The organism is Hungatella sp. SB206 (assembly GCF_051132295.1).
Lineage (GTDB): Bacteria > Bacillota > Clostridia > Lachnospirales > Lachnospiraceae > Hungatella > Hungatella effluvii.
This window is the reverse complement of the sequence record NZ_CP096603.1, coordinates 630,515-745,857: the sequence shown is the minus strand read 5'-3', so window position 1 is coordinate 745,857 and position 115,343 is coordinate 630,515. Positions and strand designations below refer to the sequence as shown.

Annotated in this window: 89 protein-coding genes and 2 pseudogenes (2 of these 91 running past the window's edge); 16 read left to right on the top strand and 75 right to left on the bottom strand. The window is 47.2% G+C overall.

Annotated features, from left to right (window positions below; all coding sequences use genetic code 11):
• Positions 1–1,021 carry the beginning of an Ig-like domain-containing protein gene (locus M1L66_RS03385; RefSeq protein WP_434690861.1) on the bottom strand. Its footprint begins 4,757 nt before the window's first position, so the window shows 1,021 of its 5,778 coding nt (coding positions 1–1,021); the start codon lies at positions 1,019–1,021; its stop codon lies off the left edge, out of view.
• A 229-nt stretch (positions 1,022–1,250) separates the two neighbouring features.
• Positions 1,251–3,278, bottom strand: a complete 2,028-nt coding sequence (locus M1L66_RS03380) for a DUF2264 domain-containing protein (protein ID WP_434690859.1) — start codon at positions 3,276–3,278, stop codon at positions 1,251–1,253.
• 166 nt (positions 3,279–3,444) lie between these two features.
• Between M1L66_RS03380 and M1L66_RS03375 the strand changes: the two genes are divergently transcribed.
• A complete protein-coding gene (locus M1L66_RS03375; protein WP_434690856.1) occupies positions 3,445–4,362 on the top strand; it encodes an AraC family transcriptional regulator in 918 nt (305 codons plus the stop codon).
• Positions 4,363–4,487: 125 nt separating this feature from the next.
• Here the strand turns inward: M1L66_RS03375 and M1L66_RS03370 are convergent, their stop codons facing one another.
• The 12 genes from M1L66_RS03370 to M1L66_RS03315 form a co-directional block, all read right to left on the bottom strand.
• Positions 4,488–5,747: a ferritin family protein gene (locus M1L66_RS03370; protein ID WP_187022633.1), complete on the bottom strand. Its 1,260-nt coding sequence runs from the start codon at positions 5,745–5,747 to the stop codon at positions 4,488–4,490.
• Between the two features lie 243 nt (positions 5,748–5,990).
• A complete protein-coding gene (locus tag M1L66_RS03365; protein ID WP_434690853.1) occupies positions 5,991–6,749 on the bottom strand; it encodes a DUF7309 domain-containing protein in 759 nt (252 codons plus the stop codon).
• Positions 6,750–6,952: 203 nt separating this feature from the next.
• The gene (gene deoC, locus M1L66_RS03360) at positions 6,953–7,606 is read right to left on the bottom strand and encodes a deoxyribose-phosphate aldolase (RefSeq protein ID WP_187022635.1); all 654 of its coding nucleotides are present in this window, start codon (positions 7,604–7,606) and stop codon (positions 6,953–6,955) included.
• Entirely contained in the window at positions 7,593–8,132 is a 540-nt protein-coding gene (locus M1L66_RS03355; protein ID WP_434690849.1) for a nitroreductase family protein, read from the bottom strand. The genes deoC and M1L66_RS03355 overlap by 14 nt, the downstream gene beginning before the upstream one ends.
• A gap of 6 nt (positions 8,133–8,138) precedes the next feature.
• Entirely contained in the window at positions 8,139–8,606 is a 468-nt protein-coding gene (locus M1L66_RS03350) for a hypothetical protein (RefSeq protein ID WP_187022637.1), read from the bottom strand.
• Entirely contained in the window at positions 8,603–9,943 is a 1,341-nt protein-coding gene (locus M1L66_RS03345; RefSeq protein ID WP_434690846.1) for an amidohydrolase family protein, read from the bottom strand. Before M1L66_RS03345 ends, M1L66_RS03350 begins: the two co-directional genes overlap by 4 nt.
• Before the next feature lie 15 nt (positions 9,944–9,958).
• On the bottom strand, positions 9,959–10,894 hold the full coding sequence (locus M1L66_RS03340; RefSeq protein WP_002601878.1) for a ribokinase: 936 nt from the start codon (positions 10,892–10,894) through the stop codon (positions 9,959–9,961).
• Between the two features lie 13 nt (positions 10,895–10,907).
• Positions 10,908–11,798, bottom strand: a complete 891-nt coding sequence (locus M1L66_RS03335; RefSeq protein ID WP_434690843.1) for a dihydrodipicolinate synthase family protein — start codon at positions 11,796–11,798, stop codon at positions 10,908–10,910.
• A 22-nt stretch (positions 11,799–11,820) separates the two neighbouring features.
• Positions 11,821–12,975 (bottom strand): BMP family protein, encoded by a 1,155-nt coding sequence (locus tag M1L66_RS03330; protein WP_434690840.1) that lies wholly within the window; start codon positions 12,973–12,975, stop codon positions 11,821–11,823.
• Between the two features lie 105 nt (positions 12,976–13,080).
• Positions 13,081–14,016: an ABC transporter permease gene (locus M1L66_RS03325; protein WP_187022642.1), complete on the bottom strand. Its 936-nt coding sequence runs from the start codon at positions 14,014–14,016 to the stop codon at positions 13,081–13,083.
• The gene (locus M1L66_RS03320) at positions 14,013–15,092 is read right to left on the bottom strand and encodes an ABC transporter permease (protein ID WP_243270299.1); all 1,080 of its coding nucleotides are present in this window, start codon (positions 15,090–15,092) and stop codon (positions 14,013–14,015) included. Before M1L66_RS03320 ends, M1L66_RS03325 begins: the two co-directional genes overlap by 4 nt.
• Positions 15,070–16,647, bottom strand: coding sequence for an ABC transporter ATP-binding protein (locus M1L66_RS03315; protein ID WP_187022644.1), 1,578 nt, complete (start codon positions 16,645–16,647; stop codon positions 15,070–15,072). The genes M1L66_RS03320 and M1L66_RS03315 overlap by 23 nt, the downstream gene beginning before the upstream one ends.
• Before the next feature lie 330 nt (positions 16,648–16,977).
• On the opposite strand from M1L66_RS03315, the gene M1L66_RS03310 reads away from it, so the two are divergent.
• A complete protein-coding gene (locus M1L66_RS03310; RefSeq protein WP_187022645.1) occupies positions 16,978–17,757 on the top strand; it encodes a DeoR/GlpR family DNA-binding transcription regulator in 780 nt (259 codons plus the stop codon).
• 74 nt (positions 17,758–17,831) lie between these two features.
• Here M1L66_RS03310 and M1L66_RS03305 read toward each other — a convergent pair whose 3' ends face one another.
• The 5 genes and pseudogenes from M1L66_RS03305 to M1L66_RS03285 form a co-directional block, all read right to left on the bottom strand.
• Positions 17,832–18,809, bottom strand: a complete 978-nt coding sequence (locus M1L66_RS03305; protein WP_434690835.1) for an aldo/keto reductase — start codon at positions 18,807–18,809, stop codon at positions 17,832–17,834.
• 4 nt (positions 18,810–18,813) lie between these two features.
• Positions 18,814–20,481: a hypothetical protein gene (locus M1L66_RS03300; RefSeq protein WP_434690833.1), complete on the bottom strand. Its 1,668-nt coding sequence runs from the start codon at positions 20,479–20,481 to the stop codon at positions 18,814–18,816.
• A gap of 10 nt (positions 20,482–20,491) precedes the next feature.
• A pseudogene (locus tag M1L66_RS03295) lies at positions 20,492–21,327 on the bottom strand (carbohydrate ABC transporter permease).
• A complete protein-coding gene (locus tag M1L66_RS03290) occupies positions 21,324–22,253 on the bottom strand; it encodes a carbohydrate ABC transporter permease (RefSeq protein ID WP_320921262.1) in 930 nt (309 codons plus the stop codon). Before M1L66_RS03290 ends, M1L66_RS03295 begins: the two are co-directional and overlap by 4 nt.
• A 69-nt stretch (positions 22,254–22,322) precedes the next feature.
• A complete protein-coding gene (locus M1L66_RS03285; RefSeq protein WP_434690829.1) occupies positions 22,323–23,720 on the bottom strand; it encodes an ABC transporter substrate-binding protein in 1,398 nt (465 codons plus the stop codon).
• 218 nt (positions 23,721–23,938) lie between these two features.
• On the opposite strand from M1L66_RS03285, the gene M1L66_RS03280 reads away from it, so the two are divergent.
• Together M1L66_RS03280 and M1L66_RS03275 are read left to right on the top strand one after the other, a co-directional pair.
• On the top strand, positions 23,939–24,664 hold the full coding sequence (locus M1L66_RS03280) for a response regulator transcription factor (RefSeq protein ID WP_320929510.1): 726 nt from the start codon (positions 23,939–23,941) through the stop codon (positions 24,662–24,664).
• A 3-nt stretch (positions 24,665–24,667) separates the two neighbouring features.
• Complete coding sequence (locus M1L66_RS03275) at positions 24,668–26,449, top strand: cache domain-containing sensor histidine kinase (RefSeq protein WP_434690827.1); 1,782 nt, start codon at positions 24,668–24,670, stop codon at positions 26,447–26,449.
• Between the two features lie 483 nt (positions 26,450–26,932).
• Here the strand turns inward: M1L66_RS03275 and M1L66_RS03270 are convergent, their stop codons facing one another.
• From M1L66_RS03270 to M1L66_RS03250, 5 genes are all read right to left on the bottom strand, one after another.
• A complete protein-coding gene (locus M1L66_RS03270; protein ID WP_434690824.1) occupies positions 26,933–31,546 on the bottom strand; it encodes a DEAD/DEAH box helicase in 4,614 nt (1,537 codons plus the stop codon).
• 133 nt (positions 31,547–31,679) lie between these two features.
• Positions 31,680–33,671, bottom strand: coding sequence for a DUF2399 domain-containing protein (locus M1L66_RS03265; RefSeq protein ID WP_434690822.1), 1,992 nt, complete (start codon positions 33,669–33,671; stop codon positions 31,680–31,682).
• 8 nt (positions 33,672–33,679) lie between these two features.
• Positions 33,680–37,774 carry a TIGR02680 family protein gene (locus tag M1L66_RS03260; RefSeq protein ID WP_434690820.1) on the bottom strand — a complete coding sequence of 1,365 codons (4,095 nt, stop codon included), beginning with the start codon at positions 37,772–37,774 and terminating at the stop codon, positions 33,680–33,682.
• A 3-nt stretch (positions 37,775–37,777) separates the two neighbouring features.
• On the bottom strand, positions 37,778–38,962 hold the full coding sequence (locus M1L66_RS03255; protein WP_434690817.1) for a TIGR02678 family protein: 1,185 nt from the start codon (positions 38,960–38,962) through the stop codon (positions 37,778–37,780).
• Entirely contained in the window at positions 38,955–40,505 is a 1,551-nt protein-coding gene (locus M1L66_RS03250; RefSeq protein WP_434690814.1) for a TIGR02677 family protein, read from the bottom strand. The genes M1L66_RS03255 and M1L66_RS03250 overlap by 8 nt, the downstream gene beginning before the upstream one ends.
• A gap of 1,076 nt (positions 40,506–41,581) precedes the next feature.
• On the opposite strand from M1L66_RS03250, the gene M1L66_RS03245 reads away from it, so the two are divergent.
• Positions 41,582–42,823 carry an IS256 family transposase gene (locus M1L66_RS03245; protein WP_434690811.1) on the top strand — a complete coding sequence of 414 codons (1,242 nt, stop codon included), beginning with the start codon at positions 41,582–41,584 and terminating at the stop codon, positions 42,821–42,823.
• Between the two features lie 245 nt (positions 42,824–43,068).
• Here the strand turns inward: M1L66_RS03245 and M1L66_RS03240 are convergent, their stop codons facing one another.
• From M1L66_RS03240 to M1L66_RS03105, 28 genes are all read right to left on the bottom strand, one after another.
• The gene (locus M1L66_RS03240; RefSeq protein WP_055654464.1) at positions 43,069–43,458 is read right to left on the bottom strand and encodes a (deoxy)nucleoside triphosphate pyrophosphohydrolase; all 390 of its coding nucleotides are present in this window, start codon (positions 43,456–43,458) and stop codon (positions 43,069–43,071) included.
• A gap of 15 nt (positions 43,459–43,473) precedes the next feature.
• On the bottom strand, positions 43,474–44,391 hold the full coding sequence (locus M1L66_RS03235; protein ID WP_434690807.1) for an HNH endonuclease: 918 nt from the start codon (positions 44,389–44,391) through the stop codon (positions 43,474–43,476).
• Between the two features lie 66 nt (positions 44,392–44,457).
• Positions 44,458–46,752, bottom strand: coding sequence for a DEAD/DEAH box helicase family protein (locus tag M1L66_RS03230; RefSeq protein WP_434690804.1), 2,295 nt, complete (start codon positions 46,750–46,752; stop codon positions 44,458–44,460).
• A gap of 140 nt (positions 46,753–46,892) precedes the next feature.
• Positions 46,893–47,519 (bottom strand): class I SAM-dependent methyltransferase, encoded by a 627-nt coding sequence (locus tag M1L66_RS03225; protein ID WP_242353219.1) that lies wholly within the window; start codon positions 47,517–47,519, stop codon positions 46,893–46,895.
• Positions 47,520–47,648: 129 nt separating this feature from the next.
• Entirely contained in the window at positions 47,649–48,056 is a 408-nt protein-coding gene (locus M1L66_RS03220; protein WP_434690801.1) for a hypothetical protein, read from the bottom strand.
• A gap of 32 nt (positions 48,057–48,088) precedes the next feature.
• Complete coding sequence (locus tag M1L66_RS03215) at positions 48,089–48,832, bottom strand: metallophosphoesterase family protein (RefSeq protein WP_434690799.1); 744 nt, start codon at positions 48,830–48,832, stop codon at positions 48,089–48,091.
• Between the two features lie 290 nt (positions 48,833–49,122).
• On the bottom strand, positions 49,123–49,707 hold the full coding sequence (locus M1L66_RS03210; protein ID WP_434690796.1) for an RQC-minor-1 family DNA-binding protein: 585 nt from the start codon (positions 49,705–49,707) through the stop codon (positions 49,123–49,125).
• A 93-nt stretch (positions 49,708–49,800) separates the two neighbouring features.
• A complete protein-coding gene (locus M1L66_RS03205; protein ID WP_434690794.1) occupies positions 49,801–50,361 on the bottom strand; it encodes a YecA family protein in 561 nt (186 codons plus the stop codon).
• Between the two features lie 52 nt (positions 50,362–50,413).
• Positions 50,414–51,178, bottom strand: coding sequence for a hypothetical protein (locus M1L66_RS03200; protein ID WP_434690792.1), 765 nt, complete (start codon positions 51,176–51,178; stop codon positions 50,414–50,416).
• A gap of 168 nt (positions 51,179–51,346) precedes the next feature.
• Positions 51,347–52,207, bottom strand: coding sequence for an MBL fold metallo-hydrolase (locus tag M1L66_RS03195; protein ID WP_320929506.1), 861 nt, complete (start codon positions 52,205–52,207; stop codon positions 51,347–51,349).
• Positions 52,208–52,239: 32 nt separating this feature from the next.
• Complete coding sequence (locus tag M1L66_RS03190) at positions 52,240–53,199, bottom strand: ABC transporter permease (protein WP_187022656.1); 960 nt, start codon at positions 53,197–53,199, stop codon at positions 52,240–52,242.
• Positions 53,186–54,688: a sugar ABC transporter ATP-binding protein gene (locus M1L66_RS03185; protein WP_434690787.1), complete on the bottom strand. Its 1,503-nt coding sequence runs from the start codon at positions 54,686–54,688 to the stop codon at positions 53,186–53,188. The genes M1L66_RS03190 and M1L66_RS03185 overlap by 14 nt, the downstream gene beginning before the upstream one ends.
• An 82-nt stretch (positions 54,689–54,770) precedes the next feature.
• The gene (locus M1L66_RS03180) at positions 54,771–55,808 is read right to left on the bottom strand and encodes a sugar ABC transporter substrate-binding protein (RefSeq protein WP_187022658.1); all 1,038 of its coding nucleotides are present in this window, start codon (positions 55,806–55,808) and stop codon (positions 54,771–54,773) included.
• A gap of 94 nt (positions 55,809–55,902) precedes the next feature.
• A complete protein-coding gene (locus tag M1L66_RS03175) occupies positions 55,903–56,811 on the bottom strand; it encodes an ABC transporter permease subunit (protein ID WP_434690784.1) in 909 nt (302 codons plus the stop codon).
• Entirely contained in the window at positions 56,808–58,181 is a 1,374-nt protein-coding gene (locus M1L66_RS03170) for a hypothetical protein (protein ID WP_434690781.1), read from the bottom strand. The genes M1L66_RS03175 and M1L66_RS03170 overlap by 4 nt, the downstream gene beginning before the upstream one ends.
• Positions 58,182–58,192: 11 nt before the next feature.
• Positions 58,193–59,041 (bottom strand): sensor histidine kinase, encoded by an 849-nt coding sequence (locus M1L66_RS03165; RefSeq protein WP_187022661.1) that lies wholly within the window; start codon positions 59,039–59,041, stop codon positions 58,193–58,195.
• Between the two features lie 16 nt (positions 59,042–59,057).
• Positions 59,058–60,659, bottom strand: coding sequence for a response regulator transcription factor (locus M1L66_RS03160; protein WP_434690777.1), 1,602 nt, complete (start codon positions 60,657–60,659; stop codon positions 59,058–59,060).
• A 57-nt stretch (positions 60,660–60,716) separates the two neighbouring features.
• Complete coding sequence (locus M1L66_RS03155) at positions 60,717–64,049, bottom strand: SNF2 helicase associated domain-containing protein (protein WP_434690774.1); 3,333 nt, start codon at positions 64,047–64,049, stop codon at positions 60,717–60,719.
• A 61-nt stretch (positions 64,050–64,110) separates the two neighbouring features.
• A complete protein-coding gene (locus tag M1L66_RS03150) occupies positions 64,111–65,244 on the bottom strand; it encodes a Gfo/Idh/MocA family protein (RefSeq protein WP_434690771.1) in 1,134 nt (377 codons plus the stop codon).
• Between the two features lie 20 nt (positions 65,245–65,264).
• A complete protein-coding gene (locus tag M1L66_RS03145; protein WP_187022665.1) occupies positions 65,265–66,059 on the bottom strand; it encodes a nucleotidyltransferase domain-containing protein in 795 nt (264 codons plus the stop codon).
• Complete coding sequence (locus M1L66_RS03140; protein WP_434690768.1) at positions 66,049–67,086, bottom strand: nucleotidyltransferase domain-containing protein; 1,038 nt, start codon at positions 67,084–67,086, stop codon at positions 66,049–66,051. The genes M1L66_RS03145 and M1L66_RS03140 overlap by 11 nt, the downstream gene beginning before the upstream one ends.
• A gap of 127 nt (positions 67,087–67,213) precedes the next feature.
• Positions 67,214–68,005: an ATP-binding protein gene (locus M1L66_RS03135; protein ID WP_434694186.1), complete on the bottom strand. Its 792-nt coding sequence runs from the start codon at positions 68,003–68,005 to the stop codon at positions 67,214–67,216.
• 164 nt (positions 68,006–68,169) lie between these two features.
• Positions 68,170–69,825, bottom strand: coding sequence for an IS1096 element passenger TnpR family protein (locus M1L66_RS03130; protein ID WP_434690765.1), 1,656 nt, complete (start codon positions 69,823–69,825; stop codon positions 68,170–68,172).
• A 101-nt stretch (positions 69,826–69,926) separates the two neighbouring features.
• Entirely contained in the window at positions 69,927–70,328 is a 402-nt protein-coding gene (locus M1L66_RS03125) for a DUF2809 domain-containing protein (protein ID WP_187022668.1), read from the bottom strand.
• A 167-nt stretch (positions 70,329–70,495) separates the two neighbouring features.
• Positions 70,496–71,572: a M24 family metallopeptidase gene (locus tag M1L66_RS03120; protein ID WP_434690762.1), complete on the bottom strand. Its 1,077-nt coding sequence runs from the start codon at positions 71,570–71,572 to the stop codon at positions 70,496–70,498.
• Between the two features lie 21 nt (positions 71,573–71,593).
• Positions 71,594–73,165, bottom strand: a complete 1,572-nt coding sequence (locus tag M1L66_RS03115) for an AbgT family transporter (protein ID WP_434690759.1) — start codon at positions 73,163–73,165, stop codon at positions 71,594–71,596.
• Between the two features lie 33 nt (positions 73,166–73,198).
• The gene (locus M1L66_RS03110) at positions 73,199–74,539 is read right to left on the bottom strand and encodes a CoA-disulfide reductase (protein WP_434690757.1); all 1,341 of its coding nucleotides are present in this window, start codon (positions 74,537–74,539) and stop codon (positions 73,199–73,201) included.
• Positions 74,536–75,900, bottom strand: a complete 1,365-nt coding sequence (locus M1L66_RS03105; protein ID WP_434690754.1) for a cation:dicarboxylate symporter family transporter — start codon at positions 75,898–75,900, stop codon at positions 74,536–74,538. The genes M1L66_RS03110 and M1L66_RS03105 overlap by 4 nt, the downstream gene beginning before the upstream one ends.
• 134 nt (positions 75,901–76,034) lie before the next feature.
• On the opposite strand from M1L66_RS03105, the gene M1L66_RS03100 reads away from it, so the two are divergent.
• Positions 76,035–77,150 carry an RNA-guided endonuclease InsQ/TnpB family protein gene (locus tag M1L66_RS03100; RefSeq protein ID WP_434690751.1) on the top strand — a complete coding sequence of 372 codons (1,116 nt, stop codon included), beginning with the start codon at positions 76,035–76,037 and terminating at the stop codon, positions 77,148–77,150.
• Positions 77,151–77,322: 172 nt separating this feature from the next.
• Here M1L66_RS03100 and M1L66_RS03095 read toward each other — a convergent pair whose 3' ends face one another.
• From M1L66_RS03095 to M1L66_RS03085, 3 genes are all read right to left on the bottom strand, one after another.
• A complete protein-coding gene (locus tag M1L66_RS03095; RefSeq protein WP_434690749.1) occupies positions 77,323–78,600 on the bottom strand; it encodes a serine dehydratase subunit alpha family protein in 1,278 nt (425 codons plus the stop codon).
• Between the two features lie 254 nt (positions 78,601–78,854).
• Positions 78,855–79,526: a helix-turn-helix transcriptional regulator gene (locus M1L66_RS03090; RefSeq protein ID WP_002601910.1), complete on the bottom strand. Its 672-nt coding sequence runs from the start codon at positions 79,524–79,526 to the stop codon at positions 78,855–78,857.
• Positions 79,498–79,809 (bottom strand): hypothetical protein, encoded by a 312-nt coding sequence (locus M1L66_RS03085; protein ID WP_434690746.1) that lies wholly within the window; start codon positions 79,807–79,809, stop codon positions 79,498–79,500. Before M1L66_RS03085 ends, M1L66_RS03090 begins: the two co-directional genes overlap by 29 nt.
• Before the next feature lie 349 nt (positions 79,810–80,158).
• Between M1L66_RS03085 and M1L66_RS03080 the strand changes: the two genes are divergently transcribed.
• From M1L66_RS03080 to phoU, 5 genes are all read left to right on the top strand, one after another.
• On the top strand, positions 80,159–81,091 hold the full coding sequence (locus M1L66_RS03080) for a phosphate ABC transporter substrate-binding protein (protein WP_187022674.1): 933 nt from the start codon (positions 80,159–80,161) through the stop codon (positions 81,089–81,091).
• Positions 81,092–81,185: 94 nt separating this feature from the next.
• Positions 81,186–82,121: a phosphate ABC transporter permease subunit PstC gene (pstC, locus tag M1L66_RS03075; RefSeq protein ID WP_434690742.1), complete on the top strand. Its 936-nt coding sequence runs from the start codon at positions 81,186–81,188 to the stop codon at positions 82,119–82,121.
• Complete coding sequence (gene pstA / locus M1L66_RS03070; RefSeq protein ID WP_434690739.1) at positions 82,114–83,019, top strand: phosphate ABC transporter permease PstA; 906 nt, start codon at positions 82,114–82,116, stop codon at positions 83,017–83,019. The genes pstC and pstA overlap by 8 nt, the downstream gene beginning before the upstream one ends.
• Positions 83,019–83,783 (top strand): phosphate ABC transporter ATP-binding protein PstB, encoded by a 765-nt coding sequence (gene pstB, locus M1L66_RS03065; protein WP_187022676.1) that lies wholly within the window; start codon positions 83,019–83,021, stop codon positions 83,781–83,783. The genes pstA and pstB overlap by 1 nt, the downstream gene beginning before the upstream one ends.
• Positions 83,784–83,829: 46 nt before the next feature.
• Positions 83,830–84,492, top strand: coding sequence for a phosphate signaling complex protein PhoU (phoU, locus tag M1L66_RS03060; RefSeq protein ID WP_002601915.1), 663 nt, complete (start codon positions 83,830–83,832; stop codon positions 84,490–84,492).
• 110 nt (positions 84,493–84,602) lie between these two features.
• On the opposite strand, the gene M1L66_RS03055 is transcribed toward phoU, so the two are convergent.
• The 4 genes from M1L66_RS03055 to M1L66_RS03040 all read right to left on the bottom strand — a co-directional run bounded on the left by M1L66_RS03055 (position 84,603) and on the right by M1L66_RS03040 (position 91,472).
• Positions 84,603–86,831: a YARHG domain-containing protein gene (locus tag M1L66_RS03055; protein ID WP_187022677.1), complete on the bottom strand. Its 2,229-nt coding sequence runs from the start codon at positions 86,829–86,831 to the stop codon at positions 84,603–84,605.
• 196 nt (positions 86,832–87,027) lie between these two features.
• A complete protein-coding gene (gene nagA / locus M1L66_RS03050; RefSeq protein WP_187022678.1) occupies positions 87,028–88,167 on the bottom strand; it encodes an N-acetylglucosamine-6-phosphate deacetylase in 1,140 nt (379 codons plus the stop codon).
• Between the two features lie 229 nt (positions 88,168–88,396).
• Positions 88,397–90,775 carry a histidine kinase dimerization/phospho-acceptor domain-containing protein gene (locus tag M1L66_RS03045; RefSeq protein ID WP_434690736.1) on the bottom strand — a complete coding sequence of 793 codons (2,379 nt, stop codon included), beginning with the start codon at positions 90,773–90,775 and terminating at the stop codon, positions 88,397–88,399.
• Positions 90,759–91,472, bottom strand: a complete 714-nt coding sequence (locus tag M1L66_RS03040; RefSeq protein ID WP_002601919.1) for a response regulator transcription factor — start codon at positions 91,470–91,472, stop codon at positions 90,759–90,761. The genes M1L66_RS03045 and M1L66_RS03040 overlap by 17 nt, the downstream gene beginning before the upstream one ends.
• A gap of 404 nt (positions 91,473–91,876) precedes the next feature.
• Between M1L66_RS03040 and M1L66_RS03035 the strand changes: the two are divergent.
• Positions 91,877–92,002 (top strand): annotated as a pseudogene (locus tag M1L66_RS03035) (helix-turn-helix transcriptional regulator); the annotation flags it as partial.
• Positions 92,003–92,534: 532 nt separating this feature from the next.
• Here M1L66_RS03035 and M1L66_RS03030 read toward each other — a convergent pair.
• The 7 genes from M1L66_RS03030 to M1L66_RS03000 all read right to left on the bottom strand — a co-directional run bounded on the left by M1L66_RS03030 (position 92,535) and on the right by M1L66_RS03000 (position 97,737).
• The gene (locus M1L66_RS03030; RefSeq protein WP_187022681.1) at positions 92,535–93,839 is read right to left on the bottom strand and encodes a TRAP transporter large permease; all 1,305 of its coding nucleotides are present in this window, start codon (positions 93,837–93,839) and stop codon (positions 92,535–92,537) included.
• A 3-nt stretch (positions 93,840–93,842) separates the two neighbouring features.
• Positions 93,843–94,373, bottom strand: a complete 531-nt coding sequence (locus M1L66_RS03025) for a TRAP transporter small permease (RefSeq protein WP_002601921.1) — start codon at positions 94,371–94,373, stop codon at positions 93,843–93,845.
• Positions 94,374–94,384: 11 nt separating this feature from the next.
• On the bottom strand, positions 94,385–95,413 hold the full coding sequence (locus M1L66_RS03020) for a TRAP transporter substrate-binding protein (protein ID WP_434690734.1): 1,029 nt from the start codon (positions 95,411–95,413) through the stop codon (positions 94,385–94,387).
• A gap of 448 nt (positions 95,414–95,861) precedes the next feature.
• Positions 95,862–96,059 (bottom strand): hypothetical protein, encoded by a 198-nt coding sequence (locus M1L66_RS03015; protein ID WP_187022727.1) that lies wholly within the window; start codon positions 96,057–96,059, stop codon positions 95,862–95,864.
• Positions 96,060–96,090: 31 nt separating this feature from the next.
• Complete coding sequence (locus M1L66_RS03010) at positions 96,091–96,432, bottom strand: hypothetical protein (protein ID WP_187022683.1); 342 nt, start codon at positions 96,430–96,432, stop codon at positions 96,091–96,093.
• Between the two features lie 10 nt (positions 96,433–96,442).
• Positions 96,443–97,324, bottom strand: a complete 882-nt coding sequence (locus M1L66_RS03005) for a hypothetical protein (RefSeq protein WP_434690730.1) — start codon at positions 97,322–97,324, stop codon at positions 96,443–96,445.
• A gap of 254 nt (positions 97,325–97,578) precedes the next feature.
• Positions 97,579–97,737, bottom strand: coding sequence for a hypothetical protein (locus M1L66_RS03000; RefSeq protein WP_181991260.1), 159 nt, complete (start codon positions 97,735–97,737; stop codon positions 97,579–97,581).
• A 345-nt stretch (positions 97,738–98,082) separates the two neighbouring features.
• Here M1L66_RS03000 and M1L66_RS02995 point away from each other — a divergent pair, with 345 nt between their 5' ends.
• Positions 98,083–99,045 (top strand): Rpn family recombination-promoting nuclease/putative transposase, encoded by a 963-nt coding sequence (locus tag M1L66_RS02995; protein ID WP_434690727.1) that lies wholly within the window; start codon positions 98,083–98,085, stop codon positions 99,043–99,045.
• 85 nt (positions 99,046–99,130) lie between these two features.
• Here the strand turns inward: M1L66_RS02995 and M1L66_RS02990 are convergent, their stop codons facing one another.
• Both M1L66_RS02990 and M1L66_RS02985 read right to left on the bottom strand, forming a co-directional pair.
• Positions 99,131–100,078 carry a 3'-5' exoribonuclease YhaM family protein gene (locus M1L66_RS02990; RefSeq protein WP_187022687.1) on the bottom strand — a complete coding sequence of 316 codons (948 nt, stop codon included), beginning with the start codon at positions 100,076–100,078 and terminating at the stop codon, positions 99,131–99,133.
• Positions 100,079–100,202: 124 nt separating this feature from the next.
• Complete coding sequence (locus tag M1L66_RS02985; protein WP_187022688.1) at positions 100,203–101,519, bottom strand: S1C family serine protease; 1,317 nt, start codon at positions 101,517–101,519, stop codon at positions 100,203–100,205.
• A gap of 178 nt (positions 101,520–101,697) precedes the next feature.
• Here M1L66_RS02985 and rbr point away from each other — a divergent pair, with 178 nt between their 5' ends.
• The 3 genes from rbr to M1L66_RS02970 all read left to right on the top strand — a co-directional run bounded on the left by rbr (position 101,698) and on the right by M1L66_RS02970 (position 105,962).
• On the top strand, positions 101,698–102,291 hold the full coding sequence (rbr, locus tag M1L66_RS02980; protein ID WP_434690724.1) for a rubrerythrin: 594 nt from the start codon (positions 101,698–101,700) through the stop codon (positions 102,289–102,291).
• A gap of 220 nt (positions 102,292–102,511) precedes the next feature.
• The gene (locus M1L66_RS02975) at positions 102,512–104,911 is read left to right on the top strand and encodes an endonuclease MutS2 (protein WP_434690721.1); all 2,400 of its coding nucleotides are present in this window, start codon (positions 102,512–102,514) and stop codon (positions 104,909–104,911) included.
• Between the two features lie 340 nt (positions 104,912–105,251).
• Positions 105,252–105,962, top strand: a complete 711-nt coding sequence (locus tag M1L66_RS02970; RefSeq protein ID WP_002601932.1) for a response regulator transcription factor — start codon at positions 105,252–105,254, stop codon at positions 105,960–105,962.
• Positions 105,963–106,053: 91 nt separating this feature from the next.
• Here M1L66_RS02970 and M1L66_RS02965 read toward each other — a convergent pair whose 3' ends face one another.
• The 7 genes from M1L66_RS02965 to M1L66_RS02935 form a co-directional block, all read right to left on the bottom strand.
• Entirely contained in the window at positions 106,054–107,607 is a 1,554-nt protein-coding gene (locus M1L66_RS02965; RefSeq protein WP_434690719.1) for a sulfatase family protein, read from the bottom strand.
• 7 nt (positions 107,608–107,614) lie between these two features.
• A complete protein-coding gene (locus M1L66_RS02960; protein WP_187022692.1) occupies positions 107,615–108,514 on the bottom strand; it encodes a carbohydrate ABC transporter permease in 900 nt (299 codons plus the stop codon).
• Positions 108,515–108,525: 11 nt separating this feature from the next.
• Positions 108,526–109,443, bottom strand: coding sequence for an ABC transporter permease (locus M1L66_RS02955; protein ID WP_002601935.1), 918 nt, complete (start codon positions 109,441–109,443; stop codon positions 108,526–108,528).
• 71 nt (positions 109,444–109,514) lie between these two features.
• Complete coding sequence (locus tag M1L66_RS02950; protein ID WP_117633251.1) at positions 109,515–111,137, bottom strand: extracellular solute-binding protein; 1,623 nt, start codon at positions 111,135–111,137, stop codon at positions 109,515–109,517.
• A 202-nt stretch (positions 111,138–111,339) separates the two neighbouring features.
• On the bottom strand, positions 111,340–112,824 hold the full coding sequence (locus M1L66_RS02945) for a helix-turn-helix domain-containing protein (RefSeq protein WP_187022694.1): 1,485 nt from the start codon (positions 112,822–112,824) through the stop codon (positions 111,340–111,342).
• A complete protein-coding gene (locus tag M1L66_RS02940; RefSeq protein ID WP_434690713.1) occupies positions 112,799–114,631 on the bottom strand; it encodes a sensor histidine kinase in 1,833 nt (610 codons plus the stop codon). The genes M1L66_RS02945 and M1L66_RS02940 overlap by 26 nt, the downstream gene beginning before the upstream one ends.
• Positions 114,632–114,827: 196 nt before the next feature.
• Positions 114,828–115,343: the 3' end of a glutaminase domain-containing protein gene (locus M1L66_RS02935; protein ID WP_434690710.1), read on the bottom strand. 1,443 nt of this gene lie beyond the right edge of the window; only the last 516 of its 1,959 coding nucleotides appear in the window; its start codon lies beyond the right edge, outside the window; the stop codon is at positions 114,828–114,830.

Genomic DNA, 115,343 nt, shown 5'->3' with positions numbered 1-115,343 from the left:
ACTGTATCTGATCTTTATCAGCCGCCTCAACCTCTTCAAAGGCAACCACAGCTTTGCCGTCTTTTGCCTCAGCGGAACGGACGGTTACCGTCTCTTCCTTCTTTCCATTTACAACTGCACTTAAAGAAATCCGATCCCGGATATCACCGGACAGTTCTTTCGACGCCGCTGTAAATTCGAGGGAATCTCTTCCTGTCATGGTAATGTCGGATATCATTGCGACATCCTCTTCTTCCAGATACTTGATAACCGGACACCATTTTACACGGTCATTGTTGAACTCTTTATTTCCATTAGCCCGGAAATGGATGGCATCGCCTTCCCTGACCTGTAAATAAAACGGCTGGAAATTGACAGCCTTCTTATTGTACTCCGTCGATATCGTCCCTGTATCCGGCCAGATTAATTTTCCGTTCTGCTGTATGGACAGCAGAACTCCATCTCTGTCATTCCGGTCTGTTTCCATGGATATAGAGCCGTCATCCTCAGAGATTTGAACGAGGCCGTCCGCAGGCGCTTTCCATTCCAGAATCGCGTCGTCCCCCTTATTTCCCGGCATCATACCATCATTAAATATTCTCAGCCACTTCTCCTTATTATCCATCCACCGCGGTGTAGCTGCGTCATACTTCTGAAGTTCTGATATTTCCCCGCTGTCCTTGTCTCCATACTTGTAGTACCAGACCGGTCCCTGCGTATTGCTGAAATCATCTGACAGCGAAAATTCCGTTTTCTCAAGCAGAAGCTTCAGGGCATTTGACATTGTTGCATTTGACTCCGTCGCCTTTTTATCTGGTTCCCGGTCTGAACTCCCGGAATCCGCATTGGATGAAGTAGCCTTAGATGTATGCATATGGCCGCTTCCCGATCCGGCCGCATTGGAAGATGTGGCCTTTCCTGTCCCGGTTCCTCCGCCGCCATTTACGGCAGCGAAGCTGTAAGAAATACCGCTTCCAAAATTGCCTGCTGCCATAACAAATGACAGATAAAGCGCCAGTCCCCTTTTCCAGTTTTTTTTCATAATGTCTCCTCCATTTTCTGCTGGAAAACCGGCGGCAGGCGCATTTATCCGCTCAGCAATATCCCTGGTCTTCCCGCATATTTCCTTGTTATTATGATGGTTTCAATATAACATCGGGAATCTGAAAAGCAAATAAAGTTTCATACTGCCTTTTTACAAAATCTTCAGATCGTAACCAGGGATATTTGTATTATTTTCATATTTTTGCACTATCTTAAGGTTTTTATCATTAAATCATCAGATGGCCTTCCAGCCCCTCATAATCCACGGCAACCGTGCGCCCGTCCTTCATCAGGAGTGTAACCGGGCCGTAGCCTCCGCACTGTTCCTCATCGGTAAAGGTAATTGTTCTGATCGGAAACAGTTCATCCTCCGCCCATTCTCTGTCATCAGTCCTGCTTAGCACGGCGCTGATCATCACATAAGGCTCGTACCCATACATTTTTTCTCTGCGCAGCTTTCCATAAGCCAAAATGCTGTTCTCCGCGGCCGGATTAACGCCTCTTCTCTCCTTTATCTCAACCGATTCCCATGCCGTATAGGCAACCAGCGCAAGCTGCCGGCCATCCTGTTTTAGAATCACTGCCTCCGCGCCATCGCAGGAGCGCCTGATCACCTGTGTTTTCTCTCCATCCTGGTACTCCGGAAAACCGTAGGCCCCCATGGTCAGTGTAAATGGTTTGTTGGGGATGCGCATTTTGTCCACACGGATGTGGCCGTATGCCACCGGAAAATCCGCCAGATCGATGGAGGCGCCGCCCTGAAAGTTATGGTAAAAATCAAAGTACTGTTTCCGGTAGAGAACCCCGTCATTTACACCGCCGTACATGATGATATTCGGCACCAGCGCCTCCTTTGCCCCATCATAAAAGAGGCTGTACTGCATGGCCTCCGCCCCCTGGCCGTCAAAAGCCTCCCACGGATAATGGCTGTGAAATGCGAGGCGTATGTAATATCTGATGTACTCATCTCCAGGTTTAAAAAGCCCCTTCGCTGTCCGAAACTCACAGGCCCCGTTCCCGCCCAGATGCGCAGAGACAATTCCCGGGCCATTCATGACCGTTTCTGCATAACCGGTTGCATCTCCCAGCTGCTCCCAATCCCCATTTTCCTCGACTGCGGACCAGAACGGATGCTCCTCCGGATACGTCAGCGCCACAAATGGATTTGCAATCCAAAACGGACTTTCCGCGCAGCTGTAATCCTGTACCATAGGGAGAAACTGTCCGTAAAATCCCAGCGACGGCACTCCATTTACAAATACATCCTCCCTTGTAATAAACTGAAGCAGCGCGCCGGAATTGATTCTTCTTGCCAGTCCCGGATTGACGTTGGTATGATTGAGAAGATACGCGGAGGCAAAAGGGGAAGAAGCCGCATTGCGGTAAAGGCCGCTTCTCGCCCAAAGCGTCACATGACCTTCTTTATCGAACATGGACAGAAATGAATCCGTAAGCGCATTGGCATACTGCTCTATTTTCCCTGCGATCCACGGCTCTTCTGCATATCCATACCAACGGTTCCAGATCGGCCCATACACCTGGAATGCCCAGGGAGTATAGTAATCAAAGCGATGGCCGTCGCGATACCAGCCGTCTCCGGCATAGTACGACAGAATCGTCTGCGCATGGTCTCTCATCACGCCTCGGTCGATCTCATATCCCTCCTGATGCAGAAATCCCAGAATGAGCATGTTGAAAAGCCGCCAGTTATGCGCCCCCGTCTTCCCATAGGCAAATTCCCGAATATAGGACGCAATTCTGTCTTTCTCCTCCGCCTTATATGTATCCCAGATGACCCCCTTGCACTGATCCAGCCCTATTACGAGTGAGGCACATTCGCAGGTATGCTGAAAGGTGTCCTCCCCCTCCCTTGCCATGGCGAGAAGTTCCTGTAAACCGTACAGATAATTGGGATTCCCAGGCGTCACCGCCTCCAGTATCCGCGTTTTATAATACTCTCTCACCGATACGCCGCAAATTACAGCCTCCGGCCGGTTATACAGCAGCGGCGCCGCGATCAGAAAGCTCCTGGCAAGCCCCTCAAACCGTTCCGCACTGGCCTTTGTCGGCGAACTGTTCTTATTCGGATAACTCACCTCAAATTCCACTCTTCGGCTTACCGGCTGTCCCTCCATACTTTCAATTCCGGAAAAAATCCCTTCCAGAAGAAACTCGCACGCTTCCAGCCAGTGTTCCTTCGTCATGCCTGTATACGGGCTTTTCCCGTAATCAGGATTTTTTACTTCAAATTTCATAAATGTTACCTCCTGTACTAGTACTGCTTGCTTTTTTTATTCCTTATCATATAATAAATATCATGCAGGTTCTTTGCTCATTTTTGTCTTTTTATTGCGCTATGTGATTTTTTATCGCTGCGAGCACTTGGCGCGCCGCAGGCGCAGGATTGGAGGCTGGAAAGCTATGACATTTTTTACAGAACAGGACACGAATCGAAATAAATCCATACCATTATCACCAGAATGTGGTACATTGAAAAACGATGGCTGCCGCCGGATTCATTTTCCAGAGATTATCCGGAGCCACCATATGATCTCTGCGAAGCCAATCAATGACGTCTACCACATGCACGATTCCTACGAATTGCTGCTGTTTTTAGGCGGCTGTACGGACTGCTACATCGAGCACCACCGGTATCGGTTACAGCGTGGGGATTTGCTGATCATCAACAGCCAGGAGATTCACCGCGCTGTCTCCTATGAGGGCACCCCCTATGAGCGGATTGCTACCCATTTTTCTCCTGAGCTGGTTCGGAATTACTGCACGAAGCAGACCGATCTGCTCTCCTGTTTTGAGAAGCGGAAAAATGCGGACAGAAATTTACTCTCCCTGCCGCCCCAGTCCCTCGAACGCTATCTCTATCTGACGGATCACCTGCACACCGCCGTGGCCTCTGCAAGCTTCGGCCATGATGTCCTGGCCTCCACCTATCTCCTGCAGCTCCTGGTCCTGGCCAACACCTGCTTTTACGAGTCCACATTGATTCCCGAAAACATCATGCCCCAGCTTTCCAGCCAGATCATGAGATACATCGACGAGCATCTGACAGAAGACTTATCCATCCAGGCTCTGGCGGACCACCTTTACATGAACCGCTCCCATATGAGCCGCAAATTCCGGGAACAGGCGGGCTGTTCCATACAGGAATACCTGATTCTAAAACGGATTTCCCTCGCCAAAACGCTTCTAAAGCAGGGAAAAAGTGTCACTGACACCTGTGAATTATCCGGTTTTCATGACTACTCCAACTTTATCCGTACCTTTAAAAAATACGCCCAGGTATCGCCCGGACATTATCGAGTGACAAATATGGAATCATAATATAATAATAAAAATAATTTTCTACAAAACTAAAAAGCACCAGACAGACCGCCCTGTTCCAGGCGAATCCATCTGGTGCTTTTCTTTATTCTTTTCTTGTTTTTATTTTATTCCTATTTTTAATCCTATTCTTTTACCGTAAATTCCCGGAACTGCCTTTTCGGCGCTCCGCACACCGGACACCGGTCTATCTCGTCAACCGCTGTCATTACACACCCGCATACCGGGCATACATACAGCGTATCCATGGAAAACTCCTCCAGCTTCTCCGCCTTTGCAATCAGTTCCGCATGGGAGCGTTCCATCTTTGCAGCGTCAGCAAACGCCTGCCTGGCCAGCATTCCGCCGATTCCCGCCGCGTAATCCGATACCATAGGATACAATCTCTCAAACTCAAAATTCTCGCTCTTTCTAAATCCGTTCAGCGCCTCCATAAACGGCACCGGCTGCTCGAGAATCGCAAAAAAGCTGCGTGCATGGCGATACTCCGAATCAGCCAGAGCCCTCATCAGATTCGCCACCTTTTCGTACCCGCGTTTCTGCGCGCGGTCCGCAAAAGTCAAATACCGCAGATGAGCATACAGCTCCCCCTTCACCGCCTCCTCCAGCTTTTCTTTCAGAACCGGCTCCTGCTGCTCTCTTTTATAATACATCTCCGTCAAATCCACAATTCTATGGCAGAGACGGCCTTCCTCCATGAAAAACCTCACGATGTGGTAATCCACATCCGAAGCCTTGATTTCCTCTGAGACATCCTCGATCATCGCTCCGCCGCCACCGCTGCAGATCAATGGAATCCCGTCCACCACATCCTCGAATCTGGAATGCACATGGCCGCAGGCAAAGTACTTCACCTTTTCCCTGTAAGGCGCATACACAGCTCTCAGCCGTTCAAACTCCGCCTCGGAGACAGAATTTCGGATAAAATGGTTGGGCAGCGGTATATGAAATGCGATCACCACGTTCCTGCACTCTTCCATAGCCAGCACCCGTCCAAGCAGTTCCAGCCCCTCAGCCTCGAAGGTGCGCATGGCATTGTCCAGCACCACCACGGTAAAAGAATCGCCAATCAACGCATAATTCTGCAGTCCAAAATATTCGGTATACACTCCGGTGTCGTGGTTCCCTCTTAAAATATACGTGTCCTTTCCCGCCACAGAATTGGTGATTTCAGAAATCGTCTCATAAAACCGCCTTTTCCCAGTCGGTACCATATCGCCGGCAATCAGAATAAAATCATCCCGGGAAGCCAGTTCCAGCGCGTTGACATAGACACGCATCATCGTGGTTCCCAGCCCCTCGCAGCCCGGATCACCGATCAGGGAGAAGGAGGAGACGTCGCCGATTGGCAGAATTGGCGCAGTTACTTTTTGTATAAAATTCATATATATAGTCCTCTCTGTTGTTTTATGATATTGTCACGGCATGATTTGCACTGTACGATTGGCGCTGTACAATTGGCGCTGTACGACGGGCATCTGGCCCCAGTGCTTCCGCCTGAACACCATTTTACAGGACTTTTCGAAAGAAATCAATTCATGTATGCTAACTGCAGCAATTTCCTGAAACAGAGTTTATTTCCATTATCCCATCCTGCCCATCATATCCATCAGCATGTTGTCCACTTTTCAAAGGCCGGTCTTCTTCAGTTCAATTCCACAGTATTCACAAATATCAATTAAAGCTGCAAATACCCATGGATTTCTGGCTCTAATTTTCTTCATACGACCATTTGACAGCACATACGGAATAAAAAAATTCAGAATAACATCAATCTCATAATCTTCTGGTCTCAACAGGTCCATGTTAAGTATCATATCCCGTTTCCAATCCATGACAATCAGAACGCGCGGGCAGAGAGGGCGGTCATACTCCTGATCCCTTACCTCCGTCTGAAGATAGGCCAGTTCAATTGCCAGTTCCTGGTTTGTCTGACGTTGTTCTTTCAATTTCTGCCTTAACTCCTGATCTTCCAGTTCTATCTCCGGATATTCCCGTTCACACGGAGGCTGTCCTTTTCCCCTGAATTTAAGTTCCAACTCCTTTATTACCTTTTTCTGCGCTTCCGGCACCTCATCCCGATCACCGGCATACCACGTAATACAGGACTGATCCATCATGGTATCATAAATCGAAGGGCCATCTTTTCCGTCCGCTTTTGCCACCATGTCAAAATCAGCCAGTCCGTCCATCCCCTCGTACATACTCACACCGTAACAACTCCCCAATCTGCCCATAACGCTCATAAACACAGGTTCTTCTATTCCCTGCAGCTTTATGGCAATCAGATCAGCGCTGTCCAAATACTTCCATGGCTCTAACTCTTTTAAATTCAAGGTTACATCGTATAACTCTTTCCACTGGTCAAGGCTGGCTTCTTTTCTCATAAAATCTTCTTTGTACTTTTACTTTAAATATTCCGGCAGTTCGTCATGCTGGCTGTTTACAAAACCTGTCTGTTCTTAAATTATACATTTTCTTGCCTAATAAGGCAAAAAGAGTATGCATATATTTAAAAAACTATTTACACGTACTCTTTCTTTATATAACGCTATCCTTAATTCTGCCTGAGGCTTTCTCTTTCTCTTTCTTATACCGGCGGCTCCAGCACTTTCACCGCGGAGCTCGTTCCCAGTCTGTCGCACCCGGCGTTTAAAAAATCAATGAAATCCTGGCGGCTGTGCATTCCCCCCGCTGCCTTGATCTTTACGTCCGGTCCGATTTCCTCCTTAAACAGGAAAATATCCGCCAGCACCGCCCCTTCCGTTCCAAATCCAGTAGAAGTCTTAATGTAATCGGCTCCCGACTCGGTGACCACGCGGCACAGTTCCCGCTTCTCCTCTTCCGTCAAATAACAGGTCTCAATAATGACCTTCAGAATCCGGCCCTCCGACGCTGTCCGTATGGCTTTCAGTTCAGCGAGTATCTGGCCATACTCTTTGTTTTTTACGTCTCCCAGATTGATTACCGTATCAATCTCGTCCGCGCCATCCTTAACAGCCAGAAGCGTCTCGCTCACCTTCACTTCCTTCGTGCTGTACCCCAGTGGAAACCCAATTACCGTACAAATTCTGAAGTCTTTTCCATAGCTTTCCCTGACCCGCCTTATATAGGACGGCGGAATACACACGGAAGCCGTCCGGTACTGTACGGCCTCATCGCATAATTTCTTGATCTCCTCCCAGGATGCGTACGCTTTTAACAGCGTATGATCTACGTGAGAGTATATTTCACTGTTGTTCATACTGATCTCCTGCCTCTATTCCATACTTATCCTTAAAAATCCGTTTTCTCTCAAACCGGGGCACTGCCTGCAGCGCATTGGCCGGATATCCGACAGCAATCACCGCAAACGGAACCACGCTCTCCGGAATACATGCAATTTCTCTTAATGCGCGCATCCGCTCATCCCTCGGATAGACGCCCAGCCATACGGCGCCGAGTCCTGATTCCACGGCCTGCAGCAGGATATTTTCTGCACAGGCGCTCATATCCTGTATCCACCAGGGACTGTCGCTCCCCACTCGTGCTAAATCCGCAAGGAGCAGCAGTAGGCAGTCCGCACCGTCTGCCGGCCGGTAATAGGGATTGATCCGTGCGATCTGCTCCTTCACCAAAGGGTCCCGGATCAGAATAAATTCCCAGGGCTGTTCATTCCGCGCCGACGGCGCCTGCATGGCCGCCTGAAAAAGCACAAGCAGCGCCTCCTCCGGCACTTCTTTCTTCAAAAAGCACCGGCAGGAACACCGCCTTAAGCATACATTCTCCAATGCCTCTCACTCCTTTGTCACAGCCCGCGTCTCTTCGTCCAGATACACATGGTAAAACGGCATTTCCGGGCATACTACTGTAATACAGACCGGCTCATCCCCCTCAGCGACCGGCATAAAATGTGCTTTTCCAGGCGGCACAAGCACCTCTGTACCGGGAGTTACCCTAAGTACCCGGAAACTCCCGGCACAGACAGCGCCATCCCTCGTATCTGCCACAGGAAACAGGGCGTTCCCGGAGAGAAATACGAATTTTTCATAGTCATCATGGTATTCCAGCTTCTGAAACACCGGATCCCGGTGCCACGTCTTCATTGTCCCGGTCGTAATCCGGTTCGTCTGAAAGCAGGCCGGAATCGAACTTCCCTTCCAGTAAAAATAGTCTTCCTGATATACGCTTCCCTCTTCCGGCATCTGCACAATCAGACCATAATCATTATCCGCCCTGATATCCTCAATTACCACCGTTTTCACGTTTCAGTCCTCTCCTTTTCAGCCCGCTGATATACCATTCGTCCGTCGATAAACTTCGCCTCTATATCCCTGTCATCCGACATCAGGATCAACCGCTCGGTCCTCTCATAGCTGCTTCTCTCACAGTAGTCACGGATCCTGGAATCATCCATGACCACAGCATCAAAGCAGTATCCTTCTTCGAAGCTTCCTACTCTGTCCCACAGGCCCTCTCCCCCATGGGTGGCCAGGAAAAATGCTTCAGCCAGTGACAGGACATTCTTCTTTGCATGAGGATCGTTTCCCCGCTCCGTAAATGCCCACCGTGCCTTCGACACGTGAATGGCATCGGTAATCGCACGCAGCAGAGAAAGTGTATTACTGCCCGCCATATCGCTTCCAAGCCCCACCCGGATGCCCTCCGCCAGATAGCGTTTTACAGGGGCAATCCCTCCGGAGCTGCTGATATTGGACTGGGGGCAGTGAGCGACAATCAGCTTTTCCCGCTTCTTCATCAGAGCAATCTCCTCCTCTGAAGAATAGACACAGTGAGCCATTACCGTCGGAACTGCGTCTCCAAACATATGATACGTGTCGTAGCCCTCCCCATAAAATGATATCTCCGGTTTCAGCTTACGTACCCATTCCATCTCGTCCAGCCCCTCGGACAGGTGAGACTGAACCGGAATTCCCTTCTCCACAGCCAGTTCTCCCAGTCCGCTCAGTAGTTCATCCGTACACGTCGGAATATAGCGGGGTGTAATCATGGGACGGCATTTCTTATACTGCTTCTTTTCCGCACAGTCACTCAGCCACCGTTTCGTCTCTTCCAGGCTCTCCCCCGTGGTCTCCAGCAGGCCGGGAATCGAATTCCGGTCCATATTTACCTTGCCCACATAAGCGGCGATTCCCTTTTCCTCCAGCAGATCCATCAGGATCTCCGTGCTCTGCCGGTGAAGAGTCCCGAACATAACGCACCGGGTCGTCGTGGTTTTTAAAAGGTCATCGGTCAGACGCTCATACGCTTTCTTTGCATATTCGCAGTCCTCATACCGTTTCTCATCCGGAAAGGCGTACTTCTCGAACCACATATCCCAGTCCGGATTTTCCAGATTCATCCCGATTCCCCGAAACGCGTACTGAGGCGCATGCATGTGCAGATCGCACATTCCCGGGAAAATGATTTTGCCCGTATAATCACAGACTCTTATTCCCTTCAGCTCATCCGGCAGTTCCTTCCATATCCCTTTCACCCTTTCATTTTCGCATACCAGAAAGCTCTCCTCTGCGAATACGAATTTGTCCGGTAACGGCGTATAGGCAATCGTTCCTTTTAAAGCAAATATCGTATGATTCATCTCTGTCCCCCGGTTCTAAATCGTCTTTTTAAATTCCGCCAGAAGCGTCTGCACCTCATCCATATGCGGGGCCGACTTCACCGCGCCCGCCTTTGTGGCCGTCAGAGCGCCCGCGCAGGAGGCAAACAGCACGGCCTCGTCCAGAGGCATTTCCACCGACAGGGCATAGATAAATGCGCCGGCGAACACATCCCCCGCCGTTGTTGTGTCCACAACCGTCACCTTCGGCGCCGGAAATGTCTGTATCCGGTCAGGCGTCACCAGAACCGAACCCATCTCCCCCAAAGTAATCAGGGCATTTTTGACGCCCTGTGCCAGAAACCATTTACCGGCTTCTATGGCGGACTCATAATCCGTCACTTCGATTCCCGTATAAAGGGTAGCCTCATGCTCGTTGGGTTTAATCCAGGTCAGATACGGATACAACTCCGGATTAAACTTCGTCACGGGCGATGGGTCTAAAAATACGGCTACATTCTTTTCATACGCTTTTTTAATGGCATACTCCACCATATCCAGATTCGTTTCAAACACAAAACTGGCCATAAACGCATCGTCAAACTCCTGATCGGCCATATCGATATCTTCCTTCGTATAGTGGCCGTGAGCTCCCGGAAAGACCATGATGGCGTTATTGCCATCCTTATCGATCATGATGGGAGCCAGTCCCGTCTTCTCTCCGTCCACCATCCGGACATAATCCAGAGAGAGTCCGTACCCTGCGAATTCCCTGCAGGCCGTTTCCCCGCCCTCATCCCTGCCCAGCTTCTGAATCAAAACCACATTTCCGCCAAGGATCGAGCAGGCGCAGGCGTGATTGGAGCCTTTGCCGCCGCCCTCTGTAAAATAGTAATTTCCCGTTACCGTCTCACCCTTGTCCGGAATTCTGTCCCCAATCAAAAAATAATCCGTATGATAGCTTCCCAGCGTTATTAATTTCTTTGGCTTCATTTCCGCTCCTTTGTCAAATCATGCCCATTTTTGTCAGTTCTTCCCTGATATAGTTCTTCTGCTCCTCCGTGGTCTGCGACATCGGCTGCCTCGGATATCCCATCGGCAGTCCAATCAGTTCGCCGGCATACCGGTATCCGGAATCCATCGGAGCGTGCTTTAAGATCGTCCGTACTTTCTGTACCCGGAACTGAAGCGCCCTTGCCCCCTCGATATCACCTTTAAAATACGCGTCGCACAACTCCTCGATCAGTTCCGGGAACATGATGGACACCCAGGATATAATCCCGCATCCGCCCAGAGCCAGTGTTGCAAAAATTGTCGAATCACTGCCCGCGATGCATTCAAAATGGCGTTCTTTCGGAATCAGCTCCATGACACTCTGCAGATGAAGAATGTCCTGAACACTGTTTTTATAGCCTCTCACATTTTCATTTTCCTCCACCAGCCTTTTTACAAGCCTGGGTGAAAGAATGTTGTTGGTCTGAGGCGCGTTGTATACGTAAACCGGCAGTTTTGTCCTGCGGATCAGATTCGTATAATACTCGTAAATGGCATCTTCCTCATACGTGAAGGTATGAGGCTGCGCTATGCTGACCGCGTCCGCTCCCGCCTCCTCAAATGCTCTTATGGCTGTCAGAGCGTCCTCCGGCCGGTTCAGACAGATATTACCCATAACCGGAACCTGACCGTTTACGGTTTTCACAGTTTCACGGAGCATATCAATCTGCTCATCCACGCTGGTCACCATGCATTCCGTCAGCCCGCTCACAAAAATCGCATGAATCTTATGATCCAGCTGAAACTGCACCTGAGCCTTCAAAAGCTCATAGTCAATATTTCCCTCTTTGTCCATCGGAGCGATGGGTTCCGTCATCGCTCCGTAAAATAAATAATCGTTCATCTTCGTTTCCTTTTCTCAAAGTTTACTTCGTCGTTCTCTCCAGAATCTCCGGAACTTCGAATTCCCCGTTCACGATCTGAGCGGTCTTATCTTCAATTTTCTTAATTACATCTTCCGGAACGGCCGCATCGTATGGTGCCATGCCAATCGCCTCTTCCTTCAGTCCCATTCTCATGATTCCGCCCTTAAAGGTACCATCTGAAACGCTCTTCGCCGCCGCTAAATAGGCCTTGTCCGCATGGTCTAAGGCACTGGACAAAACGGTTCCGGGTGCCACTGCACTCTGATCCACGGAAGAACCGATTGCATACACGCCCTTTTCCTGTGCCGCCTGAATCGCTCCAAGCCCGGTCTTATCCGCAACATGGAAGATGACGTCGGCTCCGTTTTCAATCTGTCCCAGAGCCGCTTCTTTTCCTTTTGCTATATCATCCCAGCTGCCTGCAAATACGTCAAACACCTGAATATCCGGATTTACCTCCTTCGCGCCCAGCTTGTACGCCTCCGCGATTCGGATCATCGGAGGTAAGTCAGAACCGATGATGACTCCGATCTTGCCCGTCTTTGACATGGACGCTGCCAGCATACCGGACAGATATCCCGTCTCGTGCTCATTCAAGGAGATGGACGCCACGTTGTCCGCTTCCACAGTTCCTGTATAGACTGCGTATTTTGTATCCGGATAATCCCCCGCAATCTTTGTTACAGACTCGCCGTACTCCATGCTGTGTGCAAAGATTAGGTTGTACCCCTTGTTGGAAAAATCTCTCAATGCCGGTTCCGCATCGGGAAGAGACACATTTTCTGAGAAATTAATCTCCGCTCCCATTTCACTTTCAATTGTTTTCATGCCATTATAGGCAGCCGCGTTCCATCCGGCGTCATTGACCGATCCGGTTACAATGAGAGCCGCTTTGAATTGTCCGTCCCCGGTTTTGGCGCTGTCCCCAGCTTTTGCGTCGTCCGTCTTCGTGGTGTCTCCGTTCTCTGTCTCTGTCTTATCCGCTTCCTTCTTTTCCGCTTCCTTCTCGCCAGCTTCCGCCTGTGCCGTCGTCTGTGCCGCCGTCTGTGCCGCCGTTGTATCGCCTGCCGGCTGTTTTGCATTTCCGCCTGCGCATCCCCCCAGGAGCGCTGCTGTCAGTGCCGCTGCCATTACCAAACTCAGTTTCCTTTTCATTTCTTCTCCTCCTTGTAGTTAGAAAGACATTTATACTTTCAGCGATTCGCTGATAGTTTTTTCTGATAAGTTTTGTTAATAGGTTTTGTTAATTGACTTGTTCCGTCATCCTTCCTTGCTGTATGCTTTTCCCAATGCGGCTGGTCCTTTGCTCCTACCCACGACTCCGGCCAGTGCCACCACGGTCAGCACATAGGGAAGCATGACCAGGAACTGATACGGAATCTGGAAGCCAAGTGACTGGAGCCTCAGCTGAAGAGCGTCCGCAAATGCAAAGATAACGGAAGCAAACAGGACTCCCTTCGGATTCCATTTACCGAAGATAACGGCCGCCAAAGCGATAAAACCTCTACCTGCGGAAATATTGTCCATAAACATATTGAGCTGTCCGATGGTCAGACACGTCCCGGCCAGTCCGGTCAGCAGCCCACAGATGCACACCGCAGAATACCGCACGCCGTTCACGCTGACACCCACGGTATCCACTGCCTTCGGGTTCTCCCCCACCGCCCGGATCTTCAGGCCAAAGCTGGTCTTATACAGTATAATGGAAGACACCGGTACAAGAATAAATGCCGCATATACCAGAATATTGTGCCGAAACAGGATCTCCCCCAGAAATGGAATATTTTTCAGCACCGGAATCTCCAGCACCGGCAGGCTCTTTGCCTGGGGCGGAATCGGAAGCACACCGAACATAACCCGGTAAAAGAAGCTGGTAAGCCCCGCGGCTGCCATATTTAAGGCGATTCCGCTGATCATCTGGTTAATCTGCAGGGTAACGCTCAAGAATGCCGCGACCAGGCCGACAAGCAGGCCGGAAGCCGCTCCAAACAGGACGCCCAAAGCCGCGCTGTTAAAATAGTAGGAGCCCAGAAAAGCGCAGAATGCGCTGATCAGCATAATTCCCTCCAGCCCGATGTTTAAGATGCCCGCACGTTCCGAATACGTCTCCCCCAGCGCCGACAGAAGAATCGGGACCATCATGCGGACCGTGGCAGTCAGGAGCCCCACAATAAATGTCATGCTTAAGATATTCATTCTGTCACCCCCCTGTCTTCCTTTTTCGATGTGAAAATACGGGGTATCGGAACGTGTTTCACTTCGCTGATCAGAACGAAGAACACGATCAATCCCTGAATCACACTGATTAAAGAGGTTGGAATGGCAGCGCTTCTCTGCATCTCATTAGCCCCCACCGTCATTGCTGCAAAGAAGAATCCCGACACGAATACAGCCAGCGGATTCAGATTGCCGAGCAGAGCCACAACAACCGCCGTAAAACCATAGCCCGGAGAAAATGAATTTAAAAGCCTGTGGTGCAGCCCAGATATCTCCATCATCCCGGCCAAACCGGACAGACCACCGCTGATGATCATCGTAGTGATCAGTGTCAGGGGAACATTGACCCCCGATGCCCTTGCCACGGTTAAGCTGCTCCCCAGCAGTCTCACCTTATAACCAAATGTACTCTTTTGAATAACAAAATACATGATGACAATCAGTATGAGCGTAAGGATCAGGCCCGCATGCAGCCTGGTCGCCTTCACCAGAATCGGAAGCTGCGCTCCTGCTCCCAGCTCCGCCGTCTGCGGATTGACCCCCGCCGGATCCTTTAACGGCCCTGTCACAAAATAGCTGACCACCCAGGTTGCTATGTAATTAAACATAATTGTGGTAATGATTTCGTCGACTCCCAGCTTCGCCTTCATCATGCCCGGGATGCTGGCCCAGATACCGCCTGCTAAAACCGAGGCAAGCATGGTAACAGGAAGCAGAATGATCATAGGAAGATTCCCCAGCACGACGCCGATCCACGCGGTGGCCAGTGCCCCCATCATGATCTGTCCTTCCGCACCCACATTAAAAATCCCCGCTTTAAACGACAGCGCCACACCAAGACCTGCCAGCCACAATGGAGACGCTTTCACCAGCACCTCCGTAAAATTATAAAAGCTTCCAAATGCCCCGGTCAGAAGCGATTTATATGCCATGACAGGATTTGCCCCTGCATACAGAATCAAAACTGCACCAACCAGCAGTGCCGCCGCAATCGCTGCCACCGGTTTCAGTAACTGCGCCAAAATTTTTCTCTTATCGTTCTGTTTTATCTTCATTTTTCCGTTCTCCATCATGTACACCGGCAATCATCAGGCCAATTTTCTCCACATCGTATTCCTCACGATTCATCACTCCCATGATTCTGCCCTGATGCATGACTGCCAGCCTGTCGCTGAGTGAAAGACATTCCTCCAGTTCCGTGGAAATCATCAGGATGGCAACACCGGAATCCCTCGATTCCAGCAGCTTCCTGTGAACAAATTCGACTGCCGAAATGTCAAGGCCTCTGGTAGGCTGTGCGGCAATCAGGATCTTCGGCTCTCTCGATACCTCTCTGGCCAGCACCACCTTCTGCTGGTTGCCGCCGGAGAGACTCCCCGCCGGCGCGGCATAGCCGGTGGCCTTCACATTGTATTTTTCAATCATTTCCCCGGTATATTGATTGACCTTATCGTAATCGATCCATCCGCACCTGCTGAACTTCTTATCTCCATGGGTCTCCAGAATCATGTTGTCGGAAAGGCTCATATCCAGCGCCATTCCCTCCTTGTGGCGGTCCTGGGGAATATGGCCCATGCCCTCACGGATTCGATCCCGGACGGAAGTCCGGCTCATATCCCGGTTAAAGAACTCCACTTTCCCCTCCGTAATTTTACGAAGTCCGGTCACCGCTTCGACTACCTCAGACTGACCGTTCCCATCCACCCCGGCAACTGCAACGATTTCTCCTTCGTGTACAGTCAGGTTAATCTTGTCCAAAAGACGTTTTCCATCCTTTGCCGTCATGGAAAGGCCGCTGATCTTCAACGCTTCTCTTCCGGGTGCGTATTTCTTTCTCGGGAGGTCGACGGCAATCGGATGCCCCACCATGAGCTGTGCCAGCTCCTCATTGCTCTTATCCCTGGCCGGTACAGTCACAATTGTCTTTCCGTTTCTTAAAATCGTGATATTGTGGGCCAGATCCCTGGCCTCCATCAGCTTATGCGTAATAAAAATAACCGTTTTTCCCTGTTCCGCCAGTGTCCTGATGACAGTCCCCAGATGCTCTGCTTCCTGCGGGGCAAGTACGGCGGTCGGTTCATCCAGAATCAGGACATTGGCCCCGCGGTACAGTGCCTTGATGATCTCCACCCTCTGCTGGCTTCCAACCGGAAGGTCGCACACCTTTGCCTTTGGATCCACATTCAGTCCGTACGTTTCGGATAATCTGCGTATTTCCTCCGACGCTTCTTCCAGATCGAGAAACGGCTCTCGCCGTGAACGTCTCCCCAGAACCAGATTCTCCACAACGCTCAGCTCCGGTATCAGCATAAAATGCTGGTGAACCATGCCGATGCCGAGATGAATCGCTTCCTTCGGAGAATGGATTTCCACCTGCCTGCCGTCGAAGAAGATTTCCCCTGAAGTGGGCTGATACAGGCCGTAAATGATATTCATCAGAGTCGATTTGCCGGCTCCGTTCTCCCCCAGCAGAGCCCGGATCTCACCCTTGCCCACGCTTAAGTTGATATGATCATTTGCGACTACATTTCCGAACTTTTTGGTTATATTTTGTAATTTTAAAAGCTCCTCCACGTCGTCCTCCCTAATAATGTTATTATTTTTTAACATTTTCTGCCTTTTGGTTAGTTTTATGATAACTTTTTTTACATTTAAAGTCAATATTCGAAAAAATGTTTGTGAATACTCACATTTTGTTACTGTATAATTGTTAATTTTGACGTTTTTGGTAGGATAAATAGGGTTTTGTAGGGAATCCGTTTACATTTCGATACAAAAATGTTAATATCGAGTTAAGAAATGTTAGAGTTAAAAATATTAAATTTGGCGAAGTTAGAGTCGTTGAAGTTGGAATTGGCAAGGTTTGAATTGGTAAAGATTAGAATTGGTAAAGATTAGAATTGGTAAAAATTAGAATCGGCAAAATAAGGGAGGTCAATCATGAATAAAAAAGAGACCCGTTTAAATAATTTCATACACTTTTTAAAGATAAGAAACAGCATCACCGTAAAGGAGATGGCGAATCATCTAAATGTATCCGAAATGACTGTTCGCCGGGATATCAAAGAACTGACAGCAGACCATACAATTAATTTTGAGAACGGAAAAATCATGTTTAATCCCCAGAGCAGTCTGTCGGAGGCTTCCCCTTCCTATTCTCTGGAATCAGAAAAAGAAAAACGCAACCTGCAAAAAGAGCTGATTGGCAAATTTGCGGCGACTCTGGTGGAACCCAATGACACTGTCATCATAGACAGCGGCTCCACCACCGAGCATCTGGCCCATTACATTCCGGGCGGCATGCCCATGACAGCCCTGTGCTACAGCATGAATATCTTAAACGAGCTGATCACCAAAGAAGACATCAGCCTGATCTTTCCCGGCGGCTTCTACCACCCCAACGCCCAGATGTTCGAATCCCAGCAGGGAATCGAGCTGATCAATCAGATCCGCGCCAATAAGGTATTCCTCTCCGCCGCAGGCATTCACCGGGAACTCGGTATTACATGTATGCATAACTATGAGATATCTACAATGCAGGCAGTTATTAAATCCTCTGTCACCAAGATCCTGCTGGCCGATTCCAGCAAATTTGACCAGATCCGGCCAGCGTATTTTGCCTCGCTGGAATGTATTGATATTATTGTGACGGATCATTATCTGGGGGAGGAATGGCAGGAGTATATTCGGGGGGTGGGGATTGAGTTGTATTTGGTGTAGAATTGAAGAAAGGCAAAAGCGGAGACAGTGATAGACCCAACTCAATGACTGTCTCCGCTTTCTTTATGCCACTTTCACAAATCACAGACAAATGCTTTAATATTATTTATTCTCTTCCTGATTTCCATGCTCAGTGTCACATCACAACCGGCCACCGTTTCCTTCATCTGTTCTATGCTGCGGAAAGAGGCCAGCGGAATTGCTGTAAATGGCAGTTCATTAAAATAGGAAATACACGCCTGAACGGGGGTGATTCCGCACGCTTGCAAGGCTTTCAATTCCTCTGCGATTTTGTAATTTGCTTCATTCTCATAAATTGCAGCTACATTTTCCTGAATCGTATCTCCCTTCAGTAATTTACTGAAGTATCCTTTTGCCACCGACATATAGGCCATTGCACTGAGTTGTTTCTCTTTATGATAATTATAATTTTCCTGGTCCATCCAGACCAGCGTCGGGTCTCCCAGTCCGGCCGGATTGACATTCGCAAGACTCCACATCAGCTGATTGCAGACAAAACCAGACAGACCCTGGTTCTCTGCCGCTCTCTGTGCTTCCTCAAGTCTGTCCAGTTTCCAGTTAGAGCAGCCGTAATACCGGATGTAACCTTTATCCTTTGCCTTTTCCAGAATATCAAGAATTTCGCAGACAGAGATATTTTCATCGTCCCGATGCAGGAAATACAGATCAATCGTATCCGTGTCAAGGCATCTAAGGCTCTCTTCTATGTCTGTCATGATTGCCTTCCGGCTTACCCGCGGTACATCCATGGAATCCAGCCTGGGATGGGCCCCTTTGGTGGATATCACAAAGTGGTTTCGCCTCCCGCTCTGCTTCATCCATTTTCCAATCATCCGCTCGCTTCTTGCACGCTCTCCCGGCAGCCAGTCGCCGTATACGTGAGCGGTATCCAGAAAATTGCCGCCTAGATCAGTAAATTCATCCAACTGTTCAAAACATTCTTTTTCGCCTACGGACGCACCGAATTGTACGGTGCCAAGGCATAAACCGGATACCAGTAAATCGGTTCCGGTTAGCTGCTTGTAATTCATTTTGTCATCCTTTCAGTTTGGTCAGACGATATTCCACATCCTTCGCATATCTGCGAATCCGCTGCGGATGAAGCCTGGAGTATAAATAGTATGGATACGAGGTTCCTTCCTCCCATGTCTCAATCTTTGCGGCTATCTGCTCCAGTTCGTCCAGGACAGTTTCTCCGGCTGCGATGTCATTGTCTTCCCCAGTAATTTCTGCGTATCTCGTCAAATACATAGAACGCGTTGTGATATCGCAAAACTCTGCAAAGAGTATCATCGCATCTATGGTATTAGTCATATCTTCGGCAAACTCCTCGGTCACTCCCAGCGTTTCCGCCTGTAAAATGCCATGGAGCGCTTTAGTCTCCTCAATTGCCTGCCTCTTCTCTTCAAAAATTACTTTCATATTTTCAGCAGTTACGGCTACGCGCCCGGAAGCGCCTTCATCCCAGTCATCACGCGAGTGTATTACCGTCATAATCTCAAACGCCTTATCCATTGTATAGGGGGGCTGATCGCTCTCTAAGTACTGATGTCCTCTAATATAACCGGCCTTGGAAAATGCATTCCAGGAAGCTTTCATAAAATCTCTCAGCCGCTCGTAAGCTAACGGGTTAGAGGGTCTTACCGGAATCTGGCTGCAGGAAGCACATTTCATCGGGGAATACAGTCCTTCTGCCGTCCATACGCGGTAAATCTCATCCAAATCTATATCCAGATTATTCGACAGCATGGCCCCGGCGTATAAATTCACCAGACTTGGAGTCGCATGAACCGATGCATCGTGAATCAATTCCCAGTCTGTTCGGAACCATACGCCCTCCGCACCTTTTTCGTAACAGACTTCCAGTCTCTCCTTAATATCCTCAACCAGACTCATAGGCGCTATACCCATGCCAAAATACTGTCCCCACGTGTCAAACTCAATGTATTCCCGCAGATTTCCCGTATGGCCGATTTCCGGATTCGTGGGAAAAGTCGGGTAATAATCGTGAGGCTGCGCCTTCAATGCAATAATAATTTCATCGGAAATCGCTTCACAGGCCTGTATCATCAGGCTCTGCTGCTCTGCCGTATAGGCGAAATCCCGGACAATCAGACTCTTGCCTGCTTTGTGAATCGGCTCATACATGGCTCTTAAGATGTTAACGTACCAGTCAAGAGCCGGCGTATTCTGACAGCGCTCACATGTGCATCGGTTGGCCGCAATGGAGACGGCGCTCTCTCTTGTCCCGGGGCTGACGATAATACCGGCAATGCCGGGATACACCGAAAACAGCTCGGTAAATTTCACCTTTAGAAACTCTGTCCAGAACGGATGATTGGGGCAAATCGTCCCGTCGGCCCCCCGCAGCTCCGGCTTGATTTCAAATAATGCATCAACGACATCCAACTCCTTTATTTCCAGATAAAATTCTATATCCAGCTTCTGTGCCTTCTTAATTACCTGATTGATATAATCCCGCTGGTATAAGACGCCCTGCCTTCTTACCGGCCAGTTATCCCACATCGTATCATTATCAAAATACGCTTCCGGGAAAACAAGCTGTTCTACCAGATCGTTTTGATGAAAGATTAAAGCGTTCATACCATGTTTTACCATAAAATCCATAGCCAGGTCAACCTGTGCCTGCTGCCACATTCTGGAACTGTGTATTTCATATCCTCTGAATTTAAAATTTCTCATATTTTTTCCCTTACCCCTTTAATCCTGTCGTAGCGATTCCTTCTACAAAATATTTCTGTGCAGCTATATAAAGCAGTACCGGCGGAAGCATGGCCACCAGCGACATTGCCATCAATCGGTTCCAGTGCACCGTATCGGATATGTCGAGCGCACTTCTGAGCGCCAGCGAAAGCGGATACTTTTTTATATCATTGATATAGATGAGTGGGTTGAAAAAGTCATTCCAGCGCCATACAAACTGAAATATAATCACAGAAAACATAGCAGGCTTTGACAGCGGCAGAATAATCTTTCCAAAAATCTGGAATGCATTGCAGCCATCGATTTTTGCGGACTCATCCAATTCCCTCGGAATTCCTCTTATAAACTGAATCATCATATAAATAAAAAACGGGTATGTTGCAAACAAAGCCGGTATAATAAACGTTTTATACGAATCCAGCCAGTTCAGCTTTTTAAAAATCAAATACCGCGGCACCAGCAGGGTCTGTTCCGGCAAAAGAAGCGTGGACAGCATAACCGCAAACAAAAGCTTTTCACACGGAAATTTAAACCTTGCAAAGCCAAACGCCACTACGGTGCTCGACATCACAGTGCAGGCTACGGTAGGAACCACCAGCAGAAATGTATTTAGAAAGTATCTCGTATAGGTGATCCTCCCGTTCCCTCTCCAGCCCTCCGGATAGGCACTGAAATCCCATTTTGACGGAAAAATACTCAGCGACGTAAATATTTCCTGATTTTCCTTAATTAGGAACCGGCCATCCACAGGAGCGGGTATATCATTACTGTTGCCAATGCAATCAAAAAGGCATAGAGCAACCCCCTCTTTATACTTCGTATCATTCGTTATCCCCTCCATCCTGATAGAATACCCAGTATTTGGAAAACCAGAATATAGCTGCTGTAAACACCATAATAATCAAAAACATAATCCAGGAAAGCGCCGAGGCATATCCCATTTTCAGAAAAGAAAAAGCATTTTCATAAACCATCATGCTGTATAGATACGTCGCCTTTAACGGCCCCCCATTTGTTATTAAAAACGGCGCTGAAAACTCCTGAAATGCATTGATCATCTGCATTACAATGTTAAACAGTACAATCGGCGTAATCATGGGAATCGTAATCTTCACAAACATGCGCGGCCGGCTGGCACCGTCAACGGTTGCCGCTTCATAAAGATCCTGAGGCACCTGTTTTAAAGCCGCCAGGAACAGAATCATGGAAGATCCAAACTGCCACACAGACAGCAGGCTTACGGTAGGGAGCGCCAGGTTCGGACTGCCAAGCCAGTCGACGGCACCGATCCCGATTCTGCCCAGCAGCAGATTCACAAATCCCGTCCTGCTGAAAAGGAAACGCCACAAAATAGCGATTCCCACACTGCCTCCCAGTATAGAAGGCAGGTAGAATATTGTCTTAAAGAATCCAATCCCCTTTACTTTCATATTTAAGAGCATGGCAATAAATAGGGCAAACGCAAGCTTGAGAGGAACTGAGATTCCCACATAGACCAGAGTCGTCTTCAATGACCGCTTAAAATCCCTGTTAAAATTAAATATATCCTTATAATTATCCAATCCCACCCATACCGGCTCCTTCAACATGGAGAGATTTGTAAAGGAATAGCACAATGAAGTGATAAACGGAACAGCCTGGAAAATTAAAAATCCCAGAATCCACGGCATGAGAAATACAAATGCTATTAGATTTTTTGATCTCCATACATTCTTTATGTAAACTTTCAGCTTTTTTGCAGCGTTTCTCATGCCGTTTTTCCTCCATATGTTTCTGCTTCATTTGTTACTAATTCATCTGTTACTATTTTTGCTGTGCTGTTACTGTCTCATCTGCTCCAAAACATGTTCAATATCTTGGTACATGGCCGGTCCTGCCTGTTCCGGTGTAATCTGTCTATAGCCAACCTGATGTGAGTAATCACTGATCACAGCCGCAACCTCTGCATTCAAAGTGGGACCGTTCTCCGGGCTTGTTTTTGCCTCCAGCGCCTGAGCCAGCATAATTGATACCTGGGGAGAGATCGCTCCCTTCTTCTCCAGCATATCCCTTGCTTCAGAATTCGCAGGAATACCTCTCGTATCTCCTGTAATGGCAATCGCTTCAGGATCGTTTACAAACCAGTTAATAAATGCGGCCGCCTCTTCCTTATTTTCACAATTCTCCGGTATTGCCAGCATCATGGTCGGCGCCACAGTAATAGCAGAATCTTTGGCCCCGTCTTCCACCACCCAGCGCATGGTTCCGATCTCAAAAGGTGAGGCCGCAATAATTGAAGGTAAATTAGAAGCGCTCAGTACGGACATGCCCCATTTTCCTTCCAGCCATCCGGGAATCTGGTCTGCAAAGACCGTTTCATACAACACGCTCTCTTCAAATGGCGGCATTGTTCCCGTTTCCACCAGTTTTAAGACCATATCCATCGCCTCTGTCATATCTTCCGGAGTGCAGATCAGTTCGTAATTATCATTGATCAGGTTTTCACCGTATTTTTGTTTTACAATATCCCTCGTAATGTATACAAGAACATCATTGGTAAGAAAAAGAAGATGCGCGTCGCTGTCCTGCTCATTTACCTTTTTTCCCGCTTCCAGTAAATCTTCCCAGGTCCAGTCATCACTTGCAGTCAGTCCGTACTTTTCAAAAAATTCAGTGTTATAAAGCACACCTCTGCCATTAATACCGCACGGAACCCCAATCAGGTAATCGCCCTGTCCACAGAAATCCCGAATAAAGTTTTGGTCAAATTTACTTAAATCAATCTGATCTGAGATTTCATTGATATTCACAAACGGTTTATCCTGAGCAACAAGATCACCTATCCACTTGTAATCGACAGAACAGATGTCAGGCTGTGTATTACTCGACAATTGCGTAAGCAGCTTTTCATAATAGGAATCAAATCCCATATACTCATATTCAATTGTAATTCCCGGATTCTGTTCCATATAAGTTTCAATTGCCTGAATCGTCGCCTCATGCCTGGTATCCCCGCCCCACCAGGAAAAACGCAGTGTTACATCTTTCTTTGCTTCTGCCTCCTGTGCAGCCTCCTTTGCTGCCTCCTGTGGCACTGTCTCCTTTGTTTCTTCCTTTGATATCGAGCCGTTTTCCGCTGCCGGCGGAACATTTTCCGCCTTTTTACCGGAACAGCCTCCCATCATGGCGGAAATCAGCGCCAGCACACAGATTGTACCCATAACTCTTTTTCTTCTCATGTTTCCTCCTCCTTCGTGTTATTGCCTGTCTGTTTACGCTTTTATGGTATCACAGTTACGCTTACTGCAACAGGATTCTGCGTTTCTAAAAGGTATCATTTTATTCGATTTTCTATAAATATTCCCATGATTTGGCAATTGACAAAATTTCATAAAAATTTACAATTAATATATGTACATTTACCTGTGTAACTCTGCGAAAGAATGGGGGGCTTACTATGTATCAGCTCGTAATCGTTGATGACGAACCGCGTATTTTAAATGGCCTGTGTAAATACTATGACTGGCATCAGATGGGTTTTGAAATATCCGGGCGTTTTCGAAATGGGAAAGAGGTTCTGGACCATATGAAAAATCATCCTGTTGATGTGATCTTGAGCGATATTTCCATGCCGGTTATGGATGGAATATCTCTGGCAAAAAATTTATACGAACAGAATTCTCCTGTGATACTGGTGTTTTTGAGCGGTTATGCAGAATTCGAGTATGCCCGGCAAGCCCTCACCTACAAAGTATACGAATATATCCTAAAACCCATTAAAGCAGAAGAGCTTCATTCTGTCTTCCGGCGAATCAGTGAACTCCTGAACCAGTCCGGAAATCATTCAGATACCGGAAATTACTACGACAAACTCATACAAAAAGCCCGGCTTTACATGGAAGAGAATCTCTCTGTTGTGACCTTAAAACAGACTGCTCTTCATATAGGTCTCAGTTCCAGCTATTTATCCAGCATTTATAAACAGCAGACCGGCAATTCCTTCTCTGACGATATCCTGAATATGAAAATGCAAATAGCCAGACAGTTGTTAAATGACGGTGATTTAAAAACGTATGAAATTGCAGAAAAACTAGGCTATGACAACCCCAAAAATTTTACACGTGCATTCCGTTCTTACTATGGATTTTCTCCTCGTGACTACAAAAAGAATGGCGGTGAATAACTGATGAAAAAAAGCAAGAAGACAATCCATATCAAGTATCAATTTATTAAAAAGAATTTTATTGTCCTGTTTTGTTCCTTTGTACTCCCTACCTTACTGCTTGGAATGATATTGGTATTCTTATCCTGGCAGAAGACAACAAATGAAATTCAGAAACGGACCGAGAACACGCTGTCTCTTGCCTCCGGTTACTTAGATGGGCTTCATAACAACAATCAGACGGTTGGGCTATACTTGGAAAACAGCAGTCTGATTCTGGGGCTTAACCGGATGATGAGTTTTAAAGACATTAGCTATACAGAATCTGTTATCCTAAAACAGTTTTCTTTATTTATTAACTCTGTCACAAATTCCTCACAAAACATAGATTCCCTGTATATTTATATTCCAAATAAGCTAAACCGCGCCTACACATCTGGAAGGCAGTTTGTATTTTTGAATACGCTTTCCGATACAGAATGGGTTGACCGCTTAACGGAATTGGAACAGGATATGGCTATTGAGCTGAGACAGAAAAAAGAGTATTCATTTGAATCTCCCAGGGAAATTCTGTCTGTCTACAATCGTTTCCGCATGTATGCCGGCGGCTGGGTGATGAACTATTCTCTGTCTAATATTACCGATTACTATGACTCTCTGCTGTCGTTTCCAGATCAATCGATTTACTTACTGGATCAGGAAGGAAATCTTCTGCTTCAATGTGATAACAGTGATAACGGCGGGAATGGCAATAATGGAAATGACAAAATTTCTTCAGAGACCCTCCAGGCACTGAATGATCCAGGACAGGATCACATTCGGATTCACAACATTCCATATACGATTAAAACTGAGGAATATGAACCATATCACATTAAAATTATTACTCTGCTTCCACAGTCCACGTTCTATATGACTGCATTGGAAAATGCTTACCATATGATCCTTTTGCTGATGCTCATTCTTATTATGATTATAATTATGGCCTACATACTGTCCCTTAACAGCTACCATCAACTCCATCAGGTAGTGGAATGGTTTGACCAGGCCGAACACCATCAAGCCCTGATTCCGCCAGGAAAAAAGGATATGTACTCCCAGATCCTGCAAAATATTATCCGTATATTTCTGGAAAACGACTACCTTCAGGTACAGCTTTCCGAGCGTAAATACCGCCAGAAAGCCGCAGAACTTCAAGCGCTTCAATACCAAATCAACCCTCATTTCCTATTCAACACGCTGCAGACGATTCATTACGAAATTCTGGATGTTACCAACGGCCAGCCATCAAAAGCCAATCTCATGATCGAATGGCTCTCTGACCTTCTCCGCTTCGCCTTGGGATCCCCCGATTCAAAGGTTACTCTGCAGCAGGAAATTGACAACTGCATGAAATATGTCCAGATACAGCAGGAACGCTATGATAATACATTCATCATAGACTGGAGAATCCCTCCCAGCCTCATGTCCCTGGAAGTCCCCCGGCTGATCCTTCAGCCTATGATTGAAAATTCCATTGTGCATGGGCTGAAATATAAGGAAAATGGAAAGATTCGGATTCAGGCGATACAGAAGAAAGCGTATGTTGTGTTTATGATTGTGGATAATGGGAGCGGAATGGCTCCGAATCATTTGAAGAAGCTTTCAGATGAATTGAAGAATACGCGTTCGGGGTGTGCTTCGGAACATATCGGGCTTCAGAATTGTAATGACAGGCTTGTGCTGGCTTATTCGGAGAAGAGCAGGGTGCATGTGTGGGGTTGGGATGGGAAGGGGATGGGGGTTTGGTTTCGGGTAATGGGGTAGAAAAATAGGTAGATCGCATTTGTATATAATACAATATTGTTTTCATGATAGTACTCTGTCAGTAGAAATCCTATTCCTGCCATGTATATTCCATCTACGTTTAAAATATCACCAGAAAATTAATACAGAGAATGTACACATAAGATAAGTAAAGCAGAAAAATGGTATAGACCTATCATTGCTAACTTCTCTGTATTAATTTTTCTGATACTAATATTCATGTGTATTAATTATGTAGAACTATACAACTATCATTTTTTCCTCTAACTCTACTAAAATAAATCCACTATGATATCGTATCAGAATGGTATTTCATCAAATCCAACGCCATTAACTCATCATGCATAGAACAAACAGATTGACATGCCTCTTGATGCCCTTAAGTAGATGAAGCCCAACAAAGCAAGGCCCAATCTCTATCCACAAAAAATCTATCCCTACACAAAACTGGGATTTTATTTCGAGACAATTTTTACCACAATTTCAAAGCTTCCTTCCAACTTCACTATCCCTGATCACCCCGTCCATAATCGGTTCCTGCTTCGTCCTATCCCGCAGGAATAAAACCGTCAGCAAATCATTCATTTGTTTCAATAAAAACTTTTCACAGTGACAGCAGCTATTACACAGATTTTTACATTGATACAGACGATTATCATACTGATCCCACCATGCCTTATCATATCGAAACTCGCTCAAATTTTTCATGAACTCTGCCAGTATCTTCTTGTGTCCATCAGTATGAAGAATCTTCTGAAAAGTTCCCAAAGTCATTTCCTTCTTTACTGCGTTCTTAAGCAGACCATTACCGCTGCCGAATACCCTGACAGTCTCATTTGGAAAATGTTTTTTCAGGCCTTCATAGAAGCATTCCTTTACTTGAAGTTCTACTGCCTTGCAAAACAAAATTGCACAGCATGATGTGTCCATATCCACAAGTTCATATTGATCTATTAATTTTTTAAACATGGAATACAACTTAATCCCCCACTCTATGTATTCCCGAACTTGTAGATTAAGTTTCTGAAAGGACTCACGAGTAAATCCATAGCCATTCAATTGCTTATCTGTAAGTTCACTTAATGAAAGGCCTCCACCTCTCAGTTCGCTCAAATATATTTCCGGACTGAATGAATACTCGGTCTCTCCATCCTTATTTTCTTCTATATCGATAGGAACTGACTCAGACGACGGCAGCTGATTATAAAACCGAAGCACTCTGTTACGCCGTTCTTGACCGTTCTCCCCCTCTGACCCATAAACGGCACTTCCCAATTCCCGCAGTGCATAAAGATCAATCTGGCTTTTTGCCTGGCTAATATATACGGATTTCTTCCAAGCTCTTTCATCTCCGATCATGTATAACCGGTACTTTGCACGCGTTACTGCCACATTTACTATATTAGAATTAACCCAGTTAATTGCACCTTCTGAATCTTTTCCACTGTCACAACCTAATAAAAAGATAACTTCATTTGCCTCTTTTCCCTGAAATGTATGAACCGTCCCAATACATCGGTACATCCATTTTTTAACGCAGGCACGTTTCTGGTATAAAACGGTGGTATGATCATGGTAAAGACTGTTTTCAATATATTTTATCATTCCTGTTTTAACTGTGGTGAAAGGCGTAATAATAAACAGGCTGGGATTATCTGATTTAGAAAATGCAATCTCCAAAATCTCCAATACTCTTTTTCCCTGCGCTTCTACAAAGTGATTTTTCTTTCCCTTTTCCTTCCCTGTCACATTAATCCACTTAGAACCGGTATAACAGAATGTAGCTTCTTTTTTCTTGGACGGCGCCTTGGTCTTCTGTCTCATGGTATTATTATAAGAAATGTGATTTGATATCTCATACATGGGTGAAATACATCGCCTATGGACTACCAGAGGGCAGCCTAACCATTCTGGTTCGTTTTCTTCATTGTCCATATAGGTACCATACGCGTTCATGCGATCAACAAACTGTTGAACAGAGAGCTGTTTTGATTTATAGGGTTTATAGACATCGTCCTGGTAAGCTTTTTTCAACAACTGCAAATCATCTAAAACTACCGGTTCCACTTGCTTGGGATCTCCCACAATAATCGCCCGTCTACTCCTGTACAATGCCCCAACAGCCATTTGAGGCGGTGCCTGACCTGCCTCATCTACAATCAGCGTTCCTATAGCTCCAGGTGTTTTGATATCCCGAAGGAAATTACCTACTGAAGCGAATGTAGTAGAGATTACCGGCACCAATAAGAACAATGACTGCAATAAGGAAGCAAAACATGCCTCTCGGTCTACTGGGTGAAATGATACTTTTTCTTTATCCACCCTGCTCTCCTGCCAGAGCAAAGCCAAATTTCTGTAATTTCGCAAACAGTATCTGGATTGAAGTATAAACGCCTTCGTCAACTGAAGCGCATAGTAAAACAATTTTTCCCTCTCCCGATTATAATGATCCGTAAACCAGGGATTGGCAGTTTGAGCATTAGTACTCGCCTGTTCCTCATTGCTTAGAAGCGCCTTCATAAATATCTCATTTAATACAGTAAACTTGTCAACATCAACGGCATCTTTAAGCCGCTGTTCCAGCGCATCTTTATAGTCTTCCCTGGCTTTTTTTACAGAATTATCCCACATTTCAATACTCGCCACATTATCTTTTATCTGAGACTGAACGCTGCTTATACTCTGTAAAAGATCCGCTTTTTCAAGTTTTGCTTTTTCCAGATCATCATACAATCCTTCTTTTTCCAGTCTGATATTCTCAAAAATACGCGTCTGTTCCTCAAACACTGATTTAAAATTCTCTAATTCCTGCTTCGTATTCTGGGCTTCTGCGGCATATTTTTCAGCCAATTCTTCCTTTACCTTTGCATTGCGCCTGAAAAACAATTTTTCCCCCAGTGAAATACTATCTCTGACTGCAATGGAACTTTTCAGCTTCTCTTCATATCGGCAATCAATATCTTTGAAGTTATTCTGTGCTTCCTCCAGTTTCGTACTGGCAAGCTTAAAATCATGCTCCTTATCTGACAGTTCACTTTGCTGCTCCTTTATTTGCGTTTCCAACTGTTCCAGTCTTTGATTACAGTCTTTTAACAGTGCTTCCTTGTCTACATTCTCCTGACGAAGTTTTTGGATACATTCCTTCCCTTCCGCGCAGAAGACCCTGGTTTGTTTTTCCTCGTCACAATTTTTAACCAGTTCCCTTTGCAGTTTATCTACCTTTTCTTTTTGATCAAAAAACATTTTCTTGGCCTTTTGATAGGATTCCTGCCTATCGGCACTCTGTGTGGAATTATAAAAATCTACATCCAGGTTATACATTACTTTCTGATAGAATTGATGTATGTTAGACTTCTTTCCCAAAGCAGCTGAAATCAGCCCCCACGCACCCCCATGCTCAAGCAGACTGCTTGCGTACTCTGAAAAATAAATGTCGTTGTATTCTCCGTTTCTTATTGCATCTCTTCGATAAAGAGTCTCACTGACCTCACTTTCCTTAACCTTAAATAGCCGCAAAACTTCCTGCAGCTTTTCTGTAAACAGATCACTGTCTTTTTCCTCCGAAGCCAGAGCACCTGTAATCCCCTCTTCCAGTGGAAGCTCCTTCGTAATATTTTCTACCGCCGTATTATTACAGGAAGTAACAAGAATACTGTAATCATTAATCTTATCGTTCCTAAGCCTGTAATACTTGGAATAGAAATCTGAGTACCCATGATTCTTCTTTTCACCATACAAAAATGAGCATTCTTCAAACGCATCATCCGGATTCTCGTATTCTGAGAGAAGAAGTGCCTTTTGGATAATGTTATGAACAATAATTTCTTTTAAAAGCGTAGTTTTTCCAGTTCCAGGAGGACCATTTACAGAAAATACCGGTCCGTTTTTTTCATCTCCACTTACTGCCAAATTTACTGCAGTTTGCTGCATCAGGGCGGGCATAAATCTGGAAGGCCATTTCCCAGTCGGTGCATTTCTGACATCAAGAATATCGGCGAAAATTTCAAGCATTTTTTCGCCGTTCTCATCTCCTGATTCAGGATGCTCCAAGTCAATGCGCTCTTTTAATGCCAGAAGCTGTTTCTCCGGATAAGCATCGGCGCAGGCACCAACTATATAGTCGATCAGTGCCTCCTGCATTGGATCTCCCGAATCAATTTCCCCTGACTTCAGTTTTGATAATATCAGTTTCAGATCATTTGCAAAATATGTCCTTCCGAGCCCTGAATAATCTTCTTCCTCATATTTATCCCTGGTTTCCTCGTCTATATAAGCTTGAAAACATAAGATACAGGAACATTCCTGGTCATCAGCGATGCTCTCTTTCAAGTATTTTTTATAAACTTCCTGATATATGGAAAAAATATGTTCTGACGTTACTGGATTGGGGCTTTGCTGATCACCGCTGTTTCCTATCCTGTAACTGCCGTTTTCCTGCAAATCAGAATCGGCTGGCTCTGCCTCGTCGGGAAAGTCCACATCATTTTCCATGGCCCCCTTTTGAATCGCCCCGGATATACTTTTTAAATAATCCTCAAAGACTGCCTCATCCTCTCTAAAATCCTCATCAGATAAAGAATATGCCATAGATTTATCTGCCTGCTTCTTAATACGGTTCATCGCCCAGATAATAGTAGACAGCGCAAAAGACTTTTCTATATAATTGCCGAAAGGATCCAACTGCAGTCCAAACCATGCTATTTCATCCTGACTTATTTCAGGACGATTATCATTTTCCTGCAAAACCTGAGCTATTTTCTGGATACAGCTTTCACGCCTGCTCTTCCCTGCGTAGATCGTTATATTTCCCCAATAAGACATACCGTGACGCTTTGATTCCGATCTAACCTGTTCTAATAAGTCACATTCTCTGCCAGCAGACATCATCAATTTTAGTGTCTTAGGACATTCTTTATCATTTTTTCCATTTAAATATGCCTGAGGGTTGCCTGCCGTTTTCAGCGCTTCTCTATTCTTCTGTTTTTCTTCATATGTGAGTGACGGCAAAGCATCCTGACTTAAAAACTCAAGTGTATACCAATAGTCCAGGATGGACTCTGCAGTCTTTTGTTTTATAGAACGGTCTGTCTTTTTCATCTGTCTATCCTCTTTTTTCATGGCAATTTCTTTAGAATTATCACAACTTATTACGTTTTCGCTAAGATCAATATCATTATCTTGCAAGACTGAAGTACCCGCTACACATTAAGTAACCCAAAAGCTCAATAAGTTAAATTACTCCCCACTCCTCTAATTTTTTAGTAATTTCAACATTTATTTCAGCAATTTCGGGATTGTTCATATCGCTCACCAAATACAAAAAATCGGCGGTATTTGCTGCTATATCTTGAATAATTTTCAAATCCTGATTCAAATTACCCAAATTCTGAATCCTCAGACTGCTCAGAGTATCCTCCAGCTGCTGCTGTTGATCCTGCCAATATTTCACATAATTTGCAACTACAGTTGGGTTATAGATTTCTTTTGAAACCACTACGGGAAATATTTTATTCTTATATTTGCGATCTCGCATAACCTCTAAAACTTCGTACATACAATTTCTTGACCTCAAGTAGGCGTCTGAAATAAGCAAAATAATATAGTCCATATTTTCTATATTATTCATATAATCTCTAATACTATCCCATTTCTTAATATCTATTGTATCCCTATGAATATGAATATTCGTGACATTGTTCAAATAGGCAAAAATATCCGCAGCTATTTTATCATCTTGCCAACAATATGATAAAAACATCTCTACTTTGCGTTTTTCCATCGTGCGCTTCCCTTCCTCATATGTTTGATACATAACTGTCTCAACACATTGAATTTCTCTCAAAAGGACTTCCCATAGGTCATAAGCAATGCTTTCCTGATATACCTTTTTTCCATGTAACGCTATTAACCTTGCTAATTCGCTGTTTTTCCCAGCCAATATCTCTCTATCCTTTTCTGAAAGCTCCCTACATTTTCCATTCAATCCTGCAAGATATGTTTTTGCATTCATTTGAAACGGAGATACATTTTTAGGAAAATATTCTTTTAACTTTTCCATCATCTCAATTCCCGCTCGGTCAAAATCACCAGAAAAATAGACTCGGCATTTTGAGTTTCTTTCGATGCATATCCGAACATACTCCAGCACCGCAGCTCGGAAACAGCCTGAAGTACATATAATAATCGGAAATCTGTCTCTTATTAGCTGCTTTGGAATATTGTTAGCCTTCACATATTCTATCAGGCAGTCAACTAAATAATGAAAAACCGATGGATTTTCAATCAAAAAAAGGTTAGACTTAATCTCAAAGTCTCCCATATCCTCAACATTGCCGAGATTAACTGTCTCTTTCTTCATAGATTCATAAATATCTAAAGTAAATCTGTGAAAAAGTGAACTGGTTGTATCATCACTTAAATGATACAAACGATACATCATCCGCTTTCGCATAAAAGCCGGAACATGTTCCAGAGGGTCTGACGCTCCATTTTCACGATATCTTTGGGAGTAAACATTTTCCAAAGCTCGAAAAAAAAGCCGGCCTGCCAACGTTTTTTTCTCATCTAATGAGTGTTTACCCGCGACAAAAGTTGCTAACATGGATATATATATTTTATCAGACTTTTTCACATTCTCCTGCTCCAGGCGTTCCAAATCCATCAGCAGATACCAAAGAGCTTCCAAACAGATTTTAAGAGAGGTGAGTGCAGCATTATAGTCTTTCATCCCCGCCTGTAAAATCCGATATCCCGAACCAGGTTCCTTTTTCCAGAGACGATATAACCAATCATACGTCAACTCACAGAACGCTTTGTCCACGATATTGATATTCTCTTCATTTTGAAGCTTCTCAACCACATTGGTAAACAAGGTTTCCCACTCTGTATCTGCCTTTACTAAACTTTCCTTTTTGGTCAACAATGGTTCGTGATACAGTATTTCGTATAAGGATGGGACGGTTAACATAAAACGTTTCCCAAGTTCCTCCTCTATCACGTTCATCTCCATGCACAGGTGATCGCCTCCCCCCAGCAGGCCCCTGATCCTCGGTCCAAAAAACGTCTGTAATCGTTGAGCCTCGGCCTGACTGGAGATGACAAGTTTAATTTTTCCTCTGCCACTGCCATAACTTCTATACTTGTTAAAAACCGCGTTCAGCATACGTTTTAAATTTGGATCGCTGTAATACTCCTCTGCCGTTATCTTCCTCTTGTGCTCCATATCTGCTGCTAATTCTCCACATATAATTTTTGTTTACCATTCCACCGATAGTGGAGTAACGTTATTATATCAATGTCTTTAGGCCGATGGATTTCATAAATTGCCAGACTTGGCACGGTATCGTAACATCCCCACAGAACCTGTGATGTCATTATGTAGTCAAAATCCATATCTGTCAAAAGATCAAACATATCACGCATATTAGAATCATCCACACCGGCAAATGCCTCATCCAACGCCAAAATCTTCGGGGCATCATCCTCAGCCTTACTATATCGAGAATTTGCTGCCGCAAACAACGGTATATACATTGCCATTGCTTTCTCTCCACCACTCAGCACATTAAATCTACTGTTGGTCAGTTCCCTGTAATTCGACTGATCTCCCTTGCGAAAATCTAATCGGAAGGTAAACCAGGTCCGATAGTCTAGCATTTCATTGATATATTTTCGCAGAGAACCCTGTTCCTCTTTTGCCGACTCCTTTGCTAATAGAATCCGCTTTCTGAAATGTTCAATCATTTGGTTAATCTCGCTGTCATCCAGTCGTTCTGTATCACTTAAAAGCAGTTTGACAAGAGTTTCTGTATCCAATTCTGATTCACTTCGTGATGGCAACGGAACCCATTTTAAAGATAATCTCAGACCGCTGGAGGTGTTTCGCTGTTTCATCAGCCCATCCATTTTATCAATCCAATCAAACGCCTGATGTATTTTTAACTGAATTGATTTACCCACACTACCAATAATAATCTCTGAATACAGTTTTTTATCCTGTTCTGTCAGAAGAAGCTTTTGTTCCGCTTCCTTTTCCCGCAGTTCCTTTAACAATTCTCTGGGAGTCATAGGATTCATTCGATCTCGATTGGAACGGATAATGGCCCGTCCATTCTCCAAGGATTCCCGCTCCAGCGCATACTCACGCAGATTCACATTAGCCTTGTTGAATTCTGTAATCAGGTCGCTTATCACCGTCTCCTTTACCATGTTCCCCCAGACTACTTTATATTCCGTCACAAGCTGCTCCGCCAAACGCATAATGTCCCGACGCTCAGTCAGATTATAGGTATCCATATTTTCTACAAATCCCAGTCCCAGATTCATTTCTGTCTGCCACTGTACAATAGCAGCCTCCAGATTCTCAGTTATCTCTGCCAAATGTTCTTGTCTCGCGTCCAGTTGAGCACCTAAGGAACCTTGCGATTTGTCATTTTCCCTCAATTCCTCATGCAGTTTTGAGACCTCTTTTGCTAAATCATTTTTTGTTTGTTTGCATTTATCAATTTTATCAAATATATCTCTTAGCCCTTTAGCCTCTATCAACTCTTCAAGCTGGCTTATCTGGCTTTCCAGCAGCACTTGTGATTTTCGTACTCCGCTCAACTCCAGTTGATTATCGCTAATTTGCTCATTCGCCTCATCGATATACCCCTGATAGTTCTCACAATCATTCTGCAGACTCCTGTAATGCACATACTCGGTCTTCATCTGTGACAGACTGGTCTTGTAATCATTCGCACAATTCATCGCCTCCGAAAGCGTACTTAAAGTTTTAAGCCTTGTCCAGGCAGATGTTATCTCGGTCAATTCAACTTTTCGTTCCTTCCAGTCTGCCTCTTTTTTATGGTATATAATCTCTGCTTCCTTTTCCTGTTTAATCGCCGCCTGGAAAAGATGCCACTTACTTGTCAAATGATCCAGACATAATTGAATTTCCCCATCATCTGGGAAACTTTCTTTTTCCGCTGTTAGAATATCCTGCTTTTCGTGCTCCTGGTATATTTTTTCCTGAATAGCATCCTGTTTATTTTCCAGTTCCAAAACCTGTTGTTCCAGTTGGTCAATCATCCGTCTTTTTGCCTTTTGTCGATTCTCACTTCCGATATATTCCGCCTGCTCTTTGGTAGAATTCCGTCCAGCCAAAGCTCCCAGCCGGAATCCCTCTCTCCCGATCTGATTGAATGCCGCCGATGTCATAGAGTCCTGCATATAATCCATTTCACCACTCCAGGTAAAACTGGACAATACTAAGGCAATATCTTCTTTTGTCAAACCACTTTCATCAGAAGGACACGGTGCCAACACATCACTTAGGGTCACCACTCCAGGATTTTCACAGGGTTCAATCCAAATTTCCTCATCTTTTTCATGAGCAAAATAGCCCATTCGCCCTCCTGGCAAAATCCAGGCATCCAGTATACCCGCCTGCTCCAGAGTAGTCTCAAGCTGTGCCTTCTCTGCTTCCATCAATTCAGCGGAAAAATCACAGACCGTATAAAGAGGTGCGCCCATCCGCTCCGCCCTCTCACCACGGCACTTGTTTCTCGAAAGTGACCGCAACGGCTCTGGCTCTTTATGGCTTCTCCACGAATCTAGTTCTGCTTGCAAAAGCTCCCTTTTTTCTTCAAATTCTCTAAACTGTTGTTCTAAAACAAGTACCTTGTTTGTCAACTGCTGATATTGATCTAGAAACAAATTGTACACCGACGATCTTACAGTTTCATAATTGCGGTTATCCTTGCCCAGTTCAGATAGCGCTGTTAGAATATAACCTACATTCTCATTACTGACTTCTAATTGCGAAAGGCCCTGACGCCAGCCAATGATACACTCCTTCAGCTGCATTTTTCCAGCACTAAATTTCTCTTCCGCAGACAAATATTCTTCTTCCGCTAGGCTTTTCTTTTTATAGAATTCCCCCCATCGCTCCTTTTCCTTTGCCATATCCAAACTAGCTTCCCGTTCTCTTTCGCCAATCAAAACTGCAGCCTTTAACTTTACTTGATGTGCCAGCAAGTCCTGATTCCAATTGTCCGCACAGCGTGCGTAATCATCGCCCACCTGCTGCCACTGCCGATGGTATATATCATGTTCATAAAACTCCATAACTCTCGCATAGCTCTCTAATTCTTCCAGCAAACTGTCTTGATTCTGGAATAACTCATCCCTTAGTACTTTCTTTTCCGCTATTTCGTTTTGCCATGCCTCTACCCGCCTTTCATTATCGGCCATCCGCTTTTTGACTGCCACATATCGTTCATTCAATTTCTTATAATCCGTATGTAAACGTTCCAGTTCTATAGGTTTTTCCAATCCCTCGCTTTGCTGGAGATAATCTAATTCCGACTGTATTTTCTCAATTTCAAGTTCTGCTTTCAATATCTGAGTCTTAAGCGCGATACCACAAGCAATCGTATTGTCTAAATTTTTTTTGCAATCATCCAATTCTTTCTTGCGTTCATTAAAACTGTGATTTAACACCTTCAAATCCAAGGACACATGATACAGCAAAACTTTATTGTAATTATCGTACTGCTTCTCCAGGCCTTCAAGTTCCTGTATCTGAATTTGCAGTTCTTCCAGCCGTTCTGAAATTTGATCCATATCTTCCAGGACATCCGAAAGGTCACCCAACTCGTCTTCCGTCAACGCTGGAAGCGAATTTGTCAGAATACTGTAAATTGATGATGGGCGAAACTCTTTTGAAAGCTTTGGGCTCCTGATCTCCAGAAGAAGCTTTAATAAATCTTTGTAAGAATCATTGTTGTCTTTAAACCCAAATATGTGTTTTTTCACAAGTTCACGATAAGTTGTTTGTTCCTGAACTACAATTCCCCCAGCCCCTATGACCTCCGTCAAGGCTTTTCTTGTGAGTGGCACCTTTTTCTTTGTTTCCAGCCAATTCGGATAATCATATAAATGGAGATCTTGATTGATCCGTCGTCCATCTTCCAGCAAAAATCCCCAAAAAACCATTTGCGCCGCCCCTCTTCTGGCGCGCAGGGCAATTCCGATGGTTTTATAGCTCTGTTTATCTTCGTGATAAAATTCAATCCAGAGATAGCCAGTTCGATCCATATGGCCAGTCTCGCTGTCGCCCAAAAGATAATATTCCATGCGGCGATCCCTTGAACCAAACGAATCCAGGCGCTCCGGGCGCTTGTCTCCATCCAGAACCAGCGGGATAAAGCTTTGCATTGTAACAGATTTTCCCGACCCATTTGCTCCTCTGAACAGCAATCTACCCTGTTCCAGTTCAAAAACCTCTTCATCATAAAGCCAGAAATTCAGAATCCCCATACGATTCATCCGCCATCGTTTCATATTCTACTCCTCGATCTCCACTTCTCCATATTGAGTGTAATACCTTCCTCCAACCGGATTCAACAAAAAGAACATGTCATCCTGCCAACTACCGAATTCCCACTGTTCCATATGTTCGCACACTGCCTCTGCCAACTGTGACGATTTCATACTCCGGTATTCTTTCGTCCAGCGATATCCATTTTCATACTGTAATTCAAGCAGAATCTGTTCAATACTACCTCTGGTCAGTCGAATTTTACCCGATGACACCGACTCTGTTTTCACTTCACCCAACTCATACATGGTTCTGATCTTTCCACAAAATAGCAGGACAAGATCTGATATAGCCGATAGTGTGGGGAAAAGCTCCATATCACTCACCAATTCCGGATAGAAAAACAGGAGACCTTCTTTATATTTGGTTCCACCCCAACCAAACATCTTATCGAGCTGTCCGATTAAATGATTTTTTTGTCCATGAAAATAAAATAAGTCTTGTTCCCATAAATCCAGCCCCACGAATGGTTCGAGCAAATACCTCCGGTACATTAGCTGTCGTTTCTTTTTATCCTCTTCCTCAGGCAAATCGCTCAATTCCTCCATAGACTGATAAGATGGCAGTTCTCTACGAAATGTCCTCAAAACATAGCTGGCGCAAGGGGCGCATTCATACAGCACATCATGATTTTCTGCATCAGACGCCCAATCGGACTCCTGACCGTCAATGCTACGCAAAACATTCAAACTTTTCAGTTTTTTTAGAGCCCTGGCCATGGATAACCGATGGAAATAATTCTTCCAATCGACATTTAGGCCCTGCTCATTCATAAATTCCTTTATTTCCTTGACCATAGTAGTCAATATGAATTGATCCCCAGCTGATTTATCTTCCAGGTACCATAGACCATAGGTAAAAAGCGCATAATCGATGGGTTCCTTGAACCCTTCAAACCCCATCCAACTCTTCGCCTCAACCGGAACTTTTTCCAGTTTGATCAGCTTTCTATTCATAATAACGGAATATCCCGGATAGTTGGCAAACCAATTCCGTATTTCCAGATACTGCTCCCTAGCCCAGTGATAGAGCTGCGGATCCTTATCACGTTCTATCCAAGGACGGTTCAATAACGCATTCATACAGATTTTGCGCCGTTCTTCCATATCGGTATGATCTTCAAAGCCGCGTTGCTCTATTCCATCAGCCATCCAAATCACCAGTCATCCCTCTCAGTAAATTTTGCCACGTTTCTTGATTCTCAATTTCAAACACAAAGGAGTAATCTAAAAGGCCTAATGTTCCGTCATCGCAATCTAATGTAACATAATGCTTCTCTTCCGGCATATAAAGTGTTACCTTAATCCCCTCGGACGTATAAAAAGCCTGTCCCTCCGATGAGATACACCTCCCAATCCAATTTAAAAGTTGAATCCTTGCAACTGCTGTAATACATTGGAGTTCTGAGACTTTAACGCTTCCTTTTTTTGTCATCTCAATTAAGAAAGCCAATTCCTGCTTCTGGTATGCAACAAGTTCTTGTCTCAACGCTTCCTTCTTTAAATGATTATCGGCAATCGTCTCACTCTCTCCACTTCCCTTTCCACCGCGTTTTCGACTTCTGCTCCTAATTACGCGCTCAATAGCAGCCTCATCCCACATAGAAATATCCTGACTATCGGAGCTGCGGTTGTCCTCCCCCTGTAAATGGCGAGTCGGAAATATTCCAAACGCATAGGCTGCTAATTTATGAGCCTCCTTCACATCCTCCAGATGGTAGAACCATTTTCCCAGAAAATCCAGGTCCTGACGTCGGCTCACAATTGACCGTTGCTTTTCCTGTATTCGAAGTGTACTCCTTACGATTTTTTTAATCGCATCTTTTGAAGCTTGCTCCAAAAGGAACATCTCACTTTGTGTATGATCGTCTCCGCAGAACCATCGGCATAATTGACGCCATCTGCGCTCCAGGTTTTGTTGGTATTCCTCTCTCGTAAAAAATTCCTCCACTTTTGGAATTAACCATTCGCCTTCCAATACACACTTAAAAAATCGAGTTTGCATGTCACGATTAATTAACTTTAAATTTCCTTCTATTCGATAAGATCTGCGCTGCAATGCCTGAACAAAATCCTGAAGATACAAGGTGATCGAATCTTTATACATTAAAAAAGAAGATGTCATCATCAAATCTTCGGCTGTCCCGGTATGCAGGCTGGCAATGTAATCCATTGATGTTTGATTCAACTTTTGAAATGAGTCATATAATGAATTCCAGACTTCCAGAGCAGCTTTGGGTTCATAATCTCCTTTATGCTCATAAATATCCAAAATAGTGTCTGCAATCTTGTCAAACAAAGTCGGCTCTAGTGAGCCCCCATATCCCTTCACCCCTTCGAGACGTTCAAGGAAGCGCTCAAGTTCAATAGAATAGGGAGTAATCAGATACTGATATTTTTTTCGCAGATACTCCTCAACGGTTCTCGCTCTAGTACCATCATGTCGATAAGTAAGGTTTTTCCACGAAACCAACTGATCCAAATCCAACTGGCACTGCTCCAGCGTATAATTTTTCAAAATATTCCATTCCATAACTCCAGAATATATCTGCTCAGGGCTGAGCCAATAACTCAATCGCTCATACTGCAAATAAAGATAACGCATAATCGCCCGATAGCGCGTGACATTATCAGCATTTATATATTTTAATTCAGAAATATTTCCCAGTGACTTTATAGTGGGTTTTTCCTTCATACCAATCCTCTTGTCATATTTGATATATTTTCACAAAAATTATGTTCGTCATTTATTGACATAATATCACATTTTTCTATATATGCCAAACCGCCTATTGATTTTCGGGTAATTTTCACGATATAATGTGAATATTAAAATGAAGGGGTGTATAGTATGGAAATAAAATCATCCGACGTAATCCACCTAGAAAATGTGTCAAAACACATAGCAACCGCTCCACTACCACTGAGCAGCAAGACCCTCCTTACAATAGCACAAAGTTTAAGCAACGCACTGAACCTCTGTATTAAATACATTGACAAAGAACCTGTATCAAAGTCCCTGCCTACCTGTCCAACTTGTCTTTCAGCCAATACAGCAGTCCACGAAAAGCCGAAGTCGTCGTTATATTGTCCCGAATGTTGCAAAACTTTCCCCGATTCAACCGGACTAAAATTCTGTCCAACCTGTATACCCCCAAGCAAGTTAATATCAATTGCTACCTCAAAAACTCGTTATAGATGCAAGGACTGTAATGTAACATTCAAGGAAGGGGTGGGTGTTCCCACTGATTTTAATAAATACATCTATTTTTGCCATTTGATCTATAACACAGATCTTTGCTATAACGATATAATCCGCAAATTAAAAATTTCCAGTGATACTTACTATCGTTGGAAAAAACGATTAGCTATTTATTATCCAGATACCCGAGCATATTTATATGGTAAAAGGTGCAAAAAGTAGGTTTATTTCATACCAGACCTATATTTTGCAAAAAGAAAAAGCTCATAGGCTTTTTGTGATACGATATGAAAATAAAAAATTTATATTTTTAACCTCCACTAAAAATCGAGATATTGTGTTGAAAGAACAGATTGTAAATTATAGCTATTTCAACAGTGTTGAGTTGGTTTATGTCTGCCAATATAGTAAAGTGCTTATTACAAAACTTATATTCATAAAACAAGGTGTATCAAATGGAACCCTTTACTAGGGAGTGTAAAATAGAGTGTGTAAGTTCAAAATGAACTTCACACTCTGTTTTCTTGTCAAGATGTGATAAACTAATCAAAGAAAGGTGATATAGTACAATGGCAAGAAGAAAAAGAGATCCAAAGAAAGAGGCATTAGTTAAGGAGATTTTAGACCAGTATCAACCAGAGAGTGTAGGGGAAATGCAGAATGCCCTTAAAGATATCTTTGGCCCCATGTTTGAAGCAATGCTGCAGGGGGAAATGAATGAGCACCTGGGTTATGAAAGTAATGCCCGTGAAGAGAAGGGGGGAACAAACCGAAGAAACGGCTATTCTTCCAAAACATTAAAAACTTCATATGGAGATGTTCCCATCGCGGTTCCACGCGACCGGGAGGCAAGTTTCGATCCGAAGGTAATTCCTAAGCGCTCGACCAATGTTTCCGGTATAGAAGACAAAGTATTGTCTATGTATGCAAAGGGGATGAGTCAGCGCGATATCGCGGCTACCATTGAAGATATCTATGGTTTTGAGATATCTCATGAAACCATATCTGATATCACTGACTGCGTGCTGGAACGGCAGCAAGAATGGCAGAACCGTCCACTGAAAGCGTGCTATCCTTTTGTTTTCGTAGATTGTATGTATGTCACACTCAGGAAAGACTATGAAACAAAAAAATATGCTGTTTACACTATGTTAGGTTATGATATTGACGGGAAAAAGGACATCCTGGGATTGTGGCTAAATGAGACAGAAAGCAAGCACAGCTGGATGCAGATCTTTGATGAAATAAAGAGTCGTGGAGTGGAGGATATATTTTTCCTTTCCATGGATGGTGTAAGCGGTTTAGAGAGCGGAGCAAAGGCAATCTTTAAAGATGTGACGGTCCAGCGCTGCATGGTACATCTAATCCGTAATTCCGTGAAATACATACCCAGCAAGGACTACAAGGCATTTACCAGCCAGTTGAAAAAAGTTTATGGAGCCCCCAGTGTAAAAGCAGCCCGAGCTGAATTTGAGAAGTTAAAGCAAGTATGGAGCGCATATCCAGGAGCCATTGACGTATGGGAAAGAAACTTTGCCCATGTAGAGCAATTGTATGATTACGGAAGTGCGGTCAGAAAAATAATGTATACCACCAATGCTGTGGAAAGTATCCATTCAAGCTTTCGAAAGGTGACAAAACAGGGAGCCTTTCCGAATGAGAATGCAATACTGAAGCTGCTGTATCTACGAATTACAGAGTTATACAAAAAATGGGAAGGAGGCCATGTGCAAAACTGGGCACTGGTAAGAAACCAACTGGATATAGATCCTAAGATTCAGGCAAGAATCAGAAAATACGAAAATGCATAAGTTGTAAGGGTCCAAAATCCATCCATGAAATATAGATGGCTTGATTTTGATACCCAAAATTGGAAGGACTATTTAAATAGTCACAAAACAGGTCTTAAGACCAAGAAAATACCGGTGAGACGCCACCGGTATTTTAAAAATTTAAAATTTACACATTTTACTTGACAAACCCCTTTACTATATAGTTCCATTTGACACACCTTATTAAGAATCCACTATAAATAAAAATCCGATTAGACCTACTACTACTTTGTTCTTTTCCTCATTCTCTCAACCACTATCCGATCAGCTGCCAGCCAGTCAATCTCATTTAATTCATCTTGACTAACCCATTTTGAAGCCTCATGCTCTTTTAACATTAGCTGTCCATCTAAAATTCTACATTTATAGCAATGCATAGTAAGATGAAATTGGGGATAATCATACTCAACCGTGTCAATATATGTATCTATCTCTATTTCTATATCTAATTCTTCTTTAATTTCACGTTTTAATGCACTTTCTAGTGTTTCACCGAGCTCAACTTTACCCCCAGGAAATTCCCAACCGTCTTTAAATTCACCATATCCACGTTGTGTAACTAATACTTTATCTTTTTCCACAATTATGGCTGCTACTACTTCAATAATCTTCATACTATCACATTTACCTCACAAATACATTTCTACCAACTCTTCATAACTAATAGCTATCCCGACATGGCTCAACAGTTCTTTTCTTTCTTCATATAATTTCAATAATAAAGGTTCAAAATTTTTTCCGTAATGAAGTAAATTATGGCAATTACTGCATAAAGATACTATATTTTCTTCCACATCTAAAGATACATCAAACTGATCAGAGTACTCCAATGGCACCAAATGATGAGGTTCAACATAATTAATATTCATATTTCTGCGAATAAAGGAAGGATGTGTCTCATCAATTTCACACATGAACTTTGCATGTTTTAAAGCATTCATTGCAGTACTCCTACTTCGTTTCTGCACTTCGATTTTATTTATAACAGAAGGCTCAGACTTACTCTTAGGCATTCCTCTATATGCAAAATCATATTGATCGATTTGTCTGATATTCTTTAACGAATCGATCAGCTCTTCATCTTTTATGATATTTACCTTCTCTATTTCAGGATCTTTTTTGTAAACAACTTTTTTATCCACCAGTTTCAAAGGAAATACCCAGACTTTTCTATTATTCTTTTCTTCATCCTGCTGACTTGTTTGATATGGCTTGTCAGCTAATTTCACAATCCCTTTATAAGTATATTTTGTTTTCTCATATACCTCAAAAAGGTGAAGTTCAATACCATTAACATCGGACTCATACAGTTTTATATTATTGTTACCATTTAACGTCTGGTCCCCATATTTCCCCATTCCGGTATAATGGAGTATACCATTTTTCCACTCATCTTTATAAAAAGGCTTTGTCATATCAGATATCAGTACTAACGTGCCTGTCTTTGTGGAAGGTCGCATCCCTCCCATAATAGCGCAACCAAAGACTTTAGAAATCTCTCTATTTGACACTACTTCTCCAATAACTAATCCAGGATTAAACTTCATATTTTTTCCCCTAACCTTCATATTAAACCTAGTTCCTATAGATCATAAAAGACTCCATTATAATCCTTATCGCTTTTCTCCCGCAAAATACCTCACCGACCTCCACTCCACCGCATCCATCACATGTCTTACAAACGCCTCATTCCCCACAGCCTCTTCCATACCTTCCACAAGTCCAATCACCCCATTATCAACTTTCCTAAAACAATTTGGATGTTTATCTAACATATATTTAACAGGATTCATAACCGCCATTTTCACCCACTCCTTCTTCCCCCACGTCATAAACCCGGCCGATGACTGGTCCTTGATCATATCCACCTTATAACCGCCCCGCTCATAATACGCCTGAAAGCTGTAATAAATATCATCTTCATCCGCAACCATCTTAAACTTCCCATCACGGCAAAACGACAGAAGCAGCGGCATCTTATACGATTTCTGCATCCTCGTTGTCTCTACCATATTAATAAATTCCGCCCCTTTTCCATTAAATAGCTTCTTTTCATCCTCGGTAAGCAAATCTCGCTCTGCAAGAAAATTCAGATAATTGGGAACTGGCGCATATTTCATATTTCTTTTCAGCGCTTCCTGAACATCAGTGTCCATATAGGTAAATAAATCGACCCTGGTCGGCACCGGGCGCTGGAATTCACAGGATACAAGCTGGCGAACCTTCTCGAACTGTTCATTTACCTTGTCTTTGATCGACATTTCCTGTTCTGCCTGTCTCTTAAACAAGTCAACAATTTGAAAATCCAGATCAATCATGCAGTCATCCGGCATCTCGTAATCCGTCAGTGAATAACTTCTTGCAATTTGTTTCTGATACTTCTCCCCACTCAGTAAAAACGGGAGCAAATTTGCTTTTTTATAATTACCGATAAAGTCCAGAACCGTTAAATAGCTTTTTCCTTCCGCAGTTCTGAGCCCGCGACCCAACTGCTGCAAAAATACGGTAGGCGACTGTGTCGGCCGCAAAAACAGCACCATATCAATGTTTTTTACATCCAGCCCTTCATTAAACATGTCAACCGAGAAGATAATCTGCAGCCTGCCATCCCTAAGCTTTTCCAGCGCTTCCCTTCTGTCAAGATTATACTCCCCGTCGGTTCCACTGTACACAGCGGCCGCCTTTACTCCTCTGTTCTGGAAAAACTCCGCCATATATTCTGCATGTTTTTTCGTAGAGCAGAATGCAAGGGCACGCTTACAATTATACTTGGAATAATTATGGTAAACCAGATCACCCCTTTGAGGAATCATCAGTTCCTTTTCCAGTTCTTCCTCATCGTACTTGCCATGCACATATGAAATGTTATCATAATTAACCGTGCAGTCATAAATCCCGTAATAACGAAACGGCACCAGCCAGCCTTTATTCACAGCCGCCTTCAAGCGGACATCGTAAACCACGTTAAAATCGCATATCTCATAAATATTTTTATCATCCAGGCGATCCGGTGTTGCAGTAAGTCCCAAAAGAAATTCGGGTGTAAAATATCGGATAATCCGCTTGTAGGTATCTGCCGCTGCGTGATGGAACTCATCTACAACAATATAGTCAAAATAATCTTTCGGAAACCATTTATCACATAAATACTCAGATTTTCCCAAAGTCTGCACCGTTGCAAATAAAACCTCACAGTCTTCGTCCTTCTTATCCCCATAGAAGAAGCCGTACTTCCCGCTGCCCCTTACTTTCCGAAACGCCTCTTCCGCCTGAATCAGGATTTCTTCTCTGTGTGCCACAAACAGCACTCTTTTATAATTTTTTGAATCAAACGCTGCAAGAATAGTCTTCCCCACGCCCGTTGGTATTACCGTAATCCCCTTATCCCAGCCTTCTTTACGGCTTTTCTCCAAATGATACAGCGCTTCGATCTGTGCCCCTCTGGGCTGGATGGTCTCCGGCTCTTCCCTGCCGCCTGCTGCATCATACACCTCCAGATCCTTCTGCACATTTGGCTTCTTCCATTTCCGGGAATACTCCTTTAACGCATCATCTGTTATTTCATAAGCATAATTCTTATACAGGTCTTCAAACGTATTGTAAAAATGTTTAAAATCCTCCGGATGTATTTTACTGTCAAAACAGTAATTCCATTCGATCCCCGTTGTTAATGCGCTGAATGATACATTGGAAGAACCAATATATATTTCACCCTTATCTTCATAATGGAATATGTATGCTTTGGGATGAAAGGACTTATTCGTTACATTATAAAATCGTACCGATACAGTATCCCCCAGTTCTCTTCTCAGCATATATAAAGCGGCCGGCTGGGTTATATTTAAGTAATTACCTGTCAAAATTCGTACCCTGGCTCCGCGTTCCACAGCGGCTTTTATGTCCTTCACAAGCAGCTTTACGCCTGATTCCATTAAAAAAGAAACTATAATATCAATTCTCTTAGCTTTATAAAAACACGGTTTCAAACGGGAATACAAATAATTCCCATCACCCGTTATTGCATTTCCCTGAAACTCAATATCAGAAGTTACTCCTTCTTTGTTCTTAAAAGTAAGTTCAGCCATTTTTCTTCACTTCTTCCCGGTCGTACATCTGATGTCCGCCACATTTTCTCTATTTTAAAGGTATCCAGCCTTTTCAGCAGTAATTCTATCTTCTCTTCTGTCATATCATTAAAATACCGTCCATTGCGAAACCCTTCATACTCTCCATATTTAAAAGAAGTATACAAAATACCCGCAGGTTTCAGCGCCCGATCGATTCGTTTCATTACCGCCTCTAAATCAGTTATATTTAAATGCAGCATCGACGCACAGGCCCAGATGCCGTCATATAAATTTTCTGCCTCCAACTCCTGAAATTTACAGCATCTCACTTCCTTGCCAATGCATTCAGAGGCCAGCCGGCATAATTCTTCCGATCCATCTATCGCTTCCACATCATATCCCTTAAGTAAAAACACCCTGCTATCCCGTCCAGAGCCGCATCCAAGATCTAATATACTGGCCTTCGGTGGAAGGCATTTGAGAAAAATATTCTGATGTTCCGTAAAAGCTGCATTTTTAGTTCCGGAACAAAAAGCTTCTGCGTTGACATTATAATAATTCAACGTAATATCCACATATTCCTTCTCTTTTGTCTTATTTGTTTCCATAATCAGCTTCCGCGCCTCTATTTCTAATTATAATTTTCATACTTTTCTAACTGGCAAATGGAGTTCTGCATCTTCGCCCCATTTGTTGTCATTATACCGCCTCTGTTCCAGAGAAGCAAACAAATTCCCTTAGTACGCCTCCAGCCCAAGTCCCCTCATAAACTCTACCATCTTCCGAAATCTCTCCTCATTTTCTGCCCCAAACGTCATATCATAATCACCATTCTCCGTCATCAGGATCACCTCATCATCAAAATTCCCATAAAAACTCATCCGGAGCCACTGATGCAGTTCGTATTTTCTTTTCTTATATTTCTCCCGTATCTTTTCTTCCTGTTCTTCCGTTATCGAGTAAATATTTTCATCTGCATAAGTCATTCCCCAGCTTCCTGCCTGAAACAGCGCCATCGCATTTAAAAAGTCAGTAAGCGTACTGCTTTCCAGTACCATTTCATCATTATAATTTCTACAGTAAACCGCCGGATTGTCCTCGCCCAAGTCCTCCTTACGAATACACCAGTCACCTCTCTTCTTCAAAAATATTGCCTGCACGTACTCTGCCCCCGGTCTCACACAATTCTCACAATCTGCTCATACAATACTGCAAATTTGTTCCCAACATTTCTGTTCTCATGATAATGGCCAAATATCCATTTTTCAAACTCACACCGGTTCATTATCATTTCAAAATATTCCGTCAGTGTATTGCACTCGCACCGTTCCCCGCAGATTTCCTTTTGAACGGAAGATGCACAGCAATGGCTGACAATGATATCCACCTTCCAGCCGCACTGGTCCAGACTGCGAAGCCCCTCTTCCAATTCACTCTTTTCCGGCATTTCTTCTTCCCACCAGGACAAATGGTTAATTCGGTATGGTTCAAAGCCATGGTCCAATACCTTCTTTTTTTGTTTAAAATCCGGATCATCCAGTTCCAGAATTCCACCTGAGATGTCATGACTTCTGGCTCCTCCAAATGTAAAGAATCGAATTCCGTCAATATCAAATATCTGTCCGCGCATTAAATGTATAATGTCCGGCGTAATAAATTGTACCTTGCCGCCTTTCCATCGTTCCACCGGATATGTATTCAAAAGATCGTAATTTTCATGATTTCCATCTACCCACAGCGTAGTAAATGGCTTCCCCGACAGCCACTTTCTCCAGTACTTTTGTTCCCCGGATTCATCCCAGAGACCAAAATCACCACAAACAATCACGAAATCATCCTTTGTCATCTCTTTTTGCTCTATAAATATATCCGTACGAAAGCGGCGGTAATCTCCGTGACAATCGCCTGTTATAAAAATCATATACAGTCCCCCCCTTCCGATTTCGTATCAGTTTATTTTTTCATTGCTCCAATTTAATTACATTCCGGTTTCAATAACAATCCCCAGCCAATCAACCGTTAATCCTTCTTTATTTTTGACACAACCGCTCTTGCAAACATACGTTCCCTCACTATGTTTATAGAATACCATATCCCTTACTGAAAATCCAGAAAAAAACTTTCCTTATTTAAAGAGCCTCCAAATTACTCCTAAGAAAAAAAACCAGCGTCCTTCTCCGCTATTTTCTGGATTTGGACACCGTTTTCTCTTCACTCTTCCCTATTCTCCAAAACCGTAATCACCCCCTCTATCTTCTGTCTCACCTTGCGTACCTCGCCTTTCTGCCACGTCTTCAAAACTGGAATATATCTTTTATCTCCGATCTCTTTTATCTTATCCAGCATCGCAAAAACCACCTGTCGGTTGACTATTTTCAACTCCTCAAACATATCCAGACGCAACACCTTCGATTCAACAACCTCCTTAAAACAGCAAACCCATTCACTTGTATACGTTTCGCATTCAATTTCCCAGCCCTTATCTGTAAATACCAGCATGGGAAGATGGTCGCTGTACTCGATCCTCAAATACCTTTTTACAATCATATAGTCTACCCGTTTTTCGATTTCCTCCATCGTCAGATCATGATAGTAACCGTATGAGGGGCATTCGTCCAACTTATACTCCAGCACTTTTTTGTCTTTTGATCCCTTCAATACCTTAACCAGCATGCTTCGCCCCGCCGTGGCAATCATTTCATCCGCAGCTCTCAATATCACCCGGATTTCATCCGGCTGAAGTTTTGTAATCTCTCCGGTATTCAACTCATATCGAATCCTCTGTCTTCTGGCCAAAATAAACCTCGCATTCCTTTGCCAATATACTGCACCTCAAACCGCTTATATCTTACAACTTATATCTTACAACTTACATCTTACATTTTATTTCTACTTCTTCCCCCTGCCACAACACTGCCTGTATTTCTTCCCGCTTCCGCAGGGACAGGGGCCATCCAGATCAGGAGTCTCCTCTTTAAACGTCATACTGGCAGGATTCCAGTCAATCTTTGCCAATGAACCGCATTCTCCCCGCGCCTTCATCTCTGCATTTGTAAAACCGCGGTTATTCCATTTACGCACCTGATCTTCCCAATTTCGGAAAATCTGTTCAAACTCTTTTAAATCTCCGTCAAAGGAAAACGTGCAGTCGTATCTTTCCAATATCTCCGGAACCGCAAATAATCCGCCTACCTCTTCCACAACTTCCACAGAAAGTTCTTCCAGAAGCTTCTCCAGTGTCTCGGTATCGTATATTTTCTTACCCAGATATCCTTTTAACAGATGATATTCTTTAGAACGCTTATCAACATAATTATCCCGATAAAAGATAATATCCTTTTCGGTGGGCTCATAATAAAGCTTGTTTCTCACTGAATCAATACGCTTCTTGTAATCCTCGTCATCACCCAATTCTGAAGCGTAAAGGTAATCTTCATTTGTCTCAAACACTCCGGATTCTTTCTGTATTCTGCGCAGCTGCTCTTTCTGCAGTTCTATCAGCTTATCCGTCTCCGGCAGTTCTGCTATGCCGGCTCTTTTCTCTTCTGATGCTTTCTCTATTGACGCTTTTTTCTTCCGGTTCTTTTTCTTCTGATCCTTTTTCTTCTGATCCTTTTTCCTCTGATCCTTTTTCTTCTGATCCTTTTTCCTCTGATCCTTTTTCTTCTGCCTCAGCCCCGCTCTCCTCCGCTGCACTGTGTTTTTCAATTACCGTAAACAACCAGTTCTTATCAAATACTCCATATAATCTTAAAAGCGTATAGATATAGCGGCGGAACACCTCACAGCAGCCCATGCGGACGATCAACTCCCGATCCTTAAAAATCTCCTTAAGCTTTTCCACAATCTCAACTGGAACCACAGGAATTGTACCCTGTTTGTCATTGTCAATATAGTAAAATACCCAGCCTCTTCCCAACAGGCTGAATCCATTTGCCGCATCTGCTATATCTTCTTCCCCTTCAGCCAGTGTCATCAGCATCTTTACATCATCTATACTCATCACCTCAATCCGGCAAGGCAGCTCCTCTATAATTCTTTTTTCCAGCATTTGCAGCTGTTTCTTTCGTCCCTTTCCATTTCCCAGCTTCAGATTATACTCTTCTGCTATTGTATCCTGAAGAGACTTTGGGCACCTCAAAAGGGACGTTCCGAGATGGGGATCCGGTTCGCCCTTTATGAAAAATGAATCTATTAACGGATCTTCTATAAGATCGAATAATCCATCTAATTCCATGTCTAAATCGTCATAAAAATATTCGCTCATCGTTCCTCCCTGTATTCGTTAATTCAACAAATATATTCAAATCAATCATCCTGTAATCACAATCATTATATCAAACTTATACAATACGGTAAATTAATCAGACAAAAAAGACATACTGATTTTTCATACATTGAAAATATCAGCATGTCTTTCCGTCATCTTAACTCCCTAAACCTCATCAATTCTTCCATCCATATAAGAAACCTGTACCTTTCCATACTCCGCCGCCACCTTTGGCGGATTATCCAGGAACAGGCTGTCCGGTACTTCCACAAACTTTGCAGTCCCATCCAGAAGACTCCCATAGCACCCCGCCGCATCCTCCAGCGCCTCTGCGTACAGTGTCTGGCCAAATCCCCGGAAATCATGATGTGCATTATAGAAGTGCTCATACTGCCCCCTCATGGAGATCAGGCGCTCCAGGCCTTCCCTGGCAACCCGGATTTCATCTCTGGGATTCTTTCCAAATCCCCTGCCCAACAATAAATTACAGTTGCACGCATCCCCCAGCAACAGCGTCTTCGTCAGGTCATCAATAAAAACCATCTCTCCTGCCGTATGGCCTGGGCAGTGATAAGCAGTCACCCTGCGTCCGCCGAGATCAAACACCTGGCCATCAGTCATTTCATTTAGCTTTGGCATCTTCTCCCACGGCCGGATATCCGTCTCCACATCATAATCGTAATTCTTATTCTCTCTCCGCCTGATCGTTCCCGCATAATCCTTTCGAAACTCCACACTCGGCGCCGCCTGGCCGCTCCAGTCCATATCGGCTACATGAATCCACACCTCATCAAAGAATCCGGCTCCGCCTGTATGATCCCCATGATTGTGAGTCAGTACCACATCATACGGTTTATCCGTGATTTTCTCTTCAATTATCCACTTCAGGTCCCCAATTCCAGTCCCTGTATCCACAACGAGAGCCCTCTTTTCCCCCACAATAACAAATACACTCACACAGTCAAACTCGTCGATCTCGTAAATCCCATCCTCTATCTCATAAAATGGAAGCTTTCTGCTTAACATATAAAACCACCCCTTTCCTTCACACCCTTCTCTCACGCCTTTTTCTTACTCTTTGCCTCATAACAGTCAATCGCCACTGCCAGCAGAAGTATAATTCCCTTTACCACACTCTGGAAATTAGAATTAACACCCATCAGTACCAGCCCGTTATCCAGCACACCGATAATAATAACACCAATGACCGCTCCTGATATTTTACCCTCGCCGCCTGCAATACTGATTCCGCCCAGACAGGCTGCGGTCATACAGTCAAATGGATAGGAGCTTCCGGCTCCGGGCTGTGAAGCATTGGTTCTGGCTACCATAATAAGTGCCGCAATACTTGCCGCAAATCCTGCAAACGCATATACCATAATAGTCAGCTTATCCACATTAATCCCCGCCAGTCTGGCCGCCTCTTTATTCCCTCCCAGTGCGTAGATCATACGGCCCAGATACGTCTTATTCATCACAATCCAGCCAAAAAGAATAAACAGCACAAATATGATAACAGGAATTGGAATCGGCCCTATATATCCCTGGCCCAGCATCAAAAACGGCTTCGGCATACCGGTAATCGGATAGCCGCCCGTGATCAGATAGGCAACCCCCTGCAGAATCAGCATCGTGGAAAGCGTAACAATAATTGGCATAATTTTTAACTTAATGGCTACAATTCCATTAACCGTACCAAACGCAATTCCAGTCAGTATCCCGATCAGCGCTGTCACCGGAATCGGCAGTTTTAATTTAACCAACAGAAACCCTACTACCATCCCCACGACTGCCATCTGTCCGCCAACCGATAAATCCATTCCACCGCCGATCATAACCATGGTGACGCCAATTACCACGATTCCAAACATGGATACCTGACGCAGAATATTAATTAAATTGGACGCTGACAGAAAATTGGGAGCTGCCACAGAAAAGAAGGCGCATACCACCACCAAAAAGATATAGATGCCGTATTTCTTATATAAATCTATCCAGCTTGTCTTAGTTTTTTCCATTTTCTTCTCCTCCTGAAGCTAAATCCAATATATAATTCTGGTCAAATTTCTCTTTCGGCAATTCACCCGTCTTACGGCCCTCGTAGATGACCACGATCCGGTCGGACATACCGAGAAGCTCCGGCATATCGGAAGATACCATAATGATAGAGTGTCCGGCTTCCGCCAGCTCGTTCATCAGCTTGTAAATCTCATGCTTGGCTCCCACGTCGATTCCCCTCGTCGGTTCATCGAAAATAATAATCTTACTGCCCCCTGCCAGTGTCTTCGCAATAACCACCTTCTGCTGGTTTCCTCCCGATAAGTTGCCGACCAGCTGATCCAGATTTGGAGTCTTGATCTTGAATTTATCCTGATATTCCTCCGCTGCCTTAGCCTCACGCTTCTTATCTATAAAAAGGCCATTGGAATACCCCTTTAAATTGTTGGCCACCGTATTCCATTTGATTGACATTCTTAAAAATACGCCGTGATTCTTCCGGTCCTCTGGGATATAACCGATTCCACACCGTATCGCATCCTGGCAGGATTTTATCTTTTCTTCCTTTCCATTGACAATGATACGGCCCTCCTCTTTCGGATTTGCCCCGTAGATGACTCTCATAAGCTCCGTCCGCCCTGCACCTACCAGACCGGCAAACCCCAGAATTTCCCCTCTCCTAAGGCTAAAGGATATATCTGTGTCCCCGTTTCCGGTCAAATGCTCCACCCGCAGTACTTCTTCCCCAATTTCACATTTCTTATCAGGATAACTCTCGTTCAGCTCCCTGCCTGCCATCATGGAAATCAGCTGCTTCCTGTCGATCCCCGCGATGTCCTTTGTATCCACAAAACAGCCATCCCTCATGACCGTGACACGATCCGCGATCTCAAAGAGTTCTTCCAGCCGGTGAGAGATGTAAATAACGGTAACTCCCTGGCTCTTTAAGTCCTTAATGATGCGGAACAGCGTCTCCACCTCGCTGACTGTAAGAGGCGCTGTGGGTTCGTCCATAATCAGAATCTTTACCTGTTTGCTGACGGCCTTCGCGATCTCCACCAGCTGCTGGTGGGCCGGGGACAGATTTTTCACCGGTTTTGAGACATCAATGTCCACATTTAACCGGTCAAACAGTTCCCTGGCCCTCTTCTCCCTATCTTTAATATCTACGAATAATCCCGGCTTTGTCTTCTCACCGAGAAATACGTTCTCCGCCGCGCTGATTCCTGGAACCAGTGTGAATTCCTGGTAGATAACCTCGATTCCCTGCTCCTTTGCAAGCTTTGGAGTCATGGAAGCAAACTCTTTTCCGCATACACAGACACTTCCCTCATCCGGGGTGATGGCCCCCGACAGGGTCTTGATCAGCGTGGATTTTCCTGCTCCATTTTCTCCGATCAGAGCATGAACCTCGCCCTCTCTTACATCTATGGAAAAATGGTTAATCGCAATCACACCAGGATAAGTCTTTACGATGTTTCTGACGCTTAATATAGTATTCTCCGGCATTTGACCACTCCTCTCTTCCTCTGCCACAATCGCTCTTTCAGTAATTACAAAGGAGTTCCGTTTCCAGAACTCCTTACGTCTCCTACTCCGCTGTGTAAAATTCTGAAACGTTGGAAGAAGTGATCTGCTGTGTTGGGAAATCAATAGGATCAGGGAATGTCTCGCCTGCCAGCAGCTTCTCGCTGTATTCAGCCATGATCGGCCCCATTTCCTCGAATTTAATGGTTCCATGCATCGGATCGTTTTCTGCAATTCCCTTTAACGCCTGATTTGTTCCATCACAGGAGAAAATACCGAAGTTGTCCCCGCTCTTACCAGCTGCTTTAGCAGCCTCCGAGGACTCCACCGCCGCCGCGTCGCCATAGGCAGCGATACAGTTGAGTTCCGGATATTTCTGAAGCATGGTCTCCGTCGTCGTGGTGCCGGAGCCAACCACGTCTTTTCCGATGTCAACAACCTCCAGAATCTCTGCATCGGGGGCGGCGGCCTTTAGCCCGTCCTGAATCCCGTTTCCGCGATTCTGCATATCCGTGTTCTGGAAGGTGGTATAAACGACTACTTTTCCTTTTCCATCCAGTGTGCTGTTGATCCATTCCCCAGCCATAGTTCCGATCTCTTTGCCGATCGTATATTGGTCCGTATTCAAACAAACGTCAAATACTTCCGTCTGCACACCGCATTCAATGATTTTTACTCCGGCCTCCTGTGCCTTTCTTAAAGCATCGTCACACGATTCATCGGATACCATGGCGACAATCACATCACACTTTCCGGTGACCATATTTTCAATAGAAGTAACTGCTGTCGCAGAATCATTGTCAAAGCTGACCGCTACATAGTCCCAGCCTCTGGCCTCGCATTCCTTCTTTAAACCGTCGTCTATGTTAATAAAAAATTCGGTCTGAAGAGTTGGCGCCAGAAGACCAATTTTAGCCTTCTCTGACACGGCCTTTGAGCCTTCACTTTCCATGCCATTCGCTCCGCTCGTTCCCGCATCGGTCGTCTTTGCCGCGGTGGTTGTCTCCGCTTTTCCCTCAACCGGTGAATTCATGGTACAGCCGCTGAGCGCTGCCGTTAAAAGCATGGTACCACAAAGTAATGCTGCTAACTGTTTTTTCATTTTTGCTTCCTCCCTGAGATTTTTGATGTCTTAATGATACCCTGCCGTACCCAAACTCTCAATGAGGGGATTTTCAGATTTAAGGGGACTATTTTCAGTTGTTTGCAGTTTTTACTGCCAATAGAATAGAAATGATGATAATCAGGCCCTCCAGAATCGTCTCAAAGCTGCTCTGGATTCCCAGAATCACGATAATATGCATGAACATGACGGCGCTCAGAGTTCCCAACCACGCACCAAATACCTTTCCTCTGCCATTTAAAAAGCTGATTCCTCCCATACAGGCTGCCGCGATGACCGGATAGAGATAATGACTGCCGTTAGATGAGCTGCCCGATGAAGTGATAAACAGCAGAATCATAGCCGCAATTCCATAAAAAACCGAGGCCGCCATACTGATTATCATCCGGATAGCCGTATGATTCAGTCCGCTCTCCCTGACAGCTGCCGGATTTTCTCCCAGCATCCGAAGATATTTTCCATAATAGGTCCGTTTGAGAAAAAAACACAAAAAAAGACTGGAAACCGCGGACAGAACAGAGAGAGACAGCCAGAAGGCATGGCTCGCATACACATCCTTTCGGTTGAAAATAACCATGTGGTCACCGGTAAACAGACCTGATAAATTACTCACTATGATCTGAAGTGCCAGGGTGATGATGACCGGATTGACGCGCAGACCGGCTACCAGAAATCCTTTTAAAGCTCCCAGTCCCAGATGGAACACGAGCACCGCAGCCATCGCCGGCGCGAGAGGCATCCCTGTGCGCAGCAAACAGGCACCGATACAGGTCGATGCCGATATTTCAGCGGCAAATGACAAATCCAGCACGCCGCTTATCATCTGAATCATAAGGCCAAATGTCATGAAAATCATGGTCAAAAGCTGCCGTGTGACGGACCAGTACACATTACTGGACATACCGGCCGCCCACATAATAAAAAACACGGCCCATACCACGATATTCAGAACATTCACCCGTATAACCTTTCGTATCTTCATACCTTATCCACCGTCCATACTCTGTCGGAAAATCCGGAACAGAATGCCGCCTCATTTTCCAGCAGTATCACGGCAGTCCCCCTCTCCGCCATCTCGATCAGCCGCTTTTTAATCCAGTCCCGCTCCCATAGATCCGCTGCCGTAATACAGTTATGAACGATCAAAACACGCGGATTAAAAAGCTTCCACCGGTAAAAAACCAGCTTCCACCCATTTTTTTCAAGATCAATATCATCTAAGGCTTCTCCATCCTCAAACAGAAAGTTATCTCTTAAGATATACGAGGAAGCTTTGCGGTAAAATCCCAGCCTGCCGCTGATCTTCCGGTAAGAAGGCATCAGGATGTTGTCCTCTTTGGTCAGATTTCTCATTACTCCCATGCGGGATATCTCACAGCTTATCATTCCCACTCTGTTTTTGACCAGATCAGCCATTGTACGGGACGAAACCTTTTTTCCGTCAATAATGAACTCCAAACCGCTGTCTGAAGACCGCTGGCACTGATCCCAAAGGTTGTCTATAGGCGCGGCCTCACGGGAAACCAATACAATCTCTCCCTTACAGGCCTCTATGGAAACCGTGCGTTCTCCTGCCTTCAATCCGTTAATACGTATGGAAGCTACACCTTTCGTCTTCTCCTTCTGGCTTCCCTCCCCGGCATTTGTTCCGCGGAGAATGATATCCGATGCCTGCGGAAACTGCTCTGGATCGTAAATCTTCTTTGTGATCTTCCTGTGTTTGAAAATAACAAGGCGGTCTGCCACACAGTAAAACGCCTCGGGATTATTATCTGAAATCAGAATTCCGATGCCTTCCTTCTTAAGTCTTTCAATCAGAGAAGTGAGACGCACCATCTCTTTTTGGGAAAATGCCCCCGACGTATCGGAAAGCACAAGCAGCCTCCCCCCCTGAGACACGCTTCTGATTATTCCGATGATAATCTTATCTGCATTGCTTAAGGTCTCCGGAGCCGTGTCCGGATCAAGCTCTATATTATATTTTTCAAAATAGTATTCCGTCTGGCTTCGGATCGCACACTCATTGATTACAACCTTTTTTAAGCTGTTCCTTCTGAGGAGAAAGATATTTTCACCAATATTTAAAGTATTCATATACGGTGTAATCCTGCTGATCACAAATACCTTATTTTTCTCCAGTGTTTTCCGGTCTGCCTGGTTCAGTTCCGTTCCCTTAATCCTAATGCTTCCGGAAATCTGTTTTCCCAATCCCTGCAAAAACTCCACAAGGACTTCCTTCTGATGCACCGCACTGACAAGGCAGAAGCACTCTGATTCCCGCAGGATCAAATCCACATCATACAGCCTGTTACTGCTGTCTGCCCCCTCGACAATCACTTTTTTTAATAACAACAGTTCTCTCTTCATATCAAAGACTTATCTGTCATAATCGGCAGAATGATTTCCACATCCGTACCTATTCCTTTCGTACTGTATAGATTCAGCCCATAATCCTCCCCGAAAATCAGCTTAATTCTCTGGCTGACATTGGTAAGCGCGATTCCATTGCCCCGTTCTCCCGGAGATTTACCCTCCTGATCCGTTTCTTTCCTGGAGTTTTTAAGTGAATCCCGCATCCGCTCCAGTTCCTCTCTCCCGATTCCCACTCCATCATCCGATACAATAATAATCACATTCTTTTCCGTCATCTCTACCCGGATCGTAACCTTTCCCTTATCCGGTTTCGTCTCCAGCCCATGGAAAATAGCATTCTCCACAATCGGCTGCAGGGACAGTTTGGGAATCAGGCAGGAATATGCCTCTCTGTCCTCCGGCGCGGCCAAAATCTCAAAAGAGAATTTATCATCAAACCGATAGCTCTGAATCAGAAAGTAGTTTTCGATATTATTGAATTCCTCCCGGAGTGTCACAATATTCTCCTTCTTGCTGATACTATAGCGGAAAAAGGATGCCAGTGCCTTGGCCATTCTGGCAATACTGTCACAGTCATAGAGAAGTGCCTCACTCCGGATGCACTCCAGCGTATTATACAAAAAATGGGGGTTGATCTGACTCTGGAGCGCGGAAAGCTTAGCCTGCTTGTCCACCATGCGGACCGAATATTCATCCTGAAGTTTTTCCTCCAGCTCAGACAACTGGCGTTCCCGTTCAGCTTCCACCTTTTTTATCCTGTTTTTTAAATAAAGGCAGTACAGCCCCAGCAGCATACAGGCTGCTGACGCCAGCACTGCCGTCGTCACGGCAATCTTCATCCTGCTTCTCCATCTCTTAATAATAAAGCTTACGGTATTCCATAGGCTTGATTCCGACTGTCTTCACAAACTGCTGGCTGAAAAATTTTGAATCCTTATAACCCACGGCCTCCGCCACCTCGTAAACAGGCATATTCGTATCCCTAAGAAGCTTTTTAGCCTCCTCCATCCGGACATCCGTCACATAGGCGGTAAATGTCTTTCCCGTCTCTTTCTTAAACAGTTCGGAGAAGTAATTCATATTGAACCCACCCTGCTCTGCAATTTCTTCCAGAGAAAGCTTCTGGCTGTAATTCTTTTTGATATACTCTGCCGCGGTTAAGACTGGTCTCCGCTCTTTCTCACGGCTTGCCTCCACACACGCCATAAGATCGGCGGTTATCTGTTCTGCCACATATTCCGTTAAGGCCGGTACAGAATCACAGTTTTCAGCGCCCTCTTTCCAACGTTCCTTCAGTTCCCCATTATCTGCCGGACTTTTAAATGGATTAAGCTCCAGATAACACTGAAACAGGAGCCCCGCCAGTTGATAATACTCACTTGCAAACGCCCTGCGCTTTCTGGCCTCGTGGAACGCCAGCCCGATCATATACTTCACCTCGTCGTATCTTGCGGTTTCCACGGCTCCGGCCAGCTTCTCCTCCAGCTCCCCGCAGATTTCCTCCGCACAGACTGTGGAATCCCGTTCTATGGACCGCTCGTCAAACTGTCTCCCGGCTCCGCCCAGAATCCGGCACGCCACGGCTTCCCTGGCTGTCTCCACTGCCACATGAAGTCTGCCGAATTCCCCGCATTCCGTGCTCAGTCCCATCGTCAGCTCGTAGTGTTCAAATCCGCTTAAGTAGTCCATCTGTGACTGAAACAGTCTGTCAATCCGCTCTTCCACCTCGTCTCTGCATTCAGCCGTATAATTGATGACAGCCGTAACGGCAGAATTTTTCTGATAGGTAATGGCAATATCGCGAACACACCCCTGAAACGCCTGTTCCACCAGTACTCCCGTCTTTTTTAAGATCAGGTTTATCTGCTGCTCATTCTTCTCCGCACGGTTGTCGCCGTCCAGTTTACAGCAGATAACCCGAAACAGACCGTCTCCGAAATTCAGGCCGTAATTCTTATTGACCTCCTCCAGATTCATCTCCCCGTCCCCGGATATGGAATTTAAAAACTCTCTGTGAAGGATATATCGGCTATCGTGAAGTTTTTTTACCATCGTATCCACGCTGCGGCTCTCTTTCTCCCTGTTTATCTCCGTGTCCGCAATCTTCTTCAAGATCTGGTTTAGCTCCACCTCGTCAATCGGCTTCAAAAGATAGTCCTCCACACCATATTTTATAGCCTGCTGGGCGTATTCGAAGTATTTATATCCGCTGATTACAATAAAATGGACACTGCGTCCCTCATCAATCACCTTCTTTATCAGTTCCAGGCCGCTTAAAACCGGCATACGGATATCCGTAATCACAATATCCGGGGCACACTCACATATCTTCTCATATGCGGTCATCCCATCCTGCACAAGCCCGGCAAACTCCAGATTCAGCTTATCCCAATCAATTAACTTTTTAACTAAAAAGCCTACCTTATATTCATCGTCTGCAATTAATACTTTAAGCATGTATTTCTTCATCCCCCGTATCTCTCATCTGCTGGTTTTATTCCGTCCTGCCACCATTTACTGACTGCCCGCCGCTTCTTTCGCCGCCCCTCTCAGAATCTCCATAAACTCCTCCTTCGCCCCAATCACCTCGCTGATGCTTCCATCCGCCATAATCTCCTCAGACAGCCCCGCCTTTCTCTCCTGCATTTCCAGGATCTTCTCCTCCAGAGTGTCCTTCATAATCAGCTTATACACCGTAACCACCTGCTGCTGCCCGATTCTATGGGCGCGGTCTGTGGCCTGGTTCTGGGCCGCCTGGTTCCACCACGGATCGAAATGGATCACAATACTGGCGGCAGTTAAGTTAAGCCCCGTTCCTCCAGCCTTTAAGGAGATTAAAAAGACAGGCGGTCCATCCCCGTTAAAGGACTTCACCAGTTCATTCCGCTTCTCCTTGGAGGTCGATCCCGTCAGGATGTAATAACCGATCCCTGCTTCATCGAGCCGTCTCCGGATAATATCCAGCATGGACGTAAACTGAGAAAACAGAAGAACCTTGTTTCCTGCTTCCACCGCATTATTCACCAGCTCCACACAGGTGTCCACCTTGGCCGCTCCGCCGTTATAGTTCTCATACACCAGCGACGGATCACAGCACAGCTGGCGCAAATGAGTCAGCTCCGCCAATATCTGCAGCTTTCCGACCCGGTACTCCTCCTGGCTCTGCCTCGAAAGGGAATCCAGCAGCTTCTGCACTCTGGCCTCATAGATCTCCCTCTGCGCCGTCTCCATGCGGGAATACACCACCTCTTCCAGCTTGTCCGGCAGTTCCTTTAAGACCTCTTTCTTCAGACGCCTCAGGATAAACGGCCTTATCATCCGCCGCAGCCGTTCCGCAGCCACCTCATCCTGTCTCGCTGCCACGGGCTGCTCATACTTCTCCTTAAAATGCTTATAGCCCCCTAAAAATCCGGGCATCAGAAAATCAAAGATACTCCACAGCTCACTCAGTGAATTTTCTATAGGCGTCCCGGTCAGCGCAAACCTCCGGGCACAGCCAAGGGCCTTCACCGCTTTCGCTGTCTGTGTTCCATGATTCTTAATATTCTGCGCCTCATCGACGAAAACAGTATCAAACAGAGCCTCCTGATACGCCTCCACATCCCGTTTTAATAAATCATAAGATGTAAGCAGAATATCCACCCTGCTCTTCCGTATCTTTTCCTTCCTGCTCCCGGCCCCTCCCACAACCGTCTCCACGGTCAGTCCGGGCGCGAACCGGTGTATCTCACTCTCCCAGTTATAGACAAGGGAAGCCGGGCAGATGATGAGACTGCGTCGTGGCGCATCCCCCTCATAATTTTCCTTCACCGCCACCAGATACGCGATCGCCTGTACAGTCTTCCCAAGCCCCATGTCGTCGGCCAGAATTCCGCCGAATCCCATCGCCCCCAGAGTCATGAGCCATCGGAATCCAAACTTCTGATACGGTCTTAGCTCCGCATTCAATCCGGCGGGGACCTCGTAGTCGCTGTCCTCCACATTTTTCATGGACCGCAGAAAGGCCTTATAGGATGAACTGCGCTTAACTTCTACGATCCCTTCATTCTCCCGCAGAACCTGGTCCAAATAGAAGGATCGGTATTCCGGTACCCGGATATGGCCTTCCTCCAGTTCCTCCACACTCAGTTCCAGCCCTTCGGCCAGTTCTGCCACTGCCGACAGTCCATTATCCTCCAGTTCCAGAAAATCCCCATTCTTTAAGCGGTAATATTTTCTCCTCCTCCGGTAGCTTGACAGCAGTCCCTCCAACTCTCCCGGCTCTAACCGCTCAGTCTGGAGTGTAATATCCAGCAGTCCGCTGTTCCTGGTAATTCCCATGGTTATTTTAGGTGACTTTAAGACCCTCAGCCTTTTTAAGGACTCAGAAATATATACCTCAGCTATCTGCTGAAACTGTGCAATTCCGGTGCTGAGCAGACGATACTGCGCCTCTTCGTCCTCTTCCGGAATATACAGCAGATTTTTCTCCTCGTCTGCATATTGGAAATAACTGCCTGCCAGTTTTGCCGCATACTGCTCCTTTTTCATATCACGATATAAATCCTTGACCTCCAGTCCCTCAATCAGATTATAACGCGCCTCTCCATACTGGCTGTAAACAGAAGCAATCAGAGTCCGTTCCACATAATCCAGATATAGGAGTATTTCACACGGCTTAGGCATATAACGTTCCAGGGAATCCGGCTTTTTAAGGACTGAATACTCCTCCAGCGAAGGCAGTACCGAGGTACAGAGCACCGGCATATCTTCTTCATTTACATAATATTCCTGTTTTTTATACGGCTCCATCAAGCCGCAGATACCGCCCATATGCGTTCCGAACTCCTCACTGCATAAATATATGGTATCTTCTGTAAGAACACACAGCCCGCTTTTACTTACAAACGCTTCCCCTCTGGGAACGGAAAGAAGACAGCCGCCACTGCTCCGTTCCGCAACAGAAAATCCAAGTACAGGATCCTTTTCCACTATCTGTATCCGGGTCAGATTGGAGAATCTGGATTGAAGCGCAATGACTCCCGGACCCACTGCCTGCAAAAAGCGCACCATCTTATCACCTGACAGAACCATATTCCGTGCAGAAGCTGCTGTGGGCAGGTAACTGCGCCGCATCACATACAATTCTGTAATAAAGTCCTGCTCCTGATTCACACAGTCTTCCAGAAAGTCCACCAGTCTGCGGCTCTCCTCTGTAAATGCGCTTTTTACATGGTAAAATGCCAGTTTCTGTCCATAGTGTACATACTTTTCTTCTTTCAGAGCGTTTACCATAGCGGTAATATCCTTTAATACATACAGATGATCGGAACCGATTTTAAACTCAACCATCCAGCCCTCTGCATCCCGGTGCAGAATAGGAACCAGCCTTATATTTCCATTTACCTCCGGCTGGAAATAGCAGGCATTTTCCCGAATAGTGCTGGCAAATATCAGTTTTTTAACCGCGGTATCTGTCGGCGGCTGCTTCAGTCTGGCGGCGGCCGGTGCTCTGTCTGTGTCTGCTGCCCCAGATGCTCTGTCTGCTGCCTCGGTTGCTTCCTCTCCCCCCTCATCACGTTCCATCATCTCCAGCGCGACTGCGACACAGTGCTTGCACATCCCGTCATAAGACTGGTAGGCCGGACATTCACAGTAGTACTGTGTAAATGTATGGCTCTTCAGACTGTATGTCATTTCCACCTGGTAGCGGTTATCATAAGATCCCTCTACCCATGCACTTGCCTCCAGCTTACCATCGGTTATCTGAAAATCCAGATCTTCCACCATTCCTCTTTGGTACAACTGATTTCCTTTCGTAAATGACTGAGGACTGGCTTCCGCTCTGATTGCCTTAATCTGTATCATACTGTATCTCTACCCCGTTTTCTCTCTGTCTGAAACTTTCTTCCCTACTGCTGCCCTGATTCTATATTCCTGCCCATATCTGGGTCTCGGACCGGACCGGACGCCCCGGACTTTTCAGCGCTTCATTGATCAGAATCAGCGCATAGGCGTCCTGAAGCCCTTCCGCCAGAGGATAGCACTCCAGCCCCTCTTCGATATACCGCCTCATTCCCATCATGAGAACGGCAATGGCGGTCTCGTCCTGAGGCAGAACCTGTTTCAGCCCCATGTGTACAAATGGATTTACATAAAGTTGCTCCTCTCCCAGAGAAATCCGGATGATGCCGCTGCCGGACGCGTTCCGTTCCACGCTCATCGTCTGTTCCATCGGCAGGAAGCGCCTTCCCGAAGGCTGTACCTCTTCCTTCACATACCGCACTGTCCAGTCATTTAATTCTCCCGTCATACCCTGAACGTTCAAATGCCTGCTCCGGATATAAGAATGGTACTGCACACTGCTGAAATCGTAAAAAGCCGTTTTCCCGTCCTCAAATTCAAATGTAATCCGCCTTCTCGTCCGCTCCGACATGCGGCCGTCTGTGATGGCCCCATCTCTGGAGTCTGTTTCCATCAGCGTAAACGGGTATTCCTTCCCGTAAATGGTCATATTCTGAAGTCCTGTCCCCAGCATACGGCGGATGACGCTGGCGCCATGGTAATCGTGAACAGCAGACAGCGTCATCATGGACGCCTCTCCTAAAAATCCGCGCCTGACCACTTCCGCAGCTGCGGCAAAGGAAGGGTAGAGAAAATACTGCTCCGCCACCTGTATTCTCGCGTCTTCCTCCATCTTCATACGCCAGAGTTCCTTTAGCTCATCCAGTTCCAACGCCGCCGGAGTCTCACAGAGCACCGGAAAGCCCTTCCCGGCCCATTGCTTTGTTACCGGAAAGATCGACGTCTTGTTCACCGCCACCACCACGAAATCCGGCTTCATGGCCTCACAGACGGCCTCCGATGTCACGGCTGGAACACCGTACTGTTTTCTCATGTGCCCGGCCTTCTCCTCCGTCCTGCAGAGCATCGCCTCCATGGTAAACAGCTCCGGATACGCACAGGCAATTCTCCAATAAAACAGAGAACGCCAGCCGGAACCGATCACCACAAAGCGAAGCGGCTTTTTCTCCAGTGCAGTCCTGTCAATCGTCATTTTCATAGGAATCTCCTTTCCGGTTATCACACCTTCAGACTTTCCAGGAACAGCCGGTCCAGTACGTCCCAGCTCTCTCTCCTGTCGTCCGTCTTTTTGTCCAGCAGCGTTTTATAGTAGTCCAGCTGTCCTTCAATAAAATGGTTCAAAACTTCGATCCGTTCTCCTGCTCCGCTTTCCGGCGTCAGCGCCTTGATCTCCAGCAGCTTCTCAATGGCTGCCAGGACTTTTGCCAGGTCACCGCAGCCGCGGACCGCTTCCATCAGCTCCGAAAAAAGCACCGGCGGCGGGCACGCGTGTTCCTCAATCCACTTACACGCCAGGACCGGACGGATCACATAGAAATATTTCTTATATTTCACAGTGTCCCCCTGCAGAAACTCCAGGAAGTTGCTCTTCGCCGTTCCGTAATAATGGTACATGGCCGCCTTTTCGGAAAAGTACACGGATGCCGCCTGGTGTATCTGCCGCCATTCCTCTGTCGTGCGATAGACAACCGGCGAGTTCGCCCATTCAAACAGTGTGGAATTCGATCGATGATACTGGCGCAGTGCCTTCTGCAAATCCCAGCCATTGATATCGAGCGTTTCGTCCAGCTCCCACTCAATCACGTCGCGGGCGGGTTCCAGCTTTAAGTAATCCTGTGGACGGCGCACATAGATAAACCGAACGTCGTAATCGCTGTCTGGGGATGCAAATCCCCAGGAACGGCTTCCGGATTCCACCGCGTGAAGAATCCGCACGTGTTCCTTTTCCTCTATCTCCTGAAGCTTCTGTTCCACCAGTTCCTCCAGCGTTCCCTCAAAATCCTTATATCTCATCTCTTACCACCCTTTCGTTGACGCTCATGACGAACTCCTGCACGCGCTCATAATCCGGTTCTTCCGGAAGTGATGTGTTGGCAGCAGCCTCATGCAGCCGCTTTTCGTAGTCTGCAAGAATCTCATAAAATTCCGTCCGGTAGGTGCCGTCTTCCTTCTGAAATTCTCCCCGCCGGATTTTCATCAGAAGCTCATGCTCGTCCTTCCGATACGTAATAATATCTTCCTTCTCCAGAATATCAATCGCCATCATAAACAGGCGGATCAAATGCATGGCATGCTTGTTTAAATGGTTGTCGTCCTTCTTCCGGTTCCGTTTTCCAATCTTATCATACTCTTTTACGATGTTATTCATCTCACCCCATATGTTCCGGTAATCCCGAAGCGGATAGTGAGAAACGAAAGCATCCAGAAATATCTCCGTGTCCATCTCTGGATTTTCCGCCTCATCGATATAAATGTTCAGAGATCCGTAATCGGTAATCCGGTAGCGTTCCTGAAACTCATACATGGCGTTCTTCACGGAATTGTAGATGTGTCTTTCCCGTTCCTCCGAAGCCATCCGGTCCCGCGCCAGCGCGTTCTGGAGCCGTCTCAGCTGCTGGTCCGCGTATCCCCCGAAGGACTGGATCGCCCTCCTTGAAAGGAACAAACGGCGGTTTTCCAGAAGCTCCCTCCCGATGGGAGACAGGTATAAGTAGTGCTCTTCATTCAGCCCCAGCAGCTCACAGGTGTTGGGATTGCACTCCAGCAAAAGCCGTATGATCTTGTTAAACGCATAGATTACCGTGTCCGTATTCTTATCTGTATACTGGTCATAAGAGGTCATTCCAATCAAATCGGATCTCCTGTTTAATGTCACTCCCCGGACATCAATATCACTGTTTTCCTGATTCGTTCCATAGGCATAACTGCCCGCCAGCCCCAACAGGATAATATGTTTTCCCAGATGGGGATCCGTTTTCAAAAAGCCGTACTGCGGTTGTGTCAGAAGCTGCTGTGTTAAATGCTGCTCTGTTTCACTCATGGGGGTTCCCCCTTTCCTGCAAATATAATACTTATAGTATAACTGCTCCCCGGAAAAATGCCAACAAGCGTTTAAAAATACCCGATTTTTCCATATCCAGGAACCATCGGGTACTTTGCAGCCATATCTATTCACTTTTCTTCAAGAGCCATTCAAGCACATTTCTTTTTTTAATTCCTTCATAATCCACATTGTTGAACAATTCATCCAACGTTAAGAGATACTTGGGATAATTGTCCTGGATTGTTCTGAGGGGTGCAAGTTTCCTTTCCAGAGTCGATTCCTCCAATGTGGTCGCCGCCACCTGATAATAGATGGTTTCCTCCGGACTTATCGCCACAAAATCCACTTCGCCGTCACTCAGCTGTCCGACATAAACCCGGTACCCGCGGCGCAGCAGCTCCAGATAAACAATATTTTCCAGGATATGCCCCACGTCGCTGTCCTTTCCCCGCACAAGGACATTTCGCAGACCGATATCGACCGTATAGTATTTGCTTTGCTGTGTTAAATACTGCTTCCCCTTTATATTGTAACGCCCCGCTTCGTATAAAAGCAGGCTGTCGGTCAGACCGCGAAGATATTTGTCCACAGTTTTCTGATCCACTTTTGTCCCCTGCGATTTCAGCGTATTGGCTATCTTTGTGGGGGATACCAGATTCCCAATGTTATGCAGCATAAATTTTGCTACATTCTCCAAACTGGTAACATCGGATATATTAAGCCTGGCGACCACATCTTTCAAGAGAACTGTGTGATAGATATCCATCAGATACTCTTTTGCATCCCTTTGTTCCAGTCCCAGCCTCGTAACATACGGAAATGAACTAAATTCCAGATACCTGGCAAACTTCTGCTGCATGGAAAGGCCGGTCTCGGTCAGCGCACCACAGAATTCAGAAAAGGAAAGAGGCAGCATCAACAAAAGTTAGGATTTAATTCCTAACTTTTCTCCTTTTCATTCCATTCAAGGATTATTTTCCTAATTTTTTAAAAAAGCGGAAACCGCCTTCTTCAATCCGGCCGCTTCCGCTTTTTCACACATTACCTTCTGTTTTTCCAATCACATCTCAATACTATTTCCTACCGCTTCTTCCCACAGCACTTCTTATATTTCTTCCCGCTTCCGCACGGACACGGATCGTTAGGATAGATTTTCTGAACGTTCCTGCGCGGTTGTGCGGCCTGGCTGAAGCCTCTGGTCACCATCTCATGAGGCGTATACCCACGGTTCAGCACCATACGCGTACTGTTCCACACGTCCATGATCTGGCTGGTGAACTTCTCCAGTTCCTCCTGCCCGCGGAATATGACTCCATAAGTCTCAAGCTCGTCTACCACGGTCTGTAAATCGGAGCCGACACTGATTGCAGACTGGACATCCCGTAAAATATACGGAATCCGCTCGTCTCCCACGCCCAATCCTTTTGTTAAGAATTCTCCAAATTGCTGCAGCTCCCTGCTCATCAGGAATCCGCCGTTGTCCGCCATCCACTCGATTTCCCGCAGATTCGGAATGTAGTAAGGGACGTTCCGCTGTCTGCTGTACAGTTCGTCATACGACTTCTGCTCGGCCAGCACACAGTCCACGAACCGGCCTTCGATCAGCTCCACCTGGGGACGGGCTGCATACAGTATCCTGTACGCGTCTGTCAGTTCCTCTTCTGTCAGTTTTTTCGCTTCATACTTATTGAATATCTCCAGAACCAGGGAGACCGGAGTCACCGCGTACAGCGCGTTAGCGGCGCACAGATAATCTCCGATGCGGCTGATCCGCCCCCTTACCGCCTGAAACGCTTCCGTATTGATGGCTTCATACGCCTGCTTCACATCGTCGGCCACCGTATAGAGTTCAGGGCTCATCTCCATTGTCACATAGCCCCCGGCATAGAGATAATCCATATTTTCCTGTTCAAAATAGGAAATATGGCCTTCTCCCTGCAGAACCTGTTCAAACAGCCTGATCTCTGCATCTCTCGCACAGACAAAGTAGTCGCTCATCACCTCCGGACAGAGCATATATTCCGCCGTCTTACGGATCAGTTCTTCCTTTTTAAGCTTCGAATATCCGCTTAAGCCGTGGCGCTTTGCCAGCTCTGTGATGGTCTCCTTGTCGTAAAACCGGAAGATGTCGGCCAGCGTTACACCTTCCTGCTCTGGCATGCCGCCATCAGGGAAAGCCAGCTGTTTAAGCGCTTCATTGACCAGATCCGCATCATACTCGCGCATTCCCTGGCTCTCGGCCCACTCTTTATAATCAAATCCGTTTTCTTCGTTATACGCGGCCAGCCTCTGCGGGTCCGCCAGCGTATCCAGAAGCTGATAGTATCCGCAGATTCCGCCGCAGTCCTCCGGTATGACGTCGCCCTTATACTTCGTCACCCGTGCATACGGCTCCGTATCTTCCTCCAGAAACTTTTCCACCTCGACGGTATGTTCCCAGTTATCTCCCAGATCGTATGTATATGTAAATTTCTTCGTATCAGCCACCAGTTCATCGATAACCGTACCGCTGGAGATGGTTCCGGGCATGTCAAAGTCTTCCTCCATCCTGTCATCTCTCACCCGAATTCCCATTGTACGGAACTCAAACTCATAGAGATGGTAATCCGACCAGCAAAACACGGCCTGAATAATCTGGTGCAGCTGCTCAAACGATATCCCCTGAGGAACCAGAACCCTTCTCCAGATTGGTGGTTTACTCCCTTTTATAACAATCTTGAACTGATAAGCTCCCATGAAAATTTCCTCCTGCTTTAAATAAAGAGTCCTGCGCCTCGCTTCATATATAAAAAACGGCGCCATGACAATTTACCACAAATCTACTGCTCCTGTCCAGTCTATTTGCATATTTTTCTTCGAACCGCCCGCTCCCAGACACACAAAAACAGGCAGCCGACTGCATAACAGGCCAGATCCTTCACGTCAAACACCGAACCGAGCACGATTCTGGCGAATCTGCTGCCGGACAGCCCCAACAGCGTCACAAGGTCAAAATACTGAAGCACCTCCACGCATGCCGCGAATAAAAATACGTAAAACGGCATCAGCCGCACCTTTACCGGTACAAAGATCCTGACGAAACAGTATACCACAAGAACCACCAGCATGTCCCCCACATAGGGTCGTATCACTCTGTCGTGAACATACAGGGCAATCAGCGTTTCCACCGCCATCAGCACCAGAAACGCAGCTCCGTACAGCAGACGCAGCTTCTTATCTCTCTCTGTCATTTCCCTCATCGCGAAAGCCCCTTTCCTCTTCATACGATTATCATAGCGGAGAACACGCATGATTGCAACAAAAAAGAATACCGCAGCAGTTCTACGCTTCCAACCGTTTCGGCCAGTCGCTTCCCTGCTGCGGTACTGTGATTTTTATCTTATTTCCATTCTCTGCAACCGGGGAATCATCCGATGATCTCCATCTCCTTGGAATCCCGATTCAAGCTTACGGCGCCGTCCGCCGTAATCAGCATCAGATCCTCGATCCTTACCCCCAGCTCGCCCGGAAGATAGATTCCCGGTTCACAGGAAAAGATCATGCCCTCCTGCACAACGTCCTGGTTCGCGGAAGAGACATCTCCTGCGTCATGCACCTCGATTCCGATGCAGTGGCCGAGACGGTGTGTAAAGTACGGGCCGTACCCTGCCTCCGTGATGATGTCCCTTGCCACCTTATCAATCTCACAGAACTTCATGCCCGGCTTCATGGCCGCCTGTGCGGCTAAATTAGCCTTCTTGACGATCTCGTACACTTCCCTGCCCTTTTCACTGGCGCTCTTATAGAAAAACGTTCTGGTCATGTCGGAGCAGTAGCTGTTCTTCTTGCATCCCACATCGAAGAGCACGCAGTCGCCGTCTTTTAAAACGGTTCCATCCGGCTTATGATGGCCGATGGCGGCATTGGCCCCAAAGCTTACCAGCGGGCCGAAGGAAGGCCCTTCTGTCCCCAGCTCCTTGTAGATCGCGCACATTCCGGCAGCAACCTCCAGCTCCGTCACGCCCTCCTTTATGAGACCGCGGAAACGGCCCATGGCCTCGTCATTTAACCGGGAGGCCAGAATCATCTTTTCTTTCTCTTCCCCGTCCTTGATCCGGCGGGCTCCATCCACACATTCGGATGCATTTTTATAGGAGGAACCGGCTCCCAGTTCCATCAGCTCCAGAAGGAATCTGGCCGCCATCTTCTTATCGATCCCCAGCGGCTTCTCATGGTCTGTACAGTCCGCTATCATCCGGCAGGCCGGGTCTGTATCGGAAAACCACACCTTTTCGATTCCGATATCACCGTCCACGGTAAACAGTTTATTGATAAACAGCTTATTGTTTCCATTTTTATTTAAATACAATGCCAGCAAACGTTCATTGGGCAGAATCCATCTGCCAGTCAGATAAAAGACCGACGGCGGATCGCTGATAATCATCTGCTCCAGCCCCATCTCTTCCATATTATGTAAGACGCAGCTTACTCTCTCTTCAAACATATTCCTGCCTCCTTTGTTCCCTTAAACTCCGTAGAATACAGGCGCTCCTGGTCCTAACGGCAGACCGATGATCATCCAGACAGCTAAAAGCAGCGACCAGAAGAATAAGAATGCCATAGAGTACGGAAGCATGGAGGAAACCAGCGTTCCCCACCCGGTATCCTTGTCGTATTTCTTCATAATCGTCAGGATATACGGAATCCATGCGATAACGGGGGCGATGATATTGGTTGTGCTGTCACCGATCCGGTAAGCCACCTGAGTCAGCTCCGGAGATAATCCCATCTTCATAAACATCGGCACGAATACCGGGGCAAAGATCGCATATTTCGCGGAGGCGGAAGCCATAAACAGGTTGACAAAGCCTGCAACCAGGATAAAGCAGACCACGAGAACTACGGAGTTGACATTTAAGCTCTTTAACAGTTCCGCGCCCTTAAAGGACAGAACACGGCCGATATTGGTATAGCTGAAGTAATTGGTAAACTGGGCCGCTACAAACGCCATGGCCACAAAACCGGATATGGAAGCGATGGCCTTATTAAAGGAAGACACCACATCCTTATCGGATTTGAAGGTACCGCACAGTTTTCCATATACAAAAGAAGGAATGAAAAACAGCAGGGTGAACAGCGGAATGATCGCGTTCATCAGGGTGGAACCGTCGATTAAGCTGCCGGTCTCCGGGTTTCTCATAAAGGAATTTTTCGGAATACAGCAGATGATGTAGAATGCCGCGATTCCTACGAATACCCAGTTAGCGGCCTTCAATGCCTTCTCTTCCTTAGCGGAAATGCTGTCGGACGCCTCGATTAAAGTTCCGTCTCCATTTTCCTTATACGGCCCAAGGCGCGGGATGATCACACGCTCGGTGATATAGGTTCCCACAATGGTAATCAGAATGGTCGATACAATCATAAAGAACCAGTTGCCCAGCGGTGTAACCGTATAGGACGGATCCAGTGTCTGAGCCGCCGCGGTGGAGAAACCGGATAATGTGGCATCCGCGGAACCGATCAGTAAGTTTGCGGAGAAGCCGCCGGATACACCGGCAAATCCGGCTGCGATACCTGCCAGAGGGTGCTTTTTGTATGCCTTGAAAATCATGGCTGCCAACGGGATAAAGACAACGTAACCGGCATTTTCGGCCACATTTGTCATAACGCCGATAAAGACGACCATCGGAGTCACCAGCGCGGCCGGTGTCACCTTGACTACCTTGCGGATCAGGCCGTTTAAATAGCCGGAGCTTTCCGCCACACCGATTCCCAGCATGATAACGATGGTAAAGCCCAGCGGCGCATAGCTGGTAAAGTTGGTTACCGCGGAGGTCAGCATATACTGAAGCCCCTTAACGCTGAACAGGCTGACGATGGATACTGTGGCCTCCTCCACCGTGCCGCTGCCTGAATTGTACATATCACCTGCGGCGCTCCACCCAAGGGCTGAACCGATACCGGAGACGATGACTACTACCACTGCCAGGTAAAAGAATATGGTGAGCGGTGTCGGGAGTTTGTTCCCTGCGGCTTCGATCTTATCCAGAAAGCGCAGGATCCAGGAACGTTTTTTTGTCTTGGTTGTGTTTTTCATACTTTCTCCTTTATACATTATATTATTTACTGCCTATTTCGCAGTATTTGACGCGATCAGCGCGGCATCCCACACACCGGAAAACGGCGGGGAATAACACAAATCCATAAATCCCATCTCATCCACGGTCAGTCCGGCGTAGATGGCGATGGCGTAATAATTGGCCCTTGGAACCACGATTCCCTGTCCGTACGTCTCTGCCCCCAGGATCTTTCTCGTATCGGCGTCGTAGATCAGCTTGATATTCAGCTTCTCCGTGCCGTAATAGGAAGCGTAACTGTTGCCCGTAATCATATGGGCCTTGTAATGAAGCCCTCTTGCCTTCGCCTCCTTCTCGGATAAACCGACCTTGGCCGCATCGATGCCGAACAGCCGCAGCGCGGAGCTTCCGATCAGCTTAAATGGCTTCGGCTGCACACCGCCTAAAATGTCGCCGATGATTCTGCCCTGTTTGTTGGCATTGGTTCCTAAAGGCGCATACAGATAGTCGCCGGTGACTGCGGACTTCATAATGCTGCAGTCGCCTGCCGCGTAAACGTCCGGGATACTCGTCTCCATCCGCTCATTCACGCAGATTGCCCCGTTTCCGGCCTTCTCCACATTGGTGATAAAGGATGTGGCCGGTGCGATTCCCGCGCTGTTGATCACCATATCCGCCGGGATCTCCTCGGTCTCTTCCCCTCGCCGCAGCACAGCCCGCACGATGCGGCCGTCTTCCTCCACCAGACTCTGCACCATGGTTCCCACGCGCACGGTCACACCGTTTTCTGCAAGCTCGGCTTCCAGCGCCTCGCTGATCTCGGTGTCAAAGGCCGGAAGCACGTGCTCAGCCAATTCCACGACCGTAACCTCTTTGCCGTAATGTCTGCACGCCTCGGACAGCTCCAGCCCGATAAATCCGGCTCCGACGATGACTACATGGCGCTGTTTCTCATCGAATAACGCCTGTTTCACCCTGGTTCCATCCGCCACGTCGCGGATCTCGAATAAATTGCTGTAAGAACGGTCAAACGGCGGAAAATGGCGCACCCCCGCTCCGCTTCCGATCACCAGCTTGTCATAGATATCGTCAAACACCTCTCCAGTCTGCAGATTCTTCACTGTCACGGTCTTGGCATCCGTATCCACGGCCGTCACCTCATGGTAAATCTTTACCGGGATCCCGCTCTTCGCAAATTCTTCCGCCGTTCTGGCGATCAGTTCCTTCCCCTGTTTGATATGATCGGAAATATAAAACGGAATTCCGCAGGCGCCAAAGGATACCTCTCCGCCTTTCTCATAAACCACGATCTCGACCGCGTCGCCCAGAAGCCTTTTTAACTTGGAGGCCGCCGACATTCCGGCGGCAACTCCCCCGATAATCACTGTTTTCACTCTCTCACCCTTCTTTCTACGATAATCGCATTTGTCATACAGCCAGTTACATTAATGAGTGTTCTCGGCACATCGCCGATGGGATCGACGGCAATCATCGGTCCGAGGCCGTTCACCGCGCCGGTGATACCGCTGCCCATCACGGCTCCGAATTCCGCCATGGTGGCCGTACCCGGAACACCGGTAATTCCATAGGAAACCAGTACGATAACCACCACCAGGCCGAACACCAGCGCCGGTGTCATGGTAAGTCCGCTTAAGCCTGCGGCAAATACCGCTGCCATCGCCGGGAACATGGCGCCGCATCCCTGCATTCCTGAAGAGATGGCGTAGGCGGATACCTCGTCGGTAATCTCCTTTTTAAGTCCCAGCCCAGCCGTAAGCGCTTCCTGCGCATCGGGGAGGCAGGCGGAACCGGAACGGGTAACCAGCGCCTTTTTCATCGCCGCCTTTCCCGCCCGGAAAAATGCCGCCGGGCTCATACCGGAAACTGCGCACAGTATCAGCTGTACTGCCAGCATGGCCAGAGAGGCCGCACAGAGAACTGCCAGCATCTTCACCAGCATGAGGAGAAACGCCGGGCCATACGCCGCCGTAAACGCCGCCATGACAGCGGCCGCCCCCATGGGCTTGTAGGCGATAACGGCCTTGCACACACTCGTAATTACAGAGAAAGCGGCATCTGTAACGTCCAGAAACGGCTTTACCGTATCCATATATTTACCGGACATTCTCCGGGCTGCAATGCCAATCAATACGGCAAACACAAAGATTCCCACCACATTGCCGGTAAGAAAATCGAAACCGATTCCCGATGGAATCAGATGCGCAATCGAGTCGGTGATCTTCTGTCCCTCCCCGATTTCCCAGGAAAAGACTGCAGTATCTGCTCCCGGCGCCGCGCCCACTTTAAAGCAGAGGCCAAGGCAGGCCCCAATCAGAGCGCTGACCGCAAGCATCAGCGTATTGACCCATTTTTTCCATTTTATTAGCGGCGTCTCTGTCTTTACAAGAGGCGTGTGGATAACAAGACGTACCCCTGCGACAAAGATGGCCGGAGCGATCAAAAGCTGAAACAGGGAAACATATCCGTTCCCCACCAGGGAGAACCAGCGGCCCAGATCCGCGGCATATACTCCTGTGCGGCCGGACAGTCCCCATACGATCAGCCCGTATACGGTTCCAATCCCTGTTCCGATCAGCACACGGGCCGCAAATGTAAACTTTTTCTTTGGCAGGCGGCTGATTCCGAACAGCAGACCGAAAAACACGATCACTCCCGCCAGGCTCTCCACCCTCGTTAATCCTAAAAACTCTATTATATTCATGAAATGCATATGGAGACTTGTGTCTTTAGACATGAGAGGAATTATACCCCTCCTGACTCTATCACGAGCTCCTTCTCCTTTTTAGTTTTTCAAACATTTGTTTGCTTTTTACTCATATATATGGTAAAATATACTCAAAGTATAAACCTGTTATGAGGTAAAAATCTATGAAAACTATTACTATTACTGCTAAAATCAAACTATACCCTACATCAGTGCAGATGGTTATTTTGAATAAGACCTTGTCTGTTATCCGGGATGTACTGAACTTTGTCTCTGCATTCGTTTTTGGACAGGAAGGTATCCGCTATCTCGAATTAGACCATGCCTTATATTACCCTGTCAGACAGCAGTTCGGACTACGCTCTCAGATGACTCAGAGTGCGTTTAGGACGGTCCTTGCAAAATATCAATCCATGAAAAGCAATGGACACCCATTTTCGAAAGTATCTTTTCGAAACTTCGAGTATGATCTGGTCTGGAACCGGGATTACTCCATATCGGGTCAGTCTGTCAGCTTAAATACCCTTTCCGGCAGGTTACATATTCCCTTTGAATTAAAAGGGATGGAACACTGGTTTTGTGCCGGCGGACGCTTTGGCACAGCCAAACTAATTCGAAAAAACAGGAAATATTATCTGCATATTCCGGTCACTCTGGAAGTAGAGAACAGGAATATCTTAAACCATATCGTTGGAATTGATCTGGGTGTCAACCATTTGGCAGTTTCCTTTGATGATGAAGGGAACACCAGGTTCTTTTCCGGCCGCGCAGTCAAGGAAAAGCGCGCGAAAACACTTGCCCTGCGAAAGCGCCTGCAGACATGTGGAACAAAATCAGCAAAGCGAAAGCTTAAAAAGCTCCGTGAGAAAGAAACCCGTTACGTAACCGCGGTAAATCATGCGGTTACGAAGGCACTTATCTCACAGTATGGAGCCGGAACGCTTTTTATTATAGAGGATTTAACCGGGATACGCACTATCACAGAACATGTCCGTTTAAAATCCCGGTATACAATGGTCTCCTGGGCATTCTATCAGTTCCGGGAGATGCTGGAATACAAAGCCGCGCTGTCGCAGTCAGAAGTCCTTGCGGTGGATCCGAAGTACACCAGCCAGAGTTGTCCGGTCTGCGGAAATACGACAAGGGCTAACCGTAACAGAAAAAAACATGAATTTTGCTGTACTGTATGCGGTTACCGAAGTAATGACGACCGAACCGGAGCCATAAACATCTACCATAAAGGGTGTAATACTCTGTTCGCAGAGGCCTGTCAGGCATAACCAAAACAGGCGGGCTGCCGTCAATCAGCCTATTGTAGCCAGTGTTTGAGGTAGGAGACATGAACCACATGTCGTACTACGCGTAGTTGAGTTACAAGCCCGTGCCCGGGCCCGGGCCCGCCCTGCTTCATCGGGCATTGGACATGAGTAATTGACGAATCGTTCCTTTCTGTCAGCATTCCGTCATAATACGGATTATTTCCTTATCTGTCTCTCTCATTCCATCTTTTCCGAGACGGCCCACATTGGTGATTGTATTTTCCACTCCCTTGGACACGATGCCGTCACCGCCTTTAAACTGCTGACCATTGATATACATATAGTATCCCATGATTCCGGCGTCCACCGCGGCCGCGATCTTACCCGCACAGGACGGCTTGGCGCCGTCGCAGATAATGCCCGACACAATGGCAAGGCCGTTGACGAGGGTGTGGGCGATGGTCTTATAATCGGCCTCCAGCAGGAATGCGATTCCGCATCCGGCCCCGCATCCCGCGCTGACCGCTCCGCAGTAGGCGGACAGACGGCCGATTCCCGTCTTCTGGTGGATCGTGATTAAATTCGAGAGCACCAGGGCGCGGTAGAGTTCTTCCTCGCTGGAGCCCAGTTCTTTCGCATACTCAATCACAGGCAGGGATGCGGTCATACCCTGATTCCCGCTTCCGGAATTGATAATAACGGGAAGCTCGCATCCGCTCATACGGGCGTCCGATCCGGCCGCAGCCGCAGCCCTTGCCCGGACGCGGATATCGTCACCGTAGGCCATCAACAGGACACTGCCAATATTGGCGCCCCAGTCGTTCTGGAGGCCGTCCTCCGAGATCGCGCTGTTATAGGCAATCTGGCGTCCTATAACGTCTCTCACCTCCTCCAAGTCCACCGTTTTGGCAAAATCGTAGATATCTTCTACATTTAAGAGGCTCCGGTCCGCCATCTGCGCCTCCCTGGCAGCCACGGCTCCCACTTTGTAAAGGACCTCTCCATCCTTCTCGATCAGCACAATATTTGTATGATACCCGGCAATCCGCACTTTCACGCAGGAACCGCCGCCGGATACCGTCACTGCCATGTCGAGGATTTCATCCGTCTCCAGCGGCCTCACAGATATCTCCGCATTCTGTAAATACGCTTTTATCTCTGCCTTCTGTTCCTCAGTCACGCCTGAGATAACTTCCAGAATTCTGGAGGCATCCCCTGCTGCAATGCCGGCCGCCGCCGCGGCTTCAATGCCCTTTAAGCCGCCTGTGTTGGGAACAATAACACTCTTTACATTTTTCACTATATTGCCGCTGGCTTCCACCACACAGCGTTCTGGAAGGCAGCCCAGCACCTCTCTGGCTTTCGCCGCACAATAGGCCAGAGCAATCGGCTCCGTACACCCCATGGCAGGCACGAGTTCCTCTTTTAGAATCTGTACATAGGTCGAATATTGAATTCCGGTACGTTCCATGATTTCCCTCCGATTGGTTTATGTATTTTTTATAATTTTATAAGAAAATTTTATCTTATTCTGACCGATATGTCAATGAATTTAATAATATTTTTTTATTGTAATAATAATTTATTTTCTCTTTCATCAAAACAATGGGAAAACACAAAAAAAAAGCCTGAACTTTCGTCATTCAGACTTCTTTTCCATAGATCTTCCTAATCCATACATCTCTCTATCCATACATCTTGCTATTTAATTGTGCGGTTCCGGCCTTAAGATTTCTTTTGCAGCTTGGACTGATAGCGGTACACACTCGCCTCAGAGCAGCACAGATACTCCGCCACCGCGCCCACCGCGCCCTTTAACTGAAACAGACCCGCCTGGCTTAACTCGCCGATGATCTCAATCTTCTCCTGCTGCGTCAGCCGCTCCCTGACCTTCGGTTCAGAAGATCCAACCACGGAGATCACGGCCTTCTTCATCATATCGCCGATCACGTCCTCAGAGAAATTCTCCACAGGCCCGGAGCAGACGATATCCGAATGAGGGCCCTGTCCCATCAGTCCCATGCCGCTCAGCTGCCGGATACTCTCCATGGCCTGCTCATACGGCGTCATATCGATGTTGATACAGAGCTGTCCGACCAGCTTCCCTTCCTCTCTGATAAAATACGTCGAGGCGCGAAGCCTCTTATCAGGCGCCGCCTTCCCCTCGTAATTCACCACGTAATCCTTTTCCTTCCACTCCTCATTGGCCAGTACGGACAGCGTAAAATCCGTAATCGGAGCCCCGATCGTCCGGCCGCTGACATGGCCGTTGGCGATCGCGATAATATCGTGATTTGGTTTGCGGCAGTCCCTTAAGACGACCTCCGCGTTTTCTCCCAGCACCTCTCCCAGAAAATCAACCAGTTTTTTATAATAATCCAGTATATCCAATTCCATATTTCCTTTCCCCGTCAATCAAAACTCTTTTTTCATTATAACAGAGGTAATTCTGTTCCGCAACCGATTCCACCATTCGCAGGAGTGAACTGTAACTATATATACGAATCCGCCTTAGTAAAAATAGAATCCCACTTCCTGCTGCGCAAAGAAAATGCCGCAGGCAGACGGCATAACCATCTCCTGCGGCATTTTCATCTATGTAAACTGTTCGTAATAATTTGGCGAAGCCGGTCACATCAAGCGCGCTTTTCTTTATGACCATGGCTTCTTCTATGTTCAATCCCTCTCGGGCTTTCTGATACCTATCATACACGGCAAATGTGTCCAAAATTTGTTGTATGCCTAAAGCCTTTCTAAAAAGTATGAAAAACTCTTTAACATTTTCATAAGTGCTTCTAATCCGGCGACTTTACACATCTTTTACAAAACCTATACTAAATCCTGATATCTTCTGCTTCCATTCCTTAGTATACTCCAGATGTCAGATAAAAGTCAAAACCCCCGCCGCAGGCGGCAGGATTTTTGACTCTCGCGGCAGTCGCCAAATGGACGCGCAAGCGTGACCGTTTAGCTCATTGCTCGCAGAAATAAATGTAAGAAATCATATCAGAAAAAGAGGAGAGGCAATTATGAAAAAGAATATGGTAAAAACACTTGCACTTGCCGGAATGGCAGTTTTAACAATGGGAGCCCTGGCTGGCTGCGGCAGCAACACAACCGAGTCAACCGCGGCGCCAACCACCGCACAGTCAGAGGCTGAAGCGACCACAGCAGGTACTTCCTCCGCTGAGACAACCACCGCGGCTCCTGCGGCTTCCGCAGACTTAAAGGGTTCCATCAGCATGGTAGGTTCCACCTCCATGGAAAAATTTGCAACCGCGCTCAGCGAAATCTTCATGGAAAAGTATCCGAACGTAACGGTTCAGGCCGAATTCGTCGGCTCCGGCGCCGGAGTGGAAGCAGTGAATAACGGCTCCGCAGATATCGGCAACTCTTCCCGTGATTTAAAAGACGAAGAGAAAGCTAACGGCATCGCCGAAAACATCGTAGCCATCGACGGCATTGCAGTCGTTGTCGATCCGGCCAATGCCGTGGAAAACTTGACGAAGGATCAGCTGACCTCCATCTATAACGGTACAATCACCAACTGGAAAGACGCAGGCGGCGCAGACCAGCCGATCGTAGTCATCGGCCGCGAGTCCGGTTCCGGTACAAGAAGTGCTTTTGAGGAAATCCTCGATGTCGCTGACGCCTGCAAATACAGCAATGAGTTAGACAGCACCGGCGCAGTTATGGCAAAGGTTGCTTCCACACCAGGCTCCATCGGATACGTTTCCTTAGACGTTCTGGACGACACGGTTAAGACCTTAAAGCTGGACGGCACAGAGGCCACTGCGGATAATATCAAGGCCGGCACCTACTTCTTAAGCCGCCCGTTCGTTATGGCAACCAAAGGAGAAATCTCCGAGCAGAACGACCTGGTAAAAGCATTATTTGACTACATCTACTCCGATGAAGGCACCGAATTAGTGAAATCCGTTGGTTTAATCCCGACAAACTAAAAGCCTGACGGCTGAATCAGACATCATAAAAAGGGACGTAGAAGGCGATCAGACACTACGTTCCTTTTATCCGCATAATGAAAGGAGCCATCTTATGCACCCGAAATCTTACTCCATCTTTGCCGGACGCGGCAGCAAATCCGCGGTGGAACATGCGGCGCAGATTATCTTTACCGTCTGTGGTTTCTTTGCCGTCCTGGCGGTCGCTTCCATCACGATTTACATGATTGTAAGCGGTACCCCCGCTCTCTTTAAAGTGGGAATCGTCGATATCCTGTTCGGCACCGTCTGGAAACCGGAAGCCGCAGTCCCCGCCTTCGGTATCCTCTATGTTATCCTGACTTCCATTGCCGGAACCGCTCTCGCCATTTTAATCGGAGTTCCCATCGGTGTTATGACGGCCGTTTTCCTCGCCGAAGTGGCGCCGCCAAAGCTGGCCGGAATCGTTCGCCCGGCGGTGGAACTGCTGGCCGGAATCCCCTCCGTCATCTACGGCCTTCTGGGAATTCTGATCCTGAATCCGCTCATGTATAAGCTGGAACTTAAGATTTTCGAGGGCTCCACGACCCACCAGTTCACGGGAGGCGCCAATTTGATCTCCGCCGTCCTGGTTCTGGCCCTGATGATTCTCCCCACAGTCATCAACATCAGTGAATCCGCTCTCCGCTCTGTTCCCAGAGAGCTGCGAAGCGCCTCCCTGGCCCTTGGTGCCACAAAGATTCAGACAATCTTCCAGGTCGTGCTCCCTGCGGCGAAATCAGGTATTATTACTGCCATCGTTCTGGGCACCGGCCGCGCCATCGGTGAAGCTATGGCGATCAGCCTCGTATCGGGAAGTTCGGTTAATTTCCCCCTTCCTTTCAACTCCGTCCGTTTCCTGACGACGGCGATTGTTTCGGAAATGTCCTACTCGGCGGGCCTTCACAAACAGGTGCTCTTCACCATCGGCCTCGTCCTGTTCGCTTTTATAATGATCATCAATATTTCTCTGACCAGGCTGTTAAAGAAAGGAGATGTACAGCATGACTAACGAAATCGCAGTTCCTCTTCACAAGGATACCGTCATAAAAAACAGCATCTGCCGCAGGCAGACGCGGGTTTCTGACTCCATACTCACGTTTTTGATCTATCTGAGTGCATCCATATCCATCCTGATTCTGGTCGGTATCATGGGATACGTGTTCTTTCGGGGAATCTCACAGATCAACTGGGAATTCCTAAGCACTGTTCCCAGCACGATAAAGGGCACCTTCGGAATCCTTGGAAATATCGTCAATACCTTATATATCGTCGTTATCACGCTGCTCATCGCCACCCCGCTGGGTGTGGGAGCCGCCATTTACTTAAATGAATACGCAAAGGGAGGCCGTGCCGTCCGCCTCATCGAATTCACCACGGAGACGCTCTCCGGTATCCCTTCTATCATTTTCGGTTTGTTTGGCTACGTATTCTTCGGTACGACACTGGGTTTAGGCTATTCCATTTTAACCGGAGCCCTGACGCTCTCCATCATGGTCCTGCCGCTGATCACCAGAACCACACAGGAAACGCTTAAGACAGTTCCCGACAGCTACCGCTCCGGCGCACTGGGAATCGGCGCCACCAAATGGTATATGATCCGTACCATTCTGCTCCCCAGCGCCATGCCCGGCATCGTAACCGGCGTCATTCTGGCCATCGGCCGTATCGTGGGCGAATCCGCCGCCCTCTTATTCACCGCGGGAAGCGGCTACTTACTGGCAAAGGACTTTTTCGGAAAAATCTTTGAATCCGGCGGTACACTGACGATCCAGCTCTACCTTTCCATGCAGAAAGCCAAGTACGACCAGGCCTTCGGCATCGCGGTGGTTTTGCTCCTCATTGTCCTCGCCATCAACGGCCTTGCCAAATATTTATCCCACAAATTCAACACGGAGGTTAGAGAATAGTGAATACCAGTACAGTAAAAATAGCAACCGACGGCCTGGACTTATATTACGGCACCAATCACGCCTTAAAAAATGTCTCTATGGAGCTGTATACCAATAAGATTACCGCCTTCATCGGCCCCTCTGGCTGCGGAAAGTCCACATTTTTAAAGACTTTAAACCGTATGAACGACCTTGTGCCCAATGTGAAAATCGAAGGTGAGGTTCTGCTGGACAACGAAAATATCTACGACCAGAGAGTCGATACCACCCTTCTCCGCAAAAAGGTAGGCATGGTATTCCAGCAGCCGAACCCATTTCCCATGAGTATTTACGACAACGTGGCCTACGGTCCCAGAATCCATGGAATTCACAGCAAATCGGAGCTGGACGATATCGTGGAAAAGAGTTTAAAGGGCGCGGCCCTCTGGGATGAGGTGTCCGACCGCTTGAAGAAATCCGCCCTTGGCTTATCCGGCGGACAGCAGCAGCGTCTCTGTATCGCCAGAGCCCTGGCCGTGGAGCCGGAGGTACTTCTGATGGACGAACCGACCTCCGCCCTCGATCCTATTTCCACACTGAAAATTGAGGACCTGATGGATGAGCTGAAGAGCAGGTACACGGTGGCGATCGTGACCCATAACATGCAGCAGGCCACCCGCATTGCCGATTATACCGCATTTTTCCTGGTTGGCGAGGTGGTTGAATACGCCACCACCACGGAGCTGTTCTCCTCTCCAAAGGATTCCAGGACTGAGGACTATATCACCGGACGTTTCGGCTGATCCGTTTTAACTTATGTAAACTTAATTCAGAAAGGATTTACTTAAAATGACGACAAGAATCAATTATGACCACGAGCTGACGCTGTTAAACGATGACATCAAGCAGATGGGATACATGGTGGAGTCTTCGATCGAACAGTGTTTTATCGCATTTGAGGATCAGGATTTCGAAAAAGCGGAGGGAATTATCCGGGGCGACCGCACCATCAATGATTTAGAGCGCTCCATTGAGGCCCGCTGCCTCTCCCTGATTCTCCGCCAGCAGCCGGTAGCCGGCGATCTGCGGGTCGTATCCAGCGCCTTAAAGGTAGTCACGGATTTAGAACGAATCGGTGACCATGCCTCCGATATCGCGGAACTTATCCTGCGCATCCGTGGGGAGCACATCTACCATGTGGTGCGTCACATTCCGGGAATGGCCATGGCCGCCCGCGAGATGGTGCGAAGCGCCATAGACGCCTTCATCTCCCAGGACATCACCGCCGCTAAGACCATCGAAAAGCAGGACGATATCGTGGATGAACTGTTCACCAAGGTAAAAAACGATGTAATCGATCTCCTGAAGCAGTCCGCCGAGCACGCCGACCAGTGCATCGATCTTCTGATGATCGCAAAATACTTAGAACGCATCGGCGATCACGCCGTTAATGTCTGCGAATGGACGGAATTTGCGAAGACGGGCGCTTTGAAGAACGTTCGGATTCTGTAGGGTGGATTAGAAGAAGGTGCCGCTAGTGGCTTTAAAATTATTGAAAGCCACTGGCGGCACCTTTTATGAGTTATAGGCGTTTGATAAATGCCTCCCACATGTGTCCGCCGTCAGTCACTGGTATAGTATCCCATAAGGAATTTCGCACACGGTTCATCCTGATAATTGTATACATAAAGATAATTGCCGGACGTCCGGGTATAGAAGCATTCCTCGATAGTCGAGACAGCCCCGAACGCGTTTCTGGATTCCAGCGTCTTCACCAAAACGCCATCCCGGTATATGTAATCGCTGGAGCTCGATGTTCCCCCCGAATCATTGACAGATAAATAGGCCATATGATCGTTCACGATAATCGGAAACATCATAATCTCCCTGCCGCCGGGCAGCTTACTCTTATCGAACTCGAAGAGACATTTTCCCCTCATATCATAATAATAGTTACGGCTGCCTTTCTCGATCACGGCTATATTTTCCTGGAATTCAGTGCCAATTATGGAGACCGCGTCCGAAGTCACATCCAATTTCATCGCAATCTCCGGATTGTGCTCCATGAATTCCTTCACATCGTAGTAGAGCTCCTCGCAGCCCTCTCCTTCCCATATTTTCTCATCCGACTGCACGCCTGTTTCTGTGATTGTTCCATTTTTATCCGCGTAGTCGTAGGTATAATGCCACTCACCCGACACGCCCGATTCTACCCATACCGCGTGTTCCAGCCCATAGCCATCTTTTGTGATAAAGATATCGCTGTACACCGGTTCGCAGACCCAGCGTTCTTCTGCGATGGAATAGAGACCGTAATTGCCGGTCAGAGTATCCTGCATGGTGAGCAGGCCGCGGCCGTCCCACACCATAAAAGGAGAAACCGCCTGACCACTTACATGACGGATAAATTTCATCAGATTCATGGAACGGTCGAACACGGCGATTCCATTTTCACCGTAAAGGTAATCCCCGTCTGCAAGTATGACTTCGCCCTTTGAAAGAGGAATTTCCGCCTTAAATACCTCGCCCTCCTCTTCAAAGCCCTGGGGAAGCGGCTTCTTCACGTCCCGGATACCTACGTAGCCCAGTGTATTGATCAGCGCCTGACCGTCATCCGACGTAAGCCATTCAAAGAGGCGGTATGCGTTTGAGTCCTTCGGTTCATCTTTCCGGACTGCTGCATAAAAATCGCTGACATAGGGATAGCTTCCATCCCGTATGGTATTACCGGAAGGCATCACGCCGTCGACCGCCATAAACTTCAGTTCCGGCTTCTGATACATATTTTTTGCATAATAGTATACGGAATAACCGAGGGCTTCTCCCGTGTTATCGTAGGCAGAGACCTTTTCGATCAGCTCTCCCATCTCTGAAACCACATAGTCCTGCGGCGCTTCCTCCATGGCGGTTCCCTTCATCACCAGCTTCTCCATGAGATTCTGGCTGCCGGAATCCTCAGGCCTTTGAAACGCCCGTATGACCTGGCTGCTGCCTCCCACCGCCTTCCAGTTTTTAATTTTACCGGAATAGATATCGATCACCTGCCGCCCGGTCAGGGATTTTACAGAATTCCCCTGATTCGCCATAAAGACCAGCGCGTCCCGGCCGATCGGTTTGATAATCAGGTTGTCGACCTCCTCCAGCCGTTTCTTCACGCTCTCGCCAGGCTCATAGGCGATGACGAGATCCGTTCCCCGACCCCAAATCAGGTTTAAATACGCCTGGGTCGTCTTGTCATGCCGGATAAAGCGTTCCGCCTCCTGCTCCGTGGCTCCCGTTGCAAGGCGGTAAATGGCCTGTGACAGTGGTATCGTCGCGGTGGAACCGTCAATCTTCGGAAATTCCTCTCTTCCCATCTTTGGACACGTCACCATCTCGGAGGGGGCGTTCTCTTCGGCTTCCTTTACCGCGGTCAGATTGCCGGTTTCCGACTCATTCAGCACGCGGTCATCGAAGGCGTCCGCCTCGACAGATGGCTGATACCACGATTTCCCTGAAAAATACGTATTCAGATCATCACTCTTAAACTTGCGTCCGTGCCTTGCGTAAATCTCATTCCTGGCAATGCGGAGTTCTTCCCTGGTGAGGGATGAAAGCTCCTCCTGCGTATAGATATGAGTCTGTGCATCCGGAAGAATATAATCATCGTCCCAGCTCCCTACCGGATAGGCTGGGACCTCTTCGGCGGTCTGGCTCTCCGTCTCCTGTTTCGTACTTTCCTCTTCACTGACACCGGACGTCACCGTCTCCGGGGCCGTCCCAGCCGGTTCCTGCTTACTTCCGCAGCCCACAGTTCCCAAACCAATGAGGAAGGCCAGTGCCACGGGCAGCAAATGAACTTTTTTCTTCATATCACACCTCGTTCGCGTAAACTATCATTTCCCTGCTTTTCTCCATCATACCATAAAGTCATTTTACCGTCATGATTTTGCAGAATGTTCTGGAATTTGTAAGAAATATCACGTAACAGTTCAGACGGCGAGAAAAAAGAGGCCGCGGTATCCTGAAATACCGCAGCCTCTCTTCTTACAATCTTATCTCATTCTCTTACAGCATCGCAGTTCCTCTGCAGTACGTCTGTGCCACATCGTAATTGTCTTCCAGCACGACGAAATCGGCGTCGAAACCTGCCACCAGTTTTCCCTTCCTGTCATCCACGCCGAGACATCTGGCCGGATTAATGGTACATGAATTAAGGGCCTGATCAAAGGGAAGAAGCGCGTCCTCAACCAGAATGCGGAGACCGCGGTTCATGTACAGCGTGCTTCCTGCGATCGTATCGGTGCCCTTTAAATAGGCAAGTCCACTCTCACTGATCTCGATATCGTGACCGCCCAGCTGATAGCTTCCGCCCGGAGGGCAGTGCTTTGCACGCAGGGAATCCGTCACCATGATGACGAAATCGCGGCCCTTTGCCGTAAAGTAATTGTTCAGCGCAGCCAGATGGGAATGGCAGCCGTCACAGATAATCTCTCCATAGATATCTCTTACCCGGAATGCGGTTCCTACAAGGCCCGGCTTCCTGTGATGGTAAGGCGTCATGCCGTTGTATACATGCGTCATGGAGGTAGCGCCATTGGCTATGCCCATCAGCGCCTGCTCGTAGGTTGCAGAGGAATGGCCCATGCTGACCACGACTCCGGTCTCCTTACAGTATTTTGTCAGAGCAAAATCCACGTCATGCTCCGGCGCCAGCGTAATGTATTTAATCAGCCCTTTCGCAGCCTCCTGATACCTCCGGAACTGGTCAACGGCCGCCTGTGCGATCGCCTCCGGCGGCTGGGCTCCCTTATAATCCATGTCGAGATACGGTCCTTCAAAATGAATTCCCAGGATCTCCGTGCCCTCATAGCCTTCTTCCACGACCGAGGCCACATTAGCCACAGCCTTCTCCAGGACATCCGGCATCTGTGTTACCGTGGTTGGAAGAATGGAGGTCACTCCTTCCTCCGGTATATGTTTCATCCAGTTTCGTAAGCCCTCCGGCTCTCCGTCATTGGTATCATATCCATAAGCTCCATGGGTATGCACATCGATAAACCCAGGAACAATCCTTTTGGTTCCATAATCCTGATCCACGGATCTTTCGCCATATTCGCGGACAGCAGTGATCTTTCCTTCTGCGACCTCGAGCTGAGCTGGTATAAACTGGCCTGCGATCCAGACCTTTTTACTTTGTATTATCATGACCATACACCCTCTCTTTCTTATCGCCGGCAGTCATCTGTCCGGCTATCCTTAGTATAACCAGTTCCCATCTCTATTTCAAGACCATTTTGAAAATAATTTTCAAAATTAAATTGGAAATAAAAAATGCGGTCCAGCGACCAGGAATATTCTTTCCGGTGCCGGACCGCGTACTCAAAGACTCTTTTATGTGGCTTCTTACATTCTTCTTATATCCTTACTTATATGATTACATCTCTTCTTCGTCGTCTTCCTCAACCGGATTTTGCTCCACCGGCCACCGGATTATAATGCGGAATAAGTCCGCCTCTACCTCTACATTCATCTTCCCATTCTGCAGCTCCACGAAACTCTTGGCAATCGCCATGCCCAGGCCGGAGCCTTCCGTGTTGCGCGACTGGTCGCCGCGGACGAAACGTTCCGTTATCTCTTCCGGATTAAAAGTAAGCTCGTTGGCTGACACGTTCTTCATGGTGATGACCACTCCGCCGTCGTCCCGTTTCATATCAATATACGCTCTGGTATTCGGCATACCGTATTTCATGATATTGGTCAGAAGATTGTCAAAGATCCGGTACGTCTTCTGGCTGTCCAGCGGCAGGACGATCTTCTCGTCCGGCAGATTCCACCGGAAATCAATGGTGGACTCCTCAATCTTATCGCTCAGTTCCAGACTCACCTCTTTTAACAGGCTTACAATGTCCACATCCACCAGATTGAGCGTCACATTATTGCTGTTGGCCTTGCTGATTTCAAACAGGTCCTCGATCAGGGATTTCAGCCGCATGGACTTCTGTTCCAGCACATCAATATAGGCTTTTCGCTGTTCCGGCACCGCATTGTCATCCTTTAGCAGGTTTACATAAGTAATAATCGCTGTCAGCGGCGTCTTTAAGTCATGGGACATATTAGTGATCAGATCCGTCTTCATCTTCTGGCTCTTAACTTCTTCATCCACAGCCACTTTAAAGCCGCTCTGTATCTTCTGGATCTCCGTCTTAAACGGTTCAAACACGCCGAGATCTTCCGAAATCGTCACATCTAAATTTCCTTCTGCGATCTGATTCGTTGCCTTTAACAGGATTCTGTATTTCCGGGTTAAATCCCGATAGTATTTGCGCAGCACCAGGAACAGCACGATCGAATAGATGATCAGCGCCCCGATTCCAAAGAACCATAAGCTGCATAATACTGCCAGAATAACAAAGTTCACACCGACGATCTTGAAGATCGTCCTGTCTGAGTTATCCTGCAGGTTGATACTTCCCAGGAAGTTGTAAATTCTGCGGCAGAGCCCTGCGCACCAGCCATAGAACAGCCCGCATAAGGTTCTTTCCCTGATGTAGCGCCTGAATCCGATATGGAACACATCTCTCATACACAAAACGGCCCAGTAAATGATCGCAAACGGGATACACCACCAGAACACATTCCACAGCTTCACCATAATATCCGCTGCCTTCGGCAGGAAATTCGCACGGATCAGACCGGAATACAGGCTTCCATGGTTCGTCACAGCCACCAGGCTGGTCAGACTGTAGCCGAAGCCTATGCCTCCTGCACCCACACCGAGGACAATCCCCAGCGGCGCACGCAGCACCTTGCTGTCATCTGCCCGCGTCACATCGAAGCAGGATATTAGGAATGCGGCTAATGCCACAAAGATTCCCAGTCCTGCAAATACCTGAGCGACTCTTCCTGAGTTATAATAGGATCCCCAGGATGAACTTCTGGCCAGAGAATACTCCGCCAGCTGCTGTTCCGTCATGGCGTAGGCGAAGCTAATATTCTTCGGATTTGACAGTTTGAACTGCGGTTTACTGCTGTACTGTTCCCAGTAGTACTCTTCCATGGGATCGACTTCCCCAAACTTCTGGAGAATGTTTAACAGATACGAGGTATCCTGCCCGCCCAGCTGCATCACCTCCATGCGGCCATGCTCATCGTAATGCATCACAACCCGGAACACGTAGCTGTCATCGGTTAAGATGTTCCTGTCCTTTGCATAATTCATCAGAATGCTTCCGTTTTCGTCCAGTACCTGGAAATCAATGGCATTCCTGATACTTCCGAAATACCGGTTCCAGCTCTCATACTCCATCATACAGTTCTGGCGGAGATTGCGTAAGTATTCCTGCCGCTCCTCGGCCATATAGCTTTTTTCCTCGTCTGTGAGGTTCCCGTAAACCTCATCTTCCAGATAAGATTCGGTATCCTCTCCCGCTGCCAGCGCCTTGTCCTTCGGAATCTGACTGGCCGCCTCCGGTGCCGGTGCCGTCTCATCTCCCGGATTCCCTGCACCTTCCGACACCGCAGCCATCTGCTCTGCGTATCCGTCCAGACTTCCGTTTTTCAGCTCATAGGCTCCTTCCGGGAAGAAATGCTCGAACGGCGAAATCACCACACCGTTGGCATACTGATACTGTTCTAAATCCAGCACGTAGTTGCCAAAGACGAGGTGGCGTAAAAACGCCTGGTCCTCATATGCGGGTTCCTCATGGCGCCCCGCCTCTTTTTCAAAAAACGGGTACAATCCCGTCATGATAACAGCCGCCGCCACTACGATAAGAAAGGACAGCAGCGCGCTGATTCTATGCCTGTTTTTCAATTTTATATCCAACTCCCCACACCACCTTTAAATATTTGGGTTCCTTCGGGTTAATTTCAATCTTTTCCCTGATTTTTCTCACGTGTACCATGATGGTGTCCGTGTTGATCGCCCGCTCATTCCAGACGCGTTCGTATATCTCTTCCGCGGAGAAGACCCTTCCGGGATTCTTCATCAGGAGAGCGAGAATCTTAAATTCGATTGGCGTCAGCTTTGCAGGCTTTTCGTCCACCGTGACCTCCACGGTATCCTCGTTCAGCTCCAGTCCGCCGATGATATAAATGTTGCTCTTTTCCTTCTGTTCCTTTGCCTCCAGCATATCCAGATACTTTCTGTACCGTCTCAGCTGGGAATTAACTCTTGCAAGCAGCTCCATCGGAGTAAATGGTTTCGATATATAGTCGTCGGCACCGATATTCAGTCCCATGATCTTATCGACCTCCTCCGTCTTCGCGGAAAGGATAATAACCGGAAAGTCGTATTTTTCTCTCAGCTTGACAGTCATGGTAATGCCATCCATTCTCGGCATCATCACATCCACGATAGCCAGATGTATTTCTTCCTGATCCAGAATCTTAAGGCCCTCGATTCCATCGGCCGCCTGGAATACTTCATAGCCCTGGCTCTTTAAATAAATCTCGACTCCTTCTCTAATCTCCTTATCATCTTCTACCAGCAGAATGTGATTTGTTTCCATGGTATCTCTCCTCGCTTTCGGATATTTTATGGTTCATACAGATTCAAACTATAGTATATCATGAAGGCCAGATTCCTAAAAGACCCGCCTGACGTTTTATCATGATTGGCACTGCATAAAAGAACACTGTCTGCTTCCTGTATTATGCCACAAACACGCATATATCTTCCCTTCCTGCCTGCATTACTAGGATATATGGGCAATCTTAAAATGAACGACGTGTAAAACGAAAGAAATTCTAAATCTTTTATTTAAAAATGTACGCAGCCCCTTAAACCGCTTGCAGCCTCTGGTTGCGCAGGAAAAATATGCCGGTTGACAGATAGTTGGTAGTGTTTTTTTATCATTTCTGTTACACTCAGAAGTATCAAAAAGTGCTTCAAAGGGAAACGGAGGGATTCCACATGTCACTGGCAGAAAAAATACAGGAGTTAAGAACGTCTCATAATATGTCGCAGGAATGTCTGGCCGAGCTTCTGGGTGTCAGCCGCCAGGCCGTATCAAAATGGGAGACCGGCCAGTCAAAGCCGGGAACCGACCATCTCATCCATCTGGCGGAGCTCTTTCAGATTTCGCCAAAAGATCTGGCAGCTCCTGACATGACGGTAAATCTTCTTCCTGATCTAAAAGAAGAAGTAAACCGTATGCGCGGGCAGGCAGCAAAATTCAAATGGTTTATAACCGGCTGTCTTCTGCTGTTTCTCGCGGCATTTTCGGCGGCGCTCTATACACGGTTTCAAGGCTTTAGCGACATCACGGTATTTCTGTGTGCGGCGGCATCTGCAGTTTTTATTCTCTCCGCATTTCTGCCGGTCCTCATCACAATCCTTGCATTTATCTGCCGTGACTGCAAAAAACGCGGAATCCGGCCGGCTTTCTATGTTTTTATCTCCTTAAGCGCCGCCGGACTTCTTTACTACTTCTTAAACCGGGACCGTCTTGCAGTAAAAAAGGATTAACACTGCCGCCGGATAACCGGACACGGAACCAAAAGAAACCGCCTGTCACACCAGCACTGTGACAGACGGTTTTTTACTGCATAAAACCATATACTATATTCTGTTATTTGACCAGCCCGGCCATCGTCGGAAGCGCCATGCTGACAGCAGGAATATACGTTACCAGCACAAGGCCCACCAGGATAGAGGCATAATACATGACCATGTAAGGCATAACCCTGGCAAGTGACGTCTTTCCAACCTTAATCGCCACAAACAGCGTATTGCCTACAGGCGGCGTAATATTTCCAATACAGAGGTTGTAGACCAGGATCAGTCCGAAATGAACCGGATGCATGCCAAAGGTCTTGACGATCGGAAGAAAAAGCGGCGTAAAGATCAGGATTGCCGGAGTTACGTCCATAAAGGTACCAGCGATCAACAGGATCACATTCATAATCAGCAGGATGATTATCGGGCTGTTGGTAAGGCCCAGAAGTCCTGCGGAAATCGCCTGCGGAATCTGGGTAAATGCCATAACCCATCCGAGAATATTCGATACGCCGATGAGGAATACGATCATACCGCTCATCTTTGCGCTGTCCACCAGAATCTTCCAAAAGCTCTTCCATGTAATATTGCGGTAGCAGATGCCCAGCACCAGCGCGTAGACAACGGCGATGGCCGAGCCTTCCGTGGCGGTGAACACGCCTGCGATAATGCCTCCGATCACCACAACAATCAGGGAAAGCGCCGGGATGGCTTTTAAGGTAGCCGCACCCAGGTTCTTCCAGTCAAATTTTCCCGGAGTTCCCTTATATCCTTTTTTCCGTGCAATGATAACTGCCACAACAACACAGCAGACCGCCCATAGAATTCCGGGTATGTAGCCCGCCAGGAACAGGGCCGCCACAGAGGTTCCGCCTGAAACCAGTGAATATGTGATAAGAGCATTTGACGGCGGGATCAAAAGCCCCGAGGGAGCGGAAGCACCGTTGGTAGCCGCACACACCGCGCGCTCATAGCCCTGTTTGTCCTCGCCTTCCTGAACCATGCTTCCAACCGCTGCAGCCGCTGCCGATGCGGAACCGGAGATGGCTCCGAACAGGGCGTTGGCGCCGACGTTGGTCACCAGAAGAGCTCCGGGCAGTTTTCCCAGGATTGCCAGCACAAAATCCACCAGCCGCTTGGCAATTCCCCCCTGATTCATCAGGTTGCCCGCCAGGACAAAGAACGGAATCGCGGTCAGACTGAATTTACTCATACCCACAAAGGTTCTCTGCGCCGCGGTCAGCACGGATACATCCATAGTCACCATCTGAAGGATCGCCGCCAGCGCGGAAATACCGATTGCATAGGAGATCGGAACTCCTGCAACCAGAAATACCGCCAGAACGAAAATAATAATTGCTAAAGATTGGATTGCCATAGCTTATGCTTCCCCCTTTTCCAGATTTTCTACCAGGGTATCTTCCTCGCTGGTCGGCAGCACAGGAATGTTTCCCTTCACGATATCGTAGATGTTCATAGCAGTATAAATCATGTTAAGAACTCCGCTTAAAGGGAGTACAATATAGAAGATACCGATGGCCACACCCAGAGAGGAGGTCATCTGCCCCATGGCAAGGCTGGTGATCTGCATACCGCCGTACACCAGGATTACCGCTGAAAATACGAACGCCACGATCTCAGCGAAAACAGAAAATCCTTTTTTCATCGCCTGCGGCATGCGCTCCACCACGACAGGGATATTCATATGGCCCCTCTCACTCGTGATCAGACTGGCTCCCAGCAGGGACATCCAGGCAAATAAGTAGGAGACCAGCTCCTCCGACCATGTGGACGGATTTTTCAGGATATATCTTGTAAATACCTGCCAGCAGGTCAGGATAACCATAGCCAGAAAACTGATGCCCGCAAGGCCGTTTAATAGTTTTGTCAATTGTTTTCTCAACTGCTTCATCTCGTTTCCCCCTAATTCGTTTCCGCAGGATACTCTGCATTATACATCTGGATCGCATCATAGATCGGCTGCAGTGCCGGGTTGTTTTTCAGCACGGTGTCGTGAAGCGGCAGACACGCCTCCACAAATGGTTTCTGATCCGGATAGATGAAATTCACATTCTGCTCGTTCTGCGCGCGGTCCTTGGCATTGGCTACAGCCTTTATCCATTCCTCCCGCTCAACCTGATTTACCAGCTTAAAGCCTTCCTCGAATACTGCCCGGTCTTCATCGGACAAGCTTTCCATAAAGGCGTTGTTGCCGATCAGAATGTCCGGCACCATCTGGTGCATATCGTAGGAGTAATATTTACAAACATCGCCGTGTCCGTTATCCGTTAAAGCCATCTCGTTATTCTCCGCCCCGTCGATAATTCCCGACTGAAGCGCCGTGTAGACATCTCCGAATCCCATAGGCGTCGCGGAGCCGCCCAGCAGTTTCATCATCTCGATGTTGGTAGGCGACTGCTGCACGCGGATTTTTAATCCCCTCAAATCCGCAGGACTCTCAATCGGTCTGTCAATGGTGTAAAAATTTCTCGTTCCCGCATCCAGCCACGTCACCGCAGTAAATCCTGCTTTTTTTGTAGATTCATAGATTGGTCCCGTCACTTCCGGATCATCCATCACGTGGTGATACGCCTCCGGACTTGCAAACAGATACGGCAGATTAAAGATCTCATAATTCTTGCTGAATGTTTCCAGAATGGCATTGCTGGCCACGCAGAAATCAATCGCTCCCGTCTGTGTCAGCTGTACCATATCGGTCTGGGATCCCAGAAGCTCGCTGGGATAAACCTCCACCACATACTTGTCGCCCAGCTTGCCACTTATGTAATCCTGAAAAGCCGTAAGCGCAATATGAGTGGGGTGATTGGTAGACTGGTTGTGGCCGATTCTGATCGTCCTCTTTTCCTGATTTCCCGCGCATCCGGTCACCGCCAGACACGTAAGAGCTGCGCAGCATACAAGAGCCAGTAACTTTTTCAACTCTTTCCTCATTGATAAATCCCTCCTGTTTTTTTACAGAGTACTCTCGGAAACTCCTTGTGCTCAGATTTGTGAGATAATTTTTCGTCAGATGTGTGCATATGGCGGAAAATCAGCCACAAAGATGAGTGCAAAGGAGTTTCCGAGAGTGCTCTTACACTGGCAAACTGCCTCATCAGCAGGTTCCGCAAGAAACATACCATATTAAAAAACGTTTGAAAATACGTTACGGCAATGCTTAACATGACCTTAACTTAAAAAGTAAAATCTTGTCATAAGAACGGTTCTTAAGTTAATATTTTCCACCTGTCCGGCCAGTACCGCCGACGTTTTACAAACCGCGCCCCTTATCGGTCCGAATCATTTCTGCACACCAAAAACGGACCGGAAATCACCCTGCTGATTCCGGTCCGCTGAATTTTAATACAAATATATAGGATCTTAACTTATTTGCTGCCTTTTATCCGGCTGCCCGGACAGTTTTGACCTCATGCGCCCCGGCACATCTCTCCAAATTCCGCAATATGTTTCCGAAACTCCTCTTCATACCGCTTAAACAGATATTCAGTTCTATGAAATCCAGTCCCAAATGGCTGCACAGCCGGGCACACTCCTCCAGAGTGTCCGTCTCCATTAAAAACGGCATACCATACTCCATATCCGCTCCTCCCGCCGTTGTACCGGCCTCCCTATTCAAATGTCTGTATCACTTCAATCTCACCTACAATATGACGGTTAAATTCCGCAAGCTCCTCCGCTGGTATCCAGTATTCCATGTGATAGGACGCGCCAGCCTGATGCGGCTCAAAACGGGATATGTATTCATCTTCAACCGCAAACCTTGTAACATACCCTTTAAAACCCGAGTTCGCATCCTTCGTATTCCATCTTCCCGCGATTTCCCCCGCATAGCGGGCGTTAAGCACAGGATAGAAAATCGGCTGCTCCGGCAGTCTGGGCGGAAAGCTTTTCCAGCCCGCCTGTTTAATCAGTTCCAATTCCTTTTCGCCCACAGGCCTGAATAATTCCATACTCTTTTACCTATCCTCTCTGATCTGGATGTCTCTCTAAGTCATTCTTATAACAAAACAAACCGATGTATCCGGAATGGTGAAACATCCAGACACGCTTCATTGGAAAACTGATGATTATTGCGTCGGTATCAAAAAACAGTTCCGAGAATATACGCTGATGGCAGCTCACAAGCTTTTCCATTTTCTCCGCCTGTAGACGGAATGGTCCAAACCCGTCTTTATAACAGATATCCGTGATGACATACAGTTCCCCGTCCGGCTCGCACAGCCCGGCTAAACGTAAATACAATTCTTCGTCACTTAACTCTTCGTAATCCGGAACCGGTATCATGGCCGTTCCAGGGACATTGATATCATCTACTCCAAATTTCATTCGGCAGACCGCCCCATCCAGTTCCTCCCGAAATCGCTCCCTCACTTCATGCCAGGTCTCTATCTGATACAGCATCCCGCAGCTTTGTCTTTCACTCTCTTTCACTTCTTTCTTCGCTTTTGCCTTCATTGCTTCTCTGTTCAAGACATCTTCTACCTCTATTTCCTTACAGTAGAACCGGATATCGCCCTCCTCGAAGTCAAAAATATAGAAATTGCGCCGGTCACCGAAGGCGTGATCCCCGCTGCATTCGATCTCAAATCCGCTGATTAACGTCGACTGTGCCAGAAAGAAGGAAGTGACATCACGAAAAAGAAGTGTCACGCAGTATTCCTGATCCTGCGACTCCATAACCAGCCGGAGATTCTGTATTTCCCACCACTCCTCATAATCGTAATCGCCATAAAGATACAGCGAATGAATTTTACTCAAGCAGCTCCAGCCATAAAACTCCGGCTTGAGCCCCAGTAATTTTTCTATGCCCTTTATTTTATGAAATGTTTCTCCAAAAGTCATGAGTAAATGCGGTGCCTCCTCTCCATGCTGCATTCCTCTGCTATGCTGTCCATTTCTCACCCTATTTCAACCAGTTTACCATGGATGACAGAAGGTTTCAACACATCGTTCAGAAACCAGTTTGGGAATTTTTATCTATTTATGCGGCAGTAATATTCGATTCTATCTAAGTAAGACTACATGAAATAAAGAGCCCGGAGAAATATTCTGTCTTCTCCAGGCTCATTTAATCCGCTTAATAAATCTTTTTAATGTTACACCTCACCCACGTCCCGGACGCCCTCCATATATCGTTTTAACCTTTCTGAATCAGAATATTTGTTTCCACAATTCTGCTGAATCTCAACTGCAACCTCATGTGCGGTGCCATCATTGATTACATACTCCAAATTGATATTTTTCCTATCCTTCATACAATAATCTGATCCTTTCTTGTTCTAACTTAATACGAGTTCTAATTAATATAAGTTATATTCACTACATGATATGTTGGTATTTTACACTAAACTGGCAGTTTTTTGAACATACCGAAAGTACCATTTCATAATCTGCTGGAATTTTCAGCAGTATAATTTAGGTATTTTTTACCACATAATAGTGTTTTTCTATTGTCATCATAATCAAATCGTGGTATACTAAAAACACATTCTATATGGAAATTCATTTCCATTAAAACACTCATGTATATCTGGCGCATCTGCCGGCAATTCCATGATAATACCTGTAAGAAACAGTTTATTTTAGAAAGGGATGGTGGTGTGGCCAGACAGGATTTTTATATAAAAAAACTGCTGCAGGACCAGGCCCGTTTTGCGGACCTGTATAATGCTGAGATCTTTCACGGAAAGCAGATTCTGAAAGCAGAACTGTTGTCGCCGGTTTCTTTGGAATCCGGAATCGTCATAACAGACCGCAATGGCAGACGGCAAACGATACAAAGACGTCGTGATATTGCAATGAAAGCCTCCTTAGGAGCCTGCTTTATCGCAGCGTGCTGCGAGGCTCAGGGAGAGGTACACTACGGTATGCCTGTCCGGGTTCTGACTTATGATGCGCTGGATTATACGGAACAGCTTACGGACATCCAAAAAGAACACAGGAAAAAGAAAGATCTTACAAAAAGTCCGGAGTTTTTATCCGGTATCACCCGCCAGGATAAACTCGTCCCCATACTCACACTGGTCCTCTACTGCGGAAAAAATCCATGGGATGGCCCCAAAAGTCTCATCGATATGCTGGATTTAAGCGGACCCGGAGAGTGTATTCCGGATCTTCTCGCCGCCCTCCCCGACTACCGCATCAATCTCGTCGATATCCGAAACATCAAAAACCTGGAGCATTACAAAACAGGTTTACAACAGGTCTTTGGTATGTTAAAATATAGTACAGACAAGAGTAATTTTTACAACTATATCGCGTCAAACCATGGCCAGATATGCCAACTGGACGATGACGCCCTGACGGCAGTCATGGGCCTTTTGGGAGAAAACCGACGGCTGATGAGGCTCTTGGCCGCTCCCGGACGAGAGGAGGAGTATACCATGTGTAAGGCAATCGATGATCTGATTGCAGATGGAAAAATGGAGGGCGAAAAAGAAGGCGAACTCCGTATGGCCAGCCTTATCTCCATCCTTTTAAAAGAGAACCGCCTGGATTTAATCGCGCAGATCACGGGGAATGAATCGCTGCGCAGACAGCTGTTCCAACATTACCATCTGTAAAAGAAAGGAGCTGCGGCCACATATCTCCGGCCGCAGCTCCTTTCGGAAATGCTTTTTATGTACACATCATTCTTTCCGTATCTCTTTAAGTCTCCGATGTCTTCCTCACATTCGTCTCCAACAGCCGGTTAAACCCAAGCCAGCCATTGTTATCTCCAGCGCCCTTTAACACCTCGATCATGGTCTCCATCTTCGCATCGGTATTATCCGCGAAGTTTAATGCCAGCGCTTCCAAAAGAGCCGGTTTCTTCGGTGAACCGTATTCCAGTTCTCCGTGGTGTGCCAGAATACAGTGCTTCAGCTCTGTGGCCGCCTTCACCGGGAAATCCGGAATTGTACGAATCCGCTCAGATACCATCTCCGTACCGATGATGATATGGCCCAGAAGCTGGCCGTCATCCGTGTAATCATTTTCCGGGAAAACAGAAAGTTCCTTCGTCTTACCCAGATCGTGAAACATGGCAGCCGTGAGCAGCAAGTCGCGGTTGATCAGCGGATAGTAGCCTGCGTAATAGTCGCACAGCTTGACAACACTCAATGTATGTTCCAGAAGGCCGCCCACAAATCCGTGATGGACGCTCTTGGCCGCAGAGTGGAACTGAAACGCCTTTGCAAAAGCCTTGTCTTCCACGAAGAAGCTTTCAGCCAGTTTTCGATAATATGGTGTCCGGATGGATTTGATAAATCCGGTCAGTTCCTCATACATCTCACCGATGTTTTTGGAGGACACAGGGAGATAGTCTCCCGGTATGTATTCGCTTTCTTCTGCTATTCTGACACGCTTCACATTCAGCTGGTTGGAATTCTGGAACATGGTCACATCCGCGTCAATATAGACGTAGTCCATGGTCTCGAAATTCCCTACTCCCGGCGAATTTAAGTCCCAGATCTTTGCATCGATGGTACCGGTCTTATCCTGTAAAATTAAATTTCCGTATTCTTTGCCGGCTTTGGTCAGGGCAATCTGCTTGTTCTTGCATAAGTATACATCCGATATATGCAGCCCTTCCCGAAATGTTTCTATATATCTCATTGCTCTCCTCCATATCCTTTTATGAGTGCTCTTTATAAGCGCCACAGAAGCCAGTACTGCTTTGCATCAGCCACTGTTCCGCAGACAACGGCACAGTGGCTGATGCAAAGCAGTACTGGAAAACTTATCTGGCTCCTATGGTTATCTGATATTCAATCTCTTTATATTCATCTCTGCCGCTTCTGAGTACTGTTACCGGCAGAACCTCTCCCGGTGTCGCCGCTTCCAGCTTCACCTGGAAATCCTTCATGGTTACGATACTCTCACCGCCCATGACCGTGATAATATCTCCGCACTGAATGCCTGCGTTATAAGCAGGACTGTCTGCATTCACATCCACCACATAGACACCGAGCGGCATGCCGCTCTCGTTCATGATCGCGCTGACTTCCTGTCCCTTGATGCCAAAGTATGGGAATGCATTGCCGTTGCTCATCTTCTCCAGAATGCTCTTATAGTCAGAGATTGCCATGGCAACGGTCATATCTTCGCTGCCCTCGCTCTTATATTCATCTGTCACCCAGCCGATGATCTGACCGGCCGTGTTCATGAGAAATGTTCCGGTTCCTGCATTGCTCTTTAAATCGGAGTATATGATACGGGTCATTCCATCCGTCATCTGAACATTCTTCGCGATATAGGATACAGCGCCATAGCCGGTAGAATGCACCATGCCGGCCGGTCCGCCGATTGCGATGACCAGATCGCCCTGTTTCACGGAATAAGAATTCCCCAGTTCAATCGCTTTGACCTCTTCTAAAAGCGCCCTTCCCAGTTCTGCAGTCGGAACGCTTACAATTGCCATGCCCGACAGCTTATCAGTCTGCCTGATCGTTCCCTGAACCTCCGTTCCGTCTGAAAATGCCACACGGATAGAATCTGCCGCCTCTACTGCGCCTTCCGGTGTCAGCACCAAAAGTTCTTCATTGGCTGAAGAGATAACTGCCCCGGCAAAAAGGCCTGAATTCTCGACCGGATTATTAAACCAGTCTGTCTGTGTCTTAACGGAATGGACCGTCACGATTCCTTTATCCGCTTTTAATGAAACGGCTCTCAAATTCCCGTACAGGGTATTCAAATCATCTATGCTGAACGGATACTTTTTCATCGCTGACTCCAAAAGATCCTCAATAGGCTCGGACTCCTTTGTCGTAGCCTGAGTAGTCTCGGTCTCTTCCACCGCTGTCGTATCCGGGTCATCTTTCGGGATTGTTACCGGAGTAGTCTCCCTTGTGGTTTCTTTACCAAGGTATTTTTCCGCCACTGGCATGGAAACAACAAAAGTAACTGCAGCAACGATTCCGAAAAGGGCCGCAGTTAATAAAAGGGCAATCGCCCTTCTCATGATCTCTCTCTTTGTTCTGGGCTGTTTCACAATTTTCTCGCTGATAAAACGGCGCGGTTCCGTCTTTTTATCATCTGGCCCGCTTTTATCCGGCATACACACCCTCCTTTGCAGAAGACCTAAGCCTATTATACGTTTCTTCTCTGTTTTATGCAAGGAAAAGATAAGAAACGCTGTGAACTGTACCAATCTGGTTACAATTGATGGTATAGAATCTGGAATTTGAGGGACACTGTTGGTATCACATGAAAATTTATCCAAGGAGGACTTTACAATGAACGATTTAAAAAACAGCGAGACCGTCAAGAATCTGATGCGCGCGTTTGCAGGTGAGAGCCAGGCAAGAAACCGCTATACCTTTGCAGCCAGCCAGGCGAAAAAAGAGGGACTTCCGGTTATCCAGGCCGTATTTTCCTATACAGCAGGCCAGGAGAAAGAGCATGCAGAAATTTTTTATAATTATCTCAAGGACTTAAAGGGCGAGACCATTTTTATCGACGGCGGCTATCCTGTGGATTTATATGATCAGACCGTTGATTTATTAAAGGCCGCACGCCACAATGAGTTTGAGGAATATCAGGACGTTTATAAGAATTTCGCAGAGGTGGCGAAGCAGGAGGGCTTCCTCCAGATCAGTTCTTCCTTCTCCCTGATTTCTGAGATCGAGAAAGTGCATGGAGACCGCTTCCAGATGTTTGCCGATTACATGGAGCAGAACAGACTCTTTGTATCCGACGTGGAAACCGGTTGGCTCTGCTTAAACTGCGGCCACATCCAGCACGGCTTTGAGGCCCCGAAGGCCTGTCCGGTCTGCCATCATGAACAGGGATATTTCGTCCGCGTGGAACTCTCACCATTTCTCAAGTAAAATCCCCGTCGTAAACGGGAGTATAACTTCCTGAAGCGGGATTTTCTGACTCACGGTTTCACTGGTATATTTCTCGTTGCTGTATCAAAACTAAGGGATTTATTTGATTGCAGGCCGTACTGTGTTTATGATATACTGTAATCACTACCGCCCATATGGGCGTCTGCCAGAAATTAGTCTGCCATCGTCTGATATTAGTTAGAAACAGAGAAAGGGAATCATGAATCAGAAAGCATTAAGAACGTTAGAATACGATAAAATTATAGCTCAGCTGGTAGAGTACGCTTCCTGTGAATCGGGAAAAGAACTCTGCCGCAAGCTGGTACCTTCCATCGATTACGATGAGATCGTCACCGCTCAGAGGGAAACTACTGACGCGGTGACCAGGGTACGCCAGAAAGGCGGCATTTCATTCGGAGGCGTCAAAGATATCCGCGCCTCCTTAAAACGGCTGGAGGTGGGGAGTTCACTCGGTATCGTGGAACTACTCTCCGTCAGCGCCTTACTTACTACCGCGGCCCGTGCCAAATCATATGGACGTCATGAGGATGACCAGCTTCCGGGGGATTCGCTGGAACAGCTTTTTTCCGTACTGGAACCTCTGACTCCGGTAAATACGGAGATCAAGCGCTGCATCCTTTCCGAGGAAGAGGTCAGCGACGACGCCAGCCCAGGTCTTCACCACGTCCGGCGCTCCATGAAGAACATTCATGATAAGATTCACACACAGCTGAATTCTATCCTGAATTCCAACAGAACTTACTTACAGGACGCAGTCATCACCATGCGTGACGGAAGATACTGTCTCCCCGTCAAATCCGAACACAAATCCAATGTCCCAGGCATGGTTCACGACCAGTCTGCCACCGGTTCCACTCTTTTCATCGAACCCATGGCAATCTTAAAGCTGAACAACGACCTGCGCGCTCTGGAAATACAGGAACAGAAGGAAATCGAGATGGTACTGGCCGATTTAAGCAATCAGCTGGTCCCGTATCAGGACGAATTGCTGGTCGATTTCCAGGTTCTCACAAAACTGGACTTCATCTTTGCAAAAGCGGCGCTCTCCCGGCACTATCAGGCCAGCGAGCCGCGTTTTAATAAGAAGGGCGTCATCCACATCAAGGATGGCCGCCATCCGCTTTTAGATCCGTCAAGGGTCGTTCCCATCACCGTGCATCTGGGAAGGGATTTCGATCTGCTGGTCGTCACAGGCCCCAACACGGGCGGTAAAACCGTCTCCTTAAAGACCGTCGGATTATTTACACTAATCGGACAGGCAGGCCTCCATATACCGGCTTTCGACGGCTCGGAGCTTTCCGTTTTTGATGAAGTATTTGCAGATATCGGAGATGAACAGAGTATTGAGCAAAGCCTCAGCACCTTCTCCGCCCACATGACCAATATCGTACAGATTCTCGGTCAGGCCGACAGCCGCTCGCTCTGCCTCTTCGACGAGCTGGGAGCCGGAACGGATCCGACCGAGGGCGCGGCGCTTGCCATCGCTATCCTGTCATTTTTACACAACATGAAATGCCGTACCATGGCGACCACTCACTACAGCGAACTGAAGGTCTTTGCCCTGACCACACCGGGCGTTGAAAACGCCTGCTGTGAATTCAATGTGGAGACGCTGCAGCCCACCTACCGTCTTCTGATCGGTGTCCCGGGCAAGAGCAACGCCTTCGCCATCTCATCGAAGCTGGGACTTCCCGATTACATTATCGAGGATGCGAAGACCCACTTAGAGGCCAAGGATGAAACCTTCGAAGACCTGCTTACCCATCTGGAACAGAATCGGGTTACCATCGAAAAGGAACGCATCCAGATTGAGTCATACAAGATGGAGGTAGAGCAGCTGAAGGCCAGGCTGACGCAGAAGGAAGAGCGTCTTGACGAGCGGCGTGACAAGATGATCCACGATGCCAGAGAAGAGGCTCAGCGGATTCTGCGTGACGCCAAAGATACCGCCGATCAGACGATCCGCCAGATCAACAAGCTGGCTTCCGAATCGGGTGTCGGAAAAGAGCTGGAAGCAGAGCGGGCCCGTATCCGCGGCAAATTAAAGGAAGTGGATTCCTCACTGTCCTTAAAGAACCAGGCAAAAGAGCCGCAAAAATCTATCGATCCGAAAAAGCTGAAACTCGGCGACGGCGTGCGCGTTCTCAGTATGAATTTAAATGGAACGGTGAGTTCTCTTCCGGGTCCCAAAGGGGATCTGTATGTACAGATGGGGATTCTCCGCTCTCTCGTCAATATAAGCGATCTGGAGCTGTTAAATGAGCAGTCCGTCTCAGGCCCGACTCTTGGAAGCGGCAACGGCAGGAAAAAGACAGGAAGCGGAAGCAGTTCTACCCGTATGTCCAAGTCTCTGTCCATCTCACCGGAGGTAAATTTGATCGGAATGACTACCGACGAAGCCATTCCGGAACTGGATAAGTACTTAGACGATGCCTACCTGGCACACCTGCCTCAGGTTCGTGTCGTACATGGGCGAGGCACCGGAGCGCTCAAGAATGCGGTCCATAAGCACTTGAAAAAACTGAAATACGTCAAAGATTTCCGGCTGGGTGTATTCGGCGAAGGGGATTCCGGCGTAACGATCGTCACTTTTAAATAGGAATCTATTGCTGTTCCCGGCCCCGCCGTCCGTTGCTTCCCGGTCTGTCCCGGCCCCGGCTGGCTCATGCGGCCTTTCCAGTTCCGGTTTCGGGTATAAGCACTTCTAAACGTGCAGAATTTTTCTAAAAACCAGAGGAAATCCCCAAACTCGCTGCGCTCAAACAGGTGGGGATTTTCTCTGAACGAAAAATTTTGCGCGTTAAGAATTGCTAATACCCTGCAAAGTCACAGGAAAGGCCGCATGAGCCAGCCGGGGCCGGGACAGACCGGGAAGCAACGGACGGTGGGGCCGGGAACAGCAACGGGAATCTTGAATACAACGCAAGGAGGATTTGGCTATGGCAGAAAAACAGAGAATATTGATCGTAGACGATGATAATAACATCGCCGAATTGATTTCTCTTTATTTGACGAAAGAATGTTTTGAAACGATGATTGTAAACGACGGTGAGGAGGCACTCCGGGTATTTCCGGAGTTTAAACCGAATCTGGTTCTCCTCGATCTGATGCTTCCGGGCATGGATGGCTATCAGGTATGCCGGGAAATGCGGGCTCAGTCCCCGGTTCCCATCATCATGCTGTCCGCAAAAGGCGAGGTCTTCGACAAGGTGCTGGGCCTGGAGCTGGGCGCCGATGATTATATGATCAAGCCCTTCGACTCGAAGGAACTGGTGGCCAGAGTCAAGGCGGTGCTTCGCCGTTACCAGCAGGCCGCAGTGCCGGCGGCCGCCCAGACCGACCAGCAGGGCGATTACGTGGAGTATCCTGATCTGATTGTAAACCTGACGAACTATTCCGTCATCTATATGGGCCACTCCATCGAGATGCCGCCGAAGGAGCTGGAGCTGCTTTACTTCCTCGCTTCCTCACCAAACCAGGTATTTACCAGAGAGCAGCTATTAGACCACATCTGGGGATACGAATACATCGGAGATACCAGAACCGTGGATGTACATATCAAACGTCTGCGGGAAAAGATTAAGGATCACGCCAACTGGGCATTGACCACAGTGTGGGGAATTGGTTATAAATTTGAGGTAAAACGGTAGGGTATTTGAAGTAAAACAGTAAGATACTTGATGTATAGCAGCAAAATACTTCATGGGAGGATGCCAGGATACGGCCTCCTCCCATTCTCACTTATTCCAGTCCCCGGCTTCCAATCGCCTTCATCCTTCGCACTCCCATATCTTCACAAGACCACTCCTGATACCAGTAGCCTTTCGGATGCACCTTTGTCCTATAGCGTTTATGGGGCATAGGAAGAGTATCTGCAGCCTTCATCATGGCCGCCGCAAGCTCCGTCAGGAGTTCGTTTTTCACGCCCTGCATATCCGGCTCTTCCCAGAGATTGTAAAGCTCAAAGGGATCCTTTTTTCTGTTATAGAGATACCCCGATCCCATCATATCCACCTGGATGTGATACGTCCCCTTCCACAGCGCCCGCACCTGCCCGCACTGGGTCCAGGTGTTGAGACAGTCGAAACGGTCCCACTCCGGCGATACCGCATCTTCGGCCGGCAGCGTCAGTCCATCGTGCTCGTTCCAATACTGTCCGGAAAATCCGCTCTCCGCATAAGCAGTATCGAATTCCCGCTCCGGGATGTCCCTGTTTTTCAGAATCGGAAGGAAGCTTTTGCCCTGGCAGCCCAGCGGAGCCTCCAGTCCGAGCATATCGCACAGGGTTGGTAAAATATCAACAAGACTTACGAAACACGAACCACGCCTTCCCTGAGGGACAATATCAGGCCCTTTGAAGATCATGGGAATATGAGTCAGCACATCCGGCAGATCCGGCCCCTTCCGTATTAATCCATACTCACCGACGAAATCTCCATGGTCCGACACGTAAATGACGATGGTATTCTCCTCCAGTCCGCGCTCTCTCAGCCCCTCAATCAGACGTTTTACCTGATCGTCAATCAAACGCAGCATTCCGTGGTAATTGGAACGGGCGCGGAGAATCCTTTCCTCAACCGATTCCCCCAGCACCTTCTCCCACACATTCCGGATCCATGGATAGCGATCCCCTTTCTCCTCCAGATTCTCTGTCGTACTGTGGAGAGGCGGAAGCTGCTCGGGAGGGAACATGTTAAAATAAGGTTCGGGCACCTGATACGGGTTATGAGGCTCCGCAAATGAGACCCAGGCGAAGAACGGCTCGTGATCCAGGCTGTCTATGAACTGAAACGCTGACGATACATTTCGATAGGGATGCTGAACCTCGACGCCTCCGGGAGAGGGAACGTGCATCTCCATATGATGCGTGGAGTTTAAGAAATCGGCAAATTCACATTCAGCGGGAGTCGTATTGATTTCCCCTTCATTACCAAGATGGCCCGTACACTCATGGAAGTCGAAATCCTCTGAACTGCGGTGAGAATGATTTTTTCCACAGAGAGCCGTCACATACCCATTCTTCTTCAATACATCCAGCAGGTCCTCTGTATACAGGGCATCCTGGAGGTTATGATTGGTTCTCACCTGATGGCATTCGCTGTACCGCCCCGTCATCATGCTGACTCTTGCCGGCATACAGGTGGGATTGGGCGTATAAGCATTTTCAAAATCCACGCCGCCCTTCGCCCACTCATCCAAAAATGGCATCGTGTCCAGCTCGTATCCACAGCCCTTACGCAGATCAGCCCTCTGCTGGTCCGTCATGATAATAATAACATTCTTCTTTTTTTCCATTCCAAACCTATCCTTTCACGGCGCCAATCATGACGCCTTTCACGAAATATTTCTGTACAAATGGATAGAGAAGCAGCATCGGAATGCTGGATACTACGATCACCGAATACTTAATTGCCTCCGCCATCTTAATCTTTTCCGCCATCCCGACGTCATTTGTCCCCATCTGTTCTGTCTGGCCCAGCAGAAGAATATTTCTTAATACAATCTGCAGCGGGTGCAGGCTCGAATCCTTTAAGTAAATCAGCGCGTCAAAATAGGAATTCCAGATTGCAACGGCATAATACAGCACAAGAACAGCCAGAATCGCCTTACTAAGCGGAAGCACGATCCGAAGCAGCATCGAGATGTTGCCGCAGCCATCGAGACGGGCCGATTCATATAGTTCTTCCGGAATGCTGTTTTCAAAGAAGGTCTTGGCCACAATCAGGTTATACGTAGAGAGTGCATTGGGAATCAGAATCGCCCAGATGGTATTATACATTCCCAAGTCCTTCACCAGAAGATAGGTGGGAACCATTCCTCCGCTGAAATACATGGTAAACAGCACCGCCATCATGATAAAATTCCGGCCCCTTAAGTTTTTCCTGGAAAGGGGATAAGCCGCCAGGACCGTCAGCGTCACACTGATTATGGTTCCAAGCGCCGTGTAAAACATGGTATTGCGAAATCCCCTCCAGATGTCTTTATTTTCAAACACCATGGTGTACGCCTTCGTCGTCAGCCCTTTCGGCCAGAGCAGCACCTCTCCCCGGATGACCAGATCCGGATCGGAAAAGGAGGCCGCCACCACAAAGATCAGCGGAACCATGACAATCACAATGATAATACAGCCGAGAACCGCCGCAATCACATCAAAGGTCCTGTCACTCCTGACGATCTCACCATACTTTCCTTTCATCTTCATCGTTCCCCTCCCTACCACAAGCTGGTTTTTGTTGTCTTCTTACTGATAAAATTTGCACCTGCCAAAAGGGCAAAATTAATGATAGAATTGAACATTCCTACCGCAGTGCTGTAGCTGAACTGCCCTTTCTGAATACCGTTTTTATAAATAAACGTTGATATTACCTCGCTGGAGGAGATGGTGACGTCGCGCTGCATCAGAAGTACCTTCTCAAACCCCACACTCATCAGATTCCCGATTCTCATGATGAATAAAATCAGAATGGTTCCCATGATACACGGAATCGAGATATGTATAATCTTCTGCATCCTCGTAGCCCCGTCAATCGAGGCCGCCTCATAGAGCTGGGGGTCGATAGCACTCAGCGCGGCAATATAGATGATCGCGTTAAAGCCCATATTCTGCCATACATTGGAAAACACGTAGAGCGGCTGGAAGGCCGACGGCCTCGACATAAAATCCACCGGCTTCGCCCCAAAGAACGCGGTAATCTGGTTAAACAGGCCGTATTCTTTATTGGAAAACAGGCTCAGCATGCTGACAATTACAACGATGGAAAGAAAATTAGGCATGTACGTGATATTCTGAACCGCCTTTTTTAATTTTGTGCTCTTTATTTCGTTGATTAAAAGAGCCAGAAAGATCGGTACCGGAAAGCCGACGAGCATGGTAAACACACTGAGAGAGAGCGTATTTACCAGGACGTCCTTAAAATAATAGGACTGAAAGAACTGTTTGAAATAGGTTAGCCCCACCCAGGGACTCTTCGTAATTCCCAGCGTCGGGTTGAATCTGCGAAACGCGATCTGAAGCCCATACATGGGGATGTATTTGAATACAATATACCAGATGATGGGAATCGCCACCAGCGCGTAGAGGCCGGCATTCTTGCGGATATCCAGCCAAAGCTTTTTCTGTTTTTGTTTCATGGTATTACCTCCAGCTTTCTCTTCATACCGGACAGGCCGGAAGCCCTGCCTCCGGCTTCCGGCCCTCCTTCTTACTTCGTGGCATCCAGCGCTTTCTGATAGATTCCCTCCAGTTCGCGGATTCCGATCTGTTCCAGTGTAGCGCAGTACTCATCCCATTTGTCAAAGCCCCACTCACCGATGACGAATTTGGCTACCGCCTCTTTTTTATAGTTAATGATATCCTGTTCTATGGCGTTCAGCCGGTCCATATCTTCCATGGAAACCGTCGGCTTTGCATATACCTTCTCAGGCATGTAGTCCACCAGAATGGCGGCTGCCTCCTTGGTCCGTTCGCTGGCCACTACATTGTCGGTATTATCCGTAATCATACACGGGAAACCGCCGCCCGGCACGAGGTTGATCTTGCCAAGAGCCGTCATAAACCCATCCGGGCTGTTTAGGATCTCATCTTTGAAATGCGGCACATGGTTCGAATCGTAATCAAAGGTCTCCCCCTCTATGCCGTAACGGAAAAACATCTCCCCCTCGGCTCCATAGAAATAATCCACCCAACGGACAGCCGCTTCCGGATTGGAACACGTATTGCTGAGCGCGAAGCTGCCGAGCATACTGATACTGCCGGTGGCGTCCGTCCACATCTGATCCCCATTCGGACCGATCAGTGGTTTGTAGCCCACATAATCTTCCTCGCAGTTCACGAATACGTCCGAATACGGCATATACATGGCTCCGTACATCTCTCCGGCCAGATTGCTTCTCCATGCCGCTCTGTCGTTCTTATAATAATCCTGCCATAACAGCTTTTCCTCATAGAGATCGTTTAAGTAAATCAGGTATTCTTTAAAGGCATCGTCGCACAGCCAGTTATGTACCGTTCCGTTTTCGTCGATATTATAAGTATCTTTCATCTGGAACTGAAGGCCGAAGCTGCCCGCCAGCGGGTAGATCGAATCGGGTTCGCGAATTCCCAGCGGGATTTCATCCGCCTGGCCATTTCCATTGGGATCTCCGTCACGGAATGCGATCAGGACATCTTTAAATTCCTCCAGATTCGTCGGAATATCTTTTCCAAGCTTATCGAGCCACGCCTTGTTGATCCACTGTTTAAATCCCATGCTGCCCGTCGCGCTTATATCGATGGCAGGAATTGTATACATATGACCGTCCGCCGCAGTTACCGCCTGCTTGATCTGAGGGTATTCCTCATAAATCTTCGACAGGTTGGGAGCGTATTTCTCAATCAGATCGTCAAGCACCATCAGCTGTCCGCTCCCCACCCCATAGGTGGCAATCTGGTCAATCTTGATATCGCTTTTCAGGAAAATGTCCGGCAGCTCATTGGAGGCAAAGAGAAGCTGCTTGTTCTCTTCAAATCCATCGGCCGGTACTTCCTGATAGTCCATATGGATGTTTGTTAAATCCTCATATTTGTTCAGAGTGAGGACCTCGTTCCAGGGAGCGTGGTTCTGATCCCGGCAGCCGTACACCGTCATGGTAATCTTCTCATTTACGATGGGAAAGCCCTCCATATTCAGATTCGCAGCCTCTTCTCCGCCTGCTTCCTCTGTCACCGCTCCCGTCGTCCTGCCCTCTGTTTCTGCCTTTTTTCCGTTTTCAGCAGATTTCCCACAGCCTGTCATCAGCCCTGCTGCCAGGATACCGCCAAGTAATAATACCGCTGCTTTCTTCATACCTTCTTCTCCTTTCGCTTTCTAGTACTGCATTGCGTAATTAATTGTGAATAAAATGCCTGATATCTGCGTCAGAGGGTGTTTTATCACAGTTAATTACGCAATGCAGTACTAGCACTTCCTGATAGAAAAATTTTACCATGTAAAAGGATTGGAATATGGTCTGTTTTCTTTTCTATTTTTACTTTCCTGTCCACAATTTTTACTGTTTCGCCAGATACTCCTTCGGCGTCTTCCCCACGTATTCCTTAAAGACTTTCAGAAAATATCCATAGTTTCTGAAACCGCACCGGGACACCACCTCTTTTAACGGAACCCCATCCCGGATCAGGCGTTTTGCCTCCTCCAGCCGTATCGTATTCAGATAATCGGTTACGGTCTGTCCCGTCTCGTCATGGAAGATACGGCTTAGATAGGAACTGCTCACGCCGATCCCATCGGCGATCATCCGCAGGCTGATGGGGCTCTTATAATGTTCCTTCTGATAGGCAATCGCATTTCGCACCATGGCAGAATAGCCTCGTTTTTTCTCCTCCTTCTCGCTAATCTCTCTCAGCACATTCCGGTAAAGGCCGGATACACTGGATACCAGCGCTTCCCTGCTCTTCACACGGGCATACTGAAACAGCATGAATTCTCTGGGGAGAAAGTCCAGTTCAATCTCATATTCCACCGATATCTTTTCGATCAGCTCCAGAAGCTCTTTCGTCACCATAATGCAGAGTCCGGCATGATCGGCAGGAATCCCGCCGTATATCTCTTCTATCAGCTGCGCCGCCGAGGCTGCGTCGTGTTCTACCGCAACGGCCAGAAGGCGTTTATGCTGGCCGATGGTCAGGGAAAGAGAGGCCTCGCTTTCCCGTTCCGGCCCCGCCTCCTCCAGCTTATGCAGCAGGAAGCTCTTCAGGGAATTGTCGTTAAAGAACAGCGGACACCGGGTAAAATCAAGGCGCAAATGGAAGATGCGGCGTACACTGTCCTGAATCAGGGCCATGATACACTCCAGCTTATTTCTTATCTCCGCCTCTGAGATAACACCATAAAACCGGGTCAGCAGGACAATGCAGTCCGGCTTTCTTAAGCAGGCCAGAGACTTTACGCCCTCCAGTCGGGCCGCCTCCGCCGCCTTTGCGACGCCCTCCAGCAGACCGCCGTCATCAAGCATGGCCGTCCGGTCCATATCCTTGATCCGGATGATAACCGCAGCCTTTCTGCTGTTATCGGAGGTGAAGGGGTTGACCCCTTCCCCGAAGATCCATTCCCGCGTCTGTCTTCTTAATTCCGCCTTAATCTCCCAGGAGGAGAGTCCCTTTAGGCGGGTCGCTATGTTTTTTAAGGTGAGCACCAGAAACTCTTCCGACAGGCGGCTCTTCAGAATATAGTCATACGCGCCGTTTTTCAGAATTTCACGGACGTAATCATAATCATCATAGCTGCTCATGGCGATGATGGCGGTTCCCGGATATTTGCGGGAAATGATCTCCGAAAGAACGATCCCGTTCTTTCCCGGCATGGAGACATCCATGAGTACGAGATCAATCTCCCGCTCCGCCAACACGGCAAGCGCCTCGTCCCCGCTTCCCGCTTCCCCGGACAGCACAAACTCCCCGGTCTCCCAGAATTTCATCTCCCGGATGCAGGTTCTGAAGACCGTCTCATCGTCAACCAGTAAAATCTTCAAGGCCATCTTTTTCACCTCCCGCTGGCAAACGCAGTTCCACGCACGTAAACATCCCCTCGCAGCTGTCTATGGTTCCGCCATATCCGTCGCCATAGATCAATTGAATCCGGTTAAACACGTTGGTAATACCAATTCTGCGAAATCCCGGTTTTCCTTTACTGGCCATATGTTGTTTCAGCTCTCCCAGCTTGTCCTCACTGATTCCCCTTCCATTGTCCATCACCTTCAAAATCACAAACCCCGCCGCTCGCGGCGGGGTTTGTGACCCTCGCGGCAGTCGCCAAATGGACGCGCCAGCGTGTCCGTTTGGCTCGTTGCTCGCGGGAATAACGGTATCCTGCTGCCTGTATATCTTCACATTGATCACTCCGTCTCCATCCATCGCCGCAATGCCATGAATCAGGGCATTTTCCACCACTGGCTGCAGCAGAAGCTTGGGCACGGGATAGCTCCACAGTTCCTCCTCCACGTCCCACAAAACGGTAAACGGCCTGCGGTACTTGAAACGCTCAATTGTCAGGTAATTTTCTATGTAATCCTTTTCCTCCCACAGTGTAATAAATTCATTGTGGTTGGAGAGAACACTCCGCAGCAACTCCGACAGCGACGCAGCCACCGCCTCAATCTCCTTCTCATCCCTGCTGTGAGCCACATACTGGATGCTGTCGATGGAATTATAGAGAAAATGCGGTTCAATCTGGGATGCCAGCACATCCTGCTGGGCCTCTCTCTTCAGCTTTTCTTTCTGCCGCACCTCGGCCATCAGCGCCTCGATCCGGTCCATCATCACGTTGAAGGTATCCGCCAGAGCGCCAATCTCATCCCTGGCCGGAATTTTCATGCGCACGCCCAGATTCCCGGAACGGACAGCCTCCATTCCGCCGGAAAGGCATTTCAAATCGGCACAGATCCGCTTCGATAGATAGGCCGCCGCCAGGAGTGCCGCCGCAGAAGCCGCCGCGCCGATCAGGAGAAATTTCGTCTTCAGTTCCTGTGCATCTTTCAGCAGCACATCTTGCGGAATCAGGCTTATAAGCGTCATGTGGCTGGTGTCGGACACATAGCGGATATAGTAATAGGGATTGCCCTTCCATTTTACGTAGCCGGCAGAGGGCGCCTTCTGACGGACCTCTTCCACCGGTCCCTGTCTCTCCTCCTCTCCGCTGTTGGTGTAGAACAGCTGTCCATCCGGCAGATACAGATAGAGGGCGACCGACCGCAGGAAGTCAATGGTGTATACGCTGGTGATAAATTCGTAATTCAGCTTTACAACAATAACTCCCCTCGTGTTCCCCTGGCAGTACGTAACAGGATGGCTGAGGAGCAGGCTTTGGCCTTCCGCATCATAGATAAGCTCCATGGAATCGCTGGACAGCGCCCGCTTCATTGCAGGAGTATCCAGCTCCCGCTTCATTACAATCCCCGATCCCGCCTGATAGATGAGTCCGTCCCCGGTAATCAGAAGAATATCCTCTATGTATTCCTTCTGCGAGAGAAAACCGGCCAGGAAGCTCTTAATCTGTTTTTTCTGCTGATACCCTTTATAGGATGCCTCCTCTCCTGCCCTGACCAGATTGGGGGAAATAAATTCCTGCGCCAGCGCAACAGACAGTACGATTTTCTTCGACTCGGACAGCATACTGTTAAATTCCCGGTCCGCAAAGGAAATATACTGTTCCGTATACCGCTCTGTCGTGGATTTAATGGTATTGATCTCCGCATAGAACGAGATGATCAGCGAGGCGACCGCGGTGCCTACCGCAATCAACAGGCTGACCGTCATGATTTTTGTTTGTATGGAATGCAGACTCATATGTATCCTCCCTCCTAGTTATGAGCACTTAGCGGGCGTCCTTTGGCCGCTTACGTGCGATACATGTCATCTCCACTTAGCGAGGTTTCTCACGAGCTTAGTGGAGTGGCTTTACCCCTGTGATCGCGGCTCACAGGTATAAGCCGCAAAAAGCTTTTGCACGCCGATAACGGGACGTGCAAAAGCTTCCGTTCTTCTATTTCTTAAATCTCTCCATAAACATCGGCATATAGATTCCCCCCTGGACGCTCCTGGCGATAAAGTGGCAGTATCGGCCGCTCACCGTATCGTACCAGTCGGAAAATGGAACCCGGCTCTCTGTGTCCCTTACATAGGCAGCCACCGGCGCGGTCAGCGCCTGAAACATCTCCTTGTCTCCCGCCATGGAAGCGCACCAGAGTATCCAGTCACTCTTCGTATAGCTGCTCCTGCTGTCCAGCGGAGTCCCATACTCCCCGCATTTTTCGACATACCATGCCAGGTCGCCGGATATAATATCACCGGAGAACAACGGATCACCGAAAAAGCGGTCCCAGACGAGATTGTATTTTAAGCTCCAGGAATCCGTGTCTCCGAACGTAAGCGCCGTGTGGCCTTTTCCACTGGCCGTTGTCTCCCAGACCGCAGCCATGGCAGCCGCCCGGCACCGGTATCTCATCGACTCACTGTCCTCTCCCAGAAGCTCCAGGATTCTGGCGTATGCCTTGATTCC

What these genes read in the sequence shown, in the direction of transcription:
- M1L66_RS02950 (WP_117633251.1), bottom strand. Translation starts at nt 111,137, where the DNA reads ATGAAGAAAGCAGCGGTATTATTACTTGGCGGTATCCTGGCAGCAGGG.
- M1L66_RS03270 (WP_434690824.1), bottom strand. Translation starts at nt 31,546, where the DNA reads ATGAAAAAGACAGACCGTTCTATAAAACAAAAGACTGCAGAGTCCATC.
- M1L66_RS03200 (WP_434690792.1), bottom strand. Translation starts at nt 51,178, where the DNA reads ATGAGCGAATATTTTTATGACGATTTAGACATGGAATTAGATGGATTA.
- M1L66_RS03235 (WP_434690807.1), bottom strand. Translation starts at nt 44,391, where the DNA reads ATGAAGTTTAATCCTGGATTAGTTATTGGAGAAGTAGTGTCAAATAGA.
- M1L66_RS02955 (WP_002601935.1), bottom strand. Translation starts at nt 109,443, where the DNA reads ATGAAACAAAAACAGAAAAAGCTTTGGCTGGATATCCGCAAGAATGCC.
- M1L66_RS03185 (WP_434690787.1), bottom strand. Translation starts at nt 54,688, where the DNA reads ATGCCGGAGAATACTATATTAAGCGTCAGAAACATCGTAAAGACTTAT.
- M1L66_RS03305 (WP_434690835.1), bottom strand. Translation starts at nt 18,809, where the DNA reads ATGAATTACAAGCAGCTAACCGGAACCGATTTACTGGTATCCGGTTTA.
- M1L66_RS03335 (WP_434690843.1), bottom strand. Translation starts at nt 11,798, where the DNA reads ATGAACGATTATTTATTTTACGGAGCGATGACGGAACCCATCGCTCCG.
- M1L66_RS03330 (WP_434690840.1), bottom strand. Translation starts at nt 12,975, where the DNA reads ATGAAAAGGAAACTGAGTTTGGTAATGGCAGCGGCACTGACAGCAGCG.
- M1L66_RS03150 (WP_434690771.1), bottom strand. Translation starts at nt 65,244, where the DNA reads ATGAAAATGACGATTGACAGGACTGCACTGGAGAAAAAGCCGCTTCGC.
- M1L66_RS03275 (WP_434690827.1), top strand. Translation starts at nt 24,668, where the DNA reads ATGAAAAAAAGCAAGAAGACAATCCATATCAAGTATCAATTTATTAAA.
- M1L66_RS03040 (WP_002601919.1), bottom strand. Translation starts at nt 91,472, where the DNA reads ATGGAAACAAATCACATTCTGCTGGTAGAAGATGATAAGGAGATTAGA.
- rbr (WP_434690724.1), top strand. Translation starts at nt 101,698, where the DNA reads ATGAACGATTTAAAAAACAGCGAGACCGTCAAGAATCTGATGCGCGCG.
- M1L66_RS03015 (WP_187022727.1), bottom strand. Translation starts at nt 96,059, where the DNA reads ATGGAGTATGGTATGCCGTTTTTAATGGAGACGGACACTCTGGAGGAG.
- M1L66_RS03140 (WP_434690768.1), bottom strand. Translation starts at nt 67,086, where the DNA reads ATGAGTGAAACAGAGCAGCATTTAACACAGCAGCTTCTGACACAACCG.
- M1L66_RS02990 (WP_187022687.1), bottom strand. Translation starts at nt 100,078, where the DNA reads ATGAGATATATAGAAACATTTCGGGAAGGGCTGCATATATCGGATGTA.
- M1L66_RS03240 (WP_055654464.1), bottom strand. Translation starts at nt 43,458, where the DNA reads ATGAAGATTATTGAAGTAGTAGCAGCCATAATTGTGGAAAAAGATAAA.
- M1L66_RS03130 (WP_434690765.1), bottom strand. Translation starts at nt 69,825, where the DNA reads ATGGGAGCTTATCAGTTCAAGATTGTTATAAAAGGGAGTAAACCACCA.
- M1L66_RS03135 (WP_434694186.1), bottom strand. Translation starts at nt 68,005, where the DNA reads ATGCTGCCTCTTTCCTTTTCTGAATTCTGTGGTGCGCTGACCGAGACC.
- M1L66_RS03290 (WP_320921262.1), bottom strand. Translation starts at nt 22,253, where the DNA reads ATGAGAAACGCTGCAAAAAAGCTGAAAGTTTACATAAAGAATGTATGG.
- M1L66_RS03215 (WP_434690799.1), bottom strand. Translation starts at nt 48,832, where the DNA reads ATGATTTTTATAACAGGCGATTGTCACGGAGATTACCGCCGCTTTCGT.
- M1L66_RS03310 (WP_187022645.1), top strand. Translation starts at nt 16,978, where the DNA reads ATGAATAAAAAAGAGACCCGTTTAAATAATTTCATACACTTTTTAAAG.
- M1L66_RS03265 (WP_434690822.1), bottom strand. Translation starts at nt 33,671, where the DNA reads ATGGAGCACAAGAGGAAGATAACGGCAGAGGAGTATTACAGCGATCCA.
- M1L66_RS03285 (WP_434690829.1), bottom strand. Translation starts at nt 23,720, where the DNA reads ATGAGAAGAAAAAGAGTTATGGGTACAATCTGTGTGCTGGCGCTGATT.
- M1L66_RS03370 (WP_187022633.1), bottom strand. Translation starts at nt 5,747, where the DNA reads ATGAATTTTATACAAAAAGTAACTGCGCCAATTCTGCCAATCGGCGAC.
- M1L66_RS03300 (WP_434690833.1), bottom strand. Translation starts at nt 20,481, where the DNA reads ATGAGAAATTTTAAATTCAGAGGATATGAAATACACAGTTCCAGAATG.
- M1L66_RS03145 (WP_187022665.1), bottom strand. Translation starts at nt 66,059, where the DNA reads ATGAGATATAAGGATTTTGAGGGAACGCTGGAGGAACTGGTGGAACAG.
- M1L66_RS03325 (WP_187022642.1), bottom strand. Translation starts at nt 14,016, where the DNA reads ATGAATATCTTAAGCATGACATTTATTGTGGGGCTCCTGACTGCCACG.
- M1L66_RS03125 (WP_187022668.1), bottom strand. Translation starts at nt 70,328, where the DNA reads ATGAGGGAAATGACAGAGAGAGATAAGAAGCTGCGTCTGCTGTACGGA.
- M1L66_RS02975 (WP_434690721.1), top strand. Translation starts at nt 102,512, where the DNA reads ATGAATCAGAAAGCATTAAGAACGTTAGAATACGATAAAATTATAGCT.
- M1L66_RS03260 (WP_434690820.1), bottom strand. Translation starts at nt 37,774, where the DNA reads ATGAAACGATGGCGGATGAATCGTATGGGGATTCTGAATTTCTGGCTT.
- M1L66_RS03340 (WP_002601878.1), bottom strand. Translation starts at nt 10,894, where the DNA reads ATGAAGCCAAAGAAATTAATAACGCTGGGAAGCTATCATACGGATTAT.
- M1L66_RS02965 (WP_434690719.1), bottom strand. Translation starts at nt 107,607, where the DNA reads ATGGAAAAAAAGAAGAATGTTATTATTATCATGACGGACCAGCAGAGG.
- M1L66_RS03025 (WP_002601921.1), bottom strand. Translation starts at nt 94,373, where the DNA reads ATGAAGCAGTTGAGAAAACAATTGACAAAACTATTAAACGGCCTTGCG.
- M1L66_RS03030 (WP_187022681.1), bottom strand. Translation starts at nt 93,839, where the DNA reads ATGGCAATCCAATCTTTAGCAATTATTATTTTCGTTCTGGCGGTATTT.
- M1L66_RS03195 (WP_320929506.1), bottom strand. Translation starts at nt 52,207, where the DNA reads ATGTTAAGCAGAAAGCTTCCATTTTATGAGATAGAGGATGGGATTTAC.
- M1L66_RS03160 (WP_434690777.1), bottom strand. Translation starts at nt 60,659, where the DNA reads ATGCTTAAAGTATTAATTGCAGACGATGAATATAAGGTAGGCTTTTTA.
- M1L66_RS03000 (WP_181991260.1), bottom strand. Translation starts at nt 97,737, where the DNA reads ATGAAGGATAGGAAAAATATCAATTTGGAGTATGTAATCAATGATGGC.
- M1L66_RS03190 (WP_187022656.1), bottom strand. Translation starts at nt 53,199, where the DNA reads ATGGAAAAAACTAAGACAAGCTGGATAGATTTATATAAGAAATACGGC.
- nagA (WP_187022678.1), bottom strand. Translation starts at nt 88,167, where the DNA reads ATGATAATACAAAGTAAAAAGGTCTGGATCGCAGGCCAGTTTATACCA.
- M1L66_RS02945 (WP_187022694.1), bottom strand. Translation starts at nt 112,824, where the DNA reads ATGGCCTTGAAGATTTTACTGGTTGACGATGAGACGGTCTTCAGAACC.
- phoU (WP_002601915.1), top strand. Translation starts at nt 83,830, where the DNA reads ATGACGACAAGAATCAATTATGACCACGAGCTGACGCTGTTAAACGAT.
- M1L66_RS03320 (WP_243270299.1), bottom strand. Translation starts at nt 15,092, where the DNA reads ATGAAGATAAAACAGAACGATAAGAGAAAAATTTTGGCGCAGTTACTG.
- M1L66_RS02960 (WP_187022692.1), bottom strand. Translation starts at nt 108,514, where the DNA reads ATGAAGATGAAAGGAAAGTATGGTGAGATCGTCAGGAGTGACAGGACC.
- M1L66_RS03175 (WP_434690784.1), bottom strand. Translation starts at nt 56,811, where the DNA reads ATGAAGATACGAAAGGTTATACGGGTGAATGTTCTGAATATCGTGGTA.
- M1L66_RS03255 (WP_434690817.1), bottom strand. Translation starts at nt 38,962, where the DNA reads ATGGCTGATGGAATAGAGCAACGCGGCTTTGAAGATCATACCGATATG.
- deoC (WP_187022635.1), bottom strand. Translation starts at nt 7,606, where the DNA reads ATGAACAACAGTGAAATATACTCTCACGTAGATCATACGCTGTTAAAA.
- M1L66_RS03005 (WP_434690730.1), bottom strand. Translation starts at nt 97,324, where the DNA reads ATGACTTTTGGAGAAACATTTCATAAAATAAAGGGCATAGAAAAATTA.
- M1L66_RS03250 (WP_434690814.1), bottom strand. Translation starts at nt 40,505, where the DNA reads ATGAAGGAAAAACCCACTATAAAGTCACTGGGAAATATTTCTGAATTA.
- M1L66_RS03245 (WP_434690811.1), top strand. Translation starts at nt 41,582, where the DNA reads ATGGCAAGAAGAAAAAGAGATCCAAAGAAAGAGGCATTAGTTAAGGAG.
- M1L66_RS02940 (WP_434690713.1), bottom strand. Translation starts at nt 114,631, where the DNA reads ATGAGTCTGCATTCCATACAAACAAAAATCATGACGGTCAGCCTGTTG.
- pstC (WP_434690742.1), top strand. Translation starts at nt 81,186, where the DNA reads ATGCACCCGAAATCTTACTCCATCTTTGCCGGACGCGGCAGCAAATCC.
- M1L66_RS02970 (WP_002601932.1), top strand. Translation starts at nt 105,252, where the DNA reads ATGGCAGAAAAACAGAGAATATTGATCGTAGACGATGATAATAACATC.
- M1L66_RS03055 (WP_187022677.1), bottom strand. Translation starts at nt 86,831, where the DNA reads ATGAAGAAAAAAGTTCATTTGCTGCCCGTGGCACTGGCCTTCCTCATT.
- M1L66_RS02985 (WP_187022688.1), bottom strand. Translation starts at nt 101,519, where the DNA reads ATGCCGGATAAAAGCGGGCCAGATGATAAAAAGACGGAACCGCGCCGT.
- M1L66_RS03280 (WP_320929510.1), top strand. Translation starts at nt 23,939, where the DNA reads ATGTATCAGCTCGTAATCGTTGATGACGAACCGCGTATTTTAAATGGC.
- M1L66_RS03090 (WP_002601910.1), bottom strand. Translation starts at nt 79,526, where the DNA reads ATGGAATTGGATATACTGGATTATTATAAAAAACTGGTTGATTTTCTG.
- M1L66_RS03180 (WP_187022658.1), bottom strand. Translation starts at nt 55,808, where the DNA reads ATGAAAAAACAGTTAGCAGCATTACTTTGTGGTACCATGCTTTTAACG.
- pstA (WP_434690739.1), top strand. Translation starts at nt 82,114, where the DNA reads ATGACTAACGAAATCGCAGTTCCTCTTCACAAGGATACCGTCATAAAA.
- M1L66_RS03100 (WP_434690751.1), top strand. Translation starts at nt 76,035, where the DNA reads ATGAAAACTATTACTATTACTGCTAAAATCAAACTATACCCTACATCA.
- M1L66_RS03345 (WP_434690846.1), bottom strand. Translation starts at nt 9,943, where the DNA reads ATGAATCATACGATATTTGCTTTAAAAGGAACGATTGCCTATACGCCG.
- M1L66_RS03225 (WP_242353219.1), bottom strand. Translation starts at nt 47,519, where the DNA reads ATGGAAACAAATAAGACAAAAGAGAAGGAATATGTGGATATTACGTTG.
- M1L66_RS03165 (WP_187022661.1), bottom strand. Translation starts at nt 59,041, where the DNA reads ATGAAGATTGCCGTGACGACGGCAGTGCTGGCGTCAGCAGCCTGTATG.
- M1L66_RS03375 (WP_434690856.1), top strand. Translation starts at nt 3,445, where the DNA reads ATGACATTTTTTACAGAACAGGACACGAATCGAAATAAATCCATACCA.
- M1L66_RS03155 (WP_434690774.1), bottom strand. Translation starts at nt 64,049, where the DNA reads ATGATACAGATTAAGGCAATCAGAGCGGAAGCCAGTCCTCAGTCATTT.
- M1L66_RS03080 (WP_187022674.1), top strand. Translation starts at nt 80,159, where the DNA reads ATGAAAAAGAATATGGTAAAAACACTTGCACTTGCCGGAATGGCAGTT.
- M1L66_RS03315 (WP_187022644.1), bottom strand. Translation starts at nt 16,647, where the DNA reads ATGTTAAAAAATAATAACATTATTAGGGAGGACGACGTGGAGGAGCTT.
- M1L66_RS03010 (WP_187022683.1), bottom strand. Translation starts at nt 96,432, where the DNA reads ATGGAATTATTCAGGCCTGTGGGCGAAAAGGAATTGGAACTGATTAAA.
- M1L66_RS03365 (WP_434690853.1), bottom strand. Translation starts at nt 6,749, where the DNA reads ATGAGAAAAGAAGCCAGCCTTGACCAGTGGAAAGAGTTATACGATGTA.
- M1L66_RS03115 (WP_434690759.1), bottom strand. Translation starts at nt 73,165, where the DNA reads ATGAAAAACACAACCAAGACAAAAAAACGTTCCTGGATCCTGCGCTTT.
- M1L66_RS03105 (WP_434690754.1), bottom strand. Translation starts at nt 75,900, where the DNA reads ATGTCTAAAGACACAAGTCTCCATATGCATTTCATGAATATAATAGAG.
- M1L66_RS03020 (WP_434690734.1), bottom strand. Translation starts at nt 95,413, where the DNA reads ATGAGGAAAGAGTTGAAAAAGTTACTGGCTCTTGTATGCTGCGCAGCT.
- M1L66_RS03095 (WP_434690749.1), bottom strand. Translation starts at nt 78,600, where the DNA reads ATGGAACGTACCGGAATTCAATATTCGACCTATGTACAGATTCTAAAA.
- M1L66_RS03120 (WP_434690762.1), bottom strand. Translation starts at nt 71,572, where the DNA reads ATGTTTGAAGAGAGAGTAAGCTGCGTCTTACATAATATGGAAGAGATG.
- M1L66_RS03380 (WP_434690859.1), bottom strand. Translation starts at nt 3,278, where the DNA reads ATGAAATTTGAAGTAAAAAATCCTGATTACGGGAAAAGCCCGTATACA.